Annotated in this window: 114 protein-coding genes and 2 tRNA genes (2 of these 116 running past the window's edge); 51 read left to right on the top strand and 65 right to left on the bottom strand. The window is 67.8% G+C overall.

Annotated features, from left to right (window positions below; translation table 11 throughout):
* Positions 1-1,903, bottom strand: partial view of an acyl-CoA dehydrogenase family protein gene (locus NL241_RS02805; protein ID WP_494396702.1) — the 5' portion only. The gene continues 212 nt to the left of window position 1, outside the view; only the first 1,903 of its 2,115 coding nucleotides appear in the window; it begins with the start codon at positions 1,901-1,903; its stop codon lies off the left edge, out of view.
* A 223-nt stretch (positions 1,904-2,126) separates the two neighbouring features.
* Here NL241_RS02805 and kstR point away from each other — a divergent pair, with 223 nt between their 5' ends.
* Together kstR and otsB are read left to right on the top strand one after the other, a co-directional pair.
* Positions 2,127-2,807 carry a cholesterol catabolism transcriptional regulator KstR gene (gene kstR, locus NL241_RS02800; protein WP_494398230.1) on the top strand — a complete coding sequence of 227 codons (681 nt, stop codon included), beginning with the start codon at positions 2,127-2,129 and terminating at the stop codon, positions 2,805-2,807.
* A 4-nt stretch (positions 2,808-2,811) separates the two neighbouring features.
* A complete protein-coding gene (gene otsB / locus NL241_RS02795) occupies positions 2,812-3,555 on the top strand; it encodes a trehalose-phosphatase (RefSeq protein WP_487696022.1) in 744 nt (247 codons plus the stop codon).
* On the opposite strand, the gene NL241_RS02790 is transcribed toward otsB, so the two are convergent.
* The 4 genes from NL241_RS02790 to NL241_RS02775 are packed head-to-tail and all read right to left on the bottom strand — an operon-like array spanning position 3,552 to position 7,289.
* Entirely contained in the window at positions 3,552-4,652 is a 1,101-nt protein-coding gene (locus NL241_RS02790) for an Rv3575c family transcriptional regulator (RefSeq protein ID WP_494396701.1), read from the bottom strand. The genes otsB and NL241_RS02790 overlap by 4 nt on opposite strands.
* Positions 4,653-4,663: 11 nt before the next feature.
* A complete protein-coding gene (locus tag NL241_RS02785) occupies positions 4,664-5,539 on the bottom strand; it encodes a metal ABC transporter permease (protein ID WP_487696024.1) in 876 nt (291 codons plus the stop codon).
* A complete protein-coding gene (locus NL241_RS02780) occupies positions 5,540-6,313 on the bottom strand; it encodes a metal ABC transporter ATP-binding protein (RefSeq protein ID WP_487696025.1) in 774 nt (257 codons plus the stop codon).
* Entirely contained in the window at positions 6,300-7,289 is a 990-nt protein-coding gene (locus tag NL241_RS02775; protein ID WP_494396700.1) for a metal ABC transporter solute-binding protein, Zn/Mn family, read from the bottom strand. The genes NL241_RS02780 and NL241_RS02775 overlap by 14 nt, the downstream gene beginning before the upstream one ends.
* A gap of 74 nt (positions 7,290-7,363) precedes the next feature.
* Here NL241_RS02775 and NL241_RS02770 point away from each other — a divergent pair, with 74 nt between their 5' ends.
* Positions 7,364-8,506: a GTP-binding protein gene (locus NL241_RS02770; protein ID WP_494396699.1), complete on the top strand. Its 1,143-nt coding sequence runs from the start codon at positions 7,364-7,366 to the stop codon at positions 8,504-8,506.
* A gap of 74 nt (positions 8,507-8,580) precedes the next feature.
* Here NL241_RS02770 and aztD read toward each other — a convergent pair whose 3' ends face one another.
* The 3 genes from aztD to aztB are packed head-to-tail and all read right to left on the bottom strand — an operon-like array spanning position 8,581 to position 12,725.
* On the bottom strand, positions 8,581-9,795 hold the full coding sequence (gene aztD / locus NL241_RS02765) for a zinc metallochaperone AztD (RefSeq protein WP_494396698.1): 1,215 nt from the start codon (positions 9,793-9,795) through the stop codon (positions 8,581-8,583).
* A gap of 33 nt (positions 9,796-9,828) precedes the next feature.
* Positions 9,829-10,734, bottom strand: coding sequence for a zinc ABC transporter substrate-binding protein AztC (aztC, locus tag NL241_RS02760; protein WP_494396697.1), 906 nt, complete (start codon positions 10,732-10,734; stop codon positions 9,829-9,831).
* A complete protein-coding gene (gene aztB, locus NL241_RS02755) occupies positions 10,731-12,725 on the bottom strand; it encodes a zinc ABC transporter permease AztB (RefSeq protein ID WP_494396696.1) in 1,995 nt (664 codons plus the stop codon). The genes aztC and aztB overlap by 4 nt, the downstream gene beginning before the upstream one ends.
* A gap of 50 nt (positions 12,726-12,775) precedes the next feature.
* Between aztB and aztA the strand changes: the two genes are divergently transcribed.
* From aztA to NL241_RS02735, 4 genes are all read left to right on the top strand, one after another.
* Positions 12,776-13,393, top strand: a complete 618-nt coding sequence (gene aztA / locus NL241_RS02750; protein ID WP_494396695.1) for a zinc ABC transporter ATP-binding protein AztA — start codon at positions 12,776-12,778, stop codon at positions 13,391-13,393.
* Between the two features lie 4 nt (positions 13,394-13,397).
* Positions 13,398-14,156, top strand: a complete 759-nt coding sequence (locus NL241_RS02745) for a LamB/YcsF family protein (protein WP_494396694.1) — start codon at positions 13,398-13,400, stop codon at positions 14,154-14,156.
* Between the two features lie 85 nt (positions 14,157-14,241).
* Positions 14,242-15,162, top strand: a complete 921-nt coding sequence (locus tag NL241_RS02740; RefSeq protein WP_487696033.1) for an MBL fold metallo-hydrolase — start codon at positions 14,242-14,244, stop codon at positions 15,160-15,162.
* A gap of 2 nt (positions 15,163-15,164) precedes the next feature.
* On the top strand, positions 15,165-16,409 hold the full coding sequence (locus tag NL241_RS02735; RefSeq protein ID WP_494398229.1) for an SLC13 family permease: 1,245 nt from the start codon (positions 15,165-15,167) through the stop codon (positions 16,407-16,409).
* Here NL241_RS02735 and NL241_RS02730 read toward each other — a convergent pair.
* From NL241_RS02730 to carD, 6 genes are all read right to left on the bottom strand, one after another.
* Positions 16,402-17,373, bottom strand: a complete 972-nt coding sequence (locus NL241_RS02730) for a glycerophosphodiester phosphodiesterase (RefSeq protein ID WP_487696034.1) — start codon at positions 17,371-17,373, stop codon at positions 16,402-16,404. The two genes, NL241_RS02735 and NL241_RS02730, sit on opposite strands and share 8 nt — an antisense overlap.
* A gap of 62 nt (positions 17,374-17,435) precedes the next feature.
* Positions 17,436-18,377: a 23S rRNA (guanosine(2251)-2'-O)-methyltransferase RlmB gene (rlmB, locus tag NL241_RS02725; RefSeq protein WP_487696035.1), complete on the bottom strand. Its 942-nt coding sequence runs from the start codon at positions 18,375-18,377 to the stop codon at positions 17,436-17,438.
* Positions 18,378-18,379: 2 nt separating this feature from the next.
* The gene (gene cysS / locus NL241_RS02720) at positions 18,380-19,789 is read right to left on the bottom strand and encodes a cysteine--tRNA ligase (RefSeq protein ID WP_494396693.1); all 1,410 of its coding nucleotides are present in this window, start codon (positions 19,787-19,789) and stop codon (positions 18,380-18,382) included.
* A 22-nt stretch (positions 19,790-19,811) separates the two neighbouring features.
* A complete protein-coding gene (gene ispF / locus NL241_RS02715; RefSeq protein WP_487696037.1) occupies positions 19,812-20,297 on the bottom strand; it encodes a 2-C-methyl-D-erythritol 2,4-cyclodiphosphate synthase in 486 nt (161 codons plus the stop codon).
* Positions 20,294-20,968 carry a 2-C-methyl-D-erythritol 4-phosphate cytidylyltransferase gene (gene ispD / locus NL241_RS02710; RefSeq protein WP_494396692.1) on the bottom strand — a complete coding sequence of 225 codons (675 nt, stop codon included), beginning with the start codon at positions 20,966-20,968 and terminating at the stop codon, positions 20,294-20,296. Before ispD ends, ispF begins: the two co-directional genes overlap by 4 nt.
* A 20-nt stretch (positions 20,969-20,988) precedes the next feature.
* On the bottom strand, positions 20,989-21,477 hold the full coding sequence (carD, locus tag NL241_RS02705; RefSeq protein ID WP_003921720.1) for an RNA polymerase-binding transcription factor CarD: 489 nt from the start codon (positions 21,475-21,477) through the stop codon (positions 20,989-20,991).
* Positions 21,478-21,769: 292 nt separating this feature from the next.
* Here carD and NL241_RS02700 point away from each other — a divergent pair, with 292 nt between their 5' ends.
* The 3 genes from NL241_RS02700 (at position 21,770) to disA (ending at position 24,982) form a co-directional block, all read left to right on the top strand.
* The gene (locus tag NL241_RS02700) at positions 21,770-22,336 is read left to right on the top strand and encodes a copper chaperone PCu(A)C domain-containing protein (RefSeq protein ID WP_487696039.1); all 567 of its coding nucleotides are present in this window, start codon (positions 21,770-21,772) and stop codon (positions 22,334-22,336) included.
* A gap of 61 nt (positions 22,337-22,397) precedes the next feature.
* Positions 22,398-23,903, top strand: a complete 1,506-nt coding sequence (gene radA, locus NL241_RS02695; RefSeq protein WP_494396691.1) for a DNA repair protein RadA — start codon at positions 22,398-22,400, stop codon at positions 23,901-23,903.
* Positions 23,900-24,982, top strand: a complete 1,083-nt coding sequence (disA, locus tag NL241_RS02690) for a DNA integrity scanning diadenylate cyclase DisA (RefSeq protein WP_487696041.1) — start codon at positions 23,900-23,902, stop codon at positions 24,980-24,982. Before radA ends, disA begins: the two co-directional genes overlap by 4 nt.
* Positions 24,983-25,015: 33 nt before the next feature.
* Here disA and NL241_RS02685 read toward each other — a convergent pair whose 3' ends face one another.
* On the bottom strand, positions 25,016-25,807 hold the full coding sequence (locus NL241_RS02685; protein WP_494396690.1) for a hypothetical protein: 792 nt from the start codon (positions 25,805-25,807) through the stop codon (positions 25,016-25,018).
* Positions 25,808-25,889: 82 nt separating this feature from the next.
* A complete protein-coding gene (locus NL241_RS02680) occupies positions 25,890-26,507 on the bottom strand; it encodes a carbonic anhydrase (protein WP_487696043.1) in 618 nt (205 codons plus the stop codon).
* A 37-nt stretch (positions 26,508-26,544) separates the two neighbouring features.
* Here NL241_RS02680 and NL241_RS02675 point away from each other — a divergent pair, with 37 nt between their 5' ends.
* Positions 26,545-27,417 (top strand): iron-sulfur binding domain-containing protein, encoded by an 873-nt coding sequence (locus tag NL241_RS02675; protein ID WP_487696044.1) that lies wholly within the window; start codon positions 26,545-26,547, stop codon positions 27,415-27,417.
* Positions 27,418-27,434: 17 nt separating this feature from the next.
* Here NL241_RS02675 and NL241_RS02670 read toward each other — a convergent pair whose 3' ends face one another.
* Positions 27,435-28,400 (bottom strand): GlxA family transcriptional regulator, encoded by a 966-nt coding sequence (locus NL241_RS02670; RefSeq protein WP_487696045.1) that lies wholly within the window; start codon positions 28,398-28,400, stop codon positions 27,435-27,437.
* Positions 28,401-28,471: 71 nt separating this feature from the next.
* On the opposite strand from NL241_RS02670, the gene NL241_RS02665 reads away from it, so the two are divergent.
* Complete coding sequence (locus NL241_RS02665; RefSeq protein ID WP_487696046.1) at positions 28,472-28,738, top strand: hypothetical protein; 267 nt, start codon at positions 28,472-28,474, stop codon at positions 28,736-28,738.
* Here NL241_RS02665 and NL241_RS02660 read toward each other — a convergent pair.
* The gene (locus NL241_RS02660) at positions 28,712-29,488 is read right to left on the bottom strand and encodes an alpha/beta fold hydrolase (protein ID WP_494398228.1); all 777 of its coding nucleotides are present in this window, start codon (positions 29,486-29,488) and stop codon (positions 28,712-28,714) included. The two genes, NL241_RS02665 and NL241_RS02660, sit on opposite strands and share 27 nt — an antisense overlap.
* A gap of 43 nt (positions 29,489-29,531) precedes the next feature.
* On the opposite strand from NL241_RS02660, the gene mhuD reads away from it, so the two are divergent.
* Both mhuD and NL241_RS02650 read left to right on the top strand, forming a co-directional pair.
* Complete coding sequence (mhuD, locus tag NL241_RS02655) at positions 29,532-29,840, top strand: mycobilin-forming heme oxygenase MhuD (RefSeq protein ID WP_487696047.1); 309 nt, start codon at positions 29,532-29,534, stop codon at positions 29,838-29,840.
* Positions 29,824-31,197, top strand: a complete 1,374-nt coding sequence (locus tag NL241_RS02650; RefSeq protein WP_494396689.1) for a serine hydrolase — start codon at positions 29,824-29,826, stop codon at positions 31,195-31,197. The genes mhuD and NL241_RS02650 overlap by 17 nt, the downstream gene beginning before the upstream one ends.
* A 6-nt stretch (positions 31,198-31,203) precedes the next feature.
* Here NL241_RS02650 and NL241_RS02645 read toward each other — a convergent pair whose 3' ends face one another.
* The 4 genes from NL241_RS02645 to lysS form a co-directional block, all read right to left on the bottom strand.
* The gene (locus NL241_RS02645; protein ID WP_494396688.1) at positions 31,204-31,752 is read right to left on the bottom strand and encodes a histidine phosphatase family protein; all 549 of its coding nucleotides are present in this window, start codon (positions 31,750-31,752) and stop codon (positions 31,204-31,206) included.
* Between the two features lie 142 nt (positions 31,753-31,894).
* Positions 31,895-34,411 carry an ATP-dependent protease ATP-binding subunit ClpC gene (gene clpC1, locus NL241_RS02640; RefSeq protein ID WP_487696062.1) on the bottom strand — a complete coding sequence of 839 codons (2,517 nt, stop codon included), beginning with the start codon at positions 34,409-34,411 and terminating at the stop codon, positions 31,895-31,897.
* A gap of 216 nt (positions 34,412-34,627) precedes the next feature.
* On the bottom strand, positions 34,628-34,972 hold the full coding sequence (lsr2, locus tag NL241_RS02635; protein WP_487696063.1) for a histone-like nucleoid-structuring protein Lsr2: 345 nt from the start codon (positions 34,970-34,972) through the stop codon (positions 34,628-34,630).
* Positions 34,973-35,103: 131 nt separating this feature from the next.
* Positions 35,104-36,600: a lysine--tRNA ligase gene (gene lysS, locus NL241_RS02630; protein WP_487696071.1), complete on the bottom strand. Its 1,497-nt coding sequence runs from the start codon at positions 36,598-36,600 to the stop codon at positions 35,104-35,106.
* Between the two features lie 57 nt (positions 36,601-36,657).
* Between lysS and NL241_RS02625 the strand changes: the two genes are divergently transcribed.
* On the top strand, positions 36,658-37,926 hold the full coding sequence (locus tag NL241_RS02625) for a type III PLP-dependent enzyme domain-containing protein (RefSeq protein ID WP_494396687.1): 1,269 nt from the start codon (positions 36,658-36,660) through the stop codon (positions 37,924-37,926).
* Between the two features lie 21 nt (positions 37,927-37,947).
* On the opposite strand, the gene NL241_RS02620 is transcribed toward NL241_RS02625, so the two are convergent.
* From NL241_RS02620 to ftsH, 10 genes are all read right to left on the bottom strand, one after another.
* Positions 37,948-38,760, bottom strand: a complete 813-nt coding sequence (locus NL241_RS02620; protein ID WP_494396686.1) for a type III pantothenate kinase — start codon at positions 38,758-38,760, stop codon at positions 37,948-37,950.
* Between the two features lie 2 nt (positions 38,761-38,762).
* A complete protein-coding gene (gene panC, locus NL241_RS02615) occupies positions 38,763-39,710 on the bottom strand; it encodes a pantoate--beta-alanine ligase (protein ID WP_487696066.1) in 948 nt (315 codons plus the stop codon).
* The gene (locus NL241_RS02610; RefSeq protein ID WP_487696067.1) at positions 39,707-40,618 is read right to left on the bottom strand and encodes a Rossmann-like and DUF2520 domain-containing protein; all 912 of its coding nucleotides are present in this window, start codon (positions 40,616-40,618) and stop codon (positions 39,707-39,709) included. Before NL241_RS02610 ends, panC begins: the two co-directional genes overlap by 4 nt.
* A 106-nt stretch (positions 40,619-40,724) precedes the next feature.
* Positions 40,725-42,050, bottom strand: a complete 1,326-nt coding sequence (locus NL241_RS02605) for a DUF6779 domain-containing protein (RefSeq protein ID WP_494396685.1) — start codon at positions 42,048-42,050, stop codon at positions 40,725-40,727.
* A gap of 86 nt (positions 42,051-42,136) precedes the next feature.
* The gene (locus NL241_RS02600) at positions 42,137-42,613 is read right to left on the bottom strand and encodes a DUF3180 domain-containing protein (protein ID WP_487696907.1); all 477 of its coding nucleotides are present in this window, start codon (positions 42,611-42,613) and stop codon (positions 42,137-42,139) included.
* Entirely contained in the window at positions 42,613-43,134 is a 522-nt protein-coding gene (gene folK, locus NL241_RS02595) for a 2-amino-4-hydroxy-6-hydroxymethyldihydropteridine diphosphokinase (RefSeq protein WP_494396684.1), read from the bottom strand. Before folK ends, NL241_RS02600 begins: the two co-directional genes overlap by 1 nt.
* Complete coding sequence (gene folB / locus NL241_RS02590; protein WP_487696911.1) at positions 43,131-43,511, bottom strand: dihydroneopterin aldolase; 381 nt, start codon at positions 43,509-43,511, stop codon at positions 43,131-43,133. Before folB ends, folK begins: the two co-directional genes overlap by 4 nt.
* Positions 43,504-44,313 carry a dihydropteroate synthase gene (gene folP, locus NL241_RS02585; protein WP_487696962.1) on the bottom strand — a complete coding sequence of 270 codons (810 nt, stop codon included), beginning with the start codon at positions 44,311-44,313 and terminating at the stop codon, positions 43,504-43,506. Before folP ends, folB begins: the two co-directional genes overlap by 8 nt.
* Positions 44,314-44,333: 20 nt before the next feature.
* Positions 44,334-44,969, bottom strand: coding sequence for a GTP cyclohydrolase I FolE (gene folE / locus NL241_RS02580; RefSeq protein WP_494396683.1), 636 nt, complete (start codon positions 44,967-44,969; stop codon positions 44,334-44,336).
* 21 nt (positions 44,970-44,990) lie between these two features.
* The gene (gene ftsH, locus NL241_RS02575; RefSeq protein ID WP_494396682.1) at positions 44,991-47,327 is read right to left on the bottom strand and encodes an ATP-dependent zinc metalloprotease FtsH; all 2,337 of its coding nucleotides are present in this window, start codon (positions 47,325-47,327) and stop codon (positions 44,991-44,993) included.
* A gap of 174 nt (positions 47,328-47,501) precedes the next feature.
* Here ftsH and NL241_RS02570 point away from each other — a divergent pair, with 174 nt between their 5' ends.
* The 5 genes from NL241_RS02570 (at position 47,502) to NL241_RS02550 (ending at position 51,437) form a co-directional block, all read left to right on the top strand.
* Complete coding sequence (locus tag NL241_RS02570; protein WP_494396681.1) at positions 47,502-48,386, top strand: alpha/beta fold hydrolase; 885 nt, start codon at positions 47,502-47,504, stop codon at positions 48,384-48,386.
* A complete protein-coding gene (locus tag NL241_RS02565; protein WP_494396680.1) occupies positions 48,383-49,564 on the top strand; it encodes an LLM class flavin-dependent oxidoreductase in 1,182 nt (393 codons plus the stop codon). The genes NL241_RS02570 and NL241_RS02565 overlap by 4 nt, the downstream gene beginning before the upstream one ends.
* The gene (locus tag NL241_RS02560; RefSeq protein WP_494396679.1) at positions 49,564-50,577 is read left to right on the top strand and encodes a zinc-binding dehydrogenase; all 1,014 of its coding nucleotides are present in this window, start codon (positions 49,564-49,566) and stop codon (positions 50,575-50,577) included. The genes NL241_RS02565 and NL241_RS02560 overlap by 1 nt, the downstream gene beginning before the upstream one ends.
* A gap of 124 nt (positions 50,578-50,701) precedes the next feature.
* A complete protein-coding gene (locus NL241_RS02555) occupies positions 50,702-50,872 on the top strand; it encodes a hypothetical protein (RefSeq protein ID WP_487696918.1) in 171 nt (56 codons plus the stop codon).
* A 112-nt stretch (positions 50,873-50,984) separates the two neighbouring features.
* Complete coding sequence (locus NL241_RS02550; RefSeq protein ID WP_494396678.1) at positions 50,985-51,437, top strand: GNAT family N-acetyltransferase; 453 nt, start codon at positions 50,985-50,987, stop codon at positions 51,435-51,437.
* On the opposite strand, the gene NL241_RS02545 is transcribed toward NL241_RS02550, so the two are convergent.
* Positions 51,418-52,224 carry an alpha/beta hydrolase gene (locus NL241_RS02545; RefSeq protein ID WP_487696921.1) on the bottom strand — a complete coding sequence of 269 codons (807 nt, stop codon included), beginning with the start codon at positions 52,222-52,224 and terminating at the stop codon, positions 51,418-51,420. The two genes, NL241_RS02550 and NL241_RS02545, sit on opposite strands and share 20 nt — an antisense overlap.
* A 99-nt stretch (positions 52,225-52,323) precedes the next feature.
* On the opposite strand from NL241_RS02545, the gene NL241_RS02540 reads away from it, so the two are divergent.
* Positions 52,324-53,337 carry an AraC family transcriptional regulator gene (locus NL241_RS02540; RefSeq protein WP_494396677.1) on the top strand — a complete coding sequence of 338 codons (1,014 nt, stop codon included), beginning with the start codon at positions 52,324-52,326 and terminating at the stop codon, positions 53,335-53,337.
* On the opposite strand, the gene NL241_RS02535 is transcribed toward NL241_RS02540, so the two are convergent.
* Positions 53,240-54,214, bottom strand: coding sequence for a helix-turn-helix domain-containing protein (locus tag NL241_RS02535; RefSeq protein ID WP_487696924.1), 975 nt, complete (start codon positions 54,212-54,214; stop codon positions 53,240-53,242). The genes NL241_RS02540 and NL241_RS02535 overlap by 98 nt on opposite strands.
* Before the next feature lie 134 nt (positions 54,215-54,348).
* On the opposite strand from NL241_RS02535, the gene NL241_RS02530 reads away from it, so the two are divergent.
* Positions 54,349-55,077, top strand: a complete 729-nt coding sequence (locus tag NL241_RS02530) for an SIMPL domain-containing protein (RefSeq protein WP_487696926.1) — start codon at positions 54,349-54,351, stop codon at positions 55,075-55,077.
* Between the two features lie 5 nt (positions 55,078-55,082).
* Here the strand turns inward: NL241_RS02530 and NL241_RS02525 are convergent, their stop codons facing one another.
* The 5 genes from NL241_RS02525 to dacB are packed head-to-tail and all read right to left on the bottom strand — an operon-like array spanning position 55,083 to position 61,282.
* Complete coding sequence (locus tag NL241_RS02525; protein WP_494396676.1) at positions 55,083-57,299, bottom strand: molybdopterin-dependent oxidoreductase; 2,217 nt, start codon at positions 57,297-57,299, stop codon at positions 55,083-55,085.
* Between the two features lie 16 nt (positions 57,300-57,315).
* Positions 57,316-57,897: a hypoxanthine phosphoribosyltransferase gene (gene hpt / locus NL241_RS02520; RefSeq protein WP_487696930.1), complete on the bottom strand. Its 582-nt coding sequence runs from the start codon at positions 57,895-57,897 to the stop codon at positions 57,316-57,318.
* Between the two features lie 3 nt (positions 57,898-57,900).
* Positions 57,901-58,875 (bottom strand): tRNA lysidine(34) synthetase TilS, encoded by a 975-nt coding sequence (gene tilS / locus NL241_RS02515; RefSeq protein WP_494396675.1) that lies wholly within the window; start codon positions 58,873-58,875, stop codon positions 57,901-57,903.
* Positions 58,854-59,912: an Rv3626c family coenzyme F420 biosynthesis-associated protein gene (locus NL241_RS02510; protein ID WP_487696933.1), complete on the bottom strand. Its 1,059-nt coding sequence runs from the start codon at positions 59,910-59,912 to the stop codon at positions 58,854-58,856. The genes tilS and NL241_RS02510 overlap by 22 nt, the downstream gene beginning before the upstream one ends.
* Positions 59,909-61,282, bottom strand: a complete 1,374-nt coding sequence (dacB, locus tag NL241_RS02505) for a D-alanyl-D-alanine carboxypeptidase/D-alanyl-D-alanine endopeptidase (RefSeq protein WP_494396674.1) — start codon at positions 61,280-61,282, stop codon at positions 59,909-59,911. The genes NL241_RS02510 and dacB overlap by 4 nt, the downstream gene beginning before the upstream one ends.
* A 66-nt stretch (positions 61,283-61,348) precedes the next feature.
* On the opposite strand from dacB, the gene NL241_RS02500 reads away from it, so the two are divergent.
* The 3 genes from NL241_RS02500 (at position 61,349) to NL241_RS02490 (ending at position 63,308) form a co-directional block, all read left to right on the top strand.
* Positions 61,349-61,837 carry an inorganic diphosphatase gene (locus tag NL241_RS02500; RefSeq protein ID WP_494396673.1) on the top strand — a complete coding sequence of 163 codons (489 nt, stop codon included), beginning with the start codon at positions 61,349-61,351 and terminating at the stop codon, positions 61,835-61,837.
* A gap of 66 nt (positions 61,838-61,903) precedes the next feature.
* Entirely contained in the window at positions 61,904-62,419 is a 516-nt protein-coding gene (locus tag NL241_RS02495; RefSeq protein ID WP_494398227.1) for a 2-oxo-4-hydroxy-4-carboxy-5-ureidoimidazoline decarboxylase, read from the top strand.
* A gap of 196 nt (positions 62,420-62,615) precedes the next feature.
* Positions 62,616-63,308 (top strand): hypothetical protein, encoded by a 693-nt coding sequence (locus tag NL241_RS02490; protein WP_494396672.1) that lies wholly within the window; start codon positions 62,616-62,618, stop codon positions 63,306-63,308.
* Between the two features lie 16 nt (positions 63,309-63,324).
* On the opposite strand, the gene NL241_RS02485 is transcribed toward NL241_RS02490, so the two are convergent.
* Together NL241_RS02485 and NL241_RS02480 are read right to left on the bottom strand one after the other, a co-directional pair.
* Entirely contained in the window at positions 63,325-63,726 is a 402-nt protein-coding gene (locus NL241_RS02485; protein WP_487696940.1) for a hypothetical protein, read from the bottom strand.
* A gap of 32 nt (positions 63,727-63,758) precedes the next feature.
* Entirely contained in the window at positions 63,759-64,766 is a 1,008-nt protein-coding gene (locus NL241_RS02480; RefSeq protein ID WP_487696941.1) for a TerC family protein, read from the bottom strand.
* A 244-nt stretch (positions 64,767-65,010) separates the two neighbouring features.
* Between NL241_RS02480 and NL241_RS02475 the strand changes: the two genes are divergently transcribed.
* The 6 genes from NL241_RS02475 to NL241_RS02450 are packed head-to-tail and all read left to right on the top strand — an operon-like array spanning position 65,011 to position 74,663.
* Positions 65,011-68,904, top strand: coding sequence for a Pls/PosA family non-ribosomal peptide synthetase (locus NL241_RS02475; RefSeq protein WP_494396671.1), 3,894 nt, complete (start codon positions 65,011-65,013; stop codon positions 68,902-68,904).
* Complete coding sequence (locus tag NL241_RS02470; protein WP_494396670.1) at positions 68,901-70,220, top strand: M1 family metallopeptidase; 1,320 nt, start codon at positions 68,901-68,903, stop codon at positions 70,218-70,220. Before NL241_RS02475 ends, NL241_RS02470 begins: the two co-directional genes overlap by 4 nt.
* Positions 70,217-71,506 (top strand): hypothetical protein, encoded by a 1,290-nt coding sequence (locus tag NL241_RS02465; protein ID WP_494396669.1) that lies wholly within the window; start codon positions 70,217-70,219, stop codon positions 71,504-71,506. Before NL241_RS02470 ends, NL241_RS02465 begins: the two co-directional genes overlap by 4 nt.
* A gap of 1 nt (position 71,507) precedes the next feature.
* Positions 71,508-72,485 (top strand): UDP-glucose 4-epimerase GalE, encoded by a 978-nt coding sequence (galE, locus tag NL241_RS02460; RefSeq protein WP_494396668.1) that lies wholly within the window; start codon positions 71,508-71,510, stop codon positions 72,483-72,485.
* A 19-nt stretch (positions 72,486-72,504) separates the two neighbouring features.
* Positions 72,505-74,232, top strand: coding sequence for a hypothetical protein (locus tag NL241_RS02455; RefSeq protein WP_494396667.1), 1,728 nt, complete (start codon positions 72,505-72,507; stop codon positions 74,230-74,232).
* 50 nt (positions 74,233-74,282) lie between these two features.
* Positions 74,283-74,663, top strand: a complete 381-nt coding sequence (locus NL241_RS02450) for a carboxymuconolactone decarboxylase family protein (protein WP_487696951.1) — start codon at positions 74,283-74,285, stop codon at positions 74,661-74,663.
* Here the strand turns inward: NL241_RS02450 and NL241_RS02445 are convergent.
* Both NL241_RS02445 and NL241_RS02440 read right to left on the bottom strand, forming a co-directional pair.
* Positions 74,664-74,739 (bottom strand) — tRNA-Thr (locus NL241_RS02445).
* A gap of 134 nt (positions 74,740-74,873) precedes the next feature.
* Positions 74,874-76,082 (bottom strand): DNA polymerase III subunit delta', encoded by a 1,209-nt coding sequence (locus NL241_RS02440; RefSeq protein WP_487696952.1) that lies wholly within the window; start codon positions 76,080-76,082, stop codon positions 74,874-74,876.
* On the opposite strand from NL241_RS02440, the gene NL241_RS02435 reads away from it, so the two are divergent.
* On the top strand, positions 76,081-77,718 hold the full coding sequence (locus tag NL241_RS02435; RefSeq protein WP_487696967.1) for an adenylate/guanylate cyclase domain-containing protein: 1,638 nt from the start codon (positions 76,081-76,083) through the stop codon (positions 77,716-77,718). The two genes, NL241_RS02440 and NL241_RS02435, sit on opposite strands and share 2 nt — an antisense overlap.
* Positions 77,719-77,735: 17 nt before the next feature.
* Here NL241_RS02435 and topA read toward each other — a convergent pair whose 3' ends face one another.
* The 3 genes from topA to NL241_RS02420 form a co-directional block, all read right to left on the bottom strand.
* Positions 77,736-80,546: a type I DNA topoisomerase gene (topA, locus tag NL241_RS02430; RefSeq protein WP_487696953.1), complete on the bottom strand. Its 2,811-nt coding sequence runs from the start codon at positions 80,544-80,546 to the stop codon at positions 77,736-77,738.
* A 118-nt stretch (positions 80,547-80,664) separates the two neighbouring features.
* Positions 80,665-81,243: a hypothetical protein gene (locus NL241_RS02425; RefSeq protein ID WP_487696954.1), complete on the bottom strand. Its 579-nt coding sequence runs from the start codon at positions 81,241-81,243 to the stop codon at positions 80,665-80,667.
* A gap of 80 nt (positions 81,244-81,323) precedes the next feature.
* Positions 81,324-81,527 carry a cold-shock protein gene (locus tag NL241_RS02420; RefSeq protein ID WP_005138711.1) on the bottom strand — a complete coding sequence of 68 codons (204 nt, stop codon included), beginning with the start codon at positions 81,525-81,527 and terminating at the stop codon, positions 81,324-81,326.
* Between the two features lie 218 nt (positions 81,528-81,745).
* Between NL241_RS02420 and NL241_RS02415 the strand changes: the two genes are divergently transcribed.
* Entirely contained in the window at positions 81,746-84,073 is a 2,328-nt protein-coding gene (locus NL241_RS02415; protein ID WP_494396666.1) for a DNA 3'-5' helicase SftH, read from the top strand.
* 292 nt (positions 84,074-84,365) lie between these two features.
* Complete coding sequence (locus NL241_RS02410; protein WP_494396665.1) at positions 84,366-85,367, top strand: PAS domain-containing protein; 1,002 nt, start codon at positions 84,366-84,368, stop codon at positions 85,365-85,367.
* Here the strand turns inward: NL241_RS02410 and NL241_RS02405 are convergent.
* Genes NL241_RS02405 through ssd form a run of 7 tightly spaced genes read right to left on the bottom strand, consistent with a single transcriptional unit; the run spans position 85,364 to position 89,836 of the window.
* Positions 85,364-85,732 (bottom strand): Rv3654c family TadE-like protein, encoded by a 369-nt coding sequence (locus NL241_RS02405; protein ID WP_494396664.1) that lies wholly within the window; start codon positions 85,730-85,732, stop codon positions 85,364-85,366. The two genes, NL241_RS02410 and NL241_RS02405, sit on opposite strands and share 4 nt — an antisense overlap.
* Positions 85,695-85,994, bottom strand: coding sequence for a TadE family type IV pilus minor pilin (locus NL241_RS02400; RefSeq protein ID WP_494396663.1), 300 nt, complete (start codon positions 85,992-85,994; stop codon positions 85,695-85,697). The genes NL241_RS02405 and NL241_RS02400 overlap by 38 nt, the downstream gene beginning before the upstream one ends.
* A 23-nt stretch (positions 85,995-86,017) precedes the next feature.
* A complete protein-coding gene (locus tag NL241_RS02395; RefSeq protein WP_487697428.1) occupies positions 86,018-86,218 on the bottom strand; it encodes a DUF4244 domain-containing protein in 201 nt (66 codons plus the stop codon).
* 27 nt (positions 86,219-86,245) lie between these two features.
* Positions 86,246-86,821, bottom strand: a complete 576-nt coding sequence (locus tag NL241_RS02390; RefSeq protein WP_494396662.1) for a type II secretion system F family protein — start codon at positions 86,819-86,821, stop codon at positions 86,246-86,248.
* On the bottom strand, positions 86,818-87,600 hold the full coding sequence (locus NL241_RS02385) for a type II secretion system F family protein (RefSeq protein WP_494396661.1): 783 nt from the start codon (positions 87,598-87,600) through the stop codon (positions 86,818-86,820). The genes NL241_RS02390 and NL241_RS02385 overlap by 4 nt, the downstream gene beginning before the upstream one ends.
* Positions 87,597-88,778 carry a TadA family conjugal transfer-associated ATPase gene (locus NL241_RS02380; RefSeq protein WP_494396660.1) on the bottom strand — a complete coding sequence of 394 codons (1,182 nt, stop codon included), beginning with the start codon at positions 88,776-88,778 and terminating at the stop codon, positions 87,597-87,599. The genes NL241_RS02385 and NL241_RS02380 overlap by 4 nt, the downstream gene beginning before the upstream one ends.
* Positions 88,775-89,836 carry a septum site-determining protein Ssd gene (gene ssd / locus NL241_RS02375; RefSeq protein ID WP_494396659.1) on the bottom strand — a complete coding sequence of 354 codons (1,062 nt, stop codon included), beginning with the start codon at positions 89,834-89,836 and terminating at the stop codon, positions 88,775-88,777. The genes NL241_RS02380 and ssd overlap by 4 nt, the downstream gene beginning before the upstream one ends.
* A 414-nt stretch (positions 89,837-90,250) precedes the next feature.
* On the opposite strand from ssd, the gene NL241_RS02370 reads away from it, so the two are divergent.
* Positions 90,251-91,108, top strand: coding sequence for an HAD-IB family hydrolase (locus NL241_RS02370; protein ID WP_487697434.1), 858 nt, complete (start codon positions 90,251-90,253; stop codon positions 91,106-91,108).
* Positions 91,109-91,518: 410 nt separating this feature from the next.
* On the opposite strand, the gene NL241_RS02365 is transcribed toward NL241_RS02370, so the two are convergent.
* Entirely contained in the window at positions 91,519-92,262 is a 744-nt protein-coding gene (locus NL241_RS02365; RefSeq protein WP_487697436.1) for a Fic family protein, read from the bottom strand.
* 146 nt (positions 92,263-92,408) lie between these two features.
* Here NL241_RS02365 and acs point away from each other — a divergent pair, with 146 nt between their 5' ends.
* Entirely contained in the window at positions 92,409-94,370 is a 1,962-nt protein-coding gene (acs, locus tag NL241_RS02360) for an acetate--CoA ligase (RefSeq protein ID WP_494396658.1), read from the top strand.
* A gap of 6 nt (positions 94,371-94,376) precedes the next feature.
* On the opposite strand, the gene NL241_RS02355 is transcribed toward acs, so the two are convergent.
* Positions 94,377-95,021, bottom strand: a complete 645-nt coding sequence (locus NL241_RS02355) for a S1 family peptidase (RefSeq protein ID WP_487693976.1) — start codon at positions 95,019-95,021, stop codon at positions 94,377-94,379.
* A 106-nt stretch (positions 95,022-95,127) separates the two neighbouring features.
* On the opposite strand from NL241_RS02355, the gene NL241_RS02350 reads away from it, so the two are divergent.
* On the top strand, positions 95,128-95,637 hold the full coding sequence (locus tag NL241_RS02350) for a phage holin family protein (protein ID WP_487693961.1): 510 nt from the start codon (positions 95,128-95,130) through the stop codon (positions 95,635-95,637).
* On the top strand, positions 95,638-96,567 hold the full coding sequence (locus NL241_RS02345) for an alpha/beta fold hydrolase (protein ID WP_487693960.1): 930 nt from the start codon (positions 95,638-95,640) through the stop codon (positions 96,565-96,567). It begins immediately after the preceding gene.
* 96 nt (positions 96,568-96,663) lie between these two features.
* Here NL241_RS02345 and marP read toward each other — a convergent pair whose 3' ends face one another.
* The 4 genes from marP to nth are packed head-to-tail and all read right to left on the bottom strand — an operon-like array spanning position 96,664 to position 99,929.
* On the bottom strand, positions 96,664-97,851 hold the full coding sequence (gene marP, locus NL241_RS02340) for an acid resistance serine protease MarP (RefSeq protein WP_487693959.1): 1,188 nt from the start codon (positions 97,849-97,851) through the stop codon (positions 96,664-96,666).
* Positions 97,848-98,606, bottom strand: coding sequence for an NUDIX hydrolase (locus NL241_RS02335; protein ID WP_487693958.1), 759 nt, complete (start codon positions 98,604-98,606; stop codon positions 97,848-97,850). Before NL241_RS02335 ends, marP begins: the two co-directional genes overlap by 4 nt.
* 13 nt (positions 98,607-98,619) lie before the next feature.
* Positions 98,620-99,252, bottom strand: coding sequence for a TlpA family protein disulfide reductase (locus tag NL241_RS02330; protein WP_494396657.1), 633 nt, complete (start codon positions 99,250-99,252; stop codon positions 98,620-98,622).
* A complete protein-coding gene (nth, locus tag NL241_RS02325; protein WP_487693975.1) occupies positions 99,249-99,929 on the bottom strand; it encodes an endonuclease III in 681 nt (226 codons plus the stop codon). The genes NL241_RS02330 and nth overlap by 4 nt, the downstream gene beginning before the upstream one ends.
* 202 nt (positions 99,930-100,131) lie before the next feature.
* Here nth and NL241_RS02320 point away from each other — a divergent pair, with 202 nt between their 5' ends.
* Together NL241_RS02320 and crp are read left to right on the top strand one after the other, a co-directional pair.
* Positions 100,132-100,434 (top strand): hypothetical protein, encoded by a 303-nt coding sequence (locus NL241_RS02320; RefSeq protein WP_494396656.1) that lies wholly within the window; start codon positions 100,132-100,134, stop codon positions 100,432-100,434.
* A gap of 102 nt (positions 100,435-100,536) precedes the next feature.
* Positions 100,537-101,211 (top strand): cAMP-activated global transcriptional regulator CRP, encoded by a 675-nt coding sequence (gene crp / locus NL241_RS02315; RefSeq protein WP_005138643.1) that lies wholly within the window; start codon positions 100,537-100,539, stop codon positions 101,209-101,211.
* 56 nt (positions 101,212-101,267) lie between these two features.
* On the opposite strand, the gene NL241_RS02310 is transcribed toward crp, so the two are convergent.
* Genes NL241_RS02310 through sp36 form a run of 3 tightly spaced genes read right to left on the bottom strand, consistent with a single transcriptional unit; the run spans position 101,268 to position 102,654 of the window.
* The gene (locus tag NL241_RS02310; protein WP_494396655.1) at positions 101,268-102,044 is read right to left on the bottom strand and encodes an MBL fold metallo-hydrolase; all 777 of its coding nucleotides are present in this window, start codon (positions 102,042-102,044) and stop codon (positions 101,268-101,270) included.
* Positions 102,041-102,496 carry a RidA family protein gene (locus NL241_RS02305; RefSeq protein WP_494396654.1) on the bottom strand — a complete coding sequence of 152 codons (456 nt, stop codon included), beginning with the start codon at positions 102,494-102,496 and terminating at the stop codon, positions 102,041-102,043. Before NL241_RS02305 ends, NL241_RS02310 begins: the two co-directional genes overlap by 4 nt.
* On the bottom strand, positions 102,493-102,654 hold the full coding sequence (gene sp36 / locus NL241_RS02300) for a Sp36 family protein (protein ID WP_197378998.1): 162 nt from the start codon (positions 102,652-102,654) through the stop codon (positions 102,493-102,495). The genes NL241_RS02305 and sp36 overlap by 4 nt, the downstream gene beginning before the upstream one ends.
* Before the next feature lie 48 nt (positions 102,655-102,702).
* Between sp36 and bagA the strand changes: the two genes are divergently transcribed.
* Positions 102,703-103,722 (top strand): ATPase BagA, encoded by a 1,020-nt coding sequence (bagA, locus tag NL241_RS02295; protein ID WP_487693950.1) that lies wholly within the window; start codon positions 102,703-102,705, stop codon positions 103,720-103,722.
* Positions 103,723-103,724: 2 nt separating this feature from the next.
* A complete protein-coding gene (bagB, locus tag NL241_RS02290) occupies positions 103,725-104,840 on the top strand; it encodes an ATPase BagB (RefSeq protein WP_487693949.1) in 1,116 nt (371 codons plus the stop codon).
* A gap of 327 nt (positions 104,841-105,167) precedes the next feature.
* Here the strand turns inward: bagB and NL241_RS02285 are convergent, their stop codons facing one another.
* Complete coding sequence (locus tag NL241_RS02285; RefSeq protein WP_487693948.1) at positions 105,168-105,521, bottom strand: WhiB family transcriptional regulator; 354 nt, start codon at positions 105,519-105,521, stop codon at positions 105,168-105,170.
* 290 nt (positions 105,522-105,811) lie between these two features.
* Between NL241_RS02285 and ponA2 the strand changes: the two genes are divergently transcribed.
* From ponA2 to NL241_RS02265, 4 genes are all read left to right on the top strand, one after another.
* Positions 105,812-108,274, top strand: coding sequence for a transglycosylase/D,D-transpeptidase PonA2 (gene ponA2 / locus NL241_RS02280; RefSeq protein ID WP_494396653.1), 2,463 nt, complete (start codon positions 105,812-105,814; stop codon positions 108,272-108,274).
* 38 nt (positions 108,275-108,312) lie between these two features.
* Positions 108,313-109,275 (top strand): metallophosphoesterase, encoded by a 963-nt coding sequence (locus NL241_RS02275; RefSeq protein ID WP_487693946.1) that lies wholly within the window; start codon positions 108,313-108,315, stop codon positions 109,273-109,275.
* A gap of 5 nt (positions 109,276-109,280) precedes the next feature.
* The gene (gene cds1 / locus NL241_RS02270) at positions 109,281-110,375 is read left to right on the top strand and encodes an L-cysteine desulfhydrase Cds1 (RefSeq protein WP_487693944.1); all 1,095 of its coding nucleotides are present in this window, start codon (positions 109,281-109,283) and stop codon (positions 110,373-110,375) included.
* A 306-nt stretch (positions 110,376-110,681) separates the two neighbouring features.
* Positions 110,682-110,755, top strand: a tRNA-Pro gene (locus NL241_RS02265).
* 174 nt (positions 110,756-110,929) lie between these two features.
* Here NL241_RS02265 and NL241_RS02260 read toward each other — a convergent pair.
* Together NL241_RS02260 and NL241_RS02255 are read right to left on the bottom strand one after the other, a co-directional pair.
* Positions 110,930-111,223: a hypothetical protein gene (locus tag NL241_RS02260; RefSeq protein ID WP_494396652.1), complete on the bottom strand. Its 294-nt coding sequence runs from the start codon at positions 111,221-111,223 to the stop codon at positions 110,930-110,932.
* 201 nt (positions 111,224-111,424) lie between these two features.
* Positions 111,425-111,784, bottom strand: coding sequence for an Rv2640c family ArsR-like transcriptional regulator (locus NL241_RS02255; protein WP_487693940.1), 360 nt, complete (start codon positions 111,782-111,784; stop codon positions 111,425-111,427).
* 102 nt (positions 111,785-111,886) lie between these two features.
* On the opposite strand from NL241_RS02255, the gene NL241_RS02250 reads away from it, so the two are divergent.
* The 5 genes from NL241_RS02250 to NL241_RS02230 form a co-directional block, all read left to right on the top strand.
* A complete protein-coding gene (locus NL241_RS02250) occupies positions 111,887-112,363 on the top strand; it encodes an ArsI/CadI family heavy metal resistance metalloenzyme (protein WP_487693938.1) in 477 nt (158 codons plus the stop codon).
* A 104-nt stretch (positions 112,364-112,467) separates the two neighbouring features.
* Complete coding sequence (locus NL241_RS02245; protein WP_487693937.1) at positions 112,468-112,839, top strand: ArsR/SmtB family transcription factor; 372 nt, start codon at positions 112,468-112,470, stop codon at positions 112,837-112,839.
* Positions 112,836-113,942: an ACR3 family arsenite efflux transporter gene (arsB, locus tag NL241_RS02240; RefSeq protein WP_494396651.1), complete on the top strand. Its 1,107-nt coding sequence runs from the start codon at positions 112,836-112,838 to the stop codon at positions 113,940-113,942. The genes NL241_RS02245 and arsB overlap by 4 nt, the downstream gene beginning before the upstream one ends.
* A gap of 4 nt (positions 113,943-113,946) precedes the next feature.
* Positions 113,947-114,618 carry an arsenate reductase ArsC gene (locus NL241_RS02235; protein ID WP_487693935.1) on the top strand — a complete coding sequence of 224 codons (672 nt, stop codon included), beginning with the start codon at positions 113,947-113,949 and terminating at the stop codon, positions 114,616-114,618.
* A 4-nt stretch (positions 114,619-114,622) separates the two neighbouring features.
* On the top strand, positions 114,623-114,723 hold the start of the coding sequence (locus tag NL241_RS02230) for an arsenate-mycothiol transferase ArsC (protein WP_487693934.1). Its footprint extends 331 nt past the window's final position; only the first 101 of its 432 coding nucleotides appear in the window; it begins with the start codon at positions 114,623-114,625; its stop codon lies off the right edge, out of view.

The raw sequence follows: 114,723 nt of genomic DNA, 5'->3' as shown, positions 1-114,723 counted from the left end.
GATCCCTACCCCCGACCGCCATCTCGGCGATCCGCTGATCGAGCAGCGACCCGATCTGCGCGGCAACGATCAACTGTCCCAACGAATCCTGTTCGGCCACATCCAGTTCGAGATCGCCGACGGCACCGATCAGATCTTCCATGCCCTTGTCGAGCTTGCCACCGCCGCCCATCGCCACACGTTCATTGGCCAGCGTGGTGCGGGCCAGCGGCCACCCGCCGTCGACCGGACCGATGACCAGTTCATCGGGTACGAACACGTCATCGAGGAACACCTCGTTGAACAGTGCCTCGCCGGTGATCTCCCGCAACGGCCGGATCAGCAGGCCGGGAGCGCTCATGTCCACGACGAAGTAGGTGATGCCCTTGTGCTTCGGGGCGTCCGGGTTCGTTCTGGCCAGACACACCGCCCAATTCGCCTTCTGCGCGTTGGAAGTCCACACCTTTTGTCCGGTGAGCAGCCAACCACCCTCGGCGCGAACGGCTTTGGTGCGCAGTGCGGCCAAGTCGGAACCGGCGCCCGGCTCGGAGAACAGCTGACACCAGTAGATCTCCCCGGACAGCGTGCCCGGGATGAACCGCTCGATCTGCTCAGGGGTGCCGTGCTCGAGGATGGTGGGCGCGGCCCACCAGCCGATCGAGATGTCCGGGCGGTCCACGTCCGCCGAGGCCAGCTCCTCGTCGATCAGCAGCTGCACCGCGGGCGAGGCTTCGCGGCCGAACGGCTTGGGCCAGTGCGGCGCGTAGAGGCCCGCCTCGGCCAGGGCGGCCTGACGTTGTTCGACGGGCAGGGCGGCGATCTCGGCGACCTCGGCCGCGATACCGGGCCGCTGATCCTCGACGTCGCTGAGATCGATGCCGAGCCGGCGGCGCACCCCGGCGGTGGTCAACTCGGCGACCCGCCGCGACCACGCCGCGCGCCCGCCCAGCAACTGGCCGATGGCGTAGGCCCGGCGGAAGTACAGATGCGCGTCGTGCTCCCAGGTGAAACCGATCCCGCCGAGGACCTGGATGCAGTCCTTGGTGTTGCGGATGGCGGCATCGATGCACGTGGTGGCGGCCACGGCCGCGGCAATGGCGAGCTGGTCGTGATCGGCCTCGTCCGCGGCACGCGCGGCGTCGGACGCGGTGATGGCAGCTTGCTCGGAGCGCAGCAGCATCTCGGCGCAGATGTGCTTGACGGCCTGGAAGCTGCCGATCGGCTTGCCGAACTGTTCCCGCACTTTGGCGTACTCGGTCGCTGTGGTCAGCGCGTAGCGCGCGATGCCCGCCGCCTCGGCGGCGAACACCGTGGCAACCAGGTCGCGAAACCGGGTGGCCGAGACCGACAGCGGGGTGGCCGGAGCCGATGTCAGCGTGACCCGGCCGAGTTGGCGGGAGAAGTCGGTGGGCGTCAGCAACTCGACGTCCACCCCGCCCGCGCGCGCGTCCACCAGGACCCACTGGCTCCCGGCGGGCACCAGCAGCACGGCGTCGGCGTCCGCGCCGAGCACGTGGTCGACGCTGCCGGAGACGGTGCCGTCCTCCAGCGTGAGGTCGGCCGTCAAGGCCAGTGCGGCGGCACGGTCGCCGCCGGCCAGGGCTTCCAGCAGCGTTGCGTCCTCGACCACCAGGGTGGCCACCGCCGTCGGGGCGACGGGACCGGGTACCAGCGCGGCAGCAGCTTCGTCGATCATGGCGCACAGGTCACCGATGCTGCCGCCGGCACCACCGGCCTCTTCCGGAACCGCCACGCTGAACAGCCCCAGTTCCGTCAGGCCGGCGAACACCGGCCGCCACGCGTCCGGCTTGCCCTGCTCGATGTCACGGATGGCCGCGATGGCGCCGGAACTGGCCGCCCAGCTACGCACAAGCTCCCGCGCAGCTAACTGTTCGGCCGCTCCCGCGCCAGAAACTCCAGACACCGCACACTCCTTGGTTTCGCAGCAGTTGACCGGTGCGGCCCACTAGAACGTGTTCTAATAGTGCCAGTGATCGCACGTCAAGTCGACCACTGTTGCAGCAGTACACAGACGACTCTCACGGATGTCTCGGGGGCGCGGGGGTGAGAATTTCAAGTCCGCGATGCGTATCGTTTCAATCGATACGTGAGAAGAAGGAGCTGTCGGCCGCATGTCCCAGGCCTCTATGCCAGCGCAAACCGCGTCAGTTCAGGCGAAAGCGGACCAGAAGTCCGCGGCACAACCGCGTGAGGTTCTGACGGTGGCAGTCCTGTCCGAGTCGGAACTCGGATCCGAAGCGCAGCGCGAGCGCCGTAAACGCATCCTCGACGCCACCATGGCGATCGCCTCCAAGGGCGGTTACGAGGCCGTGCAGATGCGGGCCGTCGCCGACCGCGCCGACGTGGCCGTGGGCACGCTGTACCGGTACTTCCCGTCGAAGGTGCACCTGCTGGTCTCTGCCCTGGGGCGGGAGTTCGAGCGCATCGACGCCAAGACCGACCGCAGCCCGGTCGCCGGCGGCAGCCCCTACGAGCGGCTCAACTTCATGGTGAGCAAGCTGAACCGCGCGATGCAGCGCAACCCGCTGCTCACCGAGGCGATGACCCGCGCCTACGTGTTCGCCGACGCGTCCGCCGCAGGTGAAGTTGATCACGTGGAGAAGATCATCGACTCGATGTTCGCCCGCGCGATGGCCGACGGTGAACCCAGTGAAGACCAGTTCCACATCGCCCGCGTGATCTCCGATGTGTGGCTGTCGAATCTGCTGGCCTGGTTGACACGACGCGCATCCGCTACCGACGTGAGCAAACGCCTGGACCTGGCGGTGCGACTGCTGATCGGTGACGGAGAGCACCCGAAGATCTGACCCGGTGAGCCTCCCCGAAGACCTCACCGCTGCCCTGACCCGGGTGGCGCGGGTTCCCCGACTGCTCGTCGCTTGCGACTTCGACGGCACCCTGGCGCCGATCGTCAACCATCCTGGTGACGCCCGTCCGCTGCCCGCGGCTGCCGATGCCCTGCGTGAACTGGCCACGCTGCCGGCGACGTCGGCGGCTCTGATCTCCGGCCGGGCCCTGGCGGATCTGGGCACGCTGTCCGGTCTGACCGGCGCGGTCCACCTGGTCGGCAGTCACGGCGCGGAATTCGAGACCGGTTTCGGCCATGAGATCGACACCGCGCTGCTGCAGACCATCACCGATGAGCTGACGGCCATCGCGGCGCGCCATCCGGGCGTCACGGTGGAACCCAAGCCCGCCAGCGTCGCCCTCCATGTGCGCAATGCCGCCCCGGCCGACGGGGAGGCCGCGCTGGCCGCTGCGCGTGCGGCGGGAACCGGCTGGAGCGCGCAGCAGACCGAGGGCAAGGCCGTCCTGGAATTCGCGGTGATCACCACCGACAAGGGGGAAGCGCTCGACATCCTGCGCGACCGCGACACCGCCGACGCCGTGGTGTTCTTCGGCGACGACGTGACCGACGAGAAAGCGTTCCGGCGCCTGCGCGGCGGCGATGTGGGGGTCAAGGTCGGTCCCGGTGACACCGCTGCCACTCACCGCGTGTCCACCCCCGAGGACGTGGCGGCCGCGCTGGAGTTCCTGCTGAGCCGACGCCGCTAGCCGGGCGGGCCGGCGGTGCGGCCACGGATCAGCTCGGTGGGCAACACGTCGATCACCGGCAACCCATCCCGTGGCGGATTGTGTAGCAAAGCCCCTGCCCGCCTGCCCTTTTCGAAGCTCGGCTGCGACACGGTGGCCAGCCCGCGTTTGACGGCTTCGGGGATGCCGTCGAACCCGGTGACGGTGACCTGTCCGGGTACGTAGATACCGCGGGCCCTCAGGTAATCCATCGCCGACAGCGCCAGCACGTCGGCGGTGCACATCAACGCGGTGATGCGCGGATTGCGTTGCAGTGCCAGCTCGGCCGCGGCGCCGCCGGACGTCGGACCGTGTTCATAGCTCTCGATGACCGTCAGATTGTCCGGATCGAGCCCGGCCGCCGTCATGGCGTCCTGCACCCCGCCGATTCGCTCGCATTGCACGTGAAAGAGCTTGTCGGCCAGCCGATCCCGTTCCGCAACGGCGACCAGGCTGTCGGCTTTGCCGGGTTCCCGGCCGAGCCGCATCGTCAGCAGACCGATCTCCCGGTGTCCGAGCCCGATCACGTAATCGGCCATCTCGCGCATGGCGGCGCGGTCGTCGATACACACCAGCGACGTCCCAGGGACGTCGCGAGGCTGATCGACCAGTACCACCGGCAGCCGTCGGTCCAGCACCGACTGCAGGTACGGGTCGTCATCGGCGGCGGAGTAGACCACGAAGCCGTCCACTCCGGCCGACAACACCGCGCTGGCCCCCTCGGCCACACTGCGGCTGGGGCTGACCGCGACCAGCAGCAGCCCCTGCCCCACCTCTTCACACGATTCCGCCAGCCCGGCGACGAAGTTCAGCGCGGCGGGATCGCTGAAGGAATAGGTCAGCGGTTCGATGATGACCAACCCGACCGCTCCCGCTTTACGGGTGCGCAGTGACCGCGCCACCGGGTCGGGACCGGCGTACCCCAGTCGCTTGGCGGTGGCGAAGATCCGCTCCCGCAAATCGGACGACAGCTGGTCCGGGCGGTTGTAGGCATTGGAGATCGTGGTGCGCGAGACCTTGAGCTCGGCGGCCAGCGAAGCCAGAGTGGCCCGCCTGCGCGGAGCCGGACTTCTGGACATGCTCTGTGAGGTTAGTTCATGTGTCCGGCGGGCTCGCTCTTCGGCACCGCGCCGGTGCGCTGCGCCACCGACCACACCCCCAGCCAAACCAGGCAGACGATGGTGACGATGACGAAGCTCGGCGGAAGATCGAAGATCGAGGACACCACCAGACCGGCCCAGACGGCCAGCAGCGACAAGGCAGTGGACACCAGCATCGCCAGGACGGGCCGGGCCGTCAGCATGATCGCGGTGGCAGCCGGGGTGACCACGAGCGCGAACAGCAGCAGGGTGCCGACCGCCTGAACCGCCATGGTGATGGCCAGGCCCAGCAGGGCCATGAAGACGATCGACAACGCCCGCACCGGCACGCCCTTGGCTTCGGCCACCTCGGCGTTGACCGACGCGAACAACAACGGCCGGAAGATCGCCGCGATGGTGACCGCCAGGACGGCGACGAGCACCGCGAAGATCACGAGCTGCTCGTGGGTCACCGCCAGCAGATTGCCGAACAACACGTTGGTGACGGTGCTGCTGCTCTTGGTCGCCTGCGAGCTGAAGAACAGACCCAGACCGGTGGCCGCCGCCAGCACGGTACCGGTGGCGATCTCCCGTTCGTCGGCCTTCTTGCCCAGCGCACCGATGACGAGCGCACCGCCGATACAGAACACCCCGAGCCCCAGGGTCACGGGCACGCCGAGCAGGACGGCGCCGGTGGCGCCGGGAAAGCCGATGTGCGCCAGGGCATGTGCGGCGAAAGCCGTGTTCCGGACGACGATGAAGTACCCGATCAGACCCGCGGCCAGCGCCACGAGGGTGCCGCCGATCAGCGCGTTGCGCATGAACGCCGAGGTGAGGATCTGCCACCAGTTCTCCTGGTAGCCAAGCGCGATCACCTGTGTGGTCACCTACACGCTCCTCATGTACAGCTCACCCTGGGGCGTGTGCACCACCTGGATGGAGGTGCCATACAGGTGACTGAGCAGTTCTTCGTCCACCACTTCGTCCATCATGTCGAAGTGGGCGTGCCCGTCCAGCAGGTAGATGGCACTGTCGAGCACACCGAGCAGCGGGTTGAGATCGTGTGCCACCACCAGGATGGTGACACCGAATTCGTCGCGGATCCGGCCGAGCAGCCGGACGATCTCGCGCTGGTTGCGCAGGTCGATGGCAGCCAGGGGCTCGTCGAGGATCAGCAGCTGCGGATGGCTGACCAGCGCCTCGGCAATCGCAACACGTTGTCGCTGGCCCCCGGAGAGCTCGGAGAGTCTGCGACCGGCGAAGTCGGCGGCCCCGACCGCGGCGAGGGTCTCCATCACCCGGTGCCGCTGGTCGGCCGTCGGACGCGCGAAACCCCAACGGTTACCGATCAGGCCCAGCATCACCGCGTCGGACGCACGCACCGCGTTCCCGGCCGCTGCGGCGTAGTTCTGCGGGACATAGCCGATCAGGTCGGTCGCCTGGCCCGCCGGACGGCCGAGCACACGCACGGTGCCGGAGGCCACCCGCAGCAGGCCCAGCACCACCTGGAGCAGGGTGGTCTTGCCCGAGCCGTTCGATCCGATGACCGCGGTGATGCCGCCGGCGGGTATGTCGAAGGTCCCTTCCGACCAGATGAGCCGGCCGCCACGGACCACGCTGACATCCGCGAAGGACAGCGCGGGGGTGTCAGACCCCGACACCGAGGGCCTTGGCGAGTGCGTCGAGTTGTTGCACCTGCCAAGCTTCGAACGAATCGGCGCCCGGCGGCACGGTTTCGGTGACTTCGACCACCGGGATGCCCGCGCTTTCCGCGGCGGCCCGGAGCTGATCGGGCACCGAGCCCTCGGTCTGGGTGTTGTAGATCAAGACATCGGCGCCCTTGTCGCCGAGCAGACGCAGGAAGGCGTCGAGGTCGGCCGGGGACGGGTCGGTCTCATTGGCCGAGGAGGCCTGATAACCCTGGGGCGTGACATTGGTCAGGCCGGTCGCGGCCGCCATGTCATCGAAGACGCTTTCGGTTGCCGCGTAACGTTTTCCGTTCGATTCGGCCTTGAGCTTCTCGATGGTGTCGGTGTAGGGCTGCAGCGCGGTGGTGAAGTCCTCGCGACGGGTGTCGAAGTAGTCGGCCGCGTCGGGCGCGAGCTTGCCGAGCTCGGCGGTGACCGCGTCGGCCAGCGCCGTCACTGCCGTCGGGCTGTACCACGCGTGCGGGTTGACTCCGCTGTCTGCGTGGTCGTGATCTCCGCCTTCGTGAGCGTGGTCTTCCTCGGACGATTGCAGCGCGGCCACCACGGGTGCATCGGGTGCCGATGTCGACGCCAGTTTGGTCGCCCACTCGTCGTAGTGGCCGCCGTTGACGACCACCAGTTGGGCGCCTTCGAAGGTCGCGGCATCCGAGGGGGACGGCTCGTAGTCGTGCGGGTCCACCGACGAGGATGCGAGCACGGTTTTCACGTTGGCGCAGGCGCCACCCAGATCGCTCACGATGTCGCCCCACTGATCGACGCTGACGACGACCTCGAGCGGGGTGACGGGGCAGTCGCCGGCGGCTGCCTGCGCGGAGGTTCCGGTGGTGTCGCCGGAGTCGGCGCTGCCGGAGCATGCCGCCAGAGCGAAGGGTGCGGCCAGGACCGCGACCGCGAGAAGACCGGCGCGCGCCGCCCTCAGAGATGCCATGCCGGTAACGATAACCGTTTGCAGTAGAGGTCGCCTAACCGAAGGTCGTTATTGGTAATGATTATCATTAAGGGATGACCTTTCCCGACCTTCTGCCCGTCACCGTCCTGTCCGGATTCCTGGGTGCCGGAAAGACCACCCTGCTCAACCACATCCTCGCCAACCGTGACGGCCGTCGCGTCGCGGTGATCGTCAACGACATGAGCGAGATCAACATCGATGCCGCGCTGATCGCCGGCCAGGGCCACCTCGACAGGACCGAGGAGAAGCTGGTGGAGCTGACCAACGGTTGCATCTGCTGCACGTTGCGCGAAGACCTGGTGGAGACCGTCGGCGCGCTGGCCCGGCAACACCGGTTCGATCAGCTGGTCATCGAATCCACCGGAATCTCCGAACCCATGCCGGTGGCGGCGACGTTCGAGTGGGAGTTCGACGACGGGTTCCGGCTGGGCGACCTGGCGCGGCTGGACACGATGGTCACCGTGGTGGACTGCTCGACGTTCCTGCCCGAGGTCGTGCGCGGGCAGACGTTGGCCGAACGAGACCTCAGCGCGGGCGACGGCGACGCCCGCAGTGTCGCCGATCTCCTGATGGACCAGGTGGAGTTCGCCGACGTGATCCTGCTCAACAAGACGGACCTGGTGAGCCCGGCGCATGTGGGCGCGGTCGAGACGGTGGTCCGTCGGCTCAACCCGCGGGCGACCCTGCTGCGCACCGATCATGGTGTGGTCGAGCTGAGCGAGGTCCTGTCCACCGGCCGCTACGACCCCATCGCGGCGGCGGAAGCGCCCGGCTGGGACGAGGAGATCGCCGACGGCCACACCCCGGAAACCGAGGAGTACGGCATCGGGTCGATGACATTCCGCGCCGACCGGCCCTTCCACCCACAACGGCTGGCCGAGATCCTCGGCCAGCTTCGAGGGGTGTTGCGCAGCAAGGGTTTCTGCTGGATCGCCAGCCGGGCGGACATCGCGGCCATCTGGTCACAGGCCGGTCCGAATCTCGTCATCGAACCGGCACAGTTCTGGTCCACCACAGACATCAGCCCGGGCCAGGAGATCGTGCTGATCGGCCTACGGCTGGATCGTGTGCGCGTCGACGAACTACTGCGCTGGGCACTGCTGACCGACGACGAAGTCGTCCAGGGTCCGGCCGGGTGGGCCGGCTATCCCGACCCACTTCCGGAATGGGGAGTCACGCACAGCCATTCGCACTGACACCTGGTTCAGGCGACTGGTCGCGCCAGAACGCCCAGCGCTGCACGGGCAGCGCTGGGCGTCTCGCGCATCGGTCAGTGCTCGTGGCCGACAGGCCCGTTGAGCTCATTGGGGGTGTTCGGCAGTGTTCCGGTCTGCTTCACCTCGCCGGTCTCGATGTCGACGACTTTGATCTCCTTGGCCGCGGGGTCGGTGACGTAGACGTCGTGGCCGCGGACGAACACGGTGGGTTGGGGTTGCTGCCACTCGTCGGGTTCGGTCCACGGCGTCACCACGTCGATGCTGCGGATGTTCTGGGCGGTCGCCGGATCGAACACATGCAACTTGCCGTCGGTGCCGAGCATCAGCGCTTCGGCGTGCGGACCGCGGGCCAATGACCTGAACGAGTAGCTGACGCCCTGGGGCATGGGTACCAACCTCAGTTGGTTCGTCGTGGTGTCGACGAGGGCGAACTGGTTGGGCCGTTCCAACTCCGCATCCGGGTCCACCTTGTAGTCGGTGAGCGCGACCGGCGAGTCCGGATGTCCCTTGATGTTTCCGGTGCGGCCGTAGGGATCCGGGCTCGGGATCTTCGTGAAGGCGCCGGACTTGAAGACGACCGGACCGTTCTCGCAACCGAACACGACGGCCTCGTCGGCGACCACGGTCTCACCGTGCAGGCCCGGGCAGTCCTCGGTGCGGGCGATCTCCTTGCCACTGGCGTCCATCGCGATCGCGCCGGTCCGCCCGTCCTCGGTGCCCTCACTGATCAGCCGGGTGCCGTCGGCGAGCACGACCGCGACGCCGTGATGCGCCGCCGTCGCAGTGAACTTCTCGGTTGGCGGCGTACCGCCGGCCGACAGGTCGTGCGGATCGAAGATCGTCGCCTCGCCGGTACCGTCGGCGAAGAGCACGGTGTTCTCCCCGTGCACCACCACGTGCCCGGGTTCCGGTGCCGGGAAAGCGATGTCGGTGAGGGTGCCTGTCGTGGCGTCGAGCACCTGGAAGCCCTCACCGGTGGAGACCATGACATGACTGTCGTCGCCGGCGGGGTTGATCCGCAGGAAGCCTTCCAATGGGACGTCGGCCTTGACCTCCAGGGTCTCGCCATCCAGCACGGCGATGCCACCGTCGTAGGTCACCGCCACCGGCTCGTTGACGGTGACCTCGGCGGGCGCCGCCGACGAGGTGGCCCCGGCAGCCGGCGTCTCCGACGTCTGCTCGGCGCTGTCGCCGCCACCGCATGCGGTGGCCACGAGCGCGGTGAGGACCGCCCCCGAGACGAGGGAAAGGGGTTTCAGTGGTGACATCAATTCTCCTTTTTCATTGTGAAGCAGCCTGTTTCAGGACAGGCCGGCGATGATGGTGTCGGTATTGGTGGCCATCATGTCGAGATAGGTGCCGGCCTCAGAGCCGGGTTCGTCCAGCGATTCGCTGTACAGCGACACCACGTCGACGTCGAGGCCGGACTGTGAAGCAAGGGCCCTGGCCAGCCGGTCAGGCTGCGACGTATCGACGAAAATGGTTGTGACACCGGCTTCCCGGATGGCTCCGGCCAGCGATTCGAGATCCGACGGCGCCGGTGAAGCCAGCGTCGTGCCGCTGGGAACGACGGCGCCCACCACCTCGAGCCCATACCGCTGCGCCAGGTAGCCGAGCACGTGATGGTTGGTCACCAGTGCGCGACGGTCTGCCGGAAGCGCCGAGAAGCGTTGCGCCATCGTCGTCGCCAACTCACGCACCTGCCCCCGGTACGCCTCGGCGTTGGCCGAGATCTGCTCCGCACTCTGCGGAAGGTGCTCGACCAAGGACGCTTCCATGGCGTCGACTCCCGCGATCATCCGCAAGGGATCCATCCAGAAGTGCGGATCCGGCGCACCCGCGGAATCGCCTTCGGAGAACGAGATTGCGTCGGCATGCTCCCCCACCGCCAGCGCCGGCACCCCTCGCTTCGCGGCGGCGTCGACGTGGTGCTGTACACCCTCTTCGAGTCCGAGTCCGTTGTAGATGATCAGATCGGCGCGGGAAACCGAGTCGGCCTCCTGGGCGGACAATTCGAACGAATGCGGGTCGGCATTGCGTTTCATCAACACGGTGACGTCTGCGGTGTCCCCGACGACATTGCTCACCACGTCACCGAGGATGTTCGTCGTCACGACGATATGGGCTTCACCGGCCTGCGAGGAGTCGTCTGCGCACCCGGCCACGACCAGCGCCACTGCCGCCAACGCGGCCCACCAGCGCCTCATCGGCCCGTCTCCACCATCAGATCCGGCGTCACCGCAGTGCGAAGGGTCCGCGCCAACCGCAGCCCGTCGCGATAGTCGACCTCGTAGACCACCTGCGCGGCAGCATCATTGATGTAGGCACGGTCGGTGTCCACGTCGATCACCGGAGTCGGGGTACCGGCTGGAAGTCCGTCAGCGAACAGAGCCAGATCAGCGGTCTGCGTGCCGGTGGTCATGTCGAACACCCGCAGCGAACCGTCCCCGGTGAGTGCCAACACCTGACCATCACCGGCGGACGTCGCCGCAACGGCGCCCGGCACCGACACCACCTCCCAGGTCCGCTTCGTGCTGTCGAGCAGCCACACCTGGTCCCCGTCGCGGCCCACCAGGGTGCCCTCCCGCCCCCGGTTCTCCAGCGGGCCCAGCACCGGGCGTTCGCCCGCGGGGAAGGGAATGGCCGTCGCTTCAGGCGTACCGGCCGCGACGACGCGGACCGCTCCGTCGCGACAGGTGAGCACGACAGCACTGCGGGTGGCCGTCGCGCCCCCGGCGTCGGCGCACGGCACCGGCAACACCGTCACGTCGCCCTGGTCGTCGACCACGTGGAGCTCACCGGTGTCCCCTGCCACCACCAGTGCGCCGCCATAGGGCGCCACGACACGGGCGCCCGCCAGATCCGGCGCGGCCTCCGGCGATTCGATTCGACCTTCCGCCAGGGCTTTACGGTCAAGCAGCGTGGGCGGTTCCTCCGGTGCGTGCAGTGCCACCACACCGTCGTCGGCCGTGATCTCCACCGCGCCGAAGTCGCTGTTCCCCGCCGTCCACGGTGGCTTGGCGTAGTAGTGATTGTGGTCGCCGTGGTAGTAGGTCCAGGCGCCGGAATCGATGATGGTGGTGCCGTTCTCGCCGACCAGGTATCCGTACCGGCCGTCGCCGAGAAGGCCGCGCACCGGTCCGAATTCCCCGATCGTGACTCCGGTTCCATCCAAGGCGTCGAGGACTTCGGTAGCCCCGGTGCCGGAATCGACGACGATCAGGCGCGTGGGCGCGTCGGCGAGCTCGATGACATCGGGTGAGGACTTGTTGTGCTCGGCGCCTTCGGTCGCCATCGCCGGTGAGGACGTGGGCGGCTGCTCTTCGGCTGCGCAACCGACCACAGTCGCGGCGGCCACCGCCACCACCGCCGTCGACCGCAAACGCGTCGACAGCGCCTTGACTGACAAAGAGACGAAGAACAACGCCACCGCGGTGATCGCGATGGTGGCCCCGCCCGCGGTGGAGGCGTGCCACGAGACCACCAGACCGATTGCCACAGAGGCGGATCCGATGAGTGCGGCACCCGCCATGATCGCGGGTACGCTGCGGGCCCACACCAGCGCGGCCGCCGGTGGTGCCACCAAGAGTCCGAGCATCAGCAGCGTTCCGACCACCTGGAATGACGCCACGATGGCCGCTGCCATCAGTACGGTCAGCGCCGCCACCGCCATGCGGGGCCGCAGACCGAGGGTGGCCGCTTTGCGAACGTCGAAGGTGGCGGCTACGAAGGCGCGTCGGCCCATAAAAGCCACCGTCGCGATGCACACCAGCGCCAGCGTCAGTCCGATCAGGTCGGCAGTGGTGGCGGCCAGCACGTCGCCGAAGAGCAGCGCGGTCAGATCGGTGGCGAAGCTTCGGGAGTGCGACACCACGATGACGCCCAGTGCGAGCATGCCGACCAGCAGGAGCCCGATGCTGGTGTCGGCCGAAAAGCGTTTCGACGAACCGAGCGCCGAGACGCCGTAGGCCATGGCCAGCGCTGCGACCATGGCTCCGAACACGATGTTGCCGCCGACCATCGACGCCAGCGCCACCCCGGGCAGCACACCGTGCGCCATCGCGTCACCGAGGAAGGCCGCACCGCGCAACACCACCCAGGTGCCGACGATCGCACAGATCAGTGTGACCACCAGACCGGCTACCAGCGCGTGCCTGACGAGGGTGGATTCGAACGGTTCGGTCAGCCAGTCCAGCACGGGCTAGACTGTAACCGCCAATGATAATCATTACCAATTAGGTGTTGTGCATGTACAGCAATGCGGTGACGCTGACGTCAGTGTCGTTCGGATACAACGATGTTCGTGTTCTCACCGATTTCACGACGCACATCCCAGGCGGTTCGATCTGCGCGATCGTCGGCCCGAACGGTTCTGGCAAATCGACGGTGCTCAGCCTGATAGCGGGCATCCTGCGGCCGGCGCGCGGCACGATCGACCTCGATGGCGCGCGGGAGGTGGCATTGGCGCCGCAGCACAGCCAGGTTGCCGAGAACTTCCCGATCACGGTCGCGGAGGTGGTGTCCATGGGCCGGTGGCGCAAGCTCGGGCTGCTGAAACGAATGAAAGCCGACGACCACCGCATCGTCGATCACTGGATTGGCCGCCTCGGTCTCGACGACCTGCGTCAGCGCCGCATCGGTGAACTCTCCGGCGGTCAGCGCCAAAGGACCCTGGTGGCCCAGGCATTCGCCCAGCAGGCTCCCATCACAGTCCTGGACGAGCCGACCACCGGTATGGACGCCGAGTCCAGGATGCAGGTGATGAAGGGGATCCGCGAGCTGGTCGAAGCCGGCCGCACAGTGGTGCTGGCCACCCACGATCGTGAGCTGGCCGACGAGTGCGACACCTGCGTGGCCCTACCCTAGGGGCATGGCCGCCATAGACCTGAACGCCGACCTCGGCGAAGGCTTCGGAATCTGGGAACTCGGCGACGACGACGCCATGCTGGACGTGGTGACAAGCGCCAATGTCGCCTGCGGTTTCCATGCCGGTGACCCCGCCAGGCTGGCCCGGACATGTCGCGCTGCGGCTGATCGCGGCGTTCGGATCGGCGCCCAGGTGAGCTACCGAGATCTCGCCGGCTTCGGCCGACGGTTCATCGACGTCGAAGCGGCCGATCTGACCGCTGAAGTCATCTACCAGATCGGCGCACTCGACGCGCTGGCCCGCGTGGCCGGATCTCGCGTCAGCTACGTCAAACCACATGGCGCCCTGTACAACTCGATCGCCGGCCACCGCGCCCAGGCGCGGGCCGTGGCAGCGGCGGTGCATGCTGTCGATCCCCGCCTGCCGGTGCTCGGCCTGGCCGGTTCGGCGTTCTTCGACGAGGCGCAGCGGCTGGGTCTGCGCACCGTCGCCGAAGCCTTCGCCGACCGCGCCTACACCCCGGAGGGCAGGCTGGTCTCCCGACGCGAGCCGGGCGCGGTACTGCACGACCCGGAGGCGATCGCCCAGCGGGTTGCGGACATGGTCGACAGCGGCGAGGTGGACGCCATCGACGGCCGCCGCATCACCGTTGACGTCGAATCGGTGTGTGTGCACGGCGACTCACCCGGTGCGGTACAGATCGCCCGTGCGGTGCGCGACCGCCTGACCTCGGCCGGGGTGGCGCTGACGCCCTTCGTGTAGCGGACGCCCGACGTTCGCATGGACCTGATGTGATTCCCGCCGCCCGATCCCTATGCCTACTGACCCTCAGCCGTAGAGTCGTCTGGTGCGACTACGCCCCGGCCGACCCGAAATCTCGCGGCACGCCGCGAAGTTCGCCGTACCGGCAGCATCAGCACAGTCACCGGTGACGGTCACCTGGATGGGCGTGTCGACGCTGCTGGTAGACGACGGTGAATCGGCTCTGCTCACCGACGGATTCTTCAGCCGGCCCAGCTTGGCCAAGGTCGGACTCGGCCGCCTCGCGCCCTCGGCACCGCGCATCGACGGCTGCCTGGCCCGGGCCGGGATCACTCGGCTGGCTGCGGTGATACCGGTACACACCCACTTCGACCACGCGCTCGACAGTGCCGCCGTCGCCGAACGCACCGGAGCCGTGCTGATCGGTGGCGAATCAGCGGCCAACATCGGCCGTGGCCACGGGCTGCCCGAGCACCGCATCCAGGTGGCGACGTCCGCAGCGCCGATCGACCTCGGTCCTCACGAGGTGACGCTCATCGCCTCCCACCACTGCCCTCCGGACCGCTTTCCCGGCGCCATCACCTCTCCGGTGACGACGCCGGCGCGGGCGTCGGCGTACCGGTGCGGTGAGGCCTGGTCGCTGCTGCTGTGGCACCGGCCCACCGATCGCCGGCTGTTGATCCAGGGCAGCGCCGGTTACGTTCCCGGCGCACTGGCGGGCCGTCGTGCCGAAGTGGCCTACCTGGGGCTCGGCCAGCTCGGCGTCCTGCCCGAGTCGTACCTGCGCGAGTACTGGGAGCACACGGTCCGTGCCGTCGGCGCGCGCACGGTCATCGGTATCCACTGGGACGATTTCTTCCGGCCCCTGTCGAAGCCGTTGCGGGCGTTGCCCTTTGCGGCCGACGATCTGGACAACTCGATGCGCGTGCTACAGCGCTTCGCCGACGCCGACGGGGTGTCGTTGTTCCTGCCCACGGTGTGGCGGCGCGAGGACCCCTGGGCTTGACCATCACGCTGATCGTTTCCCTGGCGCTGCTTGCTGCCGTCCTCGGCTTCGCCATCGCGCGACCGAGAGGTTGGCCCGAAGCGATGGCCGCTGTGCCTGCCGCGCTGTTTCTCGTCGCGATCGGTGCCGTGTCCATGGACGACGCCCGAGCCGAGATCGAGCGATTACTGCCAGTGGTCGCCTTTCTGGCCGCGGTGCTGGTGCTTGCGAAGCTCTGCGATGACGAAGGGCTGTTCCAGTCGTTCGGTGCGCTGATGGCCCGCGCCAGCGCCGGGGCGCCGCCGCGGCTGCTGCGCCAGGTCTTCGTCCTGGCCGCCGCCACCACCGCGGTGTTGTCACTGGACGCGACGGTGGTCCTCCTGACCCCGGTGGTGCTGGCCACCGCCGCCACGCTGCGGGTGCCCGCCCGCCCCCACGCCTACGCGACGGCCCACCTGTCCAACACGGCGTCGCTGCTGCTGCCGGTGTCCAACCTGACCAACCTGCTTGCCTTCGCCATGCTGGATCTGTCGTTCGTCGAGTTCACCGCGTTGATGGCCGCGCCGTGGCTGGTGGCCATCGCCGCGGAATACGTGATCTTGCGTTTCGTCTTCCGCAGGGACCTGGCGCCCGTCGCGGACGGTGCGCCCGTCGAGAAACCCGAGCAGCCGGTCTTCGTCCTCGTGGTGCTGGCGCTGACACTGGCCGGTTTCGCCGGCACCTCCTTCCTGGGCGTGGACCCGGTGTGGGCGGCGCTGGCCGGAGTTCTGGTCCTCGGTATCCGCAGCCTGGCCCAGAAACGCAGTACCGTGGCCGGCATCGCGCAATCGGCGAACGTGCCGTTCCTGGCGTTCGTGCTGGCGCTGGGCGTGGTGGTCAAGGCAGTGACGGATGCCGGCTTGGAGTCGGCGATGGATCGGGTGCTCCCGTCGGGTACCGGTCTGGTTGCACTTCTCGGATACGCCGCCGTCGCCGCCGTGCTGGCCAATCTGGTGAACAATCTGCCCGCGGTGCTGGTGCTGCTGCCGCTGGTGGCGGCGGCCGGACCCGCCGCGGTGCTGGCAGTCCTGATCGGTGTCAACATCGGGCCCAACCTGACCTATGTCGGGTCGCTGTCCAACCTGCTGTGGCGGCGGGTTCTGACCAGCCGCGGCGCCGCCACCAACGCCGTCGAGTTCAGCCTGCTCGGTCTGCTCACGGTGCCCGTGACGCTGGTCGCGGCGGTGGTGGCGCTGTGGGCCGGGGTGGAACTCCTGGGCGTCAGCTGATTCGTTGGTACGCGCGCGGCAGCGGCAAGCCCAGCTCGCTCATCACCTGACGCAACAAGGTCGGGTAGTCGGTGATGATGCCGTCGACTCCCATCGCGATCTGGGCACGCATCTCGTCCGCGTCGTTGACGGTCCACGGGACCACCGTGAGGTCGTGGCCATGTGCGCGTTCGACGAGTGCAGGATCCACCAGTGCGTAGTTGGGCGACAAGATGTTCGCACCGGCCTGCATCGCCGCGTACACCGGGTCGTTGTCTGCCTGCGCGGGATCGATACCACCCAGCCACGGCGAGCCCGGCACCCAGGTGGTGTCGTCCCAGAGGGCGACCAGCGGGATCGACGGTTCGGCGGCACGCACCATCGGCAGGGTGCGCCAGTCGAAACTCTGGATCTCGACCTGGCCGGTCTTGCCCGCGGCACGCACCGCGGCCAGGATGACGTCGACGAATTGCTGTGGCGGGGCCGAGTTCTCGGGCTTGTCCGCCTCGACCTTGGTCTCGATGTTGTAACGCACGTCGGCACCGTAGGAATCCGCCAGCGCGAACACCTCCGGCAGGGTGGCGATTCGATTACCGTGCACCACTTCGGCATTCGGGTAGGCCGGCAGCAGCTTGCCGCAGTCCAGGGTGCGCAGTTGCGCGGCGGTCAGGTCGACCACGAGCTTGCCGACGTACGGGTACTGCGGATCACCGGGGAAGGCCGGGGCGGTGTCGGAGCACTTGTCGGCTTGGATCACCGGGTCGTGCCACACCATCGGCTGGCCGTCGGCGGAGATCACGATGTCGAGTTCGAGTGTGCTGACGCCGAGCTCCAGCGATTTGGCGAAGGCGCGCAGCGACTCTTCGGTGGTCTCACCGCGGCCGCCGCGGTGTGACTGCAAGTCGAACTCCCCTGGCTCCGCGTACGCTTCGGGAGCCGAGGACAGGGCGAACATCAGAGCCGCCAACGCGGCGAGGGTACGCACACCATCGACGTTAGCCGCGATCAGCCGTAGAAGGTGCTGCGCACCGAGATGTCACCCAGAGTTCAGCTGCGGCGCTGCCGGGCGATCTCGGCCAGCACCACACCGGCGGCCACCGACGCGTTCAGCGACTCGGTGGGCCCGGCCATCGGAATCGAGACCACCGCATCGCAGTGTTCCCGCACCAGCCGCGACAGTCCTTTGCCTTCTGAACCGACGACGACCACCACAGGACCCCTGGCATCGAGCTCGTCGAGGGTGGTGTCACCCCCCGCGTCCAGTCCGATCACCTGCAGACCACCGTCGGCCCAATCCTTCAGTGTCCGATTGAGATTCGTGGCACGGGCCACCGGAAGCCGGGCCGCGGCGCCTGCACTGGTGCGCCACGCGACAGCGGTGACCGACGCCGAGCGGCGCTGCGGGATCACCACACCGTGGCCTCCGAACGCCGCCACCGACCGCACGATCGCGCCCAGGTTCCGGGGATCGGAGATGTTGTCCAGTGCCACCAGCAGTGCGGGAGCCGAATCCTGTGTGGCCGCGCGCAGCATGTCGTCGGGGTGGGCGTAGATGTAGGGCGGGACCTGCAACGCGATGCCCTGATGCAACCCGTTGGTGCTCAGCCGGTCCAGGTCGGTGCGCGGAACCTCGAGAATCGGGATGCCGGAATCGGCTGCGCGGGTGACGGATTCGGTCAGCCGCTCATCGGCGTCGGCGCCGAGTGCGACATAGAGGGCGGTTGCGGGCACACCGGCGCGCAGGCATTCCAGCACCGGGTTGCGGCCCAGCACGATCTCGGTGTCGTCGGTCTTTTTCGGTCGGCCCTGCTGCTGCTTGGCGACCTTGTTGGCCCGCTTGGCGGCCGGATGATTGGGGCGCAGGTGCGCCGGAGGGGTGGCACCACGGCCCTCCAGACCACGACGCCGGACACCGCCGGAGCCGACGGTCGGCCCCTTCTTGGTGCCGGCCTTGCGAATCGCGCCGCGTCGCTGCGAATTGCCCGCCACGACTAGACCTCTTCTTTCCGGTTGCTGTCCAACAACTCCCACTGCGGGCCGTCGGCGGTGTCGGTGACGTCGATACCGGCTTCTTTGAGGCGGTCGCGGATCTGGTCGGCGGCGGCCCAGTCACGTGCGGCGCGCGCCTCCTGCCTGCTGTGCAGGGCCCACTGGACCATCACATCCACTGCGGCCAGCGCCGCGGAGGTCTCATCACGCAGTTCCCAGCGCTCGTCGAGGGGGTCACAGCCCAGGATCCCCATCATGGCGCGGATGGACTTCGCGGCAGCCATGGCGCCGTCGTGATCGCCGGAATCCAGCGCGCGGTTACCGTCGGCGCGGGTGCTGTGCACCTCGGCCAAGGCCATCGGCACGGCCAGATCGTCATCGAGGGCGGCGGCGAACTTCTCGGTCCAGGTACCGGGAACCACAGCGCCCACCCGGGTACGCACCCGGTGCAGGAAGTCCTCGATCCCGGTGTAGGCCTTCACCGCGTCCTGCAAGGCCACCTCGGTGAACTCCAGCATGGAGCGGTAATGCGCACTGCCCAGGTAGTAGCGCAGCTCGGCGGGCCGAACCCGTTGCAGCACAGCCGGAATGGACAACACGTTGCCCAACGACTTGCTCATCTTCTCGCCGCCCATGGTGACCCAGCCGTTGTGCAGCCAGTACCGGGCGAACCCGTCGCCGACAGCGCGCGCCTGGGCGATCTCGTTCTCGTGATGTGGGAACACTAGATCCATGCCACCGCAATGGATGTCGAACTCCGCACCCAGATACTCGTGGGCCATCGCCACGCATTCGGAATGCCAGCCGGGCCGGCCACGACCCCACGGCGTCGGCCATGCCGGCTCACCCGGCTTGGCGCCCTTCCACAGGGTGAAGTCGCGCTGATCGCGTTTCCCGGTGGCCACACCCTCGCCCTGGTGCACGTCGTCGATGCGGTGCCCGGACAGCGCGCCGTACTCCGGATAGCTCAGCACGTTGAAGTAGACGTCGCCGCCTCCGGTGTAGGCGTGCCCGCCGTCGATCAGCCGCTCGATCAACTCCACAATCTGGGTGATGTGCCCGGTGGCGCGGGGCTCGGCCGACGGCGGAAGCACGCCCAGCGCGTCGTACGCCGCGGAGAAGGCCCGCTCATGGGTGGCGGCCCATTCCCACCACGGCCGGCCTGCGGCGGCGGCCTTGCTGAGGATCTTGTCGTCGATGTCGGTGACATTGCGGATGAAGGCGACGTCGAAGCCCTTGGCCGTCAGCCAGCGGCGCAGCACGTCGAAAGCCACCCCGCTGCGGACATGCCCGATATGGGGCAGGCCCTGAACGGTGGCCCCGCACAAGTAGATGGACACGTGACCGTCGCGCACCGGGACGAAATCACGCACTTCACCTGTCATGGTGTCGTGGAGTCGCAGGCCGGTCACGACGTGCCAGCTTACCGGCCGATCAGGCCCCGACGGTCATCGGCAAGATCAGAGCCGTCGCGATGGCGGCCAAGCCCTCGCCGCGACCGGTCAGGCCCAGCCCGTCGGTGGTGGTCGCCGACACCGAAACCGGCGCGTCGAGCAGGCCCGACAGCAGCTGCTGCGCCTCCTCGCGGCGCGGTCCGACCTTCGGCCGGTTGGCGATCACCTGCACCGCTGCATTGCCGATCCGGTAGCCGTTGTCGGTCAGCAGGGCGCGGACATGGCGCAGCATGTCGGCGCCCGTCACTCCGGCCCACCGGGGGTCGTCGACACCGAACACCCCGCCGATGTCACCGAGCCCGGCCGCCGACAGCAGCGCATCGCAGAGCGCGTGCGCGGCCACATCGCCATCCGAGTGCCCCGCGCAGCCGTCGGCGCCGTCGAATTGCAGGCCCAGCAGCCAGCAGGGCCGTCCGGGCTCGATCGGGTGGACGTCGGTGCCCAGACCGACCCTGGGGATCGTCACAGGGCGCCGGCCCGCGTCAGGACCGCTTCGGCCAGCACCAGATCCATCGGAGTGGTGATCTTGAAAGCCATGGGGTCGCCCGGGACTGTCTGTACCTGGCCGCCGATGCTCTCCACCATGGAGGCGTCGTCGGTGAACAGCCCGGTGCGCCCGTAGGCGCGCTTGAGTACCTCGGTGGTGAACCCCTGGGGAGTTTGAACGGCCCGCAGCCCGGCGCGTTCGGGGGTTCCCAGTACGACGCCGTTGGCGTCCACTGCCTTGATGGTGTCCGCCAGCGGCAACGCAGGAACAACCGCGGTGTGGCCGTCCCGCAATGCCTCGACTACCCGCGCGATCAGCGTCGGTGGGGTCAACGGCCTGGCGGCGTCGTGTACCAGGATGAATTCGGCGTCGCCGGCCGCTTCCAGCGCGGCCCGCACCGATTCGGTGCGGTCGGCACCGCCGCTGACCACGGTGACCTGGTATTCGGGATCACCGAGCATCAGCGACGCCTCGTCGGTCCTGGCGGGTGGCACTGCGACCACCACGCCATCGACCACGCCGGATTCACGTAATCCGGCAATGGCACGCTCGATCAGGGTGAGGCCACCCAGATGAACGAACGCTTTCGGAACGCCGGCGGCCAGCCGTTCACCGGAACCGGCGGCCGGCACTATCGCGACAGTGCGCATGTCCGTCAGGACACCGTCGCTCAGGACGCGGCGGCCAGCACCTCGTCGAGGATGGTCTCCGCCTTGGCGTCATCGGTGTTCTCGGCGAGCGCGAGTTCGCCCACCAGGATCTGACGGGCCTTGGCCAGCATCCGCTTCTCGCCGGCGGACAGACCGCGCTCCTGATCGCGACGCCACAGATCCCGGACAACCTCCGCGACCTTGTTGACGTCTCCAGAAGCCAGCTTCTCGAGGTTGGCCTTGTACCGGCGCGACCAGTTGGTCGGCTCCTCGGTGTGAGGCGCCCGCAGCACCTGGAAGACCTTGTCCAGGCCCTCTTGCCCAACAACATCACGGACGCCGACATACTCGGCGTTCTCAGCGGGAACACGAACGGTCAGATCGCCCTGGGCAACCTTCAGAACGAGGTATTCCTTCTGCTCGCCCTTGATGGTCCGGGTTTCGATCGCTTCGATCAATGCAGCACCGTGATGTGGATAGACAACGGTGTCTCCGACCTTAAAAATCATCAGTTTCGAGCCCCTTTCGCTAGTTCAGGATAGCACGGGAGCGAAACTCGCGTGTTCCAACTGCGCAGGTCAGGGGCCACAACCGCCGCCGCAGGGGGTTGACAGGGGCCGAAAAGCGTGCAAGCCGGGCCGCCTCTGACCCCGCCCCGGAGCAGCCCAGCAATGCCGGCGCCGCCCCCGATCAGGTGATCTTGATGTGCTTCCGGCAACCCTTGGGTACCGCGCCTGTGCGGCACCTACTACTCTGCATAGTCGAATCAAGGCGGCCGCTCACAGGAGGCTCTCAGTGCCGATGGACAACCCCATCAAGAAGACCTTCGGGATCTCCCTGTTGGCGGCGAGCGCAACCGCCGTCCTGGTGGGTTGCGGAGCCGGCCAGATCTCGCAGGTGGCCACGCAGGAGCCCGCGGTCAACGGGACCGGCGGCGTCGTCGAGAACGTGGTGCTGCGCAACGTCCACATCCAAGCCGTCCAGACCTCGGATGCGCTCGAGCCCGGCACCGATGTCGACCTGATCTTCAGCGCCACCAACCAGTCCCCCGACACCCCCGACCGTCTGGTGCGCATCACCTCCGAGGTCGGCACCGTGACCTTGACGGGCAATACCGAACTGCCGGCCAACGGGCTGCTCGAAGTCGGCGTCCCCGACGGAGTCGAAGAACTGGCCGCGGTGCCCGAGGCCGCCGATGGAGCCGAGGCCACCGTCGCGTTGTCGGAGCCGATCAGCAACGGCCTCACCTACCCGTTCACCTTCACCTTCGAGCGGGCCGGCGACAAGGTGCTCGACGTGCCGATCTCGGCGGGCAACGCACCCCGCCAGGGCGGCGAAGGCGGCGGACACAGCGGCGAAGGGCACTAGCCCGTCACCGCTCGTGCGTGTCCGGTGACGATCTGTCACACCCGGCCGCTACGGTCACGCCGTGGCTAAAACCGGTGGCACGAAAGCACGCACGCAGTACCGCTGTTCCGAGTGCCAGCATGTCACCGCCAAGTGGGTGGGCCGCTGCCCGGAATGCGGCACCTGGGGCACCGTCGACGAAGCTCCGGTGCTCAGTGCGCTCGGGGGTTCCACACACCGCGCCATCGCACCCGCCTCTGCCGCGGTACCGATCAGCGCCATCGATCCCGCCCGCACTCGTCACGTTCACACCGGCGTCAGCGAACTCGACCGGGTGCTCGGCGGGGGCATCGTCCCCGGCTCGGTGACCCTGCTGGCGGGCGAGCCCGGCGTCGGCAAGTCCACCCTGTTGCTCGAGGTGGTGCACCGCTGGGCCGAGGCCGGCCGCCGCGCCCTCTACGTCTCCGGCGAGGAATCGGCGGGGCAGATCAGGATGCGCGCCGAGCGCACCGGGTGCACTCACGACGAGGTGTACCTGGCCGCCGAGTCCGACCTGCACACCGTGCTCGCGCACATCGATCAGGTGAAACCGTCCCTGGTGATCATCGACTCGGTGCAGACCCTGTCCACCACCGACACCGACGGCGTGACAGGCGGCGTCACCCAGGTGCGCGCCATCACCACGGCGTTGACCGGGTACGCCAAATCGACGGCCGGGCCAGGTGTGGCGATCATCCTCGTCGGTCATGTCACCAAGGACGGAGCCATCGCGGGCCCGCGGTCGTTGGAGCATCTCGTCGACGTCGTGCTGCATTTCGAGGGCGACCGCAACACCGCGCTGCGGCTGGTGCGGGGTGTCAAGAACCGGTTCGGCGCCGCCGACGAAGTGGGCTGTTTCGTGTTGCACGAGAACGGAATCGAAGGCGTGGCCGACCCGTCGGGGTTGTTCCTCGACCAGCGGCCCGATCCGGTTCCCGGCACTGCTGTCACCGTTGCGCTGGACGGCAAGCGGCCGTTGATCGGCGAGATCCAGGCCTTGATCGGGGTGCAGGAAGTGCCCTCGGCGCGGCGCGCCGTCAGCGGTATCGACCAGTCGCGGGTCGCCATGATCGCCGCGGTGCTCGAAGCCAGGGCCGGGCTGTCTATCGGCAAGCACGACATCTACCTGTCGACCGTCGGCGGGATGCGGCTCACCGACCCGTCAGCGGATCTGGCGGTGGCACTGGCGATGGCCACGTCCTACGCCCAGCTGTGCCTGCCCACCTCCACCGTCGTCATCGGTGAGGTGGGGTTGGCCGGGGACCTGCGGCGTGTCACCGGGATGGATCGCCGGCTCGCCGAGGCCGCGCGTCTCGGGTTCACCAGAGCGCTGGTGCCTCCCGGCGCCGTGAACTCCAACAAACAGGGACCCAAGACCATGCACACCATGGAGGTCGCCACCATAAGTGCGGCTCTGAAGGCGATGCTCACCATTGCGGTGCAGCCGGCCAGCAAACCCCCGGAGGTCCGAATGGGCAAGCGGCCGGACCTGAAAGTGGTGGACGGTCGTCGGAACGAAGCGGTCACAGGGGACAATGACTGGCTGTGACGCCCACTGACAAGCCGACACTGCGCGAGACGGTGGGGCGCCTGGCGCCCGGTACCGCGCTGCGAGACGGCTTGGAGCGCATCCTGCGGGGCCGCACGGGTGCCTTGATCGTGCTCGGCTACGACGACAGCGTCGAGTCCATCTGCGACGGTGGCTTCGCCATCGACGTCCGGTACGCGCCCACCCGATTGCGCGAACTGTCGAAGATGGACGGCGCCGTGGTGCTGTCCACCGACGGTAGCCGGATCATGCGCGCCAACGTCCAGCTGGTGCCCGACCCGTCGATTCCCACCGATGAATCGGGCACCCGGCATCGATCTGCCGAACGGTCGGCCATCCAGACCGGCTATCCGGTGATCTCGGTGAGCCACTCGATGAGCATCGTGACGGTGTACGTCGCCGGCGAACGCCACGTCGTCGCCGATTCGGCGACCATCCTGTCACGGGCCAACCAGGCGATCGCCACCCTCGAACGCTACAAAGCGCGCCTCGATGAGGTCAGCAGGCAGCTCTCCACCGCCGAGATCGAAGACTTCGTCACATTGCGCGACGTGATGACGGTGGTACAGCGGCTCGAAATGGTGCGGCGCATCGGTATCGAGATCGACAACGACGCCGTGGAGCTGGGTACCGACGGGCGGCAGCTTCGCCTCCAGCTCGAGGAACTCCTCGGCGGAAATGACACCGCCCGCGAGCTGATCATGCGCGACTATCACGCCAATCCGGAGCCCCCGTCGAAGAGCCAGGTGGCCCGGACACTGGATGAACTGGACAGTCTCTCCGACACCGAGCTGCTCGACTTCACCGCGCTGGCCCGGGTGTTCGGCTACCCGTCGACGGTCGAAGCGCAGGACACCGCGCTGTCCGCCCGGGGCTACCGCGCGATGGCCGGGATCCCGCGCCTGCAGTTCGCCCACGTCGATCTGCTGGTGCGTACCTTCGGCTCGCTGCAGGGTCTGCTGGCAGCCAGCGCCACCGATCTGCAGTCGGTGGAGGGGATCGGCGCCATGTGGGCGCGCCACGTCAGGGAGGGTCTGTCGCAGCTGGCGGAGTCGACGATCGCCGACCGACTGGCTTGATCAGCCGGTCGACGACGCGCCAGGTCGGGGTGCTCAGCCCACCGGGCCAGGCGGCGGACCGGCCGGCGCGGGCGGCAGGGCGCCCGCCGGAGGCGGCACGTCACCGGGCGGCGGCGGAGCGTTCGGATCCGCCAGAATGAACGGCACCGTCGCCGATCTCAGGTTGCCCAGCTGGACCACCAGGTTGTACGTACCGGGCCCGATGGGCTGCCGCGGCAGCGGGCACTGCGCCTCGGAACCCATCCCGGTCCAGGTCACCTCGGTGGTCACCTGCTCACCCGGGGCGAACGTCTTGACCAGCGTCTCGTTGGACGGCGCGCAGTCCAGGTTCGACCAGAGCCGCTTGTTGTCCAGCGAGTACACATAGGCGGCCAGGACCGCCGCGCCGACATCGCGCTGGCAGGCGACCAGGCCGATGTTCGTGACGACCATGGTGAACTTCGGCTGATCACCGATGGTGTAGCGCGGTTGGCTGGTGATGCCCTTGACAGCCAGGGTCGAGTCCGGGCAGTCGTCACCCTCTTGCAGCACCGGCGGCGGCTCGACGGCCACCGTGGGGGTGGGTGTCGGTGCCGGCGCATCAACAGCCGGGGGCACCACCGGCGTCTTGACCTCAGGGGTCGGTGTGGGCGCCAGCGGTCCCTGCGCGGTGTTGGGCTGATCGTCGGTGGTGGTCGACGGTTCGCTACTGGAACCACCTCTGACCACCAGTAACACGATGGCCACCACGACGACGATGACAAAAACCGCGATGCCTATCGCCAACGCCCGGCGTCGGCGATAGATCTCCGGCGGGAGTTGGCGATGGGGTTCGGTTTCCAGCACTTACTCACGGTAAGCCGAGGTCACCGCTGACAGTTCGACCTGGCGCGGCGTGTCGCGACGCGGCTGAAACGGTCCTGGTGTGCTATTCGCCGATGTCGCCGAGGTGAGTGCGCAGCGCCACCTTGCCGTCGGCGAGGTGATAGGTGAGCCCCACAATCGCCAGGGTGCCGTCCTTGACCCCGTTGGAGATGGTGGTTGAGCGATCTACCAGCTGCGATCCGGTCTCGACGACGTGGCGGGCCTCGAACTCGTCCACCCGCTCCAGGCCGTCTTTGCGCCCGAGCAGGATCGACGGGGTGACCCGTTCCACGACGTCACGGATATAGCCTCCCGGCACTGCCCCGTCATCGAGTGCGGTCAGCGTGGCTTTGACCGCGCCGCAGCTGTCGTGGCCGAGGACCACGATGAGCGGCACATTGAGCACGGTGACGGCGTATTCGATGGATCCGAGCACCGCGGAGTCGATGACATGGCCCGCGGTGCGCACCACGAACATGTCGCCGAGGCCCTGATCGAAGATGATCTCCGCGGCCACCCGGCTGTCGGCGCACCCGAACACCACGGCCGTGGGCTTCTGGGCCTCGGTCAGGCTGGCCCGGTGCTCGATGCTCTGGCTGGGGTGCTGGGGTTCGCCGGCGACAAAGCGCTCGTTACCCTCTCTGAGTGCCTTCCATGCGGTCACAGGACTGGTGTTCGGCATGGATGTCATTGTGCCTTGCCGGTGTGGGCCGCACCCAATGACCATCCAAGCCGCCGAAGTGGTGACCTGGTTCGACCGCGAGCGACGCGATCTGCCGTGGCGTCGGCCCGAGGTCAGTGCCTGGCAGATCCTGGTCAGCGAGTTCATGCTGCAGCAGACGCCGGTGGCCCGTGTGCAGCCCATCTGGCTGGACTGGATCGCCCGCTGGCCCACCCCGTCGGCCACGGCCGCTGCCGGCGCCGCGGACGTGCTGCGGGCGTGGGGCAAGCTGGGATATCCGCGCCGCGCCAAACGCCTGCACGAATGTGCGACGGTGATCGCCACCGAACACGGCGACGTGGTGCCCGACGACGTGGAGACCCTGCTGTCACTGCCGGGCGTCGGGAGCTACACCGCCCGGGCGATCGCCTGTTTCGCGTATCAGCAGTCGGTCCCGGTGGTGGACACCAACGTGCGCAGGGTGGTGGCCCGCGCCGTGCACGGGCTGGCCGACGCCGGTTCCCCGTCGGCCAGACGCGATGAGGCCGACGTGGCTGCGCTGATTCCCGACGATGACACCGCACCCCGCTTCTCGGCGGGGTTGATGGAGCTGGGCGCCTTGGTGTGCACGGCTCGGAACCCCCGGTGCGGGCTGTGTCCGCTGTCCCAATGCGCTTGGCGGGCAGCGGGTTTCCCACCCTCGACCGCACCGGCCAAGCGGGTGCAGAAGTACGCCGGTACCGACCGGCAGGTGCGTGGTCGCCTGCTGGATGTGTTGCGGGCCAGCGATTCTCCGGTGCCGCGCGCGCAGCTGGACATGGCCTGGCTGACCGACACCGCGCAACGGGACCGGGCGCTGGACTCACTGCTGATCGACGGCCTGGTGGAGCAGACGGAGGACGGCCGCTTCGCCCTGGCAGGCGAAGGCTGAGAGGCCGAGTCGCGGGCTCAGGCCGTGGCTTGGCAGTCCTCGCAGGCGAACCGGCGTCGATAGTCCGACGGCGTGATGCCGATGACCCTGCGGAAGTGGTGCCGCAGCAGCGTGGCGGTGCCGAATCCGGCCTTGTCGGCGATCCGGTCGATGTCCAGACCCGTCTCCTCGAGCAACCGCCGCGCATACAGCACTCGCTGATCGGTCACCCACTGCATCGGGGTGCGGCCGGTCTCTTCGACGAAGCGCCGCGCGAAGGTACGGGCCGACATGTGCGCACGCGCCGCCAGTGACGCGACGGTGTGCGGGTGTTGCAGGTTGGCCATGATCCAATCCAGTTGAGGCGCAAAGCCTTCGGAGTGACTGGCCGGGATGGGCTGATCGATGTACTGCCGCTGCCCGCCGTCGCGCTGCGGCGGCACCACCATCCGGCGCGCGATGGCGTTGGTTGCCGCGCTACCGATTTCGCGGCGCACCAGGTGAAGACAGGCATCGATGCCGGCTGCCGTACCGGCGCTGGTGATCAGGTTGCCGTCATCGACATAGAGCACGTTGCGGTCGATCTTCGCGGTGGGATAGAGCCGCGCCAATTCGTCGGTGTGCATCCAGTGTGTGGTGCACGCTCGACCGTCGAGCAGACCCGCGGCGCCGGCGACGAACGCACCCGAGCACACCGTCAGGACGATCGACCCGGTGTCGGCGGCCTGCCGTATCGCGTCGAGAGCCTCCTGCGGATAGTTGGAGGCGGCGATCGCGGGGATCGCCACCAGGTCCACCCCGAGGAGGGCACTGAAATCATGGTCGGGCGTCAGGCTGGCCCCCACCGAGGTGCGCACCGGGACACCGGCTTGCGGTCCGCAGACCTTGAAATCGAAATTCGGGACGCCCTGGGCAGAGCGGTCGATCCCGAACACCTCGCAGATGACGCCGAATTCGAAGGGCGCCAAACCGTCCAGCACCAATGCTGAGACACTCTTGATCATGGCGGTATTTTAGTCTTCCTCGTCAGTTCTGCCACTGTTGGCCGGATTTGAACCGTCGCAAACTTGCTGCCATGGCTACTGCACTCACCTACCTGCTTCTCACAGCTGTCCTGCTCGCTCCGTTCGCACTCATCGGAGCCGTCGCCCGCCGCGCGCACCGGGAAGGGCACCTGCGCTGGAACCTCGACCAGTTCCGGTTCAGCGCACCCATGATCGGCCGCCTCTTCGAAGACGACGCCGACATGCGGCGACTGAGCCACGACCTGGATGCGGTGCGCACCCGATTCGAAGAGCACCCGTCGTGGCCGGAATCAGGCGCGTTGGGGGAACGTCGTTAAGAACTCCTCAACCGCATGCTGATATTCCTGCGGCGCATCGTCATGGACCAGATGACCGGCCCCCGGAACCAACTGATACCTGATCAGGTCAGTCCGGAGGCCGGTCTCGTACATCTGGCGCATCTGCCCGGGTGGCGCGACGGAGTTACCCGCCTCGATCAGAAGCGCGGGCGCCTGAACAGCACGCCATTGCGCCCAGTAGTCCCGCCTGCCCCATTCGGCGGCGATCTGCACCCAGCGTTCGACGTGCCCGTGCAACCGCCATCCGGCGCCGGTCCGGTCGAAGGCCTCCAGGAAGTAGCGCCCTGCCACCGCGCCGAAGATGTCGATGACCTGCTGCTCGGTACCGAACTCGACCGGCAAGGCCAGCAGCCAGGGCTCCCACGGGCCGGTGGTACGGCCGCGGAAGTCCGGGGCCATGTCCTCGATGACCAGAGCCGTCACCAATTCCGGTCGCGCGGCTGCCAGACACCAGCTGTGCAGTGCGCCCATGGAGTGGCCGATCAGAGCAGCGGGAGCACCCAGACCGGTGACGGCCTCCCCCAGGTCCTCGACGAACCTCTCGGTGCTGATCGGGTGGGGATCATCGACACCGCGACCCCGATGCCAAGGCGCGTCGTAGGTGTAGACGGCGCCCAGACTGGTGAGCCATGGCAGTTGGCGAAACCAGGTGCTGCCGCGCCCCATCAACCCGTGCACCAGCACCAGCGGATCTCCGTGCCCGCCCTGGTACGTCAGCGGGCCGGTCATGGCATCGGTTCGGTACGCATAGGTGAAGCGGTAGCCTAACGCCATGTCCGTGGTGAAGATCAACGCAATCGAGGTCCCCGCCGACGCCGGCCCAGAGCTGGAGAAGCGGTTCGCCCACCGCGCGCACGCGGTCGACAATCAGCCCGGTTTCCTGGGGTTCCAGCTCCTGCGTCCCGTCAAGGGTGAGGACCGCTATTTCGTGGTCACGCAGTGGGAGTCCGAGGAGGCGTTCCAGGCGTGGGCCACCGGACCCGCGATCGAGGCGCACAAGGGTCAGCAGAGCAATCCGGTGGCCACCGGCGCATCTCTGTTGGAGTTCGAGGTAGTGCTGGACGTTGCCGGCACCAAGTAGTACCCGGTTCAGGCGGCCCCTGGGTCGCCTGACCGCTCTGGTGTGCACGGCTGCGCTGACCACCTCTCTGGTCAACGGATGCGCGCCACCCAACGCCACCCCCTCGGCGAACGCCGGCGACACGGGTATCCACATCAGCACCGGCACCCCGCAGGGGGTTCGGGCCAAGCAGATCATGGACATGCTCAACTCCGATTGGCCCATCGGACCCAACGGCACCAAGACGCTCGCCGCGCCCGATCTGGTGGAGTACGTCTGGCTCACCATGGATTCGATGTGGTACGACCGGCCTTACACCCTGGCCGGTATCGAATTCGGTGCGGGCACAGCGACTCTGCGACTTGTCACGTCCTACGGCGGGCGGCAGGACATCGAGTTCCGGATCAACAGTGACACTCTGCTCGACCGGTTCAAGGTGACCAACCAGCCGCCCGAGATCGACTCGTGGGACGACGTGGACGCGGCACTGTCCAAGACCGGTGGCAAGTACTCCTATCGGGTGTCGAAGGTCGACAACGGCCGGTGCGAGCAGCTCGCCGGCAGCAATACCGGCGAATCCCTGCCGCTGGCTTCGATTTTCAAGATGTATGTGTTGTACGCCGTCGCCGACGCGGCGCGCGCGGGCACCCTGTCGTGGGACGAAGAGCTGACCATCACCACCGAGGCCAAGGCCGTCGGCTCGTCCGGATTCGACAAGCTGCCCGCGGGTTCACGGGTTCCGGTGCGCCTACTCGCCGAAAAGATGATCGCCAACAGCGACAACATGGCCACCGATCTGCTCATGGAGCGAGTGGGGCACGAAGCCGTCGAACGCGCCCTGGTGGCCACCGGACACCACGACCCGGCGAGCATGACTCCGTTCCCCACCATGCACGAACTGTTCTCGATCGGCTGGGGCAAACCCGATGTGCGCGAACAGTGGAAGCAGGCAAGCCCGGCGGTCAGGGCGCAGATGCTCGAAGACACCAAGTCGCGCCCGTACGAGCCCGACATGACCCGAACGACGTCACCGGCCTCGGCCTATGGCGCCGAGTGGTACGGCAACGCCGAAGACATCTGCCGCGTGCACGCCGCGTTGCAACACATGGCCCACGGAGCTGCCGCACCCGTCCGCGACATCATGTCCGCGATTCCCGGCATCGACCTGGATCGGCAGCAGTGGCCCTACATCGGCGCCAAGGCGGGCAATCTGCCTGGCGATCTGACGTTCAGCTGGTACGCCGAAGACAAATCAGGCCAAGGCTGGGTGGTGAGCCTGCAGACGAACTTCACCCGCTTCCACGGGCCCGGCACCGCGGGGTGGCTGATGTCGGTGATCAAGCCGATGTTCGCCATGATCCCGCAACCGGAGAACTGACCGCTCTCAGATCACCCGCAGCGTCCAGGCGTGGCCGCGGAAGTGCAGCACCGTGCGGCTCGCCGGCGCGATGTCGATACGCCAGAACGATTTCGGCGGTGCGTCGAGCACGGTGAGCACCGCGGCCCGGACCACTGCGGGATGAGTGACTGCGATCAGCCGTCCGCGGGTGGACGTCACCGAATCCATCCACCGGCGCACCCGGCTGACCAGGTGCACCACCGTCTCGCCGCCGTGCGGGGCGGCCGCGGCGTCGGTCAACCACAGCGCCAGTTCGGCTGGATCGACCCGGCCCAGAAAATCACCGCGCCAGCGGCCGCAGTCCAGATCGGCGAGGTCCGGCTCGATTCGTGGTTGCAGACCCAGCAGTTCGGCGGTTTGCCGGACCCGCTTCTCGGGGCCGCACATCGCGCCGTCGAACATCCCCAGATCAACGGCGGCGTCGACCTGCCGCATACCGACGGAGTTCAGTGGTTCGTCGGTGGGAAACCGCCCGGACGCCATTGCATCCGTCATCGCATGGGACACCAGGGTCAGCCTGACGACCTCACTCACGAGTCACGCTGCGGGTTTCCCTGCTCCGTCGATCACAGCTGCATCTAAGCACGCAGATCCGCCTCCGGTGGCCTGAGCGGCCCCACAACGCCGAACGGCCGGTCACCCGTGATGGGTGACCGGCCGTCCGAGGACCGATTTGCTACTCGGCGGCAGTGGCCGCCAGATCGGGCTCCGCCGACGACTTCGGCGCACCGCTGAAGGTGAACCGCGCGTCCTCGCCGGCGCCCTGGCCGTCCCAGTTCTCGACATCGACGGTGACGAGCTGGCCGGGACCCACTTCTTCGAAGAGGATCTTCTCCGACAGCTGGTCCTCGATCTCGCGCTGGATGGTGCGCCGCAGCGGACGGGCACCCAGCACCGGATCGAAGCCACGCTTGGCCAGCAGAGCCTTCGCGTTCGGCGTCAGCTCCATCGTCATGTCCTTGGCCGCCAACTGCTTGCCGACCCGGCCGATCATCAGGTCGACCATCCGGATGATCTCGTCCTGAGTCAGCTGGTGGAAGACGATGATGTCGTCGATACGGTTGAGGAACTCAGGCCGGAAGTGCTTCTTGAGCTCGTCGTTGACCTTGAGCTTCATCCGCTCGTAGTTGTTCTCGCCGCCACCTGAGGAGAAGCCGAGGCCCACCGCCTTCGAGATGTCGGAGGTACCCAGGTTCGAGGTGAAGATCAGCACGGTGTTCTTGAAGTCGACCGTGCGACCCTGACCGTCGGTGAGGCGGCCGTCCTCGAGGACCTGCAACAGGGTGTTGTAGATCTCCTGGTGCGCCTTCTCGATCTCGTCGAACAGCACCACCGAGAACGGCTTGCGGCGCACCTTCTCGGTGAGCTGGCCGCCCTCTTCGTACCCGACGTACCCGGGAGGGGCACCGAACAGCCGCGACGCGGTGAAGCGGTCGTGGAACTCGCCCATGTCGATCTGGATGAGCGCGTCGTCGTCGCCGAACAGGAAGTTGGCCAGCGCCTTGGACAGCTCGGTCTTACCGACACCGGACGGGCCGGCGAAGATGAACGAACCGGACGGGCGCTTCGGGTCCTTCAACCCGGCACGGGTACGGCGGATCGCCTTGGAGACGGCCCGGACGGCATCCTCCTGGCCGATGATCCGCTTGTGCAGCTCGTCTTCCATGCGCAGGAGACGGGTGGTCTCCTCCTCGGTCAGCTTGAACACCGGGATACCGGTCCAGTTGCCCAGCACCTCGGCGATCTGCTCGTCATCGACCTCGGCAACCACGTCGAGATCACCGGAACGCCACTGCTTCTCGCGCTCAGCACGCTGGGCGACCAGCTGCTTCTCGCGGTCGCGGAGGTTCGCGGCCTTCTCGAAGTCCTGCGCGTCGATCGCGGACTCCTTCTCCCGGCGCGCGTCGGCGATCTTCTCGTCGAACTCACGCAGGTCTGGCGGAGCGGTCATCCGGCGGATACGCATCCGGGCACCGGCCTCGTCGATCAGGTCGATCGCCTTGTCCGGCAGGAACCGGTCGTTGATGTAGCGGTCGGCCAGGGTGGCCGCCGCGGCGATGGCACCGTCGGTGATGGACACCCGGTGGTGCGCCTCGTAGCGGTCGCGCAGCCCCTTGAGGATCAAGATGGTGTGCTCGACCGTCGGCTCGCCCACCTGGACCGGCTGGAACCGGCGCTCCAGAGCGGCGTCCTTCTCGATGTACTTGCGGTACTCGTCGAGGGTGGTGGCACCGATGGTCTGCAGCTCGCCGCGGGCCAGCTTCGGCTTCAGGATCGAGGCCGCGTCGATGGCGCCCTCGGCGGCACCTGCACCCACGAGCGTGTGCAGCTCGTCGATGAACAGGATGATGTCGCCGCGGGTGTTGATCTCCTTGAGCACCTTCTTCAGGCGCTCCTCGAAGTCACCGCGGTACCGGCTGCCGGCGACCAGCGAGCCGAGGTCGAGCGTGTAGAGCTGCTTGTCCTTCAGCGTCTCGGGCACGTCGCCGTGCACGATCGCCTGGGCCAGGCCCTCGACGACGGCGGTCTTACCGACACCGGGCTCGCCGATCAGCACCGGGTTGTTCTTGGTGCGCCGGCTCAGCACCTGCATGACGCGCTCGATTTCCTTCTCGCGGCCGATGACCGGGTCGAGCTTGCCTTCCATGGCGGCGGCGGTGAGGTTACGGCCGAACTGGTCCAGGACCAATGACGTAGAAGGATTGCCGGTTTCCCCGCCTCTCCCGCCCGTCCCCGCTTCGGCGGTCTCCTTGCCCTGGTAACCGCTCAGCAGCTGGATGACCTGCTGGCGCACGCGGGTGAGCTCGGCACCGAGTTTCACCAGCACCTGGGCTGCGACACCTTCACCCTCACGGATCAGGCCGAGCAGAATGTGCTCGGTGCCGATGTAGTTGTGGCCGAGCTGCAGCGCTTCGCGCAGCGACAGCTCGAGCACCTTCTTGGCGCGGGGGGTGAACGGAATGTGACCGGACGGCGCCTGCTGACCTTGGCCGATGATCTCTTCGACCTGGCTGCGCACTCCCTCGAGGGAAATGCCCAGCGACTCGAGCGACTTGGCGGCTACGCCCTCACCCTCGTGAATAAGTCCCAACAGGATGTGCTCGGTACCGATGTAGTTGTGGTTCAGCATCCGGGCTTCTTCTTGAGCCAGGACGACGACCCGACGGGCACGGTCGGTGAATCTCTCGAACATCCGTGTTTACCTGCTCTCCTTGACTAGGCGGGCGCCGAAGCAGCAAGTGCACAGCACCCTGACGTCCACTGTAATGGGCGGCCGCCCCAGACGCCTCGCCTTGGGGCCCCCTGTGTGGACGCATCAGAGCAACGCAGAGAAATACGGTTTCGTTTCCGGTGGTCGCGTGTTGGCGGTTCGCCGCTAGCGAAAAGGCCCGATGGCCGCCGAATGAGGTCAGGTGGCGGCGTGGAAGGCGTCGATGACGTCAGCCGGGATGCGGCCGCGGGTGGAGACGTTGTGGCCGTTGCGACGGGCCCACTCCCGGATGGCGGCGCTCTGCTCGCGGTCGATTGCGGCCCGGCCACGCCCGGTGGCGGCGGCTGCCCGGCCCCGGCGACGACCGCCGACCCGGCGGCTGGCTTCGACCCAGGGCTTCAGGTCATTGCGCAGTTTCGTGGCGTTTTTACTCGAAAGGTCGATCTCGTACGTCACCCCGTCGATCGCGAATTCGACTGTTTCGTCGGCGGCACCCTCACCATCGAAATCATCGACCAAGGTGACGGTTACTTTTTTCGCCATTCGCTCACTGAACCCTTCTACAAGTGGACCCGCACATGGGAGTGCCGGATTGGCAAGCTACCCATCAGTATCCAATGTGCCATAGCAATCTACCAAACACCCGCGCCGCAGGTAGGCGACTTTCACATGTGCTAGCCGTGACGACGGACAATCGGGAACAAAACTGTCTCCCGAATTGACAAGCCTGTTAACGCCATCAACAAGCGATCGATACCCATTCCGGTTCCCGTGGTCGGCGGCATCGCATATTCCATGGCCGCCAGGAAATCCTCGTCGAGCGCCATCGCCTCGTCATCTCCGGCGGCGGCCGCGCGCGCCTGAGCTGCGAAACGCTCCCGCTGCACGATCGGATCGATCAATTCCGAATAACCGGTCGCCAGCTCGAATCCGCGTACATACAGATCCCATTTCTCCGTGACCCCCGGAATGCTGCGGTGCTGGCGGGTCAGCGGTGTTGTCTCGACCGGGAAATCACGAACGAACGTCGGCGCCCACAAGTGGTCACCGACGGTGTGCTCCCACAGCTCTTCGACCAGCTTGCCATGGCCGTAGCCCCGATCGCGCGGCAGCTCCAGGCCCAACCGCTCCGAAATGCCCCACAAGACATCGGCATCGGTTCCGGGGGTGATCTCCTCGCCCAACGCTTCCGACAATGACGGGTACATCGAAATCGTGGCCCACTCGCCGTCGATATCGTAGACGGACCCATCGGGTTGAGGCAGTTGCCTGGTGCCGATCGCCTCGTCTGCCACTTCTTGAATAACCTCGCGCGTCACCAGCGCGGAATCGTCATATGTGCCATAAGCCTGGTATGTCTCCAACATCGAGAATTCCGGTGAATGTGTTGAATCCGCACCTTCGTTTCGGAAGTTGCGATTCAGCTCGAACACCTTGTCCAGACCGCCGACGACACAACGCTTCAAGAACAGTTCGGGTGCGATACGCAGGTACAGGTCGGCATCGAGCGCATTGGAGTGCGTGATGAACGGCCGGGCTGCCGCGCCACCAGCCAAAGTCTGCAACATCGGCGTCTCGACTTCGAGGAATTCCCGGCGCTCCAAAGCCGAACGCACGGCCCGAACAACTGCGATTCGTTGCCGTGCAATGGTGCGCGCCTGCGGGCGGACGATGAGGTCCACATAACGTTGCCGCACGCGGGATTCCTCATTCATCTCCTTGTGCGCCACGGGCAGCGGTCGCAGCGCCTTGGAGGCCATGTGCCACGAATCGGCCAACACGGAGAGTTCACCGCGGCGGGAGCTGATCACCTGACCGTGCACGAACACGATGTCGCCCAGGTCGACGTCGGCCTTCCACGCATCCAGGGATTCCTGCCCGACGCTGTTGAAGCTGATCATCACCTGGAGGTGGGTGCCGTCACCGTCCTGCAGGGTGGCGAAGCAGAGCTTGCCGGAGTTGCGCGCGAACACCACCCGGCCCGCGATGCCGACGATCTCACCGGTTTCGGTGTCGGCAGCCAGTTCGGGGTAGGCCGCGCGGATCTGCGCCAGTGTGTGAGTGCGCTGCACCTCGACCGGGTAAGGGTCCTTGCCTTCCTCGAGCAGCCGTTCCCGCTTGGCCTGGCGGATGCGGAACTGTTCTGGGAGGTCGTCTTCGGCGGCGTTGATATCGGCAGAGCTCACGACGTCTGAGCTTAAATGACCGCCGCACCCTAAATTGAACGCGTGAGCTCGCAGGTTGAACCAAGAGCAGCGATCGACCACACGGCCGTGGCCGCGCTGGCCGCCGAACCCGTCGACTCGTTTCTCAAGGGGTTGCCGGCTTCGTGGTCGGGACGCACACCTGCCGACATCTGCGCCGCACGGCCCGAGCTCTTCGCCGCCGGACCGTTCTCCCCGGTCTGCGTGCTGAACGGTCCGGCGTTGACCCACAACCTGGCCACCATGGCGCGCTGGTGCACCGAACGCGGGGTGCGGCTGGCCCCTCACGGCAAGACGCACATGTCTCCCCAGTTGCTGGCGATGCAGTTCGACGCGGGCGCGGTGGCGGTCACGGCGGCCACCATCGGGCAGGTGCGCACGTTTCGCGCCTTCGGCGTGCGCGACGTGGTGTTGGCCAACGAACTGGTCGACCGCGCCGGATTGCGTTGGCTGGCAGGCGAACTGAACAGCCATCCCGAATTCCGGCTGGTGTGCTGGGCGGATTCCACGGCAGGTGTGGCGATCATGGAGGACGAGCTGGACGCCGCGGGCCTGCACCGGCCACTCGAGGTCTGCGTCGAAGTGGGCGCAGCGGGCGGACGCACCGGCGCCCGCTCGGCCGAGGACATCGATGCGGTGGCCCGGGCCGTGGTCGCGGCCCGACATCTGCGCCTGACGGGCGTCGCGGGCTACGAGGCGGCCCTGGGACACGACGTCTCGGAATCCGCGCGGGACGGCATCCGCCGGTATCTGTCGTCGATGCGCGACACCGTCGTGCGCTTGGCGCCGCTGGTGGAGGCAGACGAGCTGCTGGTGACCGCCGGCGGCAGCACACACTTTGATCTGGTCGCCGAGATGCTCACCGGCTGGCCCGCCGGAATCCACGTGCGCACCGTCCTGCGCAGCGGCTGCTACCTCACCCATGACGACGGGCTGTACCAGCGCACGTCACCGCTGACCAGGGACCAACACCACGGACTCCGGCCCGCGCTGAGTGTGTGGGCGCAGGTGGTGTCGCGGCCGGAGCCGCAGCTGGCGCTGGTCAGCATGGGTCGCCGGGACGTCTCGTTCGACGCCGGCCTGCCCGTACCGAAGGATCTGGCCGGCGCCGCTGTCACCGCGCTCAACGATCAGCACGCCTTCATATCGCTGCCTGGTGAGTCGGCGGTCCGGGTGGGCGACTGGCTGGAGTTCGGGATCTCACATCCCTGCACCACTTTCGACAAGTGGCCAATGATCCCGGTGCTGGACGCCGACCGCCGCGTCACCGAGCTGGTGCGAACCTTCTTCTGATCAGGTCTGTGCAGCCCGGCCCTAGGTGGCCGAGCGCAGCTTGCGCTGATGATCGCGGTTGCGTTCGTACACCAGCCGCAGGCCGTCCAGCGTCAAGTAACGGTCGTAGACCGCCTCGGCGCGCAGATCGGGCAGCAGCAACGGCGCCGTGTGTCCGGTCGCCACCACCACCACGTCGTCACCGGCGAAGCCGTCGACATCACTGCGGATTCGGCTGATCAGGCCGTCGACCAGGCCGGCGAATCCGAACACGGCCCCGGCCTGCATGCATTCGACGGTGTTCTTGCCCACCACCGAGCGCGGCCGGGTGAGCTCCACGCGGCGCAGCGCGGCCGACCGGGCGGCCGCGGCGTCGGAGGACACCTGGATGCCGGGTGCGATGGCACCGCCGAGGAACTCACCTTTGGCCGACACCACATCCACACAGATCGACGAGCCGAAGTCGACGACGATCGCCGGCACCTGATGTTTGTGGAACGCGGCCAGGCAGTTGACGATCCGGTCGGCCCCCACTTCTTTGGGATTGTCCACCAGCAGCGGTATCCCGGTGCGGATGCCCGGCTCGATGAGCACATGAGTCACCGACGGCCAGTACTGGTCGAGCATCACCCGGACCTCGTGCAGCACCGAGGGCACCGTGGACAGGCTCACCACACCGGTCAGCCGGTCGGAATCGTCACCGATCAGACCGTCGATGGTCAGCGCCAGCTCATCGGCTGTCACCTCAGCCTCGGTACGAATCCTCCACTGCTGCACCACTTTTGCATGATCACCCGCACCGGAGATCAACCCGACCACGGTGTGGGTGTTGCGGACGTCGATCGCGAGCAGCACGGTCAGTTTCTCCAGGGCAGTTCGTGATGCTGCTCGGCGCCGGCATACTCGCCGCGCTGCGAGCCGGAATTGCCCAGCTCGATGGCGATGTTGTCCAGCAGCCGGGTGGCTCCGAGCCGTGCGGCGATCAGCAACCGGCCTTGTCCCACAGAAGGATTCGGCTCCAGTCCGGGGCCACGCACCTCCAGATAGTCCAGTTCGATCGCGGGCACCTCATCGAGCACCGCGCGCGCCGCATCCACCGCGGCACCGGTGCCGCCGGACGCCGCGTACATGCCTGCCAGCAGTGCCGCCGACAGTGCACCGGCTTGTTCGCGCTGCTCGGCGTCGAGGTACCGGTTACGGGAGGACATCGCCAGTCCATCGGCCTCCCGGACGATCGGCACGCCGACCACCCGGGTGTCGATGTTGAGGTCGGCGACCATCTGACGGATCAGCACCAGCTGCTGGTAGTCCTTCTCGCCGAAGAAAGCCCGGTCGGGCCGCACGATCTGCAGCAGCTTCAACACCACGGTCAGCATCCCGGCGAAATGTGTTGGCCGGACGGCCCCTTCGAGGTCACCGCCGAGACTGCCGGGATGCACCGAGGTCCGGGGCCCCTCCGGGTACATGGCGGACGCGGTGGGGGTGAACACGATCTCGACGTCCTCGGCCCGCAGCAGCTCCAGATCGGTGTCCAGCGTGCGCGGATAGGCGTCGAGATCCTCACCGGGACCGAACTGCAGGGGGTTGACGAAAATCGACACCACCACAACGGCGCCGGGTACCTTCTTGGCGGCCCGCACCAGCGCCAGGTGACCCTCGTGCAGAGCACCCATGGTCGGCACCAGCATCACCCGCCGCCCGGTGTGCCGCAACGCCCGGGTGACGTCGGACACCGCCGCCGGCGAGGTGTAGGTGTTGAGCTGTCCGGCGGTGAACGCCGGCGGTCTCGAAGATTGTGCGGTCACCGGTCGAGCACCTCGAATACCTCCTTGGGCGCGTGGGCTCGCTGCGCGGTACGCAGCGAGGCGGCGCGGTACGCCTCCGCCAGTTCAGGATCGGCCTCGGCCAGTGCGGCGAGGTGCCCGGCGACGGCGGCGGCGTCACCGCGAGCGACGGGTCCGGTGAGCGCCGCTTGGCCGCGCTGCAGGGTGTTCTCCAGAGCCGCCCGCGCCAGCGGGGCGATCACGCGCTCGGCCAGGCCGCCGGGGTCATCTCCCACCAGTTCCTGGCCCAGCAGTTCCTGGCCGGCGATGGCGGCGCGCAACGCTTCGAGGGCGTCGGCGACCACGGTCACGAGGTGGTTGCCCGCGTGCGCCAGGGCCGCGTGGTACAGCGTGCGGGCGTCTTCCCGGACGCGGAACGGTTCGCCACCGATCTCGAGTACCAACGACTGCGCGATCGCGTACCCGATCTCGTCGGCGGCGGTGATACCGAAGCAGGTACCGGGCAGGCGGGCGATGTCCTCGTCCGAACCGGTGAACGTCATCGCCGGGTGGATCGCCAGCGGCACACAGCCCTGCGCGGCCAGCGGTGCCAGCACGCCGATTCCGTTGGCGCCGGAGGTGTGCACCACGATGGCGCCCGGGGTCACCGCCGAGGTGGCGGCCAGGCCGACGACCAGCCCGGCCAGTTCGGTATCCGGGACGGCGAGGATCAGCAGTTCCGCGGCGCGAGCCACCTCGTCGACGGGCAACACCCGGGTGTCGGGCAGTCGGCGCTGCGCACGCTGGCGGGAGGCGCTGGAGATGGCACTGCACGCGACGACGACGTGTTCGGCGTCCTCGAGCGCCACCCCGAGGGCGGTACCGACGCGGCCCGCGGAAATGATGCCGACTTTGAGCCGGGCCGGGCGCAACCCGTTGGGGGTCCCCATGCTGACGACCTCACTGACGTCACGATCTGTTCGGTCCGGTCCCGCGGTCTCGGGGTACTGGACGGTCTGGCGAAAAGACTAGTCGCACTGCGCCTGGGCGTGACAATCAGTCTTCCCGCCGGCGGCGACGGCCGCCGGGCGCCGCCTCGCCCGCCTGCAGTCTGGCGAGCAGCTCAGCGACCGACTGCCCGCCGGTGGGCGGACCGGAATCCTCGTCGTCGGGCCCGCGGTGCCGGGGGGCGGGACCAGACGGCTCCTCCGGCGGCGTCTGCTCGGTCTCGGCAGCGGGCTCCGGCGTCTCGGGCTGCGGCGTCTCGGGCTGCGGCGCCTCGGGCTGCGGCGTCTCGGGCGCCGGGGCGTTCTGCGGCGCCGACGGCCCCGGCGCGCCATGGCGACGCCCGCCCTCCGGCGCCCCCGGTACCGAATGCCGGCCACGGGGCGTCTCGGGGCCTGCCGCTTCTGCCCCTCCCGAGTGCCGCCCGCGCCGTTCGGGTTCCGGGGCAGCCGGTGGCGGCGGGACCGGAGCGGCCGGGCCTGACGGTTTCGGCGGCGGTGCGGTTTGAGCCGCGGGACGTTCCCGTACAGGCGGTGGCGGAGGCGGCCCCTGCACGGGTGGTTGCGGCTGTGGTTGTGCTTGCGGTTGGGAGGCCGGCGTGGCTGCCTGCTTCGGCGGTGCGCTCGGCGGCGGCGTGGGCTGCGGCGTTGGCGCGGGCTGAGGCGCAGGTGTGGGCGCGGCCGGCGGCGGAGGCGGCCCGGGACGCACCAGCGGCATCACCGTGGTCTCTTCGCTGGGCCTGCGGTGGGATCCGCGGTAGATGTCCTCGGGCCGGCGCGGTTGCTGGGCCAGCGGTTCTTCGGGCACGTCGATGATCGGGTTGTCGGGCGGCTCGGGGAAGCTGCGGTCCTGCGGCTCGTCGCGAACCGACGTGATGCGGCTGCTGGCCACCCGGTCCGGCTTGGCCTGATAGGACCGGTCCGTCTCGATAGCGGGACGGTGCGCCAGGTCGGTGTCGAAGAGGATCTCGAGATTGGTGCGCAGCGCGGCCAGTTCGGCGCGCAGGGCGGCCACCTCGTCGGCGGCCTGCGCCCGTAGTTCAGAGGACAGTTCGCGCCGCAGATGGGTCTCGACGGACAGTTCGTATTCACGACGCGCGGAGATCTCGCGGTCCAGCTGTAGGTCGTAGACGAGTTTGAGGTCGCGCACCTTGGCCTGGTCGGCATCGCTTTGTCTGCGGTAGATCACCGAGACGAAGGCGGCAACCACCGCGGCCCACAGCGCGAGGATGACCGCGAGCTTCAGCAGCTCGACACGGTTGGTGAACACGAGCGCTGAACTGGCCCCGATCGCCAGGACCAGTAACACCGTCAGCAGTACCCACCCCGGCCTGCGGCCGCCGCGCCGGGCACGGGCGCCGCGGGACAGAACGGTCATGGGGCGACTGTACCCGGGCGAGGTCTCCACGCGAATTGCCGCGCACGGCGATTCGGCGTCTGTTCTGGCCCGATCACACCGACGGTCTAGTCCGTGGCACCTTCAGGGCCCTCGGAAAGGTCTTGCGGCGACTTGCAGCAGTGCTGCAACCACAGCGCGGCGACGATCAACACGACTGCGCAGATCGCCGCCACCACGGCACCCGCGGTGTCCTCACCGGCGACCCGCATGGTGGAGCGGCGGGGAATGAGATATGCCAATACCGCGATCCACCAGCCGAGGACCACGGCGCCCATCCACGCGGAGGCTTTGGCGATCACCACACTGCGGGCCACCGCCAGCGGATGCAGCCGGCCGCCGCCGACTCCGATCTCACCGTCGCTGATCTTGCCCCTGATGTGCCAACCCCACACGGCCTCGGCAACACCCACCGCCGCCAGCGAGAGGCCGGTCCAGATCGTCAGCGGCGGAAAGTACCGGTAGGACATGAGCACCAGGAGATAACCGAGGATCGTCGCACCCACCACACCGGCGGCGAGGTCACGCTTGCGTGTCGGGCCCATCAGTCGGCGACACCGAGCACCAGTGGAGTCAGCCGCACGCCGTCGCGGTCCGCGGCGCTCAGATCTGCCAGCAGGCGCGAAACCGGCTGGACACTGCCGTTGACGGTCAGTGTCGCGTCCGGGTCCACCGCCAGCCACGGGATCAGAACGAAGGCACGCAGGTGCGCCAGCGGATGGGGCAGCGTCAGTCCCTCGTCACGGGAAATCTGTTCGGTCTCCCCGTCACGGCAGGTGACGAGGTCGACGTCGAGGGTGCGCGGCCCCCACTTCTGCCCGCGCATCCGCTCGGCGGCCTCCTCCAGTCCCTGCGCGAAGGCGAGCCAGCCGTGGCCGTCCAACGCCGGGTCCTCGGCGATGACGACCGCGTTCAGGAAGGCCCCCTGGTCCACCCCACCCCACGGATCGGTCTCGTACACCGGGGAAACGGACCGCAGCCGGTTGCCGAGCGCGTCGACGACGGTCTGCAGCCGCGCCAGGCGGTCCCCCAGGTTCGAGCCGATGGACAACACGACCGTGCTCATGAGCCACCCCGGGTGCCCCGCCGCGACCTGCGCGCGACCACTGCGACATCGGCGAACTGGAGCGGGATCGGGGCGCTGGGTTTGTGCACGACGACCTCGACCGCGTGCACCCGTTCGTCGGTCATCACGTCCTCGGCTATCTCGGCGGACACCGTCTCGATGAGGTTCCTCGGGGTGCCGCCGACGATATCGGCGGCGCGCGCCGCGAGCACACCGTAGTCGTAGGTGTCCGTCAATTGATCCGAGGCCGCGGCCGCGGCGAGGTCGATCCACAGCGTGATGTCGATGACGAAGTCCTGGCCGTCGCGGCGCTCGTGGTCGAACACCCCGTGGTTGCCACGAACAGTCAAGCCGCGCAATTCGATTCGGTCAGCCACGATCCTCCCCTCCGGCGTTCCACGCCTCGACGACCTTCAGGGCGTCCGCGGACGCTCGCACGTCGTGGACCCGCACCCCCCACGCTCCATGGGTGGCAGCCAGGGCCGAGATGACCGCGGTGGCCGTCTCGCGTCCGTCGGGCGGGCGTACCTCGTCGCCGTCGGCGAGCAGTGTGCCGAGGAACCGTTTGCGCGAGGCGCCGATCAACACGGGGATCCCCGTGCTGACGAAGTCGGGCAACGCCCGCAGCAGCTGCCAGTTGTGCCGGCCGGTCTTGGCGAAGCCCAGACCGGGATCGATCACCAGGTTGGCCGGGTCCACCCCGGCGCCGACCGCATGATCGACCGCGCGGAGCAGCTCGTCGCGCACCTCGGCCACGACATCGCCGTACGGCGGCACGGTGTGCGGCTGCTCGGCTGCCACCGATCGCCAGTGCATCAGGATCCACGGCACCCCGGCCGACGACACCACCGCGGCCATGCCCGGGTCGGCGCGACCGCCGGACACATCGTTGACGATGCCGGCCCCGCTCTCCAGCGCGGCCGCAGCGACATCGGCGTGCATGGTGTCGATGCTGACGGTGACTCCTTGCGCGGCAAGCTCTTTGACGACGGGCAACACCCGGGACATCTCGACCTCGGCATCGATCCGGACCGCACCCGGCCGGGTGGACTCACCGCCGACATCGACTATCGCCGCTCCGTCGGCAACCAGACGCAAACCGTGCTCGATCGCGGTGCGCGGCGCCAGATACCGGCCGCCGTCGGAGAACGAGTCGTCTGTGACGTTCACGATCCCCATGACCCGCACGCGTGGACGACTCACTTTCGCAGGATGAGTTCCAGCGCCTCGGCCCGAGATGCATTGTCGGTCTTGAACTGTCCGCGCACGGCCGAAGTGGTGGTGACGGCGCCCGGCTTGCGGATTCCCCGCATCGCCATACAGAGGTGCTCGGCCTCCATCACCACGATGACGCCGCGGGGATCGAGTTTGCGCATCAATGCGTCGGCCACCTGACCGGTCAGCCGTTCCTGTACCTGCGGCCGCTTGGCGTAGAGGTCTACGACGCGGGCGAGCTTGGACAACCCCGTGACCCGCCCGTCCACCCCGGGGATGTACCCGACATGGGCCACGCCGTGGAACGCCACCAGGTGGTGCTCGCACGTCGAGTACATCGGAATGTCCTTGACCAGCACCAATTCGTCGTGCTGCTCGTCGAACGTGGTGTTGAGAACGTCGTCGGGGTTCGTGTAGAGCCCGGCGAACATCTCCTGGTAGGCCCGCGCCACCCGGCCCGGCGTGTCCGCCAGACCGTGGCGGTCCGGGTCCTCGCCGATGGCATACAGCAGCTCACGAACCGCCGCCTCCGCGCGCGCGTGATCGAACACGGGACGATTCACCGTCGCCGCGTGGGAGTTGGGCTGCGGCGTCGATGCCGCTGAAGCCCCAGTAGCCACGTGAGTCTCCGCTCGTAAGGGTCAGCCGCGTCCGGGCGGGTTGTGGTGCCGGCCCGTGTCTCCACCGCGGTTGTCCGGCCCGTCACCGCCCTCGGGTGCCGGCGGCTGGCCGTACTGCGGTGGGTACGGCTGGTACGGGTAGGGCTGCTGGTGGCTACCGGACTGCTGACCACCCGGGTAGCCCTGCGGCGCCCAACCTCCGGACGGCGGTGGAGGAGGCGGCGGGTACCACGGTCCCTGCGGCTGAGGTTGCTGCTGGCCCGGGTTCTGGGGCGGCCAACCCGGTGCGTGCCAACCGGCAGGGGCACCGTAATCGGGCTGTTTGGGCCCGGGGGCGGCATGCGCGCCGTTCGAACCGTTGGGCCCGCCCCCGTTCTGGCGCTCGGCCTCGCGGATGGCTTGCTTGAACGCGGGCTCGGGCAGCGGCTTCGGCCACTCCTCACCACGTTCGATGGCGAGCTCGCCGGGCGTCTTGATGGGCGGTTTGTCCGACGGGACGCGACCACCGAAATCGTCGAACGCGGTGATCCGCGGACGCTTCTTGACCTGGCCGAGGATCACCTCGAGCTCGGCGCGGTGCAGCGTCTCCTTCTCCAGCAGCTCGCCGGCCAGCACGTCGAGGACGTCACGGTTCTCGCTGAGAACCTCCCACGCCTCGGTGTGCGCGGCCTCGATCAGCTTGCGCACCTCTTCGTCGATCTCGCGCGCGACCTCGTGGCTGTAGTCGGCCTGGGTGCCCATCGAGCGCCCGAGGAACGGGTCACCGTGCTCGGTGCCATACTTCACCGCACCCAGCTTGGCGCTCATGCCGTACTCGGTGACCATGGCGCGGGCGATCTTGGTGGCCTGATCGATATCGGAGGACGCCCCGGTGGTGGGCTCGCGGAAGATCAGCTCCTCGGCGGCGCGTCCGCCCATGGCGAACACCAGCCGGGAGATCATCTCCGAGCGGGTCATCAGACCCTTGTCGTCCTCGGGCACGGCGACGGCGTGGCCGCCGGTACGACCGCGGGCCAGGATGGTGACCTTGTAGATGGGCTCGATGTCAGGCATCGCCCAGGCCGCCAGGGTGTGGCCACCTTCGTGATAGGCGGTGATCTTCTTCTCGCCCTCGCTGATGATCCGGCTCTTGCGGCGGGGGCCGCCGATCACCCGGTCGACGGCTTCCTCCATGGCGGCACCGGTGATGATGGTGCCGTTCTCGCGGGCGGTCAGCAGCGCCGCTTCGTTGATCACGTTGGCCAGGTCGGCGCCGGACATGCCAACGGTGCGCTTGGCCAGTCCGTCGATATCGGCGTCGGGGCCGATGGGCTTGCCCTCGGAATGCACCCGCAGCACGGCGCGGCGGCCGGCCAGGTCGGGGTTGGTCACCGGGATCTGCCGGTCGAAACGACCCGGGCGCAGCAGCGCGGGGTCGAGGATGTCGGGGCGGTTGGTGGCGGCGATCAGGATGACGCCCTGGCGTTCGCCGAAGCCGTCCATCTCGACGAGCAGCTGGTTGAGTGTCTGCTCGCGTTCGTCGTGACCGCCGCCGAGGCCGGCGCCACGCTGGCGTCCCACGGCGTCGATCTCGTCGACGAAGATGATGCAGGGGTTGTTCTGCTTGGCCTGCTCGAACAGGTCACGCACGCGGGAGGCGCCGACGCCGACGAACATCTCGACGAAGTCCGAACCGGAGATGGTGAAGAACGGCACGCCGGCCTCGCCGGCGACGGCGCGGGCCAGCAGCGTCTTACCGGTGCCGGGCGGGCCGTAGAGCAGCACGCCGCGCGGGATCTTGGCGCCCAGCGCCTGGTACCGCGACGGATTCTGCAGGAAGTCCTTGATCTCGTAGAGCTCCTCGACCGCCTCATCGGCGCCCGCGACGTCGGCGAAGGTGGTCTTGGGCATGTCCTTGGTGAGCTGCTTGGCCTTGGACTTACCGAAGCCGAAGCCCATCCGGCCACCGGACTGCATGCGGGAGAACATCACGAACAGGCCGACGAGCAGCAGCAGCGGCAGCATGTAGATCAACAGCGATCCCAGGACACTGCCCTGGTTCACCACCGTGTTGATCTTGACGTTCTTCTCGCTCAGATCGTTGAACAAGGTGACGCCGTACCCGGTGGGGTACTTCGAGATGATCTTGTCGGAGTTCTCGGTGTCGCCGTTGCCGTTCTTGAGCTCGAGTCGTACCTGTTGTTCGCGGTCGTCGATCTGTGCACTGTTGACGTTGTCGTCGGAGATCTGCGCGATCGCCACCGAGGTGTCCACGGGCTTGTACCCGCGGGTGTCATCAGAGAAGTAGAAAAAGGACCAGCCGAGCAGCAGGACTACGGCGATCACCGTGAGCGTGCGGATCAGGGTTTTACGGTTCATCAATATCGTCGGCCGGCATGCACTGTGTGCCGGTCAGGTCCTTCCAATGCGCGCGGGGAGAGCTTCCAGGTTACCGCTAGCCCAACGATCGGCAGTTCCCGCGGCCGCAAAACCCGACATTCCGCCGGGCTTCAAGGGGTTCTGAAAGCACCCAACGTGTGATTTGGTGGGACCGTGCGCACCTCAACCGAACGGTTAGTTGATACCAACGGGGTACGACTTTCGCTGGTCGAGGCCGGTGAGCCGGGTGCACCGGTGGTGGTGCTGGCCCATGGTTTCCCGGATCTGGCGTACACGTGGCGCTATCAGGTCGCCGCGCTGGCGGCGGCCGGATTCCACGTCCTGGCCCCGGATCAACGGGGCTACGGAGGCTCCAGTCGCCCGCCTGACGTCGAGGCCTACGACATCCACGCGCTCACCGGCGACCTGACCGGACTGCTGGACTGGGCAGGCGTCGAGCAGGCCACGATCATCGGCCACGACTGGGGTGCCATGGTGGCCTGGCACACCGCTCTGCTGCACCCGGACCGGGTGGCGGCCGTGGCCGGATTGAGCGTTCCGCCGGTGCCCCGGCCCCGCAGCCGCCCCACCGAGAAGTGGCGGGAGAAGTTCGGTGACGACTTCTACATGCTGCGGTTCCAGGAGCAGGGCCCGGCCGATGCCATGCTCGCCGCCGATGTGGCCACGACCATGCGCGGGCTGCTGGCCGGTGATCCGGCGGCTGCACTGCCCGGGTGGCTGAGCGTCGCGGACCTCGATGTCTATGTGCGCGAGTTCAGCCGCACCGGATTCACCGGCGGGCTGAACTGGTACCGCAACTACGACCGCAACTGGGAGACCACGCGGGAGCTCGAGACGGCCCGCATCACGGTGCCCGCCCTGTTCGTCGGCGGCAGCGCCGACCCGGTGCTGGGTTTCATGCGACCCGACCGCGCCACCGAGGTGGCGACGGGCCCGTACCGGGAGGTCATGCTCGACGGCGCCGGCCACTGGGTGCACCAGGAGCGCGCTGCCGAGGTGAACCGCATCCTGCTGGACTTCCTGAAAGGTGCGTCATGAGCCGGCCACTGAATTTCGGAGTGTTCATCACCCCGTTCCACCCGGTGGGGCAATCGCCGACGGTGGCGCTGGAGTACGACCTGGAGCGGGTGGTCGCCCTGGACCGCCTCGGTTTCGACGAGGCGTGGTTCGGTGAGCACCATTCCGGGGGCTACGAACTGATCGCCTGCCCCGAGGTGTTCATCGCCACCGCCGCCGAGCGCACCAAGCACATCCGGCTCGGCACCGGTGTGGTGTCGCTGCCCTACCACCACCCACTGATGGTCGCCGACCGGTGGGTGCTGCTCGATCACCTGACCCGCGGCCGGGTGATGTTCGGAACCGGGCCCGGAGCCCTGCCGTCGGATGCCTACATGATGGGCATCGACCCGGTGGAGCAGCGGCGGATGATGCAGGAGTCGCTGGAGGCCATCCTGGCGCTGTTCCGCGCGGCCCCCGACGAACGGGTCGACCGGCACACGGACTGGTTCACCCTGCGCGACGCCGCCCTGCACATCCGGCCCTATACGTGGCCGTACCCGGAGATCTCGACCGCCGCGATGGTGTCACCGTCGGGTCCACGCCTGGCGGGTGCGCTCGGAACGTCACTGCTGTCGTTGTCGATGTCGGTGCCCGGTGGTTTCGCCGCACTGGAGAACGCCTGGCAGATCGTCACCGAGCAGGCCCGAGCGGCCGGTCGCGACGAGCCCGACCGGGCCAACTGGCGGGTGTTGGGCATCGTGCACCTGGCCGACACCCGAGAGCAGGCGATCGACGACTGCACTTACGGCTTGCAGGACTTCGCGAACTACTTCGGCGCGGCCGGCTTCGTTCCGCTGTCCAATACCGTTGACGGGTCCCCTCAGACCGCGCGCGAGTTCGTGGCCGACTACGCCGCCAAGGGCAACTGCTGTATCGGCACCACCGACGACGCGATCTCCTACATCACCGGCCTGCTGGAGCAGTCCGGCGGCTTCGGCACGCTGCTGCTGCTCGGACACGACTGGGCCGACCCCGAGGCCACCTACCACTCCTACGATCTGTTCGCGCGCAAGGTGATACCACATTTCAAGGGTCAGCTCACCGCACCGCGCGCCTCACACGAATGGGCCAAGGGGAAGCGGGACCAGCTGTTGGGCCGCGCCGGCGAAGCGGTGGTGAACGCCATCAAAGAACATGCGCAGGGAGTTGAGAAATAGTGCGCGCCAGCGCATTACGCGATGGCCACATGGTTCTGCGCGACGACGTGCCCGAACCGGTGCCCGGGCCCGGCCAGGTGCTGGTGACAGTCCGGGCGTGCGGTATCTGCGGTTCCGATCTCCACTTCGCCGAACACGGGCACGAGATGCTCGAACTGGCCGAGCAGGTACGCGACGTGCCCATGCCCCGCGATATCGACCTCGCCGCCGATGTGTTCCTGGGACACGAGTTCAGCGCCGAGATCCTGGAGGCGGGACCGGACACCGCGGCGCCGCCGCCGGGGACCCTGGTCACTTCACAGCCGATTCTGTTGACGGGCAACAAGATCGACGGGATCGTCTTCAGCAATTCCGTGGTGGGCGGTTACGCCGAACGGATGCTGCTGTCGGCGCCCCTGCTGCTCACCGTGCCGAACGGCCTGGATGCGCAGCGAGCTGCGCTCACCGAACCGCTGGCCGTCGGCGTGCACGCGGTGAACAAGTCCCGGGTGCGGCTCGGCGAGACGGCCTTGGTGATCGGTGCGGGCCCGGTGGGGATCTCGATCATCGCCGCGCTGCGGATGACCGGTGTCGAGCACATCGTGGCCGCCGACTTCTCTCCGACGCGCCGCGCACTCGCCGAGACCATGGGAGCGCACCAGACCGTGGACCCCGCGCAGGGATCACCTTTTGATGTGGTGCGCCCCGCCGTCGTCTTCGAGGCGGTCGGCGTACCCGGCATCATCGATGAAGCGTTGCGGATGGCTCCGGTGAGCAGCCGGTTGATCTCGGTGGGGATGTCGATGCAGCCGGACACCGTGCGACCGGCGTTCGCCGCGATGAAGAACATCAGCGTGCAGTTCGTCTTCGGCCACACCCCACAGGAATTCGCGCACGCACTGACAGCGATAGCGGACGGCGTGGTCGATGTGGCGCCGATGATCACCGGCACCGTGGGGCTCGACGAAGTGGGTGCGGCATTCGAGGGCCTGGCCGACCCCGAACGGCATTGCAAGATCCTGGTGACGCCCTAAATCTGTGAGCCGCGCCATTGTCGCAGGTCACGTGATGAGAATAACGCCTTGTCGAGGAAGCACTCGCGCTCTTCGCCCCGTTGAATGGGAGACAACGACTACACGAGATTCGAAGAAGGCAAGCGTGACTTTCACCCAGCGACTGCAAAAGATCCGTACCGACATTTCCGAGATCGTGGAGGTGACCCGGATCGGGTTGGCGTTGCAGAACCGTGAGATCACCGCCGAGCAGGCCTCCGAGGCCATCTCGCGTGTCGGCATCCGTCGCGACGATCTCGAACTCGCCTCCGACTGAGCCTCACCACCCCAGCACAACTGTTCCGAGAAGCCCCGGTTCACGAATTGCGTTGGAAGGCCAAGACGCCCGGCCCACGCACCTGAACACACCCGTCACTAGGGTGCAGTGCATGGCCATCCGCCCCGCCGCGCTCGCCGATGTCGCCGGCATCGAGCAGCTGGTGCACGCCGCGTACGCCCCGTATGTCGAGCGCATCGGCCGGCCGCCGGCCCCGATGACCGCCGACTATCACGCGGCGGTCACCGGCACCGACCAGGTGGACGTCCTCGTCGACGACGGGGCGTTGGCGGGAGTGCTCGTCACCGTAGCCGAACCCGACCACCTGCTCATCGAGAACGTGGCCGTGGCTCCCTGGGCGCAGGGCCGCGGGCACGGCCGCGCGCTGCTGGCCCACGCCGAGGCGCAGGCACGCCAACGGGAGCTCCCCCAGCTACGGCTGTACACCAATGCGTTCATGACCGAGAACCTGGTGCTCTACCCGCGACTTGGGTACGTCGAAGTGGACCGGCGCACCGAGAACGGATTCGACCGGGTGTACTTCGTCAAGACCGTGCGTTCTTGAGCGCCCACTCCAGCGCGTAATCGGCGACTTCCTCCCACCCGGGCGCGGCGCAGGTCCAGTGGTCGCGGTCGGGGAACTCATGGAAATCCGTGATGGCCTTGGACTTGTGGTAGTGCTTGGCGTTGGACCGGTTGACCGAGGCCGGCATGATGTGGTCCTTACCGCCGGCGATGAACAGCAGCGGCGCCCGCTCGTCACGGCTGTAATCCACCCACGTCTCCTGGTGTCCCGGCTTGAAATTGGCGATCAGGCCGTAGGCCCACACCCAGTTGCCCGGTGCCGCGATGGCATACCGTTCCCACACCTTCTTCGACTCCTCGGCCGACAGGGTGTTGGTGAACGCGTAGTGGAACTCCTCGGGTGTGAACCCGACCGCCCGGTGGTAGTTCGCCGGGTTCTTCAACGCCGGGAACAACGACTTCACCTGTGACAGCGGATTGACCCGAACCCCCTCGGTGGGAGCCGAATCCACCACCACGGCGGCCGCACCGAGGTTGCGGTCCACCAGCAACTGGGTGAGCGTCCCGCCGAACGAGTGACCCATGATGATCGGCGGCGTGTCCAGGGCGGTGATCACCGAGGCGAGATGGTCGACGGTCTCCGGCACGGTGAGATCGGCGATGATGTCCGGATTCTCCCGCAGCGCTTCGACTTCGATCTCGAAGCCCGGGTACGCCGGCGTCAGCACCTTGAAGCCCTTGGCCTCGAAATGGGCCACCCAGCCTTCCCACGACCGGGGCGTCATCCACAGTCCGTGTACCAGTACGACGGTGTCGGGTGTTGTCATGATCGGTCTCCTGTCAGCATGGTGGAACCGTAGGAATCCGCGGGCCCGGCTGGTCGACTGTGCGTGCACGCTTCTGTTCTGTCCGCGACAATCACCGTTGTGGCCACGATCCTGGACCTCAATGCGCTACCGCCGCATGAGCGCGTGGACGCCTTCGCCGCCACCGTCGTCGACCGCACCGTGCCCAGCCGGTTCGATGTGACACCCCTCGGGACGGTCGAAGGCTCCATCGAGTGGACCGCGCTGGGCCCGGTGAGCCTGCTGCGGACCGAAGTCACGGCGGCCCAGACGATGACGCGGCTGGCCGGCCATGTCCGCCGCGGCGCCCCCGAGACCCTCTCGATCGCCCTGCGCCGTCACGGTTCTGCATTCCAGGACCAATTCGACGTATCCAGGACACTGCATCCCGGCGATCTGTACTGCACCGACCTGAGCGCACCGTTTCACTACGCCAACACCGACGGTGGTACCGGTATCGGGCTGCAGATACCGTTCGACCGCATCGGCCTGCCCGTCGACACCATCCGCCGCGGCGCACCCCGGCTGCCCACCAGCCCGGTGTATCCCGTCATACGCGATCAGTTGGTCGAATTGACGCATATCGCAACTACTTTGGGTGATCCGGTGTCGGCCGACGCGGCCGGCGCAGTGGTGCTCGAATTGACCAGGGCCGTACTGGCCAGCGCGTCCGGCGACGAGCGCTACGGCGCCGGCGCGCTGGCGGAGACGGCTTTTGCCAGGGTGCGCCACCACGTGCGGGCGCACCTGAGCGATGCCGCGCTCGATGCGGCGTCGGCCGCTGCTGCCGTTGGCATCTCGCCGCGCCGCTTGTACCGCCTCTGCCAGGACAACGGGGTGCGTTTCGAGCAGTGGATCATCACCGCCCGGTTGGACCGCGCCAAGGTGCTACTGCGGTCACCCGGTGCGGCCACGCGCAGTATCTCGTCGATCGCGGCGGCGTGCGGTTTCACCGATCCGTCGTATTTCGCCAGGAGGTTTCGCGCCGCCACCGGCGTCACCCCGCGGGACTGGCGCGCCGGCGCATCCGGTACTCCCGCGGCGTCACCCCGTACCGAGCACGGAAGCGACGGCCGAAGTGGGTCGGATCGCTGAAGCCGGAGCGGCGGGCGATGTTCGCCACCGTCACATGATCAGAGCCGGGGTCGCTCAGCTGGTCGCGTGCCGACTCCAACCGTTTCACCAGGATCCAGTCGGCCAGGCTCATCGCTTCCGTACGGTGGCGTGCCCAGACGTTGTAGAGCTGCCGGACCGAGATGTGGTGAGCCGCGGCGATCATCTCGGGCCCCAGCGCAGGGTCTGTCAAACGCGACTGCACGAACAACCTGATCCTGTCGAACAAACTGTCCTGCATCGCTTGTCGCTGCCGGGCGTCGCCGCCGGCTGCGCAGATGACCGCCCGCACCAGGGTGACGGTGGTGGCGGCAAGCCCGGGAAGGGCCTCCGGCGCCTCCCGCGCCGTGCGCGCCAGACTGGTCAGGTACGCACACGCCAAGGCGTGCAGCGGCGCGTCCGGGGACAGGTTCCGGCTCGCCCCGATCACCGTGTCGACGGGGACGTCGAGCACCGCCCGGTCCATGTTGATCGCGATCGTGGTGCCGGAATCCCAGCGCCGATGATCGTAGGCAGACCCCTGGTGCACCAGGACCAGCGACGGCGTGGCCGGTTCTGCGTGGTCGGACCGGAACTGATGGAACGTCCACCGTCCCGCCGGCAACAACGTCAGCCCCACCCGGTCCGGATCCGCCACGCGCACGTGACGGGCGGTGCGCTCCAGCCAGATTCCGGTGCCGTCCCGTTGCATCAGTGTCGACCCGGCGTCATCGAGCTCCCACAGCTGCAGGCGGGCCGAGACGTCGTGAGCGGGTAACGGTGTCACGTTGGCGGGCACCCCCGCGACACGCATACCTTCGCGCAAGGCTTCGGCGCGGTCGGCCGCGGGCAACTCCGCGGTGTCCAGAACCAGCGCCACGGCACAGATTCTGGTGGACGCAGCACCAAACCGCTAGATCGCGGGCGACGCAACTTCTCCTCACGGACTCGTTGCACCCCGCAAGCGGGTGTGCTCCCGGCCCGCGCATCCTCGTCGCGCTAGGGTTCTCAGTCATGCGCCCCGCCGCGAACTCGCGCTTCTCTCTCGTCATGCTCGCCGGTTTGTCGGCCGCCGCGCTCACCGCGTGCGACGCCGCCCCACCTGCCCCGCCACTGCCCGGTGATGCGCCCCGCCAGGTGACGGTGGTCGGCGAGGGCGAAGTACAGGGCACCCCCGACACACTCACCGCCAGCGCCGCGATCAGCTTCCTGGCCCAGGACGTCACCACCGCGATGAATCAGACCAACGAGCGGCAGCGGGCGGTGTTCGACGGGCTGGTCGAAGCCGGCATCGACCCCGAGGACATCGCCACCACCAACGTCAGCGTCCAGCCGCAATACGGACCGGACGGAGTGTCGTCCCCCGTCGGCTACGAGGCCAGCAATTCGATGGACGTCACCATCCGCGATGTCAGCGTCGCCTCGCGGGTCCTGGCGCTGATCGTCTCCAACGGCGGTGACGCCACCCGGATCAACTCGGTGAACTTCTCCATCGACGACGACTCCCAGTTGGTGAAGGACGCCCGCACCCGCGCTTTCGAAGATGCCCAGGCGCGCGCCCAGCAGTACGCCGATCTGTCCGGTCTGGAACTGGGCAAGATCATCTCGATCTCCGAAACCGGCGGTGGTACACCACCTCCGACGCCGATGCCGATGGAGCGGGCGATGGCCAGCCCGGTTCCGCTGTCCCCCGGTCAGCAGACGGTGTCGTTCTCCGTCACAGCGATCTGGGAGCTGGGTTAGTTGCGCTAGCTTCCGACGGCGGAGATCTCCACGGGCAATCCGTTGAGCACCGCGGTACCCGACAGCGGGTCCAGGTACGTTCCGTCGTTGAGTTGGTTGACGTTCACCCCGGGCTGAGTAGCCGCGACCTCCAGCCGCGTCCCGTCCTGACCGTGGCCCCACCCGTGCGGGATGGACACCACGCCGGGCCGGATCGTGTCGGTGACCTCCACCGGAACGGTCAGCTCGCCGCCGGGGCCCTTCACCACGGCCACCTCACCGAGTCCCAGCCGGTGCGCGTCATCCGGATGGATCTGCAATGTGCACCGGTTGGTTCCGCCGGCCAACGCAGGCAGGTTGTGCATCCAGCTGTTGTTCGAGCGCAGATGACGGCGCCCGATCAGCACGAACCCGTGCGGACTGTGGTGCAGCACGCCGGCCAACCGCGCGGCGTCGGCCACCAATACCTCGGGAGCGAGTTCCACTGTGCCGGAGGCGGTTCGGAGCACCTCAGGGATCCGCGGCTGCAGCGGTCCGAGGTCGATGCCGTGCGGGGCAGCCTTCAGCTTCGCCAAGTTCAGACCGTCCGGATCGGCCCCGAAGCCGTCACCGTAGGCGCCCAGCCGCAACATCATGTCCAGCCGGCGCTCGTACCCCGGCCCGTCGGGCAGCAGCGCGGTCAGCTCGTCGACCTCACGGCCGGCAACCGGTGACTGCGGGTCGGCGACCGCCTTGCCCAGTGTCATCGCGATGACCTGCTGGTCGGCCAGATCCGGGTCGGCGTCCAACCCGGCGCCCATGACGAGTAGCGCCACGCGCGAAAGGATTTCGGGCTCGCTGGGCCGGTCCTGCAGCGGCAGCACCGGCGGCGAGTACCGGGCGTTGTTGCGGACGGCGACGTTGTTGAGTGCGAAGTCGAAGTGTGCGGCCTGCGACGGCGGTGGCGGTGGCAGGATGACGTCGGCGTGCCGGGTGGTCTCGTTGAGGTACGGGTCGATGCTCAGCATGAACCCGATTCCCTTCAGCGCCGCGGCCAACCGCTGCCCGTCGGGTGCCGACAGCACCGGATTGCCCGCCACCGTGATCAACGCCTGGACCTGACCTTCACCCGGGGTGTCGATCTCCTCGGCCAGCGCGGTGGCCGGGAACTCCGAGGCGACTTCCGGAAAACCGGAGACCCGGCTGTGCCAGCGCCCGGTGGAGAAACCGCGTCCCGGCTTCGGCGCCCGCGGAGCGTGTGCGGTGGGCCCGAGCGGGAACATCGCGCCGCCGGCGCGGTCGAGGTTTCCGGTCAGGACGTTGATGACATCGATCAGCCAACTGCCCAGGGTGCCGAACTCGACGGTCGACGTACCGATTCGGCCGTAGACCGCGCATCTGGGCGCAGCGGCGATGGAGCGTGCCAGGTCGCGGATGTCGTCGACCGTCACGCCGCAGTACGGCGCCACGGCAGGCGGCGGGAAATCGGCGGCCAACGCGCGAACCTGCTCGATGCCGCTGACGTGGTCGGCGATCCCACCCAGGTCCGGGGACACCAGGCCCTCGGCGAACAGCACGTTGACCACCGCGAACAACAAGGCGGCATCGGTACCGGGCCGGGGCGCCAGGTGGCAGTCGGCGAGTTCTGCGGTGCGGGTGCGGCTGGGATCGATGACGGTGAGCCGGCCGCCGCGTCGGCGTAACGCCTTGAGCTTGCCGCCGAAATCGGCGGCGGTGGCCACGCTGCCGTTGGACACCAACGGGTTGGCACCGATGATCACCAGGTGGTCGGTGCGGTCGATATCAGGAACCGTGAAGGCAAACGCGTTGCCGTACAAGTAGCCCTGCGCCACCTGTTTGGGCATCTGATCCAACGTGCTGGCGCTGAACACGTAGCGGGTGGCCAACGCCTTGATCACCAACGGTGCATACAGCGCGCCTGCGATGGTGTGGGCGTTCGGGTTCCCGAGGTAGACGGCGACCTGCCGGCCGGGCACCGCGCCGAGACCGTCGGCCACCGCGCGGAACGCCTCCTCCCACGTGGCCTCCACCAATTCGCCGTCGCGGCGCACCAACGGGCCGGTGAGTCGGTCCGGATCGCCGTCGAGTTCGGCGAAACTCGCGCCCTTGGGGCAGATGAAACCCGCACTGAACACGTCGTCGCGATCACCACGCGCACCGGTGATCGTCTGACCATCGACAGTGAGGACCAGGCCGCAGGTGGCCTCACACAGTGGACAGATACGCAGAGCTGTGCGAGACATCGGTGCCCCCGGGCTGTTAGTGGGTGTAGACCTTCGGCTCCAGTGTCCCGATGTAGGGAAGATCCCGATAGCGTTCCGCGTAATCGAGGCCGTACCCGACGACGAACTCGTTGGGGATGTCGAAACCGATGTAGGTGATGTCGACGTCCGCCCGCACCGCTTCGGGTTTGCGCAGCAAGGTGCAAACCCGCAGCGACCGGGGACGCCGGGTGGCCAGGTTGCGCAGCAACCAGGACAACGTGAGACCGGAGTCGACGATGTCCTCGACGATCAGCACGTCGCGGTCGTTGATGTCGCGGTCGAGGTCCTTGAGGATGCGGACCACGCCCGACGACGAGGTGGACGATCCGTAGGAGCTGACGGCCATGAACTCCAGCTGCGTCGGCAGCGGGATGGCGCGGGCCAGGTCCGTGACGAACATGACCGCACCCTTGAGCACGGTGATCAGCAGCAGATCCTGGTCAGCGGAGGCGTCGCGATAGTCGGCGCCGATCTGCGCGGCCAGTTCGGCAGTCTTGCTTTGTATGTCTTCTTCGGAGAGCAACACCGATTTGATGTCCCCGGGATACAACTCGGCAGTATGCGCAGGCACGCCCACAGCCTAGCGCTGCCGTCCGACTGGTTCTGCGTAGAGCACCAACAGTTCGTTTCGGCGCCCCGCGAACAGGCGCCGCTGTCGCTGCGGACTGGGCACCGCCACTCCACCCTGCCCGCGCCATGCGGTGAGCAGCGCGTCGACGGCCAGCAGTTGCTTGGCGGTCAGCCCGACCGCTCCCCCGGCCAACAACCAGAGCCGCAGCACCCGCCGGCGCAGCGCGGCGGGCAGTTCGACCAGGGCGGCGACGGCCAGTCCGTCCCCGTCGCGGGCTCGTTGCCAGGCGTCGTGGGCCAGGGCATCGAGAACTTCGCCGTCCTCCTGCAGCGCGGTGGCGGTACGTGCCAGCGCCGCGGCCACGCCACCGCCGAGGACCTCCTCCAGCAGCGGCAGTACCTCGTGGCGCAGCCGGGCGCGGGTGAATCGGCCATCGGTGTTGTGGGGGTCGTGCCACGGAGTCAGTTCCAGCGCAGCACACGCCGCTTCGGTGGTATGGCGTCTCAGCTGCAACAGCGGGCGACACCACGGCGGGTCATAGGGCCTTATGCCGGCGATGGAGCGTGGGCCCGAGCCGCGGCCCAGCCCCAGGAGCACCGTCTCGGCCTGGTCGTCGAGGGTGTGCCCGATCAGCACGGGCGCGCCTGCGCGGGCCTGTTCCAGTGCGGCATAACGCGCGGTGCGCGCCGCCGCCTCGAGTCCGCCCTCGGTGCCGACGGTCACCGAAATGACTTGCGCATCAATACATCCCAATGAAATCGCCTGTGCTCGGGCCTTTTCGGCGACGGCGCCGGAGCCGGCCTGCAGACCGTGATCGACGATGAGCGCGGTGGTGGGCCGCACCCGGGCCGCCGCCGCCGTGAGCGCCAGGGAGTCCGCTCCCCCGGACAGTGCCACGCACCACTGATCAGCTCCGGTGAGGTACCGCTGCGCGAAATCGGCGACCGCGAAGGCGATCTCACCTACAGGACTCTGTCGATCCATTTCTCGGGGTGATCGATCTCGTCGGGCAGCGGCAACGTCTCACTGCTGGTCCACACCGCGTTGAAGCGGTCCATGCCCACGCGACCCACCACGTCGTCGACGAACGCCTTACCCCTGGTGTACTGGGCGAGCTTGGCATCGACTCCCAGCAGGGCGCGCAGAATCCGTTGCAGCGGCGGCTGTTTGCGCTTCCTGCGCTCCTCGAAGCGGTGCCGGATGGAGGCCACCGACGGCACCACCGCCGGACCCACCGCATCCATCACATGGTCGGCATGGCCCTCCAGCAGTGTGCCGAGCACCAGCAACCGGTCGAGCGCCTGGCGTTGCGGCTCGGACTGCACCGCCCGCATGAAGCCCAGAACGCCCGCCGAATCGGGATTTTCGACACCTTCGCGGCGTTGTTTGATGAAGTCGGCGAGCCGGCCCACCACGGCCGTCACGTCGTCGCCACCATCGGCGGTCAGCACTTCCAGCGTGGACGACATGTAACCGGCCAGCCAGGGGTTGGCGGTGAACTGGACCCGGTGCGTCACCTCATGCAGGCAGACCCACAGTCGAAAGTCCTTGGGCGACACGCGGAGTTGACGTTCCACGGCGATGATGTTGGGGTACACCAGCAGCAGGCGACCTCCGCCGCCGTCCGTCGATGACACGAACGGGTCGTACTGGCCGAGGATGCCCGAGGACACGAACGCCAGCACCGCTCCGGTCTGCGCGCCGGTGACGCGGCCGGTCAGAAAACCCTTCGGGCTGGCCGCACCGCCCGTCATCACGCGCATCGACTCCGTTGCCGCCTTGATCCACTCCGGACGGTCGACGATGAGCGCGTCGGGAACGGGTCCCGGTGTGGCGAGCCGGGTGACGTCGCGCACCGGCGGTTCAGCCGCCTGCGAAGACTCCGCGAGCTGAGAGATCGCTTGCCTGCGTGTGTATTCGGTGACAGGTGGAGCAGACCGCGCGAGTTTCGCCCCGACCGTGGCGGCGAATCCCCAGTCGACGGCCTGCCCGATGGCGGCGGCTCCGGACGTTCCGCTCATTTGTCGCACCCACACGACCGTAGCGTGGCCGCCAGGGTGTCGAGGGCCACGCGCCCCGTCGGGCCGGCGTCGTTGGAGACGAACGCGAAGGTGAGCACACGGCCGCTGGCGTCGGTGATCACACCTGCCAGCGTATTCGTGCCCGTCAAGGAGCCGGTCTTGGCCCGCAGCCAACCGGCCGCCGTGCGGGTGGTGTTGTCGAGGTAGCGGTTCGACAGAGTGCCGCTGCCTCCCGCGATGGGCAGAACGTCGAGCAGCGGGCGCAACCGGGGGTGATCGGGTCCGGCCGCCGCCCCGATCACCTCGTCGAGCGTGCGGGCCGTCAGCCGGTCATCGATGGAAAGACCGCTGGAATCCATCAGCCGCGCGCCGGTGAGGTCGATGTCCACCCCGCGTAACTGTTCGAGCACCGCGTCCACCGCTCCGGCGAAGCTGAGCGGATGACCGGTGGCCGCGGCCACCTCCCGCCCGATGGTCTCGGCCATCACGTTGTCCGAGGCGTTCATCATCTGGCGCAGCCGTTCGATCAGCGGGGCGGACTGCACCGAGGCAAGTTCTCTGCCGTTCTGCGAACCGTTGACGAGTGTGACCTGCCCCGGGTCGATGCGCAGCGCCGTCGCCAGCGCCCGGCCGGCGTCCAGCGCGGGGGTGCGGGATCGCCGGGAGTCGAAGCTGGTGGGCTGGGTGCGGCCGGCGTCGAGCATCACCGACTGGATGGGGGCGATGTCCCCGCCGTCGATATCCGCCGGGTCCCAGCCCGGAGCCATGTCGGGGCCGCGGAACAGCGAGGTGTCGACCTGCACCGAGGTGGCCCTGACCCCGCTCTTGCGCACCTGGGCCACCAGGTCGCTGATCCGGGCGGCGTCGCGGTACCAGGTGTCCTCGTCGGCCGGCGCCGCCGACAGCACCGGATCGCCGCCGCCCACCAGCACGATCACGCCGGGCCGGGGTCCGGCGACGACCTTGGTGGTCAGCCGCGCGTCGCGGTCCAGCGCCAGCAGCGCGGCGGCCGCGGTCAGTGACTTGTTGGTCGACGCCGGTTGCATCGGGATGTTGTCCCGCTGCTGCCACAGCTCCTCGCCGGTCTCGGCGTCGGTGATCCGCCCGGTGAGGTTGCCCAGGTTCGGATCGGCCAGCGCCGCGGTGAGGGCGCGGGCCAGCCCTGTCTGGGTGGGCGTCGGGGCGCCGTCGGCGACGGGGATGACGGCAGGATCCGCCGTCACGGGCGCGGGCTCCGCGGTGATCCGCGGGTCGGGCTGCTTGCTGCCCCCGGTGACCAGTGCGGCCACCGCGACGATGATGGCGACGATCACCAGCACGCCGGCACCGACCGCCACGTGTGTGGACCGCCGCCACCGACCAGGACGCATGCACTGCAGAGTATCCCTCCGATAAGGTCTGTCCGGACGACCACAGACCCGAAGGAGCCGTGCGGCGTGGAATTCGACGTGACCATCGAGATCCCGAAAGGGCAGCGCAACAAGTACGAGGTGGACCACGAGACCGGACGGGTCAAGCTGGACCGCTACCTCTACACGCCGATGGCCTACCCGACCGACTACGGCTTCATCGAAGACACCCTCGGCGAAGACGGCGACCCGCTGGACGCGCTGGTGCTGCTCCCGGAGTCGGTGTTCCCCGGCGTGCTGGTGGAGGCCCGACCGGTCGGCATGTTCAAGATGGTCGACGAGGCCGGCGGCGACGACAAGGTGCTGTGCGTTCCGGCCGGCGACAAGCGCTGGGACCACATCCAGGACATCGGTGATGTGTCCAGCTTCGAGCTCGACGCCATCAAGCACTTCTTCGTGCACTACAAGGACCTCGAGCCCGGCAAGTACGTCAAGGCCGCCGACTGGGTGGGCCGGGAAGAGGCCGAAGCCGAAGTGCAGCGCTCGGTCGAGCGCTTCAAGAACTCCGGTCACTGAGTTTGCACGGTCTTAACATGCCGTAACTCGGGTGTGTCCTCGGGCTCCGATCATGGGCTGGTGCTGATGCATCAAGGAATCGGCCTCGCGACGTTCAACGCGATGCCCGAGCGGCGCGCCATGCACGCCCTGTTTGAGTGCTGCAACGATGTGGCACTGGCCCGCGAGCTCGCCCGCGGACGCGCGTACGACTGCCACGACGCCTTGTTCCGGCGCGCTGACGCCCTGCTGTTCTCGCTACCGGACACCGCGATCGACAGCATCCTCGAGGCGTATCCGCAGATGGGTGCCCGCCCCCGCAGTACCAAGTCCGCGGCTGAGCAGTGCGCGGTGTGGAACGACGACGACGCGGTGATGGCCGAGCTGCGGGCCGGCGCCGCGCGGTACCGCCAGCAGTTCGGATTCGAGTTCGTCATGTATGTGGGCGGTATGGGCTGCGACGCGGTGTCGGTCGCGCTGACCGACCGGTTGCACAACGATCTGGAGACCGAGCGCAAAGTGGTGCGCAACGAGTTGGCCAAGATCAACCGGACCCGGCTCGAGCGCATGCTCGGTCCCGAGGGCGGTTATCAGAACTGGTAGCCAGACCCTCGCCGAGGGTTCCGGCGCCACGGTGACACCCGAAACCCGTTCGGGGCCATGCCATCTCGTCGCTGTACACACGTGCGCCCGTCCATCGGACGGCGCCGTGGCCCGCCTGCGATTGTTCGGCGCACTCACGGGCAGCGGCCTGCGGACGCTACAGGATCGGTGACAAGCAGCGCCTAGTCTGGGCTGGGTGGAACCTCTGCTTCATTTCGCGGAGAACTTCTGGTGGCTGGTGTTCCCGCTCAGCGGCGTCCTCGGTGGTGCGTGGAAGGCGGTGTCCGCCGCCAATGAACGCCGCGCCGAGCGCCGGCTCGAGCGTTACCGCATCAAACAGCAGACCAAGGTCGCGATGGCCGAGGCCGCAGGCCGCAGCCGCGAAACCGATGCCCTGCACCGGCGAGAAGTCCAGAAGCTGCTCGCGCAGCACGACGAAACGGACAACCGCTGGCTGTCCTACGAGATGGATGTGGCCAAGCTGCTGGACTTTCCGTTGATGACCGACATGCGCGACCCGCTGACCGCGCACTTCCATCGAGCCAAGCGACGGGCGGATCTGCTGCGCCCGGACAGCGTTGACGACCTGATGGGTGACCGCGCGGCCCAGCTCGAGTACCGCGACGCGGTGCACGAATACGTGGGTGCCTTCGACGTCGCGGAGACCGAGGCGATTCGGCGCAGGCGCAGCGATTTCTCCTCCACCGACCAGGACCGGCTGGCCCGGGCGCAGAACCTGCTGCGGCTGGCCTCCGATGGTGGTGCGACGTTCGCCGAACGCCAGAACGCCTACGCGCGGGCGCGCACCGAGCTCACAGGGCTGATCGCGTTACCTGCAGCGACGGTGGCCGGCATCGAACGGCGGGTGATCGGCGAGCTCGAGGCGTGAGCAGGCCGCCGTCTGTTCAGGCAGCGGTCTGCAGGCGCGCGGCCACTCGTTGGAGAGCCGCCTCACCAAGAGAGCGCGCGTCCTGCTGCGGTACAGCCGAGATGAGCGTGACGCCGTCGGCCACACCGGCGAGATAGATGTCGGCGATCAGACCGGCCAGACCATCGAGGGTGCCGGCGTAGGCCAACGTGTCGGCAGCATCGTCCTCGAGGTCGGCCAGTCGACGCTGCGCCGAGCGGAAGTCGTCGTCCACCACCACGGTCAGATCAACCACCGCCGCCCCCGCCAACCGACGGCGGGCACGCTGCGCCTGTTGCAGATCCGCCGCGCTGAACCTGACGGCGGGCTGCCCGCCCGCCGTCAGTTCGGTCCAGTCCGCATCGGCAACAAACACTCGCAACGCACGTTGATGGCCCACGCCACCGACGCTAAACGACCGTCGGCACCCTGTCAGTGGTTGGGATCAGCGGGAGGCGAAGTCTCGGGCGCGCCCTTCTTGGCATCGGTGCGGGTCTTGTACAGGCTCGCGACCGTGGTGATGAGCAGCGTCACGATGATCACGCCCAGGCTGAGCAGGGTCGGGATCTCCGGCACGTGCACGTGCTCGCCGCCGTTGATGAACGGCAACTCGTTCTCGTGCAGCGCGTGCAGGAACAGCTTCACACCGATGAAGGCAAGGATGAACGCCAGTCCGTAGGACAGGTACACCAGTCGCTTGACCAGGCCACCCAGCAGGAAGTACAGCTGGCGCAGACCCATCAACGCAAAGACGTTGGCCGCGAAGACCAGGTACGGCTCCTGGGTCAACCCGTAGATCGCCGGGATCGAGTCCAGCGCGAAGATCAGGTCGGTGGTACCGAGTGCGACGATCACCAGGAACATCGGCGTCATCAGCTTCTTGCCATCCTCGCGGATCCAGAGCTTCAGGCCGTCCCACTTGTCGGTGGTGTTCAGGTGGTTGCGGGCGAACTTGACCACCGCGTTGTCGCCGTCGTCGTCGTGGTCGGTGTCCCGGATCAGGTTCCACGCCGTGTACACGAGGAACAGGCCGAAGATGTAGAACACCCACGAGAACTGGTTGATCGCCACCGCACCGAGGGCGATGAAGATGCCGCGGAAGATCAGCGCCAGGATGATGCCCACCATCAGGGCTTCCTGCTGGTACTTCCTGGGCACGTTGAAGCTGGCCATGATGATGATGAAGATGAACAGGTTGTCCACGGACAGGCTGTACTCGGTGAGCCAGCCGGCGAAGAACTCCAGGCCGTACTGACCGCCGTGATAGAACCAGGTCCACAGGCCGAAGGCGATGGCCAACCCGACGTAGACCGACAGTGCTTTACCGCACTCTTTCATGGTCGGTTCGTGCGGATTCCGGGCGATGACGATGACATCGAAGATGATGATCGCGATCGTCACGCCGAGGGTGATGGCCCATTCGAGCCCCGAAACATTCATACAGAAAAGCCTCCGGTCGTCAGCAAAACGCCAGAGGTCTCTTCCACCGCTGCGTTACGCAGTTAGCGGTCCACGGCGCCGGTCGTCCGTATGGACGGTCGACGTGATGACGACACCGCAGCGAAGGAATACTCCCCTCTGACGCACATTCTGTCAGGTGGTCTCGAACTTTCGCCAAACGGAGTACCCACCCGGGGCGCGCGCAGCACTCCGCGGACATATCCGACGCCTAGGATCCACAGCTGTGTCAGCCGCTCTCACGCCCGGAATCCCGTCGCAGTACCTGCTGTCGACGTCGGCACCCAAGCCCCGGACGCTGATCGACATCCTCTACGACAGCGCGGAGAGATTTCCCGACTCACCCGCCATCGACGACGGCACCGTCCAGCTCACCTACAGCGAGCTCATCGCCGATATCGAGGACAGTGTGGCGTGGCTGGCCGCCCGCGGCATCGGCCGCGGCGACCGCATCGGGATCCGGATGCCGTCGGGCACCTACGCCCTCTACGTCGCGATCCTGTCGGCTCTGGCAGCCGGGGCGGCGTACGTTCCGGTGGACGCCGACGACCCTCCGGAGCGCGCCGACCTCGTCTTCGGCGAGGCCGACGTGGTGGCGGTGATCACCGAGGCCGGCCTGCAGCGGCGCACCGGCTCATCCCGCGGCTGGCGTGCGGCCGCACCGCTGGGCCGCGACGACGCCTGGATCATCTTCACCTCCGGCTCGACCGGCACCCCCAAGGGCGTGGCCGTCACCCACCGCAGCGCCGCCGCGTTCGTCGACGCCGAAGCCCAGATCTTTCTCAAGGACAACCCGATCGGCCCCGGCGACCGCGTGCTGGCCGGACTGTCGGTGGCATTCGACGCTTCCTGCGAGGAGATGTGGCTGGCGTGGCGTAACGGCGCCTGCCTGGTCCCGGCACCGCGCTCGCTGGTCCGCAGCGGGATGGACCTGGGTCCCTGGCTGGTGTCCCGGGACATCACGGTGGTCTCGACGGTGCCCACGCTGGCGGCGCTGTGGCCCGCCGAAGCGCTCGAAGCGGTCCGGCTGCTGATCTTCGGGGGCGAGGCCTGCCCGCCGGAACTGGCCGAACGGCTGGCGGTGGACGGCCGCGAGGTCTGGAACACCTACGGACCCACCGAGGCCACGGTGGTGGCCTGCGCCGCTCCGCTGGACGGCAAGGGCCCGGTCAGCATCGGGCTGCCGCTGCCGGGCTGGGACCTGGCCGTCGTCGACTCCGCCGGCAATCAGGTGGGCTACGGCGCGGTCGGCGAACTCGTCATCGGCGGCGTCGGCCTGGCCCGGTATCTCGATCCCGCCAAGGACGCCGAGAAATTCGCGCCCATGGAATCGCTGGGCTGGGCGCGCGCGTACCGCAGCGGAGACCTGGTTCGGCTGGAGGCCGACGGCCTGTACTTCCAGGGCCGCGCCGACGACCAGGTGAAGGTCGGGGGCCGGCGCATCGAACTCGGTGAGGTGGATTCCGCCCTGGTGAACCTGCCGGGCGTCTCGGGCGGTGCCGCCGCGGTGCGCAAGACGGCCAGCGGCACGCCGCTGCTGGTGGGTTATATCGCCAGCGCGGACCCGAACTTCGACATCCACGCCGCCCGCGCCGCGTTGGCCGAGGCGCTGCCCGCCGCGCTGGTGCCTCGGCTGATCCTGGTCGACGAACTGCCCACCCGCACGTCCGGCAAGGTGGACCGCAACGCACTGCCCTGGCCGCCGCCGGGAATGAACATCCACGAGGAAGCCGACGATCTGGGCGGCACCATGGGCTGGCTGGCCGGGCTGTGGCGCGACATCCTGGGTGCCCACATCGAGGGCCCGGAAGCCGACTTCTTCGCCGAGGGCGGCGGGTCACTGTCGGCGGCGCAGTTGGTGGCCGCGCTGCGCCAGCGCTATCCACAGGTGACGGTCGCCGACCTCTACGACCATCCCCGGCTCGGGTCGCTGGCCGGTTATCTCGACGAACTGGACCCGCCGGCCGAGGTCGAGACCCGTCATGTGAAGCCGACGCCGCTGTTCACCCAAGCCGCCCAGGTGATGCTGTCGGTGCCGTTGGCGACGCTGACCGGGCTGCAGTGGGTGACCTGGCTGGCGCTGCTGAACAACGTCTTTTCCTGGGGCTCCTCACCCCCAGTGCCCTGGCTGAACCCGGTGAGCTGGTGGTGGGTTCTCGCCGGGTTCGTGCTGTTCATCAGCCCTGTCGGCCGGATGGCGATCGCCGTGCTGGGCGCGCAGATGATGCTGTCGGGCCTGGAGCCCGGCACCTACAAGCGCGGCGGCTCCGAACACATGCGGGTCTGGCTCGCCGAACGCCTGGCCGACGCCAGCGGCGCGGAGAACCTGGCCGGCGCGCCCTGGCTGGTCTACTACGCCCGCGCGCTGGGTAACAAGGTCGGCAAGGGTGTCGACCTGCATTCGTCACCTCCGGTGACCGGGATGATGACGCTGGGTCACCGCAGTTCCATCGAACCGGAGGTCGACCTGTCCGGACACTGGATCGACGGCGACCTGTTCCACGTCGGTGAGATCACCATCGGCAACGACGCCACCGTCGGCGCGCGCACCACGCTGCTTCCCGGTGCGGTGATCGGCAAGAACGCCGACGTCGCGCCCGGCTCCGGCGTGGTGGGCAAGGTCAAGAACGGCCAGTACTGGAAGGGTTCGCCGGCCGTGAAATCCGGCAAGGCCAAACATCCCTGGCCGGATCACCGCCCACCGCGGGCCCCGGTGTGGGTGGCGATGTACGGCGTGACCTCGGTGCTGCTGGGCGCGCTGCCGCTGGCCGGGGTGGCGGCCGGGCTGGCCGTCATCGGGTGGGCGGTCCACGACACCGCCACCGTGGGCGAGGCCATTCTGGCCGGGCTGCCCTGGGTGCCGGTGGCGACGCTGGCCGCGATCGTCGTTTATGCGGGGCTCACGGTGCTCGGGGTGCGGGCACTGGCGATCGGCTTGGACGAGGGCTACCACCCGGTGCGCAGCCGGGTCGGCTGGCAGCTGTGGGCCACCGAACGCCTGATGGACGCCGCACGCAATTACCTCTTCCCGCTGTACGCCAGCCTGCTCACACCATGGTGGCTGCGCCTGCTCGGAGCGACCGTGGGCAAGGACACCGAGATCTCGACGGCGCTGCTGACGCCGAAGTTCACCGTGGTGGAGGACGGCGCGTTCCTGGCCGACGACACCATGGTCGCCTCCTACGAGTTGGGCGGCGGCTGGATCCACGTGGCCAAGGCGACCGTCGGCAAGCGGGCTTTCCTGGGCAACTCGGGCATCACGCAGCCCGGCCGCCGGGTTCCCGACGACGGCCTGGTGGCGGTCCTGTCGGCGACACCGCACAAGGCCAAACGCGGCTCGTCGTGGTTGGGCAGCCCGCCGATCCGGTTGCGCCGCCAGCCCACCGCCGCCGACGCTCTGCGCACCTTCGAGCCGTCGCGGCGCTTGAAGGCGATGCGCGGCGCGGTGGAGACCTGCCGGCTGATCCCGATGGTGGTGACATTCGCCATCGGCGTTGCGGTGTTGTCCGCGCTCCAGTTGTTGATCACCGAGTTCGGCTACCTGTGGGCCGCGCTGGCCGGCGGTCTGGTGCTGCTGATCGCGGGCGCGGTGGCGGGCGGTATCGCGGTGTTGGCCAAATGGCTTGTGGTAGGCCGCATTCCGGCGGCGGAGTATCCGCTGTGGTCGTCGTTCGTGTGGCGCAACGAGGTGGCGGACACCTTCGTCGAGACCGTGGCCGCACCCTGGTTCGCCCGCGCCGCCAGCGGCACCCCGGTGATGAACCTGTGGCTGCGCGGTCTGGGCGCCACGATCGGCCGCGGCGTCTGGTGCGAGACGTACTGGCTGCCGGAAGCCGATCTGGTGACCCTCGGCCGGGCGGCGACCGTCAACCGGGGCTGCGTGGTGCAGACCCACCTGTTCCACGACCGCATCATGCGGATGGACACGGTGATCCTCGAAGAAGGCGCGACGCTGGGTACCCACTGCGTGGCCCTGCCGGCGGCCAAGCTGGGCGCCGGGGCCACCATCGGCCCGGCGTCGTTGGTGATGCGCGGTGACGAGGTGCCGCCGTCCACCCGTTGGCAGGGCAATCCCATTGCCCCGTGGGTGATCTCGAAGAAGAAGAAGTCCAGCTCGTGAGGAAGAAGAAAGGCACGGCCCCGGTCATCGACCCCTACCTGCCCGGCAACGGGAACTTCGGTTACCGGGTTTCCCGGTATGAGCTCGACCTGGAGTACAAGGTCGCGATCAACCGGCTCTCGGGGACGGCGTCGATCACCGCCGTCACCCTGGCCGAGCTCCGTTCCTTCTCCTTCGACCTGTCGACGGCGCTGTCGGTGTCGAAGGTCTCGGTCAACGGCCGCCGCCCGCAACAGTTCAAGTCCGCCAACGGCAAGCTGAACATCACCCTGGACTCGAAGCTGCCCGCCGGGGCCGCACTGACCGTCGACATCCGCTACAGCGGCTCGCCTCGTCCCATCCGAAGCTATTGGGGCGACGTCGGTTTCGAGGAGCTCACCAACGGTGTGCTGGTGGCCGGCCAACCCAATGGGGCGGCGTCGTGGTTCCCCTGTGACGATCACCCCGCCGCCAAGGCCAGCTTCCGGATCGCCATCAGCACCGACAGCCCGTACCTCGCTGTCGCCAACGGGGAACTGTTGTCCAAGCGGGTCCGCGCGGGGCTGACCACCTGGACCTACGAGCTCGCCGAGCCCACGTCGACGTACCTGACGACATTGCAGATCGGCGACTACGTCACACACAAGCTGCCCAAGGCCCCGGTACCGATGCACGCGGTGCTGCCCGAGAAGCTCAAGCGGGACTTCGATCACGATTTCGGCCGTCAGCCGCAGATGATGAAACTGTTCGTCAAGCTGTTCGGCAAGTATCCGCTGTCCAGCGGGTACACCGTGGTGGTGACCGAGGATGACCTCGAGATCCCCCTTGAGGCGCAAGGCCTTTCGGTGTTCGGTGCCAACCATTGTGATGGCAAGCGGGGCGCGGAGCGCCTCATCGCACACGAGTTGGCGCACCAGTGGTTCGGCAACAGCGTGACCGCGCGGCGTTGGCGTGACATCTGGCTGCACGAGGGGTTCGCCTGTTACGCGGAGTGGCTGTGGTCCGAGGAATCCGGCGGGCCCACCGCCGCGGAATGGGCCCGCCGCTACCACCAGCGGCTCGCCGCCTCACCGCAGGACCTGCTGCTGGCCGACCCAGGCCCGCGGGACATGTTCGACGACCGGGTCTACAAACGCGGCGCCCTGCTGCTGCATTCACTGCGCAAGACCATAGGCGACAAAAATTTCTTTGCGCTGCTTCAGAATTGGACCACCCGGTTCCGGCATTCCACCGTGGTGACCGATGACTTCACCGGATTGGCCGCCAATTACGCCGATCAGTCGCTGCGGCCGCTGTGGTCGGCCTGGTTGTACTCCACCGCAGTCCCGGACTTGTGACGGACTCCCCCACTCCGGCCGGACCCGTCACCCGCAGCAGCGTCGCGAAGGTGGGGGTTGCCACCGCGGTCACCGCACTCTGCGGCTACCTGGTGCTGTACCTGGCAGCCCGCGATCTCGATCCGGCGGGTTTCTCGGTGTTCGCCGTGTTCTGGGGGGCGTTCGGACTGGTGACCGGCGCGGCCTTCGGCCTGCTGCAGGAAAGCACCCGCGAGATCCGGGTGGCCGCCCATGCCGCCCCCGATGGTCGCCCCATCACGCGGCCGCTGCGGGTGGCTGCGGTGGTGGGGGTGTGCACCGCCGCCGTGCTGGCGCTCAGCGCGCTGCTGTGGGCGCCGCACGTCTTCGCCGAATCGCCGCTGCTCTCGGTGGCCCTGCTGTCGGTCGGCCTGGCGGGGTTCTGCCTGCACGCGGCCCTGCTCGGGGTGCTGGCCGGTGACAACCGGTGGAGCCAGTACGGCGCGCTGATGGTCACCGACGCCGTGCTGCGGGTGGTGGTGGCCGTGGCGACCGTGCTGGTGGGCTGGGGGCTGGTCGGATTCCTGTGGGCGACGGTGGCCGGTGCCGCGTCCTGGTTGTTGCTGCTGATCATCTCCCCGACCACCCGGGCGGCGGCGCAGTTGGTGGCGCATGAGACCACGGCGTCCTTCCTGCGTGGAACGATGCACGCCGTGGCCGCCGCCGGCGCGAGTGCGGTGCTGGTGATGGGCTTTCCCGTGCTGCTGAAAGCCACCTCGGGCGACCTGGGGGCCGCCGGCGGTGTGGTGATCCTGGCCGTCACGCTGACCCGCGCTCCCCTGCTGGTGCCGCTCACGGCGATGCAGGGCAACCTGATCGCCCACTTCGTCGACCAGCGCACCCACCGGGTGCGGGCGCTGGCCAAACCCGTCGCCCTGGTGGCGGCTCTCGGCGCGGTGGGCGTGGTGCTGGCGGGTACCGCCGGGCCGTGGCTGCTGCGGGTCGGGTTCGGACCGGACTACGTCACCGAGGGCGCACTGCTGGCATGGTTGACGGCCGCAGCGGTGGCGATCGCCCTGCTCACGGTCACCGGTGCGGCCACGGTGGCCGCGGCACTGCACCGGGCCTACTCGCTGGGGTGGGTGAGCGCGACGGTGGCCTCGGCCCTGCTGCTGACGCTGCCGTTGGCGCTCGAGACGCGCACTGTGGTGGCCTTGTTGTGCGGGCCGCTGGTGGGCATCGCCGTGCACGTCGCGGCCCTCACCTACGCTGCGAGGGCACGGTCGACGTCGCTTGGAGAGAACTCGTCAGGAGAAAGGTGGGGATGACATGAGCTGGCTGGTGACCGGCGGCGCCGGGTACATCGGTTCGCATGTGGTGAAGGCTCTGCTGGACGCGGATATCCCGGTGGTGGTGATCGACGACCTGTCCAGCGGATTCGAGCACTTCGTCCCCGAGGCGGCGCAGTTCGTGCGCGGCACGCTGCTGGACCGCCGGCTCGTCGACGACACCCTCCGCCAGCACAACGTGCAGGGCGTCATCCACGTCGCGGGGTACAAATACGCCGGCGAATCGGTGAAACGACCCCTGCACACCTATGAGCAGAACGTGTCCGCGATGGTCATCCTGCTCCAGGCGATGGAGCACGCCGCCATCGACAAGATCGTCTTCTCGTCGAGTGCGGCCACCTTCGGTGCCGTCGACGTCGAGATCGTCGACGAAGGCACCGTCACCTCACCGCAGTCGCCCTACGGCGAGACCAAGCTGATCGGCGAGTGGCTGCTGCGCGACCTGGGCGTGGCGACCGGGCTCAAGCACACCAGCCTGCGGTACTTCAACGTCGTCGGCTCAGGATCCGATGAATTGTTCGACGCCAGCCCGCACAACTTGTTCCCCCTGGTCTTCGACATGCTGTACCGCGGGGAAACCCCCCGGATCAACGGCGACGACTACCCGACGCCGGACGGCACCTGCGTACGCGACTACATCCACGTCGCCGACCTGGCCCTGGCACACGTCGCGGCCGCCCGGCGGCTCGACGACGGCCTGCCGGTGGAAGCGGTGTACAACCTCGGCAGCGGATCGGGCACCTCGGTGCGCCAGATCATGACCGCGATCCGGGACGTCACCGGTATCGACTTCGAGCCGACGATCACCCCGCGGCGGCCCGGAGATCCGGCGCGAATCGTGGCGGCCGGCGACCTGGCCGCACGCGATCTGGACTGGGCGATGCGGCACTCGCTACAGGACATGGTGGCCTCGGCGTGGCGGGCCCGTCAGAAGGCCGGAGACGCGTATCCACGTTAGGAATGCCGCCTTCGGGTTGGTGGCACTGTCCGTGTTGGTCCGTGGGGTGCTGGCCTTCGGCGGCTACTTCTACTGGGATGACCTGATTCTCGTCGGCCGCGCCGGCACCCAGGACCTGTGGTCGCCGGCGTACCTGTTCGACGACCACGACGGCCATGTGATGCCTGCGGGCTTTCTGCTGGGCGGCCTGATCACCCGGCTGGCACCGCTGGTGTGGGCGGGCCCGGCGATCAGCCTGGTGGTACTGCAGCTGCTGGCGTCACTGTCACTGCTGCGGGCACTGCACCTGATCCTCGGTTGGCGGCCGGTGTTGCTGCTGCCCTTGACCTTTGCCCTGTTCACTCCGCTGGGTGTGCCCGGGTTTGCGTGGTGGGCCGCCGGACTGAACTCACTGCCGATGCTGGCCGCGTTGGCGTGGGTGTGCGGTGACGCAATCCTGTTGAGCCGCAACGGTGAGCGACGCTACGCGGTGACGGGCACGTGCGTGTTCCTCGGCGGATTGCTGTTCTTCGAGAAAGCCGCAGTGATCCCGTTCGTCGCTTTCGCTGTGATCGCATTGCTCGGTTATGTTGCCGGCGAACAGGATTGGTTGCGCTCCGCGTGGCGACGCGGTGCGCGGCTGTGGCTGCCGGCCCTGGCGGTGACGGCGGCCTGGATCGGTCTGTACATCGTGGTGGTGGACCAGCAACGGTGGAGTACCGACCTGGGCATGACGTGGGATCTGCTGCGCCGCAGTTTCACCCACGGCATCGTCCCGGGTCTGGCCGGTGGCCCATGGGAGTGGCAGCGTTGGGCGCCGGCTTCACCATGGGCGCTGCCGCCAGTGCCGGTGATGGTGCTGGGCTGGGTGATGCTGGCTGTGACAGTGGCGCTGGCCGTCGCGCGTAAACAGCGGATCGGGCTGGTGCTGGCGGCGGCCCTGGGGTACGCGGTGGCCTGTCAGATACCGATCTACCTGATGCGGTCCTCGCGATTCACCGCCTTGGAGCTGGCCCAGACCCTGCGGTACCTGCCCGATCTGGTGGTGGTGCTCGCGCTGCTGACGGCGATCGGGTTCACCGCGCGCAACAGACCGAGCCCGCTGTTGGACAGTTCGCCTCGTCGGACCGCGGCGCTGACCGTCGTGGTGGCCGCCTTCCTGGCCAGCAGCCTGTATTCGACGTCGACATTCCTGACCAGCTGGCGGGACAATCCGACCAAGGCGTATCTGCAGAACGCCCAGGCCGCGTTGTCGCAGGCGGCGCAGTCCGGTGCGCAGATGCTCGACCAGGAGGTGGACCCGCTGATCCTGCAGCGGGTGGCATGGCCGGAGAATCTGGTCAGCCACATGTTCGCGCTGCTGCCCGACCGTCCCGAATTCGCCTCCAGCACAACCGATTTACGCTTGCTGGACATGACCGGACAGCTGAAGAAGGGCCTGGTGACCTGGGTGCGCTCCATCCGGCAGGGACCGGTCCCGGGATGCGGTTACCTGGCCCAGCCCGAGCAGCCGGTGCTGATGCCTCTCGACGGGCCACTCCTGCCCGCCGACTGGACCGTGGAGCTCAACTACCTGGCCAACAGTGACGGCACCCTGCTGGTGTCCCTGAACGAGGGCGAGCAGGCCAAGGTGCCGGTGCGCCCCGGACTCAACCGCGTGTTCGTCCGCCTGCCGGGCGCTGGAGACGCCATCACGGTGGAGGCCCAGACCGCCGCGCTGTCGGTCTGCCTGGCCTCTGGACCTGTGGGCTTCGTCGCACCTGTGTGACCGTCGGCGCGACTCTGTGCGAAGTCGGCTCGTGTGGGAAAGTGGCTAGCATGACTAACTTGCGCGACGAAGGCGTCCAGGTTTTGCGGGAACTGCTGCCCGGGCTACTCCCGGACAACGTGCCCAACTCTCAAGTGGACTTCGGCCGCGCCGGTTTCGCCGGCGAGCTGATGGACATCGGGCTGGAGAGCATCTTCGGCAAGCTGTGGACGCGTGAGGGCCTGGCCCGGCGCGACCGCAGCCTGGTCACCCTCGGCATCCTGATCGCACTCGGCGCTGACGAGGAGATGGAGTCACACTTCAAGATCGCCAAGACCAACGGCCTCACGGAGGAGGAACTGGCCGAAGTGATCTATCACGCCTCCGGCTACGCCGGGTTCCCCGCCGCCAACGCGGCCAAGGCCGCCGCGAAACGCGCGCTCGGCAAATGATGGAGCCACCCAGGGGAATCGAACCCCTGACCTATTCATTACGAGTGAATTGCTCTACCGACTGAGCTAGGGTGGCGCGCCCGGCGAACCGGGCGGGATGAGTCTACGGTAGGGCCCGGGCAGCGCCCAAACTCAATCCCGATCCGTTCGGTTCCCCCCGTAGACGGGCCCTCTCTCCCCGGCTCCTTCGTCGCCGCCTCGTCGACCCGTCTAGTTGCGCAGCGCCTGCCCCACGGTGGCGACCATGGCGTCGACCGCGAACTTCGGCTTGACGTTGGCGGCCAGGGCCTCACGGCAGTCGAGCACCGCCTCGATGCACCGCAGCAGCTTCTCCGGTGACGCATGGCCCGCCATCGCCGATACCTGCTCGGTCATATCGGGGTGATTGAGCGCCACGCCCTTGACCCCGGACGACTGCAACAGCGCGTCCCGGAAGTAGGTGGCCAGATCGATGAGCGCCCGGTCCAGCGCATCCCGCGAGGCGCGCGTCTGCCGGGATTTCTGCCGCTTCTCCAGGTCTTTGATCGCCCCGGCCGCGCCGCGCATGGCTCCGGCCGCTCCTTTTCCGGTGCCGCCTGCACCCAGCGCGGTGCGCAGCTCCTCGGTTTCGATCTCGTTGCGGCCCTCGGTGAGCGCCTTGGCTTCGGCTTCCGCGGCGGCCACCAGTTCCTCGGCGGCGGCATAGGTACGGGTGGGGGTGGCGGCGTCACGAGCCATCGCCAGGGCACGCTTGCGCCGGTCCCGGGCGTCCGGATCGGTGGCCAGCCTGCGGGCCCGGCCCACGTGGCCACCGCTGACCGAGGCCGCCCAGGCGGCGTCGTCGGCACTGAGTCCGTCGGAATCGATCAGCACCTGGGCGATGGATTCCGAGGTTGGCGTCACCAGCGCGACGTGCCGGCACCGCGAGCGCAGGGTGATCGCGATGTCCTCGGGATCCACCGACGGCGCGCACAGCAGGAACACCGTCGACGGCGGCGGCTCCTCCACCACCTTGAGCAGCGCGTTGGCCGCACCCTCGGTGAGCCGGTCGGCGTCTTCGACCACCACGATCTGCCAGCGCCCGGTGCTGGGCCGCCGCGACGCGATCTGCACGATGGTGCGCATCTCGCTCACACCGATGGACAGCCCCTCGGGGATGATGCGCCGCACGTCGCCATGGGTGCCGGCCATGGTGGTGGTGCAGGACCGGCATTCACCGCAGCCGGGCACACCGTCGGACGTGCACTGCAGGGCGGCGGCGAAACACAACGCGGCGATGGAGCGCCCGGACCCGGGCGGACCGGTGAGCAACCAGGCGTGCGTCATGCTGCCGGTGGTCAGGGCACTGTGAGTTGCACCACCACGGGCGGCGGTGGCAGCCGCCACCAGCTCCGTCTCCACCGCATGCTGGCCGACCAAACGCGCAAAAACCCCGGACATTGCTGCCAACCCTAACGGCTGGCAGCGACATGGCAGTGCCGACCGATACGGTAATCGGGTGACCACCGAGGCAGCACCTCCCGGGCGAATCAGCGCATTCGTCCGCTGGGTGGTGCGTACGCCCTGGCCGGTGTTCACCCTCGGCATGCTGCAGGCCGACATCATCGGTGCGCTGTTCGTGCTCGGCTTCCTCCGTTTCGGCCTGCCGCCGGAGGATCGGGTGCAACTGCAGGACCTGCCCGCGATGAACCTGATGATCTTCCTGTCGGTGCTGCTGGTGTCGTTCGCCGTCGGCGCCTACGTCAGCCTGCGGCTGCTCATGCCGGTGTTCCGCTGGCAACGGCGCGACGGGCTGCTGAGGGACGCGGACCCCGAGACCACCGCGCTGGCCCGCACCCGGGCCCTGCGCATGCCGATCTACCGCACCCTGATCAGCCTGGCGAACTGGTGCCTCGGCGGCATCGTCTTCGCCCTGGCGGCCTGGTCGACGGCCAAGCACTCCCTGCCGGTGCTCGGGGTGGCCACCGGCCTGGGGGCCACCGCCACCGCCATCATTGGCTACCTGCAGTCCGAACGCGTGCTGCGTCCCGTCGCGGTGGCCGCACTGCGCGGGGGTGTGCCCGAGAACTTCCACGCCCCCGGTGTGATCCTGCGGCAGGTGCTGACCTGGGTGCTGTCCACCGGGGTGCCGTTGCTGGCGATCATCCTGAGCGTCGGCGCGAGCAAGCTGTCACTGTTCCGTGCGACCGCTGACAGCACGCTGATCCCCATCCTGCTGATGGCGCTGGCGGCGCTGATCATCGGACTGGCCGGCACCGTTCTGGTCGCCATGTCGATCGCCGACCCCCTGCGGCAGCTGCGGTGGGCGCTCGGTGAGGTGCAGCGCGGCAACTACAACGCCCACATGCAGATCTACGACGCCAGCGAACTCGGCCTGCTGCAGGCCGGTTTCAACGACATGGTGCGTGACCTGGCCGAGCGGCAGCGGTTGCGTGACCTGTTCGGCCGGTATGTCGGCGAGGACGTCGCCCGCCGCGCGCTGGAACGCGGCACCGAGCTCGGCGGACAGGAACGTGACGTCGCGGTGCTGTTCGTCGACCTGGTGGGATCCACCCATCTGGCCGCCACCCGGGCGCCCGCGGACGTGGTGATCCTGCTCAACGAGTTCTTCCGCGTCGTCGTCGACACCGTGGCCCGCCACGGCGGGTTCGTCAACAAGTTCCAGGGCGACGCCGCGCTGTGCATCTTCGGTGCGCCCATCGAGCATCCGGACTCCTCCGGCGCCTGCCTGGCCGCCGCCCGTGAGTTGCACGACGAACTGCTGCCCGTGCTGGGCACCGCCGAATTCGGGATCGGTGTCTCGGCCGGTCGCGCCATCGCCGGTCACATCGGCGCGCAGGCCCGGTTCGAGTACACCGTCATCGGCGACCCGGTGAACGAAGCCGCCCGCCTCACCGAGCTCGCCAAGCTCGAACCCGGCCACGTGCTGGCCTCGGCCACCGCCGTCAGCAACGCCGTCGACGCCGAAGCCCTGGCCTGGGACGTCGGCGAGATCGTTGAACTGCGCGGCCGCATCGCCCCCACACAGCTGGCGCGACCGGTCAATCTCGCTGTGCCCAGCGAGATCTCGCGTTAGCGCGGCACCGGCTGAGCTCAGGCTTTCTTGGCAGGCGCTTTCTTGGCCGCTTTCTTGGCGGGCGCCTTCTTCGCGGCCGTCTTCTTCGCGGCAGCCTTCTTCTTCACCGGTCCACGCGCCCGCCGGTCGGCGAGCAATTCCGAGGCCCGTTCGTCGGTGATCGACATGACGTCGTCACCCTTGCGCAGGCTGGCGTTGGTTTCACCGTCGGTGACATAGGGGCCGAAGCGGCCGTCCTTGATCACCATCGGCTTGCCGGAGGCAGCGTCGTTGCCGAGTTCGCGCAGCGGGGGTGTCGCCGCGGCTTGCCGCCCGCGCCGTTTGGGCTCGGCGTAGATCTTCAGCGCCTCGTCCAAGGTGATGGTGAACATCTGCTCTTCGGTGGCCAGCGAACGAGAGTCGGTGCCGCGCTTGAGGTATGGCCCGTAGCGGCCGTTCTGCGCGGTGATCTCCTCACCGTTGGCCGGATCCACGCCGACCACCCGCGGCAGCGACAGCAGCTTGAGCGCATCCTCGAGGGTCACCGTCTCGAGATCCATGGTGCGCAACAGCGATCCGGTGCGCGGTTTCGGGCCCGTCGGCTTCTTGCCCTTCTTGGCCGTGACGCCGTCTTCCGGCTCATCCGGCGGGGGCAGCACCTCGGTGACGTACGGGCCGTAACGGCCGTCCTTGGCGACGATCTCGTGACCGGTCTCCGGGTCGATACCCAGCGAGCGGCCCTCCTGCGGCGTCGAGAACAGCTTCTCGGCCAGTTCCAGCGTCAGCTCGTCGGGCGTGAGCTCGTCGTTCAGGTTGGCCCGCTGCGGTGTGAGCTCACCGTCGTCACCGGTGACCATCCGCTCCAGATACGGGCCGTTGCGACCCACCCGGACATTGATCGCGCGGCCTTCGGCGTCGTCGAACAGCTTGATGGAGTTGACTTCTCGCGCGTCGATGTCTTCGAGATTGCCGCCGACGAGCTTCTTGAGGCCGCCGGCGCGGGCGATCGAGCCGTCGACGCCGTGCTCGCCGCCGAAGTAGAAGTTCGACAGCCAGTTGGTGCGCTGCTCGGTGCCGGAGGCGATCGAGTCCAACTCGTCTTCCATCGCGGCGGTGAAGTCGTAATCGACCAGGCGGCCGAAGTGATGTTCCAGCAGACCGATCACGGCGAACGCCACCCAGCTGGGCACCAGCGCGCTGCCCTTCTTGTGCACGTAGCCGCGGTCCTGGATGGTCTTGATGATCGACGAGTACGTCGAGGGCCGGCCGATGCCGAGTTCTTCGAGCGCCTTGATCAGCGACGCCTCGGTGTAGCGGGCCGGCGGATTGGTGGAGTGGCCGTCCGGCGTGAGCTGGTTGGCCTGCACCCGCTGCCCCTGGGTCAGGTTCGGGAGGCGGCGCTCGGCGTCGTCGGCCTCACCACCGGCCTGCTCGTCGAGGCTCTCGACGTACGCCTTGAGGAAGCCGGCGAAGGTGATGGTGCGACCGCTGGCCGAGAACACGACGTTCTCACCCGTGGCCGCCTGCCCGGAGATCCGCAGACTCAAGGTGGTGCCGCGGGCGTCGGCCATCTGGGAGGCGACGGTGCGCTGCCAGATCAGCTCGTAGAGCCGGAACTCGTCGTTCTCCAGCTCCCGCCGCACACCGTCCGGGGTGGCGAAGGTGTCACCGGCCGGCCGGATGGCCTCGTGGGCCTCCTGGGCGTTCTTGACCTTGCGGGTGTACTGGCGGGGTGAGGGGTGCACGTACTGCTCGCCGTAGAGCTGTGCAGCCTGCGTTCTGGCGGCGTTGATGGCCGACTGCGACAACGTGGTCGAGTCGGTACGCATGTAGGTGATGTAGCCGTTCTCGTAGAGCCGCTGCGCGATGCTCATGGTGCGCTCGGACGAGAACCGCAGTTTGCGGCCGGCTTCCTGCTGCAGCGTCGAGGTCATGAACGGTGGGTACGGCTTACGGGTGTAGGGCTTCTCCTCCACCGACGACACCGCCAGCGTCGCCCCTTGCAGCCCGCTGACCAGGGCGCCCGCGCTGGATTCGGTGAGCACCACCACTTCGTCGGGCTTGCGCACGGCGCCCAGGGAGTCGAAGTCCCGGCCGGTCGCGACACGTTGGCCGTCGACGGACACCAGGCGCGCGTTGAACACCGGCGGCTGCGCCGTCGGATCGGACACGCTGGCGTCCAGCTCGGCCGCGATGTCCCAGTACTCGGCGCTGCGGAACGCCATCCGCTCGCGTTCGCGCTGCACGATGATCCGCGTCGCCACCGACTGCACCCGGCCCGCGGACAGTTTCGGCGCCACCTTTTTCCACAGCACCGGCGACACTTCATAGCCGTACAGCCGGTCCAGGATGCGCCGGGTCTCCTGCGCGTCCACCAGATCGTTGTCCAGGTCACGGGGCGATTCGGCGGCGGCGCGGATGGCAGGTTCGGTGATCTCGTGGAACACCATCCGCTTGACCGGGATGCGGGGCTTGAGGGTTTCCAGCAGGTGCCAGGCGATGGCTTCACCCTCGCGGTCACCGTCTGTGGCCAGATAGAGCTCGTCGACGTCCTTGAGCAGGCCCTTGAGCTCGGTGACAGTGCTCTTCTTCTCCGGGCTGACGATGTAGAGAGGTTCGAAGTCGGCGTCGACGTTGACCCCGAGCCGGGCCCACGGCTCCGATTTGTACTTCGCGGGCACGTCGGCAGCCGCGCGCGGCAGGTCCCGGATGTGTCCGCGAGAGGATTCGACGATGTAGTTCGAACCCAGATATCCGGCGATCTTGCGCGCCTTGGTGGGCGATTCGACGATCACCAGACGTCGAACCCCGCCAGTACTGCCGCCGTTCTTACGGCCATCGCCAGCCACGTGCGCCTACGCTCCGCTCCTACAGTTGTTCGCTCCTACAGGCCCCCGACCCTGCGGGCAACTGCCAATTTTGCATTGTGGGCCCCGTGACGCAAACCGGTAACAGGCGTCACACCTGTCAAACACGGGGCCAATGAGTGAACGCTTCAACATCGGCCGGTGGTTCCCCCACGTTCTCTACCAGGCGCGATAGCCTTCTGCGGCCACTGATACGCAGGGCCGGACGACTGCCGCGAGTACCGATCAGAGTCGGTGCGATCCCAACCCGCATCAAGGCCGACGCCAGCGGCGAGTGCGTGTCCGGTGCGTGCGGGTCCAGACCCAACAGGTAACGGTCCGACTCCGGTGCGCCGGCCGCCAAAGTCCACGCCCGCAGTTCCCGCGGTCCGGGCAGCCACTGCGGCGGCACCGTCTTGACCGCCCCACGAGTCCATTCCCGGGCGATCCCGACCAGCCGCGCATCGACCGCTGTGCGCACCAGGGGGGTGTTCTCGTCGGTCCGGCTGATCTCCGGCGTCAGTCCGGCGTCGGAGATCATCTCGGCCAGCGCCACCGCCCGCCACTCGTGCTCGACGACCACCGACAGTCGCGCACCGGCATCGAGCAGGACCAGCTGCCCACCCGTGGCGAGCAATCCCGTCAGATCCGTGACGGCAGGCGGCACCGACTCCGCGGAGAAGAAGGACAGCTGCGCCACGCCACTGACAGTAAGGCAGCCCGGAAAGGGAACACCCCCGCCGGATCATCCGTACGGGGGTGTGTCGTCAGTGTCGTCGCTCAGACGGCGCGGACGCCGGTGGCCTGGGGGCCCTTGGGGCTCTGGCCGACCTCGAACTCAACTCGCTGGTTCTCCTCGAGGGTGCGGAAGCCCGACCCCTGGATTTCCGTGTAGTGGACGAACACGTCAGCGGAGCCGTCCTCGGGTGCGATGAAGCCGAAGCCCTTTTCCGCGTTGAACCACTTCACAGTTCCCTGTGGCATCTTTCGATCTTTCCTTAACTTGTAACTACCGGGTGCGGCGCACCGACGTCCGGTGAGCCGGGCCCGTTCCGACCGCACATCCTTCGCAGGAACCGCGACCGCAACGTCGATCCTGCGAAAGCTTTGACACCACACAGAAGCTGCGACCACCCTTATCCAAGCACGTTCGGGGCCGCCGCGACAGTCTCGTTGCTACAGACTGGTGAACAATTTCGGATGTGACGGCGAATTTCGGCAGCGAGCTCCTTTCTGCGGCTGTTTCCAAGGCCATTTCCGGTACCGACGGCACCGAGAATCCAATCCGTCACGTGGCCGAACTGCCCGCTCGCCAAGGCATGCCGAAGCAGTGGCCGGCATGGGCCGACCCTGAGCTGGTCACCTTGTTCACCGACCGTGGGATGCAGGCTCCGTGGTCGCACCAAGTGGCCGCCGCCGACCTGGCTCATTCCGGACGTCACGTGGTGATCAGCACCGGTACCGCGTCCGGGAAATCGCTGGCCTACCAGCTGCCCATCCTGCAGGCGCTGCTCTCCGACCGGCGGGCCAGGGCGCTGTACCTCTCGCCGACGAAGGCGCTGGGCCACGACCAGCTCCGCACCGCTCACGAGTTGACGGCCGCCGTCCCCAGGCTGGCCGATGTGGCACCCACGGCGTATGACGGGGACAGTGCCTCCGAGGTGCGCCGGTTCGCCAGAGAACGCTCGCGCTGGCTGTTCTCCAATCCTGACATGATCCATTTGTCGATGTTGCGCAACCACGCCAGATGGGCGGTCTTCCTGCGCGGATTGCGATACATCGTCGTCGATGAATGCCATTACTACCGGGGTATTTTCGGGTCCAACGTGGCAATGGTGTTGCGACGGCTGCTGCGGCTGGCCGAACGGTATTCGGGGGCGCCGACGGTGATCTTCGCCAGCGCCACCACGGCGTCTCCCGGTGAGACGGCCGCCGAGTTGATCGGCCAGACCGTCACCGAGGTGACCGCCGACGGCTCCCCGCACGGCGCCAGGACGGTGGCGCTGTGGGAACCGGCGCTGCGCACCGACGTCACCGGCGAACACGGCGCCCCGGTACGCCGGTCGGCGGGCGCGGAGGCGTCCCGTGTGATGGCCGATCTGATGACCGAAGGCGCGCGCACCCTGACCTTCGTGCGGTCACGCCGCGGCGCGGAGCTCACCGCGCTCGGAGCCCGGGCCAGGTTGGAGGACACCGCACCCGATCTCGTCGACAAGGTGGCGTCGTACCGGGCCGGCTACCTCGCCGAGGACCGGCGTGAACTCGAGCAGGCCCTGGCCGACGGCCGGCTGCGCGGGATGGCCACCACCAACGCGCTCGAACTGGGGGTCGACATCTCCGGTCTGGACGCGGTGGTGCTGGCGGGGTTTCCGGGAACGGTCACCTCCTTCTGGCAGCAAGCGGGCCGATCCGGTCGACGAGGCCAAGGCGCCCTGATCGTGCTGATCGCCCGCGATGACCCTCTGGACACCTACCTGGTGCACCACCCGGCCGCTCTGCTGGACAAGCCCATCGAGCGGGTGGTCATCGATCCCCGCAATCCATATGTCCTGGGGCCGCAATTGCTGTGCGCGGCAACCGAACTGCCACTGAGCGAAGCCGAGGTACGGACCTTGGCCGCCGAGACGGTGATCGGCGAGCTGGTCGACGACGGCCTGCTGCGGCATCGCGGAGACCGCTTCTACCCCGCGCCTGGGGTGGACCCGCACGCCGCGGTCGACATCCGGGGTTCGATCGGCGGGCAGATCGCGATCGTCGAGTACGGCACCGGCCGGCTGCTCGGCGGCACCGGCGCCGGGCAGGCGCCTGCCACGGTGCACCCGGGTGCGGTCTACCTGCACCAGGGTGAGACCTATGTGGTCGACGACCTCGATTTCGAGGCCGCCGTGGCGTTCGTCCACGCCGAGGACCCGGGCTACACCACCCACGCCCGCGAGCTCACCGACATCACGGTCACCGGGGCCGGCGAGCAGATCGATCTCGGCGACGTCACCCTGGGGTTCGTCCCGGTGGCGGTGACCCACACCGTGATCGGCTACCTACGCCGGACGTTGGCCGGTGAGGTGATCGATTTCGTCGAACTCGACATGCCGACGAGCACCCTGCCGACGGTGGCTGCGATGTACACGCTGACACCGGAACTCTTGGAACGCAACGGGATCGAACCGCTGCGCATCCCCGGCGCGCTGCACGCGGCCGAGCATGCGGCCATCGGGTTGCTGCCCCTGGTCGCCAGCTGCGACCGCGGTGACATCGGCGGCCTGTCCACCGCGATCGGCCCGAGCGGATTGCCGACGGTGTTCGTCTACGACGGCTATCCCGGCGGCGCCGGCTTCTCCGAACGGGGCTATCAGCAGATCGAGACGTGGTTGAGTGCCACCGCGGCCGCCATCGAGGCCTGCGAATGCCCTCAGGGCTGCCCGTCGTGTGTGCAATCGCCGAAATGCGGCAACGGCAACGATCCGCTCGACAAAGCCGGAGCCGTCGTCGTGCTGCGCTCGGTGCTGAACGAACTGGCACGACGACTGTGAGACCAACCTCGACAAAAGTGGCTCGGGCCCAATGAGTAACGACCGACCCCTCGACGGCCGCCCCTTCGGGCGCCACTCCACCGTGGCTGGTGCGGTCGAACGGTCGGACAACACGATCCGTTCCCCATCCCCGACAGGTCGGGCACAACCGGAAAATTACCCGCAGCGATAGTGGGGTGCAAATCCGACGTGAGACGTTACCGGAGGTCACCGCAGAAAATCAGGGGATCAGCTACGGATTTCGTTGCCATAACCTCTGTGGCGGCTGTGAAAACCGCAGTAAAGTCTCGCCATGGCCCACGACTGGCTACTCGTCGAGACGCTCGGCGACGAGCCAGTGGTGGTCGCCCAGGGTGACCAACTGAAAAACCTCGTGCCCATCACGGTGTTCCTGCGCCGCAATCCCTACCTCGACATCTTCCGGCAAGCCGTGGCGGACACCGCGGCAGCCGCCGAGAGCCTGCACCGCCGCACCCCGAGAGACCACCGGGTGGTGCGCACCGAACCGGTGGTCATGTCCGACGGCCGGGTCCACGGGGTGCACATCTGGCTAGGCCCGCCCGATGCCGTGCCGCCACCGCGCTCGGTGCCGGGCCCGCTGGTGTGGAACCTGACCACCGGCGTGGCAACCGATACCGCGCAGTCGCTGGCCAACAGCGGGATGAACCCCGACCACGAGCGGACCCACGGCAGAGCCTTCGCCGAGGACCTTCCGACGCGGGATCTCAATGCCAGCGAGACCGAAGTGCTGTCGCTGGCAGTCCGGAACACACCCGGAACGACGTACTGCAACACCTGGGATGTCACCGACCGCGAGGGCCGTTTGATCACCGTGGGTTTTGTGGCCCGCTCGGGCCTCGAGCCCGCCCCCGACGGCACCTCGCATCTGCTGGTGCGGGCGATGAACTGGCGCAGCCACCGCGCCACACCGCCTGTGGCGCAGGACAATCTGGCCCAGCGCATCCTCGACGGCCTGGCCCGGCCGGGCAGCTACCGGGCGCTGGTGGACATCAACACCTGGACGCTGCTGAAGTGGCTGGACGAACCGTGCCCGCTCTACGACTGGCGCGGGCACACCGGCGCCCCGTGGGTGCACCCCGAGGACACCCCGCTGATCGACATCATGACGGCCGAGCTCGATGGCGGCTTGACCGAACAGGTGCTCCGGCTCCCCGGCCACGACGGCGGCTGGGTGCACATCCACGTGACCGTGCACCGGGTGGAGCTCGAGCCCGGCACGTTCGCCGGCATGATCACGCTGCGCCAGCCCACCGCCACCGAGGTGGCCGTCTAGACCGGGCCCGCCCTGGCACCGGCGTGGGCGTGGCCGGTACCCCAGCGCCCCAACCGCACCGGCACCGTCACGCGCACCGTGACATCGAGTCCCTGCACCGAACAACCCGCGCTGCCGGCCCGCATCGCCGCGGCCACCGCCTCGGCGACCGCGCAGGCGGCCTGCCGGCCGTCGACCAACCGACCGGCGGCGGCCAGGGCCGCCAGGTCGGCTGCCGCCTGGGCCCGGTGCCGCGCCACCACCGCGGCGCCCACCTGCGCCACCGCCAGTGACACCACCAACAACGCGGCCAGCATGCCCACCGCCGCCACGGTGGCAGCGCCCCGGTCATCCCCCAGGTTCGGCCGCGGCGATCGCTTCCGCACTGAGGGTGAGGCCCGGCAATCGGGCGGCATCGACGGTGACGGTGGCGACGACGAACTGGCCGTCGCGACGGATCCGGATCTCGGCGCCCGGCGGGGCGATCCGTTGCGATACCCGCACTGCCGACTGGTCGCCGCGGGCGGCCAGTCGCGCCGCCTCACGGGCAGCGTCCAGGCAGCGGATCTGCCCTGCCACCGCGCCGACAGCGGCCACGCAGAGCACCAGCACCGCCGCCAGAGTGGCAACGGCCAGCGCCGCCTCCACTGTGGCGATCCCGGCGTCACCGCTCAGACGCTCGTGTTGAGTGCCTTGCCGATGATCCCGGTCAGAGCCCCGGTGATCGAGTCTCCGGTGACGACGCTGTAGAGAATCGCACCGAACGCGGCCGCGGCGATGGTGCCGATCGCGTACTCGACGGTGGACATGCCGCTGTCGTCGACCACCAACAACGTCAGGCGCAGCCGTATCCGCTGAATCATGTTGTGCATCAATCCTTTTCCTTTCTGACGGTTTTCTCACCACAGCCCGGCCCCGAACACGTCACCGGCCAATCCGGCCACTGTCGGAACGATGCCGAGACAGACGAAGGCGGGCAGGAAGCACAGCCCCAGTGGCCCCGCGATGAGCACCGAGGCGCGTTCGGCGGACGCCGCCGCCGCATGGGTCGCGTCGGCCCTGATGTCATCGGCGAGCTCGGCGACACCCTGGGCAAGCGCGGTACCCGATGACGCCGAACGGCGGGCCAGCCGCAACAGGGCTTGGCAGTGTTCGTCGGCGACAGTCGCGGGGGGAGCGGCCCAGGCGGTGTCGGGATCGGCGCCCAGGGCCAGGAGTTCGGCGGCCCGGTTCAGGACCGCGGCCAGTTCGGGAGGGGCGTGCCGGGCACTGGCGTGCGCGGCGGTGGGCACGGCCATGCCGGCGCGCAGGCACACCGCCAGCACATCGAGCGCCGATGCGCTTGCCAGCGGATCGGCACCCGGAGGCGCCGACCGGTCCGCGAGGTCGGGGCGAGGCGCTGCGGCGCGGGTGCGCACCCGCAGCGGACCTGGTCCGAGGAGCACGGCCACCGCCAGCAGCAGTGCGGCCATCATGTCGGCAGCCGATCGGTGATGCGCCCCGACCACAGCACCCCGGCACACAACAGGCCGACCCCGGCCACCAGCACCCAAACTCCGGCGCCCCGCGTCAGGAACGTCGTCGATGCCGCCCCCAGCAGTTCACCCAGAACCACTCCCAGCACCGGCAGAGCCGCCAGAATGGCCGCCGTTGCCCGGGCTCCGGCCATGCCCGCGTCCACCTGCGCGGCGTATCGGTGCCTTTCGGCGATGTCGAGTTGCGCTGCCCGCATCAGCACACCGATGGGTAGACCGTGGTCGGCGGCCAGTTGCCAGCAGGCCGCCAGCTGCTCCCACTGCCGGGGCAGCCGGGAGCCGGTGGCCACGGCACGAAGACCCGCAGCCACGTCGGCGCCCAGCCTGGCCCGGGCCGCCACCGCCCGCAGGCCCGAACCGACCGGACCGTCGATCTCGCCGGCCGTCACCTCGAACGCCCGCACGGGGTGCGCCCCGGCCCTCAACTCTGCGGTCAGTAGCTCCAGCGCGCTGCTCAGCCACTGCCCCTCCCGGCGGGCGCTGATACGGGTGACCCGATGGCGGCGGCGCAGGACGACGGTGCCGAGCAGCAGGAACGCCGCGATGACCGTCGGGACCGGCAGCTGCACCACCATCAGCGCCGCCCCTGCCCCGGCCAGGGCCACAACCGCCGGCCCGGAAGGCCGGCGGCGCAGCGGCGGCCGGCTGATGCGAAGGCGCCTGCGGTTGGCGTGCGGGTGCACGAGGACGGCGACGGCGAGCAGCAGGGCCGCCGTCATCGCCGCCCCCGCTCGTCGATCAGGCGATCGAGTGCGGCGAACCCGTCACAAGATCCTCGATCGGCATGCCAGGCCGTCACGGCGTGACAGGTGTCGGACCGTTGGTCGCGCTGCAGCACGGCGATCTCGTCGAGCCGGCGGGACCCGTCGCGGTCCCGCGCCACGTGCAGCAGCACCCGCACCGCGGCGCCGAGTTGGCTGTGCAGCGCCGCCCGGTCCAGACCACCCACCGCCCCCAGCGCTTCCAGCCGGGCCGGCACCTCACCAGGACTGTTGGCGTGCACGGTGCCCGCACCGCCGTCGTGGCCGGTATTGAGCGCGGCCAGCAGATCGACGACCTCGGCGCCGCGCACCTCGCCGACGATGATCCGGTCGGGACGCATTCGCAGGGCCTGGCGCACCAGTTGGCGGACGGTGATCTCGCCGGCCCCCTCCACATTCGCGCCCCGGGCCACGAGGGTCACCAGATGTGGGTGCATGGGTGCCAGTTCGGCGGCGTCTTCGACACAGACGAGTCGTTCTTCGGGCGCCACCGCGCCGAGCAGTGCGGACAACAACGTCGTTTTGCCCGCTCCGGTACCTCCGGAGACCAGGAACGCCAACCGGGCATCGATGACGTCCCGCAGGATTGTCTCCGCGGTGGGGGTGATGGCACCCGAGGCGCACAATGCCTGCAACCCCTGCGTCGCCGGGCGCAGCACCCGTAACGAGATGCAGGTACCAGCCACCGCAACAGGTGGCAGGATCGCGTGGAGGCGAACGGTCAGACGCGCCGCGCCGATGCCGGTGAGCAGCCCGTCGACCCACGGCGATGCGTCGTCGAGACGTCGCCCCGCGGCCAGTGCCAGCCGCTGGGCCAGCCGCCGTACTGCGGCCTCGTCAGCGAACCGGACCGGGCTCCGCCGCAAACCGTGTCCGTCATCGACCCAGACCCCGCCGGGTTCGGTGACCAATACGTCGGTGGTTCCCGGCGCGGCAAGCAACGGCTCCAAGATGCCGACGCCGGTGAGTTCTGTCTGCACTGCCCGCAGATTCGACAACACCTCGGTGTCGCCGAGCAGACCCGCCGATTCGGCCCGGATGGCCTGCGCCACGACGCCGGCCTGCAGAGCCCGCGGACCCGAGAGCGCGTCGGCGGCCAACCGCTCGCGCACCCGGTCGATCAAGGATTCGTTCATGCCGCCCGCCCCGCCGACGTCCGCTCCAGCAGCGCGGCCACCCGCCGGGCAGCGACGGCCAGCGGGGAGCGGGCCCCCAGCTGCAGCCCGCCGCGTTCGAGCCGCTCGGCGATCAGCGGCTGGGGTCGCATCGCGGCCAGCAGCGGCAGCTTGGTCAGGTCGGCGATCTCCCCCGGTCGCAAGCCGCCCGGCGCCGGGCCGCGAACCACCAGCCCGACATTGGGGTTCACGGCGGTCAGAGCGGGAGCCATCGCCGCGGTGGCGGCACACGACCGCACATCACAGGTGGTGATCAGTACCACCAGGTCGGCGTCGCTCAAGGCGGTGCACACGGCGTCGGTCAGCCGGCGCGGTACATCACACACCGTCGTCACACCCGCCCGCCGGCCGGCGTCGAGTACCGCGGCCACCGCACCGGCCGACAACTCGTGGCCCGTCCTGGCTCCCGACAACAGCGCGACACCGCGGTGCTCGGGCAGTGCGGCACGAACCGCCGGCCAGTGGAGCCGTCCGCCCTGAACCGTCAGCTCCGGCCACCTCAATCCAGGGACGTCCTCCGCGCCGAGCAGGAGGTCGATACCGCCACCCCACCCATCGAGGTCGACCAGCAGCGGCGCGGTGAGCTGATAGGCCACCGCCGCGGCGAGAAGTGAGGCGCCTGCTCCGCCGCGACCCGCCACCACCGCGGCCGTCGCGCCGCTGCGGAGCCCGGTGTCACTGTCTTCCGAGATGCCGCGGACCAGTTCCTCGGCCCGGGCCGGCATCGCCAGAACCTCTTCTGCCCCAACTGCTATCGCAGCCTGCAAGGTGGACGCGTCGGGTTCGCCGAGAGCGCAGAGGAACACCGTGTTGCGGCGGGGCAGACCGGCTTCGGCGCAGCGTCGGGCAGCTTCGGCATCGACCGCCACCGCGGTGGCCGCGGACCAGACCTTGCGGGTGGGAACGGCAGCGGGGTCGAGATGAACGGCCCGGACACCGGCCGCCGCGGCCGCACGATCGACTTCATCACGTAGCGCGGGTTCAGCAATGAGGGCCAACAGCCCAGCGGTGCTCGTCACCACATCACCGTGGCTGGAAAGTGCCAGGGGCGGCTAGTCGACTTTGTGACTTTGTGGATGGCTCGGCATTTGTGGACAACCGCGCCGGATTTCGTTTCTAGCGAAAAACGCAACGCCATCAACAAGATGAATCGGTGGTGGCTGGCGAAAACATGCCCCAAACGAAGGACGACCCTCGCCAGGGGGGGAGGAGGCGAGGGTCGTCGTGTATCAGCCCCGGGGGGTCGGGCTGATGCACACCCGGCATAAGCCGAGTAATACTCACTATACACACGACCCAGCGCACTGGCGCAAGTCTCGATTGCAACACGCCAGCCGGATAGGGATTCAGAATTGCAGTCCGCGACAGGTGGCTTGAACTGCCATTTTGAACACTATCCCGGTTGGTGTCACGAGCACACCTATTGTGGGAGCGTGACCGCCTCCGATTCGGCCGCCGAGCAGCTAACCGCGCCGCAAACCGGCGGGACTGACGCGCAACCCGCCCGCACCGCAGCGTTTTTCGACCTCGACAAGACCATCCTCGCCAAGTCGAGCACCCTTGCTTTCAGCAAACCCTTCTTCGACCAGGGTCTGCTCAATCGGCGAGCCGTTCTCAAGTCCAGCTACGCCCAATTCCTTTTTCTGATGTCCGGCGCCGACCACGAGCAGATGGACCGTATGCGGTCCTACGTCACCGCCATGTGCACCGGCTGGGACGTCGAACAGGTCAAGTCGATCGTCGGGGAGACACTGCACGACATCGTCGACCCCCTGGTGTTTGCCGAAGCGGCCGATCTGATCGCCGATCACAAGCTGTGCGGCCGTGATGTGGTGGTGGTGTCGGCATCCGGCGAGGAGATCGTCGCCCCGATCGCCCGCGCGCTCGGGGCCACCCATGCGATGGCCACCCGGATGGTGGTCGAGGACGGCCGTTACACCGGCGAGGTGGCGTTCTACTGCTACGGCGAGGGGAAAGCCCAGGCGATCCGGGAGCTGGCCCAACGCGAGGGTTATCCGCTCGAACACTGCTACGCCTACTCCGATTCGATCACCGACGTGCCGATGCTGGAGACCGTCGGGCACCCCTCCGTCGTCAATCCCGACCGCGCGCTGCGCAAGGAGGCCGCCGCGCGGGACTGGCCGGTGCTCACCTTCACCAAGCCCGTCTCGCTCCGGGACCGGATTCCGGCGCCGTCGGGCGCGGCGGTGGCCACCACCGCCGCGGTGGGCCTCAGCGCCTTGGCCGCCGGCGCGCTGACGTACTCGCTGCTTCGCCGATTCGCGCTCTGACACATCGGCGTAACGATCCGGAATCGCGCCGAAGCTGTTCGCATTTGGGCCTTGCTGTGACTGGGGTCACGTAGTACAAAGGAAGGCACGGAAGCCCGGTGAGGCCAAGATCGACTCGGAAGAGAAGGGCTCGATCTCCCGCATCAGGCAACCCAGCACGGGTCCCGGCACCCACGCGGAGCCACAGCCGCGATAATGGCAGAAGTGTTGCGGGCCTGCGTGATTGCGAAAAGCGGATGTACCAAGACCTCTTGGGTTGAGGTCAGCTGCACAGCGCATCGCAAGAACGCCGAGGCCAACCCAGGCAACCCACCTTGGACGCTTGGTAACCGGAGATCCGTGCTAGCGGGCGGTGAACTGCATCCTGGTTGAATCCAGGATCGGGGCACCGCCCGCTTCGTACGTCGGGCCTACTTCTTCTTCTGGTCCGCGATCGAAATCGCCTCTCGCGCACCGGCTTGCAGCGCCCGGCAGTGCAACAGCAGCCATTCGGTCAAACCCTTCTCCGTCCCGGAGGCGAAGCCCTGGGCCGCCGTCCGGTACTCGGCGGCGCGCCGCATCCAGTACACCTCGGGCACGCCGAGGCCGTGCGGATCGAGTCCACTGGCAATGCTCACCAGTCGCGCAACGCCGCGCGCCACCACACCATCGGCGCTGCCGAATGCCGCCAGGGTGAGCAGTTCGCCGTGCGCCACCGCGGCAAGGATGGGCGCGGGCACTTTCGACCCACCCGTCACCAGCTGCGACATCAGATCCAGCCGCGCGGCCACCTCTGGTTCCGATCGCGGGCGGGCCAGCTCTTGTTCGCCGGCCACGTCGGCGGCGGCCAGCATGTGCAACCGCGCCAGCGCCTGCAGCGGCGCTCGCCGCCACACCCCCACCAGCGTGGTTTCACCGCCCTCGAGTGCTTGTGACACACGCAGCGCTCCGGCGAACACCGGGTCCGACGCGGTGTGTTCATCGAGTTGCGGGGTGCCGCCGTCGAGCACCGACGACGCCCTGGCCGCACGCAGCGCCGCTTCCGCCGCGGTGACGGGCCAGCCCCGCAGATTGGCGCGATGCCGGTGCGCCCGACCCAGCGCGTCGCGCGCCTGTTCGGCGGCTTCGGCGACGCCCGGCAGGGCTGCCAGCGGGGCCAAGGGGTCAACACTCACCGGGCCACCGCTCACAGGGGCTCACCCTACTCGCCGGACCGCTGACCCGAGGTTCGGCAACCGTTCGGCGCACGCCACACACCGCCTGCAGCGCCCGTTGTGAGTTGCCAACCTCTTTGCAACCTTGGGTGACTACGCTCACAGCCATGACCGAGACGCACTCCGAAGTTCTGTCAGCGTATCCGCCCGCAGCGGAGTTCGCCGAGCAGGCGAACGCCACCGCCGCGTTGTATGACGAGGCCGAGGCCGATCGGCTGGCGTTCTGGGCTGCTCAGGCCAACCGGCTGTCCTGGGACAAGCCATTCACCGAGGTTCTCGACTGGTCGAACAAGCCCTTCGCGAAGTGGTTCGCCGACGGCACGCTCAACGTCGCCTACAACTGTGTGGACCGCCACGTCGAAGCCGGCAACGGCGACCGGGTGGCCATCCACTGGGTCGGCGAGCCCGTCGACCACAAGCGGTCCATCACCTACGCCCAGCTCAAAGACGAGGTGTCCCAAGCCGCCAACACCCTGACCGAACTCGGCCTGCAGGCCGGCGACCGGGTGGCCATCTACATGCCGATGGTCCCCGAAGCCATCGTGGCGATGCTGGCGTGCGCCCGCCTCGGCGTCATGCACAGCGTCGTGTTCGCCGGATTCTCCGCCTCCGCGCTCAAGGCCCGCATCGAGGACGCCTCGGCCAAACTGGTGATCACCACCGACGGCCAGTACCGCCGCGGGCAGGCCGTGTCCTTGAAAGCCGGCGTCGACGAAGCCATCGCCGGCCTCGGCCAGGACAGCCCCGTCGAGCACGTTCTGGTGGTGCGCCGCACCGGAATCGACGTCGACTGGACCGAAGACCGCGACCTCTGGTGGGACGAAATCGTGCCCAAGGCGTCCACCGAGCACACCCCGGAGGCGTTCGAGTCCGAGCACCCGCTGTTCCTGCTGTACACCTCGGGCACCACCGGCAAGCCCAAGGGCATCATGCACACCTCGGGCGGCTACCTCACCCAGGCCTCCTACACCCATTTCAATGTCTTCGACATCAAACCCGAGACCGACGTGTACTGGTGCACTGCCGACATCGGCTGGGTCACCGGACACACCTACATCGTCTACGGACCACTGTCCAACGGCGTCACCCAGGTGGTCTACGAAGGCACCCCGGCCTCCCCCGATGAGCACCGGCACTTCCAGATCATCGAAACCTACGGCGTCACAATCTATTACACCGCTCCGACCCTGGTGCGCACCTTCATGAAATGGGGCCGCCAGATCCCGGCCGCCCACGACCTGTCGTCGTTGCGGTTGCTCGGCTCAGTCGGTGAGCCCATCAACCCCGAGGCCTGGCGCTGGTACCGGATGGCCTTCGGCGCCGACGCCACCCCGATCGTGGACACCTGGTGGCAGACCGAAACCGGCGCCATCATGATCTCCCCACTGCCCGGCGTCACGCACGCCAAACCGGGTTCGGCGATGCGGGCCCTGCCCGGGATCTCGGCCAAGATCGTCGACGACGACGGCAACGAACTCGCCCCCGGCACCGACCACGGTGAACAGGTCTCCGGCTACCTGGTGCTCGACAAGCCGTGGCCGTCGATGCTGCGCGGCATCTGGGGCGACGAGCAGCGGTTCAAGGAGACCTACTGGTCGCGCTTTGCCGAGCAGGGTTGGTACTTCGCCGGCGACGGCGCCCGCTATGGCAGCGACGGCGAGATCTGGGTGCTGGGCCGCATCGATGACGTCATGAACATCTCCGGGCACCGGATCTCCACCGCCGAAGTGGAATCGGCACTCGTCGGGCATTCCGGGGTGGCCGAAGCCGCCGTCGTCGGGGCCACCGACGAACAGACCGGGCAGGCCATCTGCGCGTTCGTCATCCTCAAATCCTCCGCCCACGGCGGGGAAGACAACATGATCGACGAACTGCGCGCCGAAGTCGCCAAGGAGATCTCCCCCATCGCCAAACCCCGCGAGATCCACGTCGTGCCGGAACTGCCGAAAACCCGCAGCGGCAAGATCATGCGCCGGCTGCTGCGCGACGTCGCCGAAGGCCGCGAACTCGGCGACACCTCCACCCTCGTCGACCCCAGCGTCTTCGAAGCCATCCGCGCCAGCAAGTGAGGCGTACTACACCGGCCGAAAGCCCGTCCCCGGACGGGCTTTCGCGGTGATGTCGGCCAGCTGAGTGTTGAACGACATGGTGACCGCGGGGGTGTGCAGCGGGATGAATTTGATGACGCAGCTGGGCAGGTCGTCGCTGAACGCGCCGTGGATCATCCCGACCAGCTTGTTGTTCGCGGTCACCGGCGCGCCCGAATCGCCCGGCGCCCCGCACACCTGATTCAGGACGGTGCCGGGGTCCTCCCCCGGCCCCCACGTCACCCCGCACGAGGTGCCGGTGGTGCGGCCGAGTTTGCACACCACCTGGCCGAAGGCCGGGTCCGGCCCCAAGCCGTCGATGACGAAACCGTTGACGTTGTTGGTCGGGATGACCTTGCTTCGGTCGAAGCGGATGACGGCGTAGTCGAGTGCGTCGTTGCCTGCCACCATCACGCCCACCGGCCCCTGGTTCTCGGCGCCCTCGGCAGACACCTGGGCGCCGGGGCCTCCGCAGTGCGCCGAGGTGAAGCCGACGAGATCGCCCCGGTTGTCGGTGCCGATCGCGGTGAGCGTGCAGTAGGACTCGCCATTGATGACGATGCCGGAACCTCCGCCGAGGGTCACCGGGGCGGCCACCGCCGGGCTTGCGGTGATGACCGAGAATGCAGCCAGGGCGGCGACAGCGCAGACGGCAAGGCGCGCGAATTTCAAGCGAACTCCCAAGTCAGGGTTTGGCCAGGGTCGTCCCCAGTGAACCAGACATGGCAACATGAAGCCCGTGAGCAATGGTGACCGCAAGAATGGTGTGCCCGCGACCGTGACGTCGATCCCGTTGGTCGATCCCAACGCCGTACCGGCGGATCCGTCGATCGGTGACCTGGTCAAGGACGCCACCACTCAGGTGTCCACCCTGGTGCGCGCCGAGGTCGAACTTGCCCGCGCGGAGATCACCCGGGACGTCAAGAAGGGTCTCACCGGAAGCGTCTACTTCATCTTGGCGCTGGTGGTGCTGTTCTACTCCACCTTCTTTTTCTTCTTCTTCGCCGCGGAACTGCTCGACACCTGGCTGTGGCGGTGGGCGTCCTTCTTGATCGTCTTCGGCGTCATGGTGCTCACCACCGCGCTGTTCGCGCTCCTGGGCTACCGCAAGGTGCGCAAGATCCGCGGGCCGCAGCAGACCATCGAAACCGTCAAGGAGACCAGGGCGGCTTTCACCCCCGGTCACGACAGGGCGCCGCAGGCGCCCGCGGGTAAGGCGCCCGCAACCACGGACCCGTCGGGCTGGTAGATGCCGCCGCCGGATCCGTCCGTCGTTCGGATCAACGGACCGTGGCGTCACCTGGACGTCCACGCGAACGGCATCCGGTTTCATGTCGTCGAATCCGAGTCCTCCGCGCCCGACGGGCCCCTGGTGATCCTGCTGCACGGGTTCGGTTCGTTCTGGTGGGCCTGGCGCCATCAGTTGCGCGGTATCACCGGAGCGCGGGTGGTCGCGGTGGACCTGCGTGGGTACGGCGGCAGCGACAAACCACCGCGCGGGTATGACGGGTGGACGCTCGCCGGTGACACCGGTGGCTTGATCCGCGCCCTCGGGCACACGTCGGCCACGTTGGTGGGCCACGCCGACGGCGGGTTGGTGTGCTGGGCCACTTCGGTCTTGCATCCACGTCTGGTGCGGGCGATCGCGTTGGTCAGCTCGCCGCACCCGAGCGCGCTGCGCCGGACCGCACTGACCCGCCGCGACCAGGGCCGGGCACTGCTGCCTTCGCTGCTGGGTTATCAGCTGCCGCGCTGGCCCGAGCACGTGTTGACCCGCCGCGACGCCGACGACCTCGAGGCGCTGGTCCGCAGCCGCGCCTCCGGCAAGTGGCAAGCGTCGCAGGATTTCTCGGAGACCATCGGCCATCTGCGCCGCGCCATCCAGATCCCGGGTGCCGCACACTGCGCGCTGGAGTACCAGCGATGGGCAGTACGCAGCCAACTCCGGGGTGAGGGCCGGCGTTTCATGAAACAGATGGACCGTCAGCTCGGAATCCCGTTGCTGCACATGCGCGGTGACGCCGACCCGTATGTGCTGTCAGCACCCGTCGAGCGGACCCGGCGCTACGCGCCCCACGGTAGGTTCGTGTCCCTTTCCGGGGCAGGGCATTTCGGTCACGAGGAGGTGCCGGATCAGGTGAACGGCCACCTCAACAGGTTCTTGGCCCGGTTGTTCTAGACCCTCGACGGGCCTGGCCCCTCTGTAGGCCGGCCCTCTCTCCCCGGCTCGTCCCTCGCCGCCTCGTCGGCCGGCCTGGCCCCTCTGTAGGCCGGCCTAGGTGACGCAGGAGCCGGTGGCCGCCCGCTCGGTCGCGTTCACCTTCAGCATCTGACGTTCCACCTCATTGGCGGTGAGCACGAATCCGGTCTCGGTGTCGTCGACGGCGGCGCCGAACACCACCCCGAGCACCTCGCCGTTGGCGTTGATCAGCGGGCCGCCGGAATTGCCCTGCCGCACAGTCCCTCTGATGGTGTAGACCTCGCGGTTGACGGTGGTGGTGCGGTAGATGTCGGGACCGTTGAGTTCGATGATCTCGCGGATCCGCGCGGGCGTGGCCGCGAAGTCCCCGCCACCGGGATAGCCGAGTACCAGGGCGTCGGTGCCGGTCACGGCGGGGTCGGGCGCGAAATCCAACGTCTGCGCGGGCAGGTTCGGCACGAACAGCATCGAGATGTCGGCGTTCGGGTCATACGACACCACCACGGCGTCGTAGGTCTGGCCGGCGGACTCGACGGTTACGCTGTCGGAGCCCGCGACCACGTGCGCGTTGGACATCACGTGTTGCGGCCCGACGACGAAACCTGTGCCCTCGAGCACCTTCTGGCATCCCGGCGCCACCCCGCGGATCTTCACGACGCTGGGCTGGACCGCGGCCACCACGGCGTCGGTGGCCAGGGTCGCGTTCGGCGGCTCCACCTCGACGATCGGGGTGCGGCCGAACGGCTGGAGCACATCAGGCAGGCCGGAGGTGTCCAGCAGCGCCGAGAGCCGCTTGGGCACCGCGCGCAACCACTCGGGTGCCGCCTCGTCCACTTGCGCCAGCACCTTAGAGCCCTTGACGGCATTGACCAGATTGGTTTGGTCGGAGGAGGTCAGCGGGGTGGCGAGCAACCAGGCCGCCACCATCACCACGATCAGCTGCAGGCCCACACCGATCAGCGAATCAACCAATCGCACACCGGGATTGCGGATGGCGCTGCGTACCGCGCGGCCCAGCACCACACCGGCCACCTCGCCGACGACCACCAGAGCCAGGATGAGGAACAGTGCGGCGAAGAGTTTTGTCCTGGCACCGTCGATGTGGTTGACGATGTGCGGCGCCAACAGCACGCCGGCAACGGCACCGAGTACCACGCCGATGAACGACATCACCGAACCCAGCGCGCCGGAACGCCAGCCCGAAACGGCGGCGACGAACGCGATTGCGACGACAGCGATGTCGAGCCACTGCGAAGGGGTCACTGCGCCTCCCCGCCCACGAGCGCCATGGCGTCCTCGAGTTCGAGCACCTTGGTGGTGTCCCAGGGGCTGGACCAGCCGGCCACGTCGAGCAACGCCGAGATGACCTGGCCGGTGAATCCCCACACGAGCATCTGGTTGAGCAGGAAGGCTGGCCCGGCGAAGCGGCGGGTGTTGGCGGCTCGGTAGACCATCAGCCGATTCTCCGGGTTGGTGAACGCGCGGACAGGTACCCGCGCAACGATTGCGGTTTCGGCTTCGTCGACGACGGACACCGGTCCTGGATCGGGCGAGTAGGCCAACACAGGCACGACGTGGAAGCCCGACGGCGGAATGAACATCCGCTCGAGCGTGGCCAACGGTTGTAGGCGTGTGACGTCGATCCCGGTCTCCTCCCGCGCCTCCCGCAACGCGGTGGCAACCGGTCCATCATCGCCCGGATCGCTGGCGCCGCCCGGAAAGGCGGCTTGTCCGGCGTGGTGGCGCAGTGTGGAAGCTCGGACGGTGAGCAGCAGGTCCGCCTCGTCGGGCAGCCCGGGCACCACAGAGCGAGCCGGGGTGAACTCCGGGCCGGAGAACAACACCAGCACCGCGGCGTCGCGCCGGGTGACGGCGGACTCGGCGGCCGCGGTGATGGACGCCAGCACCTCGGCCGGCACCCGGCGCCGGTACGCGCCGCGCACGTTGTGCACGTTGTCCAGCAGTGGCCGCAACCAGTCGGGTCCGTCGTCGGGCGACGGGGATACCGCACTGCTCACCGCGGTACCCCTCTCATCGCAACTCGGTTCCGACCGCCTCGGCGATGTCGTCCGCGGAGACAAAAGCACGGGGCAGGATCTCGGCAACGCTACCGTCCGGGCGCAGCAGAACCGTCGCAGGCATGACGTTCGGGACCTTCAGAGCCGCAGCAATGCTGCGGTCACCGTCCTGCAGGGTGGGTAACCTGACGCCCCACTCCGCCAGCCGCGACAATGCCGCCTCCTCGTTGGGGTCCTGGTGCACCGTCACCACGAGCACGTCTTGGCCCACCCGTTGCTGATATTCGACCAGCGCCGGCAGTTCGTCGGCGCACGGTCCGCACCAGTAGGCCCATAGGTTCAGCAGCACAGGGCGCCCGGCGAGCGCACGTGCCACGTCGACGTGCCCGCCGTCGGCCGCGCACACCGCCGTGACCCCGCGCAGTTCGGCAGGGCCTGGGCCGCCGTCGCCGGTGGGGCACGGCGGCAGGTCCGCTTCGCGGCGGGCTTGGCTCAGTTGGCCCGGGTCCTGGCGGGGTTGGCCCGCGGTCGGTGGGCCGGACTGCACACCGGTCTCGGGAGACTCACCGAGCTGAGCGAGCAGCGCAGCCATCACCACCGCGATGACGGCGACGATCGCCAGGGTCCACTTGGCCGAGCCGGTCACAGACCTGCCAGCGCCAGGAGGTGTTCGGTTTCGGGTCCCTTGACCAGCGGAGCGGCGAGCAGCGGATCGGTGGGGCCCGCACCGAACGACGGACAGTCCTTGGCCAGTACGCAGACCCCGCACGCGGGCTTACGGGCGTGGCAGACCCGACGCCCGTGGAAGATCACGCGGTGGCTGAGCAGCGTCCACTCGGGGCGCTCGATCAGGTCACCGACGATCTTCTCCACCTTCACCGGGTCTTCCTCCGCCGTCCACCGCCACCGCCGGACCAGCCGGCCGAAGTGGGTGTCGACCGTGATCCCGGGGATGTCGAACGCGTTGCCCAGGACGACGTTGGCGGTCTTGCGGCCGATGCCGGGAAGCGTCACCAGCTCATCGAGGGTGGCCGGCACCTCGCCGCCGAAGTTGTCGACCAGCGACTGTCCGAGCCCGATCAACGAGCTGGCCTTGTTGCGGTAGAAGCCGGTGGGCCGGATGAGTTCTTCGAGTTCGGTGCGGTTGGCCCCGGCGTAGTCGGCGGCCGTGCGGTACTTCGCGAACAGCGCGGGAGTGGTGAGGTTGACGCGCTTGTCGGTGCTCTGCGCCGACAGGATGGTGGCGACCGTCAGCTCCAGCGGGTTGGTGAAATCCAGCTCGCAGTAGACATGTGGGAACGCCATCGCGAGGGTGCGATTCATCCGGCGGGCACGCCGGACCAACCCCAGGTGCGTTTCGGTGTCCCATTTGGTCTTCGATTTGGTCTTCGGCGAAGAATCCGGCTTTGCCTTGGCGGCCACCCTGACAGGCTACTTATCGGGCCCGACAGGTTCGTTACAGCTATGTCTGAGCGGTTGACAAACCGTGATCCTGCTGAGACCTGGCGCGTGTTTACTTCTCGTCGTGTCCTGGTTGCTCGCGGCGTCGGTCCCCGGCCTGCTCATGCTGGCGACCTTCGGGCTGCAGCGGCTGGAGTCCGGTATCTGTACCTTCGAGTCCCGCGATGGCGCGGAGCTGACCGAACAGCCCAAGATGCGCCCCGAACCCCGGCCGGACAACGACTTCCCGTCGCTTCCCTCGCTGCGCGCGGCCTTTGAAACACTCGACGGTGAACCCCGTTTGCCGACCCGGCTGAGCCCGTCCGTGCGGATTCCGGTGGACAGGAATCCGCAGTTTCAGGCGACTCGCCAGGCCAATCGTGTGTAGCGTTGGCTAGTCGCGCCACTGCTTACCTCTAGACTTGCAAGGAACACACAGATAGAGGCTGGTCGACGCACATCACACAGCCAAGAGCCAAAGAGGGGCAACGTGGACGAGATCCTGGCGAGGGCCGGAATCTTCCAAGGAGTCGAACCCAGCGCCGTATCAGCGCTGACCAAGCAGCTGCAGCCCGTCGACTTCCCGCGGGGGCACACGGTATTCGCCGAGGGCGAGCCTGGCGATCGGCTGTACATCATCATCTCGGGCAAGGTGAAGATCGGTCGTCGGTCACCCGACGGTCGGGAGAACCTCCTGACGATCATGGGCCCCTCCGACATGTTCGGTGAGTTGTCCATCTTCGATCCGGGCCCCCGGACGTCGAGTGCCACCACCATCACCGAGGTCCGTGCGGTGTCGATGGACCGGGACGCGCTGCGTGCCTGGATCGCCGACCGGCCCGAGATCGCCGAGCAGCTGCTGCGCGTGCTGGCCCGTCGCCTGCGCCGCACCAACAACAACCTCGCCGATCTGATCTTCACCGACGTGCCCGGCCGGGTGGCCAAGCAGCTGCTGCAGCTCGCTCAGCGGTTCGGCACTCAGGAGGGCGGCGCCCTGCGCGTGACGCACGACCTGACGCAGGAGGAGATCGCCCAGCTCGTCGGCGCCTCCCGCGAGACGGTGAACAAGGCGCTCGCCGATTTCGCCCACCGCGGCTGGATCCGCCTGGAAGGCAAGAGTGTGCTGATCAGCGACTCCGAGCGGCTGGCAAGGCGCGCCCGCTAGTTCTCTTGTGATTTCGGCGCGCTGGTAACCGCGCAGCGGTTACCAGCGCGCCGAAATCACGTCTTGAGGTAGTCCAGCTGGGCTTGCACGGACTTCTCCGCGGCATCCCAGAGCTTCTGGTCGACGTCGGTGTAGACGTGTTCGACGACCTGCCGGGCGGAGGCGTCCTCTCCCAGCTCCCGCAGGGCGGCCCTGACCTGATCGAGGCGTTCCTCGCGGTGCTTCAGGTACATCTCGGTCACGCCCACCAGATCGCCGAGATCAGGGCCGTGCCCAGGCAGAACAGTGCGCTGGCCCAGACCGTGCAGCCGGTGCAGAGAGTCCAGGTAGTCGCGCAGACTCCCGTCTTCGGTGTCGATGACCGTGGTTCCGCGACCCAGCACGGTGTCGGCGGTCAGCACGGCGTCCTGGAGGACAAACGACACCGAGTCGGCGGTGTGACCGGGTGTCGCGAGGACGGTGATGCGCAGACCGGCAGCGTCGATCACCTCGCCGTCGGTCAACGGCCCGCCGAGGCCGCGCAGGAATCCGCTACCGACCGAGCGGACGACGGCGCCGGTGCGCTCGACGAGTTTGTCGATGCCGTCGGTGTGGTCGCCGTGCCGGTGGCTGATCAGGACCAGAGGAATCTTTCCGAGCGCGGCGATCCGGTCGAGGTGCGCCTCGTCGTCGGGACCGGGGTCGACGATCACGATCTCGTCGCTACCCGGCCCCTGCAGCACCCAGGTGTTGGTGCCGTCGAGGGTCATGATGCCCGGGTTGTCGCACAGGAGCACCGACGCCGTATCCGTGACCGGACGCAGCTGCGCGTAGGCGGGGTGCTCGAGGGTCACGCGACCTCGACGATGATTTCCACTTCGACGGGAGCGTTGCGCGGCAGTTCGGAGACACCGACCGCGGAGCGCGCGTGGGCACCGGCATCGCCGAACACCTCACCGAACAGTTCGGAGGCGCCGTTGATGACGCCCGGCTGACCGTCGAATCCGGGTGCCGAGGCGACGAAGCCGACGACCTTGACGACCTTGACCACCTGGTCAACGCCCACCAGGGAATTGACGGCCGCCAGTGCGTTGAGCGCACACACCCGGGCCAGGGCCTTGGCGTCTTCGGCGCTCACCTCGGCGCCGACCTTGCCGGTGCGCAGCAACTCCCCGCCCTTGATGGGCAGCTGGCCGGCCGTATAGACCAGGTTGCCGGTGCGCACGGCGGGCACATACGCCGCCAGCGGAGCGACGACGGGCGGCAGCTCGATGCCGAGCTCGGTCAGCTTGGCAGACCAGCTCATTTGGGACGCTTGAGGTAGGCGACGTGCTGTTCGCCGGTGGGCCCGGGCAGGACGGCGACCAGCTCCCAGCCGTCAGCCCCCCACTGGTCGAGGATCTGTTTGGTGGCGTGGGTGAGCAGCGGCACGGTGGCGTACTCCCAGATGGTCGGTTCGCTCATGGGCAGAGCTTAGCCGCCGGACCCAACCACATGGTTAGGCTGCAAGCCATGGCGACCACAGCAAGCGGCCCAACCAGCGTCGGTTGGCCCTCCCGGTTGGCGAAAGCCCGCCTCCATTTTGTCAGTGGCAAGGGCGGCACCGGGAAATCCACGGTGGCGGCCGCTCTGGCTCTCACGCTGGCCGCCGGCGGCCGCAAGGTCCTGCTGGTGGAAGTCGAAGGCCGCCAGGGCATCGCGCAGCTGTTCGATGTTCCGCCGCTGCCGTACAAAGAGCTCAAGATCGCCACGGCCGAACGCGGCGGTCAGGTCAACGCCCTGGCCATCGACATCGAAGCCGCCTTTCTCGAATACCTCGACATGTTCTACAACCTCGGTCTGGCCGGTCGAGCCATGCGTCGTATCGGCGCCATCGAATTCGCGACCACCATCGCGCCCGGGCTGCGCGACGTTCTGCTGACCGGCAAGATCAAGGAGTCCGTGGTCCGCGTGGACCGCAACAAGCAGCCGGTGTACGACGCGATCGTGGTGGACTCACCGCCCACCGGCCGTATCGCACGCTTCCTCGACGTCACCAAGGCTGTCGCTGATCTGGCCAAGGGCGGGCCGGTGCACTCGCAGAGCGAGGGTGTGGTGAAGCTGCTGCATTCCGAGCAGACGGCCATTCACCTGGTGACGCTGCTCGAGGCGCTGCCCATCCAGGAGACAGTCGAGGCCATCGAAGAACTCGAGGCGCTCGGGCTGCCGATCGGCAGCGTGATCGTCAACCGCAACATCCCGACGTTCCTGCCGGCGGACGCGCTCACCAAGGCTGCCGAAGGAGACATCGACGCCGACGCCGTGCGCGCCGATCTCGGGAAGGTGGGAATCACGTTGTCGGACGACGACTTTGCGGGACTGCTGACGGAGAGCATCCAGCACGCCACCCGGTTGCAGGCCCGTGCCGAGAGCGCCGAGCAGTTGGACTTGATCAAGGTGCCCCGGCTGGAGTTACCGGCCATCAACGACGGAATCGACCTGGGCAGTCTGTACGAGCTGGCCGAGGCACTGGCAGAGCAAGGGGTCCGGTAACAATGAGCACCACACCACCAGCTCTGGACATGGAGTCGATCCTTCGCGACACGACCAACCGCGTTGTTGTGTGTTGCGGCGCCGGCGGTGTCGGAAAGACCACCACCGCCGCGGCGATGGCACTGCGGGCCGCCGAGTACGGCCGCTCCGTCGTGGTGCTCACCATCGATCCGGCCAAGCGACTGGCCCAGGCACTGGGCATCAGGGATCTGGGCAACTCGCCCCAGCGTGTACCGCTGGCTCCGGAGGTGCCCGGCGAGCTTCACGCGATGATGCTCGATATGCGGCGCACCTTCGACGAGATGGTGGTCGAGTACTCGGGAAACGAACGCGCGCAAGCGATTCTGGACAATCAGTTCTATCAGACGGTGGCCACCTCGCTGGCCGGCACGCAGGAGTACATGGCGATGGAGAAGCTGGGCCAGCTGTTGGCCCAGGATCGCTGGGACCTGGTGGTGGTCGACACCCCACCGTCGCGCAATGCGCTGGACTTCCTGGATGCCCCCAAACGCCTGGGTAGTTTCATGGACGGCCGGCTGTGGCGTCTGCTGCTGGCACCGGGCCGTGGCATCGGCAAGCTGGTCACCGGGGCGGTCGGCCTGGCGATGAAGGGGATGTCAACCATCCTGGGTAGCCAGATGCTCTCGGACGCTTCGGCTTTCGTGCAGTCTCTGGACTCGACCTTCGGCGGTTTTCGGGAGAAGGCCGACCGTACTTACGCATTGCTCAAGCGCCGCGGAACCCAGTTCGTGGTGGTGTCCGCGGCCGAGCCGGATGCGCTGCGTGAAGCATCGTTCTTCGTCGATCGGCTCTCGGAGGAGGGCATGCCGCTGGCGGGGCTGATCCTCAATCGCACGCATCCGACGTTGTGCTCGTTGCACGTTGAGCGTGCGGTGGACGGGGCCGAGGAGCTGGAGGCCGATGATCCCGAGTCGCTGACGGCGGCGGTGCTGCGCGTGCACGCCGATCGGGCGTTGACGGCCAAGCGTGAGGTTCGCCTGTTGTCGCGATTCACCGGGGCCAATCCCAAGGTGGCGATCGTGGGGGTGCCGTCGCTGCCGTTCGACGTGTCGGACCTGGAAGCGCTGAGAGCCATCGCCGACCAGATCACGGCGTGAGTCGAGACGGCCGAGGTACGAGGCCGTCGAAGAGCTCACGCCCAAACGATCCGGCGTGAGTCCGAGGCTGCGAGGAACGAGCAGTCGAAGGAGCTCGCGCCCAAAAGATCCGGCGTGAGTCGAGACGGCCGAGGTACGAGGCCGTCGAAGAGCTCACGCCCAAACGATCCGGTGTGAGTCCGAGGCTGCGAGGAACAAGCAGTCGAAGAAGCTCACGCCCAGACGATCCGGCGTGAGTCGAGACGGCCGAGAAACCAACGTCCGGGATGCAATCGGCCCCTCCGCGCGGTGCGGGAGGGGCCGATTGAAGCCAGTACTACGCAGAAATTAGCCAGCGCTGCGGTGCTTGCGTTGAGCGGCGAAGAATTCGGCCCAGGAGACGACCTCCGGGTGCTGCTTGAGCAGAGCCCGCCGCTGACGCTCGGTCATACCGCCCCACACCCCGAACTCCACACGGTTGTCGAGGGCGTCGGCGCCGCATTCGGCGATCACCGGGCAGTGCCTGCAGATGACTGCCGCCTTGCGCTGCGCGGCCCCGCGGACGAACAGCTCATCAGGGTCTGCCCCGCGGCAGCGGGCCTGTGACACCCACGCAATCCGCGCCTCGCCCTCGGCCCCCTGCAGCGGGCTGGGCATGGGTGTGGCGGTGGTCCCCCCTGGTGCGGCCGAAATTCCTGACATCAGCGAACTCCCCTTCGCTCAGGCCGACTTTCCGGCCACTGTCTCGGGTGCAAACCGCGACTGCGATCTACGCCACATTGCGCACTTTTCTGTTACCTGTGTCGCACTGTCTGTCTAAGTTAGGTGGTCAAATAGCGTTTTGGCAACAGTCTGATTCCGACTTTTTTGGGACAACCGTGCAGTCCCTCAGCGAATCTTTGGTTTCGGCGTGTCGCGGGCACGCTCCGGGGCCGTTCCGTGGACGCCGTACGGGCATCAGCACTGTCGGCAACCCCATTACTCTGTAGACCATGTCGGACCGCCCCCCGGTCGCTGTCACCCTGATCAAGCTGGCCTGGTGCTGCTTACTCGCCAGTGTGTTGACAGCGGCATTGATGTTCCCGGTCGTCGGCGGTATCGGCCTGATGTCCAACCGAGCCTCCGACGTCGTCGCCAATGGTTCTTCTCAGCTTGTCGAAGGGGAGATACCCGCCGTCTCCACGATGGTGGACGCCAAGGGCAACGTCATCGCCTGGCTCTACACCCAGCGCCGGTTCGAGGTTCCCAGCGACAAAATCGCTGACACCATGAAACTGGCAATCGTGTCCATCGAGGACAAACGATTTGCCGAACACAACGGTGTGGACTGGCAGGGCACGCTGACGGGTCTGTCGGGTTACCTGTCGGGCAACCTCGACACCCGCGGTGGGTCCACCCTCGAACAGCAGTACGTCAAGAACTATCAGCTGCTGGTGATCGCCCAGACCGACGCCGAGAAACGCGCCGCCATCGAAACCACGCCCGCCCGTAAGCTGCGGGAGATCCGGATGGCGTTGACGCTGGACAAGACGTTCACCAAGCCTGAGATCCTGACCCGTTACCTGAACCTGGTCTCCTTCGGCAACAACGCCTTCGGCATCCAGGACGCCGCGCAAACCTACTTCGGCATCGACGCCTCCGCGCTCAACTGGCAGCAGTCGGCCTTGCTGGCCGGTCTGGTGCAGTCCACCTCGACGCTGAACCCGTACACCAACCCCGAGGGCGCCCTGGCCCGTCGCAACGTCGTGCTCGACACCATGATCGAGAACGTGCCCGAGCATGCCGAGGCACTGCGTGCCGCCAAGGCCGAGCCGCTGGGCATCCTGCCGCAGCCGCAGGAACTCCCCCGCGGCTGCATCGCCGCGGGAGATCGCGGATTCTTCTGCGACTACGTGCAGGAATACCTGGCCAGGGCCGGGATCAGCAAGGAGCAGCTGTCCAAGGGCGGCTACCTGATTCGCACCACGCTGGACCCCGACGTGCAGGCCAACGTCAAGAACGCCATCAACGAGTTCGCGCCTGCCGATCTGGAGGGCATCGCCTCGGTGATGAGCGTGATCCGGCCCGGTAAGCAGACCCACCCGGTGCTCGCGATGGCGAGTAACCGCAACTACGGGTTGAACCTCGATGCCGGCGAAACCATGCAACCGCAGCCGTTCTCATTGGTGGGCAACGGCGCCGGATCGGTGTTCAAGGTCTTCACCACGGCCGCGGCCCTGGAGATGGGCATGGGCATCAACGCCGAGCTCGACGTGCCGGGTCGGTTCGAGGCCAAGGGGCTGGGCAGTGGCGGCGCCCGCGGGTGCCCGAAGGACACCTGGTGTGTGCAGAACGCCGGCGGCTACCGCGGCAAGATGAACATCACCGACGCCTTGGCCACCTCCCCCAACACCGCGTTCGCGAAGCTGATCTCCCAGGTCGGGGTGGGCCGAACGGTTGACATGGCCGTCCGGCTGGGCCTGCGGTCCTACGCCGAACCGGGAACCGCGCGCGATTACGACCCGGAGAGCAACGAGAGCCTCGCCGACTTCGTGAAGCGGCAGAACATCGGCTCGTTCACCCTGGGCCCCATCGAGGTGAACGCGCTGGAACTGTCCAACGTGGCGGCCACCCTGGCCTCCGGTGGTGTGTGGTGCCCGCCCAACCCCATCGACAAGGTCTTCGACCGCGACGGCAACGAGGTCGCCGTGACCACCTCCACCTGCGAGCAGGTGGTGCCGGAAGGTCTGGCCAACACGCTGGCCAATGCCATGAGCGAGGACGATCGCGGATCGGGTACCGCCGCCGGGGCCGCCGGATCCGTCGGCTGGACGCTGCCGATGTCCGGCAAGACCGGCACCACGGAAGCCAACCGATCCTCCGGGTTCCTGGGTTTCACCAACCAGCTGGCCGCGGCCAACTACATCTACGACGACTCCACCGAGCCCAGCGAGTTGTGCTCGTTCCCGCTGCGCCAGTGTGGATCCGGCAGCTTGTTCGGCGGTAACGAGCCGGCCCGTACCTGGTTCACGGCGATGCAGCCCATCGCCACCAACTTCGGCGAGGTGGCCCTGCCTCCCACCGATCCGCGGTACGTCGACGGGTCTCCGGGCGGCCGGGTGCCCAGCGTCGCCGGGCTGACCCAGGACGCGGCTCGTCAACGCCTGCGCGACGCCGGTTTCCAGGTCGCCGATCAGGCCACCCCGGTCAACAGCAGCTCACCGAGCGGTGCGGTGGTGGGCACGTCGCCGTCGGGGCAGACGATCCCGGGCTCGATCATCACCATCCAGATCAGCAACGGCATCGCGCCCGCTCCGCCACCACCGCCGGTGGCAGCGCCCCCGCCGGGCGCTCCGCCGGAGTTCGGCCAGACCGTGGTGCAGATCCCTGGTCTGCCTCCGATCACGGTGCCGGTTCTCGTCCCGCCCGCGCCTGCCCCGCCACCAGGGCCGCCGCCCCCACCGCCACCCCCGTAACTCGCGCCACGCACAGGGTGCCGCAGTAGGCTGCACACATGGCTGCCGCATTGCATGTTCTGAAGAACACCGCAGCAGTGGCGCTCGGCACGACGGTCGCGGGCATCGGTTACGCCGCGATCATCGAACGCAACGCGTTCGTCGTGCGCGAGGTCACCATGCCGGTGCTGACGCCCGGGTCCTCGCCGCTGCGGGTCCTGCATCTGTCCGATATCCACATGCGGCCAGGACAGCGCCGCAAGCAGGCATGGTTGCGCGAACTGGCCGGCTGGGAGCCGGATCTGGTGGTCAACACCGGAGACAACCTGTCGCACCCCAAGGCGGTGCCCGCCGTGGTCCAGGCGCTGGGTGACCTGCTCTCGGTTCCAGGTCTGTTCGTCTTCGGCAGCAACGACTACTTCGGGCCGACGATGAAGAATCCCGCCAAGTACCTCTACGACAGCGAGTTTCGCGCTCATGGCACACCGCTGCCCTGGCAGGACCTGCGGGCTGCGTTCACCGAGCGCGGTTGGCTGGACATGACGCACACCCGCCGCGAGCTGGAGGTGGCGGGCGTGACCATCGCCGCCGCCGGGGTGGACGACTCGCACATCGACCGCGACCGTTATGACACCATCGCCGGCCCGGCCAGTCCGGCGGCGAACCTGCGGCTCGGTTTGACCCACTCGCCGTACACCCGGGTCCTGGACCGCTTCGCCGCCGACGGCTACCAGCTGATCATGGCCGGGCACACCCACGGCGGGCAGCTGTGCCTGCCGTTCTACGGGGCGATCGTGACCAACTGCGATATCGATACGTCGCGGGTCAAGGGCGCGTCGAAGTGGGGTGCGGACACCGCGCTGCATGTGTCGGCCGGAATCGGTACGTCACCGTATGCCCCGCTGCGATTCTGCTGCCGTCCCGAGGCCACGCTGCTGACGCTCATCGCGGCGCCGACGGGCGGACGGGACTCCAGCCGCACACTGGGACAGTCGCATCCGACCGCGTCCTCCGTGCACTGATCCCGGTGACCCGGGTCGTTGACCGCGGCCGTTCGCGACAGTGGGTGGACAACGCCGTCCGGCTGATCGAAACCGATGCCCGCCGCAGCGCCGACACCCACCTGCTGCGCTATCCGCTGCCGTCGTCGTGGTGCGGCGGCGTGGACGTCCAGCTGTATCTGAAGGACGAGACCACCCACATCACCGGCAGCCTCAAGCACCGGCTGGCGCGGTCGTTGTTCCTCTATGCGTTGTGCAACGGGTGGATTCACGAAGGCACCACGGTCGTGGAGGCGTCGTCGGGGTCGACGGCGGTGTCGGAGGCGTATTTCGCGGCGATGCTGGGGTTGCCGTTCATCGCGGTGATGCCGGCAACGACGAGCTCGTCGAAGATCGCCCTGATCGAAGCACAGGGTGGGCGTTGCCATTTCGTGAAGCGTTCCTCGGAGGTGTACGCCGAAGCCCACCGGCTGGCTCAGGAGACCGGCGGTCACTACCTCGATCAGTTCACCAATGCCGAGCGCGCCACCGACTGGCGCGGCAACAACAACATCGCCGAATCGATTTTTTCGCAGATGCGCGACGAAGACCACCCGATCCCGGAGTGGATCGTTGTCGGGGCGGGTACCGGCGGCACCAGCGCAACCATTGGGCGCTACATCCGGTATCGGCGCCACGACACCAAGCTGTGCGTGGTCGACCCCGAGAACTCGGCATTCTTCCTCTCCTACGAGCGCGGCGCCGAAATCGAAACCGGTGCGTCGTCACGGATCGAGGGAATCGGCCGACCGCGGGTCGAGCCGTCGTTCCTACCGCACGTGGTGGACCGGATGGTCAGCGTGCCCGATTCGGCGTCGGTGGCCGCCGCGCACCACGTGAGCGCCGTGCTGGGCCGCCGGGTGGGACCGTCCACCGGAACCAACCTTTGGGGTGCATTCGGCCTGCTGGCCGAGATGGTGTCCCAGGGCCGCAGTGGCTCGGTGGTGACCCTGCTGGCCGACAGTGGCGATCGCTACGCCGACACCTACTTCTCGGAGGAGTGGCTCACCAGCATGAAGCTGGATCCCACCGGGCCGGCGGCGAAGCTGTCCGAGTTCGAGAGATCCTGCTCCTGGAGCTGATCGCCGCCCGTCGAATCGTCGGACGTCAAGAAGAGCCACAGAGCCGCCAGCGCGAAGAATCCCCCGTAGATAGCAGCACCCAGAGCCGTCATGGCCGGTCCACCTTTTCCGTCGTCTACCTGGTGCGCAGTGTGCGCTTCGTTACTGTCCACAACGCCTGCGACACGCCATTTCCATCCCAATCCGTGCAATTGCGATCGAGATCCGATGTGACATCGGTCCGTGAGCCATCTGTTCCCGAATCGGGCGATCTTTATGCGTTTGGCTTCTCGGGCTACCCGTGCGATACGCTGTCGGAGCTTCACGCGGGGTGTGGCGCAGCTTGGTAGCGCGCTTCGTTCGGGACGAAGAGGTCGTGGGTTCGAATCCCGCCACCCCGACACGTGTGAACTGCAGCGAGAAGGCCCCCGACTGGTCATCCAGTCCGGGGCCTTCTCACTTCTCAGTCCGCAGCTGGTCCGCAGTGGCTGCTAAGGACCGCACTCGCGCCGCATCTAGTGCTACCGAAACCTGCTCCAGGTCGTCCGGGAACAAGTCTGCATAGGTATCCGAGGTCAGAACCGCAGACGCGTGTCCACCATCAACGACGCAGGCATAACCTCATCGACATCGATGTCAACGTGCGAACCATTGGCGAGGAAGCCCCCGGCGCTGAGTTCTATGTCGATCCAGAAGCGATGCAGGGCTTTTAGCGTGGCTACCGCATCGATAAATAAGTCGACGTCGGGATCGACGTCCGGATCGATAGATATCTGACGAACTTGTGGGCGAGCGAGTGCCGGTGCGCGATGGATGAGGTCAAGGGGCCGGCCTGATTCTGTGTAATGGCGCCGCCCTGAGCGAGCCACAGCAGTGACGCTCAGAGCTTTTCTTCGGCGCCATTCCGCTCGATTTTGTTCGTTATCGCGAAAGTCCTCACGTTGTAGGCGCCATTGCGGGTCGGTTCGTGCCGCCGGCCACTGAGAACATCACGGTATGGCGGTGCCAACGCCGCAACCAGAGTTCGCGACGGTCGTGCGCCGAAGTTCTCCGGGGCCGCGGGCCGCACGCTAGCGGCAGCAATTCGGGTCGAGTACGGCACACAACGCCTGCAGGGCTTCCGGGTGCGCGCGATGAAACATGTTCATACCGCGGCGCTCGGAGAGCACGAGGCCGGCCTTGCGCAGCTGGGCCAGGTGATGGCTCACCGTGGATTCGGTGAGCCCGAGCGCGGCGGCGAGCTCGCCGCTGTTCTGCTCCCCCGCCTCGGACGAGAACAGGTGCGACATCAGTTTCACGCGTGCCGGGTCGGCGAGCGCCTTGAGGCGCAGCGCGACGTTGAGTGCGTCGTCATCGGTCATCGGTCCCGCGGCGACCGGTGCGCAGCACACCGGCGCAGACGTGTCGATGACGGGAAGCGCTTTGGGCATGGCGCCAGTCTGCCAGAAAGATTGACATATATCCAAAAGGTGGCATGCTGGGCCGTGGCGCGCTACTTCGATATATGTAAAACAACCCGAGGAGGCCGGGCCATGTCCCGCGTACAACTGGCACTCAACGTCGACGACCTCGACGAAGCAATCACGTTCTACAGCAAGCTGTTCAACACCGAACCCGCCAAGGTGAAGCCCGGCTACGCCAACTTCGCCGTGGCGGAGCCCCCGCTGAAGCTGGTACTGCTGGAGAACCCCGGCAAGGGCGGAACCATCAACCACCTCGGCGTGGAAGTCACATCCAGCGAGACCGTCCACGCCGAGATCGCCCGCCTGGCCGGCGAGGGTCTGTTCACCGACGAGCAGATCGGCACCACGTGCTGCTTCGCCACCCAGGACAAGGTGTGGGTGACCGGACCGGCCGGCGAACAGTGGGAGGTCTACACCGTGCTCGCCGACTCCGACACCTTCGGCAGCAGCCCGCAGCATCTCGATGACACCACGGACGCTGCCGACGTGTGCTGCGGCAGCCAACGCGCAGCCGCGCCGACAGCGACCGCATCGCCCTGCTGCTGACCATGAGCCGGTGGGCATGCCGGGCCGCCGGCATGCCCGCCGACGGGTCGTCGTTCACCGACTGTTCGCTTGCACCCTAGTTTGATGAGTGTCAATATCGATGCATGTCGAATCCACCCGAGGCGGCGGACGCGTGTTGCGTCACTGCGCCCCTGCTCAACGAGCCGCTGTCCGAGCAGGCCGCCGCAGAGATGGCCAAGAAGCTAAAGGCCTTGGCGGACCCGGTGCGATTGCGGCTGTTCAGTGCGATCGCTAGCCATGCCGGCAGTGAGGCCTGCGTCTGCGACATCTCCGGTGGCATCGACGTCTCCCAGCCAACCGTGTCGCACCACCTCAAAGTCCTGCGCGATGCAGGCCTGCTGACCTCTGAGCGCCGGGCGTCCTGGGTGTACTACGCCGTCGTCCCGGCCGCCCTCGGCGAGCTCTCAGCGCTGCTGGGCCTCAACACAGCGACACTCGCGGAGACGACCGCATGACCGAGACCATGTCATCGACGTCGGCACCGGTCGTCGCGAAACTCTCCACCCTGGATCGGTTCTTGCCGGTGTGGATCGGCATCGCGATGGTCGCAGGGCTGCTGCTGGGTCGCTGGATCCCCGGCTTGAACAGGGCCTTGGAAAGCGTTCAGATCGACGGCATTTCGCTTCCGATTGCGCTCGGCCTGCTGATCATGATGTACCCGGTCCTGGCGAAAGTGCGCTACGACCGGCTCGATACCGTGACCGGTGATCGCAAGCTGCTGCTGAGCTCGTTGTTCTTGAACTGGTTGTTCGGCCCGGCCTTGATGTTCGCCCTGGCCTGGCTGATGCTGCCGGACCTGCCCGAGTACCGCACCGGCCTCATCATCGTGGGGCTTGCCCGCTGTATCGCCATGGTCATCATCTGGAATGACCTCGCCTGCGGTGACCGCGAGGCCGCCGCCGTCCTGGTCGCGCTGAACTCGATCTTCCAGGTCGTCATGTTCGCCGCACTGGGCTGGTTCTACCTGTCCGTGCTGCCCGGTTGGCTCGGTCTGGAACAGACCACCATCGACACCTCGCCCTGGCAGATCGCCAAATCGGTGCTCATCTTCCTCGGCATCCCGCTGCTCGCCGGCTACCTCTCGCGCCGATTCGGTGAGAAGACCAAGGGCCGCGACTGGTATGAAACCACGTTCCTGCCCCGAATCGGACCCTGGGCCCTCTACGGACTGCTGTTCACCATCGTGATTCTCTTTGCGCTACAAGGCGAACAGATCACCAGCCGTCCTCTCGATGTGGTACGCATTGCGCTTCCCTTGCTGGCGTACTTCGCGATCATGTGGGGTGGCGGCTATCTGCTCGGCGCTGCGACCGGCCTGGGCTATCAACGGACCACGACACTGGCATTCACCGCCGCCGGCAACAACTTCGAGCTCGCCATCGCGGTGGCGATCGCCACCTACGGCGCCACCTCCGGCCAGGCCCTGGCAGGGGTCGTCGGCCCGCTCATCGAAGTCCCGGTCCTGGTCGCCCTGGTCTACGTATCACTGGCCCTGCGGCGACGTTTCTCCGATCAGAGCACTGCGTCTTCGGCCACCGCCTCGACAAAGGAGTCGTAACCCCATGTCCGACAGTCCTGCCGCCCTGCGCCCACACCGCGATCTGTCCATCGATCAACAGCACGCCTTGACGACAGCTGCCACCCGCCTGGAACGCGACTTCGGGGACAGCTTCGGCGTCGAAACGATCGAGCGGTTTCTGCACACCTCCTACGACCAGTTCGCCGGCCGCGCCACCATCGCGAACTTCTTGCCGCTACTCGCCGAACGGTTCGCCCGCCAACGCCTACATGCCCTGGCCCGGGTAGAAGGCAAGATCACCGACGGCAAACCGACCGTGTTGTTCCTGTGCACCCACAATGCCGGCCGCTCGCAGATGGCACTGGGCTACTTCGCCCACCTCGCCGGCGACGACGCCGTCGCCTGGTCGGGTGGCTCCGAACCGGGCGACCACATCAACCCTTCCGCCGTCGCCGCGATGGCCGAAGTCGGCATCGACATCACAGGCGAATTCCCCAAGCCCTGGACCGATGAGATCGTGCAGGCTGCCGACGTCGTGATCACGATGGGCTGCGGCGATGCCTGCCCCATCTTCCCCGGCAAGCGCTACGTCAACTGGGACCTGCCCGACCCCGCCGGGCAAGAGCTGGACGCGGTGCGGCCGATTCGCGACGAGATCGAAGAACGCGTCCGCCGCCTGCTCGCCGAACTCAACGTCACCGCGTGGCAGGCCTGACCCGATGACCGAATCCACCACGCCCTCAGTGCTGTTCGTCTGCGTCAAGAATGGAGGCAAGTCACAGATGGCGGCCGAGCTGATGCGCCAGCTCGCCGGAGACTC

It is taken from the genome of Mycolicibacterium sp. SMGY-1XX (genome assembly GCF_059132455.1).
Note: the sequence above shows the minus strand (reverse complement) of the source record. Positions and strands in the feature narration are given on the sequence as shown.

Excerpts from the sequence above, each read along its gene's own strand:
- NL241_RS02510 (WP_487696933.1), bottom strand. The coding sequence starts at position 59,912 with ATGAGCGGAACGTCCGGAGCCGCCGCCATCGGGCAGGCCGTCGACTGG.
- NL241_RS02345 (WP_487693960.1), top strand. The coding sequence starts at position 95,638 with ATGCCGCCGCCGGATCCGTCCGTCGTTCGGATCAACGGACCGTGGCGT.
- NL241_RS02285 (WP_487693948.1), bottom strand. The coding sequence starts at position 105,521 with ATGTCAGGAATTTCGGCCGCACCAGGGGGGACCACCGCCACACCCATG.
- arsB (WP_494396651.1), top strand. The coding sequence starts at position 112,836 with ATGACCGAGACCATGTCATCGACGTCGGCACCGGTCGTCGCGAAACTC.
- NL241_RS02255 (WP_487693940.1), bottom strand. The coding sequence starts at position 111,784 with ATGCCCAAAGCGCTTCCCGTCATCGACACGTCTGCGCCGGTGTGCTGC.
- lsr2 (WP_487696063.1), bottom strand. The coding sequence starts at position 34,972 with ATGGCGAAAAAAGTAACCGTCACCTTGGTCGATGATTTCGATGGTGAG.
- NL241_RS02660 (WP_494398228.1), bottom strand. The coding sequence starts at position 29,488 with ATGACCGGCCCGCTGACGTACCAGGGCGGGCACGGAGATCCGCTGGTG.
- NL241_RS02245 (WP_487693937.1), top strand. The coding sequence starts at position 112,468 with ATGTCGAATCCACCCGAGGCGGCGGACGCGTGTTGCGTCACTGCGCCC.
- NL241_RS02385 (WP_494396661.1), bottom strand. The coding sequence starts at position 87,600 with ATGACGGCGGCCCTGCTGCTCGCCGTCGCCGTCCTCGTGCACCCGCAC.
- folK (WP_494396684.1), bottom strand. The coding sequence starts at position 43,134 with ATGAGCACGGTCGTGTTGTCCATCGGCTCGAACCTGGGGGACCGCCTG.
- NL241_RS02545 (WP_487696921.1), bottom strand. The coding sequence starts at position 52,224 with ATGACAACACCCGACACCGTCGTACTGGTACACGGACTGTGGATGACG.
- nth (WP_487693975.1), bottom strand. The coding sequence starts at position 99,929 with ATGAATCGCACCCTCGCGATGGCGTTCCCACATGTCTACTGCGAGCTG.
- NL241_RS02410 (WP_494396665.1), top strand. The coding sequence starts at position 84,366 with ATGGCCCACGACTGGCTACTCGTCGAGACGCTCGGCGACGAGCCAGTG.
- NL241_RS02605 (WP_494396685.1), bottom strand. The coding sequence starts at position 42,050 with ATGACCGTTCTGTCCCGCGGCGCCCGTGCCCGGCGCGGCGGCCGCAGG.
- aztA (WP_494396695.1), top strand. The coding sequence starts at position 12,776 with ATGTACAGCAATGCGGTGACGCTGACGTCAGTGTCGTTCGGATACAAC.
- ispD (WP_494396692.1), bottom strand. The coding sequence starts at position 20,968 with ATGCGCACTGTCGCGATAGTGCCGGCCGCCGGTTCCGGTGAACGGCTG.
- tilS (WP_494396675.1), bottom strand. The coding sequence starts at position 58,875 with ATGGATCGACAGAGTCCTGTAGGTGAGATCGCCTTCGCGGTCGCCGAT.
- ftsH (WP_494396682.1), bottom strand. The coding sequence starts at position 47,327 with ATGAACCGTAAAACCCTGATCCGCACGCTCACGGTGATCGCCGTAGTC.
- dacB (WP_494396674.1), bottom strand. The coding sequence starts at position 61,282 with ATGCGTCCTGGTCGGTGGCGGCGGTCCACACACGTGGCGGTCGGTGCC.
- NL241_RS02395 (WP_487697428.1), bottom strand. The coding sequence starts at position 86,218 with ATGCACAACATGATTCAGCGGATACGGCTGCGCCTGACGTTGTTGGTG.
- mhuD (WP_487696047.1), top strand. The coding sequence starts at position 29,532 with ATGTCCGTGGTGAAGATCAACGCAATCGAGGTCCCCGCCGACGCCGGC.
- kstR (WP_494398230.1), top strand. The coding sequence starts at position 2,127 with ATGCCAGCGCAAACCGCGTCAGTTCAGGCGAAAGCGGACCAGAAGTCC.
- NL241_RS02700 (WP_487696039.1), top strand. The coding sequence starts at position 21,770 with ATGGACAACCCCATCAAGAAGACCTTCGGGATCTCCCTGTTGGCGGCG.
- NL241_RS02380 (WP_494396660.1), bottom strand. The coding sequence starts at position 88,778 with ATGAACGAATCCTTGATCGACCGGGTGCGCGAGCGGTTGGCCGCCGAC.
- NL241_RS02565 (WP_494396680.1), top strand. The coding sequence starts at position 48,383 with ATGAGCCGGCCACTGAATTTCGGAGTGTTCATCACCCCGTTCCACCCG.
- galE (WP_494396668.1), top strand. The coding sequence starts at position 71,508 with ATGAGCTGGCTGGTGACCGGCGGCGCCGGGTACATCGGTTCGCATGTG.
- NL241_RS02670 (WP_487696045.1), bottom strand. The coding sequence starts at position 28,400 with ATGATCAAGAGTGTCTCAGCATTGGTGCTGGACGGTTTGGCGCCCTTC.
- NL241_RS02530 (WP_487696926.1), top strand. The coding sequence starts at position 54,349 with ATGCGCCCCGCCGCGAACTCGCGCTTCTCTCTCGTCATGCTCGCCGGT.
- ponA2 (WP_494396653.1), top strand. The coding sequence starts at position 105,812 with ATGTCGGACCGCCCCCCGGTCGCTGTCACCCTGATCAAGCTGGCCTGG.
- NL241_RS02770 (WP_494396699.1), top strand. The coding sequence starts at position 7,364 with ATGACCTTTCCCGACCTTCTGCCCGTCACCGTCCTGTCCGGATTCCTG.
- NL241_RS02275 (WP_487693946.1), top strand. The coding sequence starts at position 108,313 with ATGGCTGCCGCATTGCATGTTCTGAAGAACACCGCAGCAGTGGCGCTC.
- clpC1 (WP_487696062.1), bottom strand. The coding sequence starts at position 34,411 with ATGTTCGAGAGATTCACCGACCGTGCCCGTCGGGTCGTCGTCCTGGCT.
- NL241_RS02525 (WP_494396676.1), bottom strand. The coding sequence starts at position 57,299 with ATGTCTCGCACAGCTCTGCGTATCTGTCCACTGTGTGAGGCCACCTGC.
- NL241_RS02305 (WP_494396654.1), bottom strand. The coding sequence starts at position 102,496 with ATGAGCTGGTCTGCCAAGCTGACCGAGCTCGGCATCGAGCTGCCGCCC.
- NL241_RS02390 (WP_494396662.1), bottom strand. The coding sequence starts at position 86,821 with ATGATGGCCGCACTGCTGCTGGCGGTGGCCGTGCTCCTCGGACCAGGT.
- aztC (WP_494396697.1), bottom strand. The coding sequence starts at position 10,734 with ATGAGGCGCTGGTGGGCCGCGTTGGCGGCAGTGGCGCTGGTCGTGGCC.
- NL241_RS02680 (WP_487696043.1), bottom strand. The coding sequence starts at position 26,507 with ATGCCGAACACCAGTCCTGTGACCGCATGGAAGGCACTCAGAGAGGGT.
- NL241_RS02235 (WP_487693935.1), top strand. The coding sequence starts at position 113,947 with ATGTCCGACAGTCCTGCCGCCCTGCGCCCACACCGCGATCTGTCCATC.
- NL241_RS02440 (WP_487696952.1), bottom strand. The coding sequence starts at position 76,082 with ATGTCCGGGGTTTTTGCGCGTTTGGTCGGCCAGCATGCGGTGGAGACG.
- acs (WP_494396658.1), top strand. The coding sequence starts at position 92,409 with ATGACCGAGACGCACTCCGAAGTTCTGTCAGCGTATCCGCCCGCAGCG.
- bagA (WP_487693950.1), top strand. The coding sequence starts at position 102,703 with ATGGCGACCACAGCAAGCGGCCCAACCAGCGTCGGTTGGCCCTCCCGG.
- aztD (WP_494396698.1), bottom strand. The coding sequence starts at position 9,795 with ATGTCACCACTGAAACCCCTTTCCCTCGTCTCGGGGGCGGTCCTCACC.
- NL241_RS02665 (WP_487696046.1), top strand. The coding sequence starts at position 28,472 with ATGGCTACTGCACTCACCTACCTGCTTCTCACAGCTGTCCTGCTCGCT.
- NL241_RS02610 (WP_487696067.1), bottom strand. The coding sequence starts at position 40,618 with ATGGGGACCCCCAACGGGTTGCGCCCGGCCCGGCTCAAAGTCGGCATC.
- NL241_RS02480 (WP_487696941.1), bottom strand. The coding sequence starts at position 64,766 with ATGAATGTTTCGGGGCTCGAATGGGCCATCACCCTCGGCGTGACGATC.
- NL241_RS02790 (WP_494396701.1), bottom strand. The coding sequence starts at position 4,652 with ATGTCCAGAAGTCCGGCTCCGCGCAGGCGGGCCACTCTGGCTTCGCTG.
- NL241_RS02675 (WP_487696044.1), top strand. The coding sequence starts at position 26,545 with ATGACCATCCAAGCCGCCGAAGTGGTGACCTGGTTCGACCGCGAGCGA.
- NL241_RS02420 (WP_005138711.1), bottom strand. The coding sequence starts at position 81,527 with ATGCCACAGGGAACTGTGAAGTGGTTCAACGCGGAAAAGGGCTTCGGC.
- bagB (WP_487693949.1), top strand. The coding sequence starts at position 103,725 with ATGAGCACCACACCACCAGCTCTGGACATGGAGTCGATCCTTCGCGAC.
- NL241_RS02600 (WP_487696907.1), bottom strand. The coding sequence starts at position 42,613 with ATGGGCCCGACACGCAAGCGTGACCTCGCCGCCGGTGTGGTGGGTGCG.
- carD (WP_003921720.1), bottom strand. The coding sequence starts at position 21,477 with ATGATTTTTAAGGTCGGAGACACCGTTGTCTATCCACATCACGGTGCT.
- NL241_RS02775 (WP_494396700.1), bottom strand. The coding sequence starts at position 7,289 with ATGGCATCTCTGAGGGCGGCGCGCGCCGGTCTTCTCGCGGTCGCGGTC.
- sp36 (WP_197378998.1), bottom strand. The coding sequence starts at position 102,654 with ATGAGCGAACCGACCATCTGGGAGTACGCCACCGTGCCGCTGCTCACC.
- NL241_RS02250 (WP_487693938.1), top strand. The coding sequence starts at position 111,887 with ATGTCCCGCGTACAACTGGCACTCAACGTCGACGACCTCGACGAAGCA.
- NL241_RS02745 (WP_494396694.1), top strand. The coding sequence starts at position 13,398 with ATGGCCGCCATAGACCTGAACGCCGACCTCGGCGAAGGCTTCGGAATC.
- NL241_RS02450 (WP_487696951.1), top strand. The coding sequence starts at position 74,283 with ATGACTAACTTGCGCGACGAAGGCGTCCAGGTTTTGCGGGAACTGCTG.
- folP (WP_487696962.1), bottom strand. The coding sequence starts at position 44,313 with ATGGGGATCGTGAACGTCACAGACGACTCGTTCTCCGACGGCGGCCGG.
- NL241_RS02550 (WP_494396678.1), top strand. The coding sequence starts at position 50,985 with ATGGCCATCCGCCCCGCCGCGCTCGCCGATGTCGCCGGCATCGAGCAG.
- NL241_RS02495 (WP_494398227.1), top strand. The coding sequence starts at position 61,904 with ATGCATCAAGGAATCGGCCTCGCGACGTTCAACGCGATGCCCGAGCGG.